Origin of the sequence: Bacillus multifaciens, from assembly GCF_030756675.1 — a bacterium.
In the GTDB taxonomy this organism is placed as follows: Bacteria; Bacillota; Bacilli; order Bacillales; family Bacillaceae_G; genus Bacillus_A; species Bacillus_A multifaciens.
The window spans coordinates 1-89932 of record NZ_JAVBXD010000015.1; the positions used below are offsets into that span (position 1 = coordinate 1).

The window sequence follows — 89932 nt, forward strand, 5'->3', positions numbered from 1 at the left end:
GCCAGGATCAAACTCTCCAATAAAGTGTTTGTCTAGCATCATAAATAAAAATTGACGTTTCACGTTGTTTGTTTCGTTTAGTTTTCAAAGTTCAATATCGCGTTTTAGCGACTTTCATAATATAACATGATATTTCGTCCTCGTCAACAACTTCTTTTGTTTTTTTATTAACTAAAATTGCTGACTCCGCTTATTATATACACTTTCTACTGTATAAGCAAGTCCTATTTTCAAAAAAAATAAGGGAGAAATCCCCCCCTTATTCTTCTTCATTCCCTTGATTTTCTTCTTCGTCTTCTTTTTGCGCTTTTGCCACTGTTGCGACTTCCTGATCGCCCTCTAAACGGATTAAACGAACACCTTGTGTATTACGTCCCATTTGAGAAATTTGATCAACTGGCATGCGGATTAACACACCTGCCGCTGTAATAAGCATAATATCTTCTTCGCCATGTACAGACTTAACAGCAATTAACTTACCATTTTTATCTGTAATATTACATGTTTTAAGTCCTTTACCACCACGACTTTGTAAACGATATTCCTCAACTGGAGTACGTTTACCATAGCCATTTCTCGTAACAATTAAAACATCCATATTTTCTTCTACAATTTCCATACCAACAACTTGATCTTCATCGCCAAGTGTAATAGCTTTAACGCCAGCTGCATTACGTCCCATTGATCGAACATCTTGTTCATGGAAACGAATTAACATCCCATTGCTTGTTCCAACAATCATGTCTTTCTCGCCTGTTGTTAAACGAACAGAAATTAGTTCATCTTCTTCACGAAGAGAAATAGCAATTAGACCATTGTTACGAATGTTAGCAAATGAGGAAAGCGGCGTTCTTTTTGCAATACCGTATTTTGTTGTAAAGAATAAAAATTGATCATCATTAAATTCTCGGATTGGGATAATCGCATTTACCCATTCATCTTTGTCCACTTCTAATAAGTTAATAATCGGTATCCCTTTTGCTGTTCGGCTATATTCAGGAATTTCATACCCTTTCGTACGGTATACTTTCCCTTTATTTGTGAAGAATAAAATGTGATCATGTGTAGATGTTGTTAATAAATGTTCTACAAAATCATCATCATTTGTTCCCATACCTTGAACTCCACGTCCACCACGATTTTGTGTTTTGTACGTGGAAGCCGGCAATCGTTTCACATACCCATTATGAGTAAGTGTAATTACAATGTTTTGCTCTGGAATTAAATCTTCATCCTCGATTGCTTCCATACCGCCAATTGTAATTTCTGATCTTCGTGTATCATTAAAGCGATCTTTAACTTCTGTTAATTCCTCACGAATAATTTCAAGAACTTTCTCTTCATCTGCGAGAATTGCTTTTAACTCCGCAATCAATGCAAGTAGTTCTTGATATTCTTGTTCGATTTTTTCACGCTCTAATCCGGTTAAACGTTGCAAACGCATATCTAAAATTGCTTGTGCTTGTTTTTCACTTAAACCAAAACGTTCCATTAATCCTTGCTTTGCAATATCTGCTGTCTTCGAATTACGAATTAGAGTAATTACTTCATCAAGATGATCTAGCGCGATGCGTAAACCTTCTAAAATATGAGCACGAGCTTCCGCTTTCTCTAATTCGTATGCAGTACGTCTACGGATAACAACCTTTTGATGCTCCAGGTAATGATATAGACATTCTTTTAAATTTAATACTTTTGGTTCTCCATTTACGAGCGATAGCATATTAATACCAAAGCTTGTCTGAAGTGCTGTATGTTTATATAAGTTATTCAATAACACATTTGCATTTACATCTCGTCGTAATTCCATGACGATACGCATACCATTTCGATCTGATTCATCACGTAAATCTGTAATACCATCAATCTTTTTGTCTCGAACAAGCTCCGCAATCTTTTCAATCAACCTTGCTTTATTCACTTGATATGGTAGTTCAGTTACAATAATAGATTGTTTCCCATTTGCCTTCTCTTCAATCTCTACTCTTGCACGAAGAATTACTGTACCACGCCCTGTTTCATACGCTCTTCGAATTCCACTCCGTCCAAGAATTTGACCAGCTGTTGGGAAATCTGGGCCAGGAATATACTCCATTAATTCTGCGATTGTAATCTCTGGATTGTGACTTAACGCTAATACCCCATCAATTACTTCACCAAGCTGATGCGGAGGAATATTCGTTGCCATCCCAACGGCAATACCGGTTGCACCATTTACTAATAAATTAGGAAAGCGCGCAGGTAATACAATTGGTTCTCTTTCTGAACCATCATAGTTATCTTGATAATCAATTGTATTTTTGGTGATATCACGCAATAGTTCCATAGAAATCTTGGACATTTTTGCCTCTGTATAACGCATCGCAGCCGCCGAATCACCATCGACAGAACCGAAGTTACCATGTCCGTTTACTAGCATATAACGTTGACTAAAGTCTTGGGCCATTCGCACCATTGTTTCATATACCGCTGAATCACCGTGTGGATGATACTTACCAATTACTTCACCAACAATACGCGCTGATTTCTTATACGCTTTATCGGCAGTAATCCCTAAATCATTCATTGCATATAAAACCCTACGATGTACAGGTTTTAGCCCATCTCGAACATCTGGTAGTGCACGAGATACGATAACGCTCATCGCATAATCTAAAAACGAGGTACGCATTTCCTGGCTAATATTAATTTCTCGAATTCGGCCTTGTTGTTGGTTGTCTGACATCAACCAGCACCTCCTCATTACATTTCCGATCGATATATCATGTTCATTTATACGTAGAAGACAGGAATACTCCGATTCCTGTCATCAGTCATTAAATATCAAGGTTTTTCACATATTTTGCATTTTCTTGGATAAAATTACGACGTGGTTCGACTTTATCACCCATTAAAATTTCAAATGTTTCATCTGCTTCAATTGCATCTTGAAGCGAAACTTGAAGAAGTGAACGTACTTCTGGATCCATTGTTGTTTCCCATAGCTGCGTTGGATTCATTTCTCCGAGACCTTTATAGCGCTGAATACCTGGTTTTGGCTGTTTCGGAAGCTCCGCTAATATCGTTTCAAGTTCTCTATCATTGTAAGCATACTCAACTCGCTTACCTTGTTGCACTTTATATAATGGCGGTTGCGCAATATATACATAACCGTGCTCAAGAATTTGACGCATATAACGATAGAAGAACGTTAATAATAGGGTGCGAATATGAGCACCGTCGACGTCAGCATCAGTCATAATAATAACTTTATGATAACGTGCCTTTTCAATATCAAAGTCTCCGCTAATACCCGTACCAAGCGCGGTAATAATTGTACGTACTTCATCGTTTGATAAAATTTTATCTAAACGGGCTTTTTCAACGTTAATAATTTTCCCTTTAAGCGGTAAAATCGCTTGGAAATGACGATCGCGCCCTTGTTTTGCTGAGCCACCCGCTGAATCACCCTCTACGATATAAATTTCACTAATAGAAGGATCTTTAGAAGAGCAATCTGCAAGTTTTCCTGGTAAGCTTGATACCTCTAGCGCACTTTTTCTACGTGTTAATTCACGAGCCTTTTTCGCTGCTACACGTGCGCGTGCTGCCATCGTTCCCTTATCTACAATTTTTCGAGCGACATTTGGATTTTCAAGTAAAAACTTTTCAAGTGCTTCAGAGAAAACTGATTCTGTAATTGTTCTCGCTTCGCTATTTCCAAGCTTTGTTTTCGTTTGCCCTTCAAACTGTGGGTTTGGGTGTTTAATGGATACAATAGCCGTTAAACCTTCACGAACATCTTCACCTGTTAAATTACTATCAGCATCTTTTAAAATATTATTTTTCCGACCATAATCATTAATCACGCGTGTTAATGCTGTTTTAAATCCTACCTCATGCGTGCCACCTTCATACGTATGGATATTATTTGTAAATGAATAAATGTTCGTTGTATATCCTTCGTTATATTGAAGAGCAACCTCAACTTGAATTCCGTCTTTTGAACCTTCTACATATACCGGTTCTTCATGTATTGGTTCTTTAGAGCGATTTAAATGCTCAACATAAGACTTAATTCCGCCTTCATAATGGAATTCTTTCTTTTGTTTATGCTCACGTTTATCTTCAATTGTTAGTTTAATATTACGATTTAAAAACGCTAGTTCTCGTAAACGAGTTGCTAACGTATCAAATTCATATTCCGTAGTTTCAGTAAAAATTTCTGTATCTGGTTTGAAACGCGTCACTGTTCCTGTGTGATCTGTATCCCCAATCACCTTTAAGTCTGCAACCGGAATACCACGTTCATACTTTTGATAATGGATTTGCCCGTCACGATGAACAAATACCTCTAACTCCGTTGATAATGCATTCACGACAGAAGCACCTACACCATGTAAACCGCCAGAAACTTTATAACCGCCGCCGCCGAATTTACCGCCTGCATGAAGAACAGTCATAATAACTTCTACAGCGGGGCGCCCCATTTTCTCATGCGTACCAACTGGAATACCACGACCATTATCTGTTACTGTAATACTATTATCTTCTTCAATAGCTAGATTAATCTCATCACAATATCCTGCTAATGCCTCGTCAATACTATTATCAACAATTTCCCATACAAGGTGATGAAGACCTTTTCCACTCGTCGAACCAATGTACATCCCTGGACGTTTTCGAACTGCTTCTAGTCCTTCCAACACCTGTATTTGACTTTCATCATATGCATTCTCTTGCATTTGCTTTTGTTCCATTGACACAAAGATCACCTACTTTTCCATTTAGACAGAAGTTATTTATCTTCTTCTCCACAATCCACTGTGCCGTTCGTTACATGAATTGTTTTTGCTTGCTTTAATGTATCATGCTCAATTCCATCAACACTTGTCGTTGTTACAAACGTTTGCACTTTTCCTTGAATCGTATTAAGCAGATGTGATTGCCTATAATCATCTAGTTCCGATAACACATCATCTAATAAAAGGATTGGATATTCGTTAACTTCTGAATAAATCAATTCGATCTCAGCTAACTTTAAGGAAAGCGCGGTCGTTCGTTGTTGTCCTTGTGAACCAAAAACTTGAACGTTTTTCCCATTAACAAAGAATTGCAAATCGTCACGATGAGGCCCAATTAAGGTTGTACCACGGAAGATTTCACGTTGTTTCACAGATTGGAAACTTTCATAGTATACTTCTTCTATTTTCGACAAATCCATGGATTCTGATACATCTATGCTTGGTTTATAAACTATTTCTAGTTCTTCAAGTCCTCTGCTAATGCCTCGATGAATCGGAGCTGCCCATTCTTGCAATAGACGCAAAAATTCAAAACGTTTTTTTAACACTTTCACACCATGTTCAACGAGTTGAAGTGTAAACACATCTAGCATAGCTTCATCACTCTTACTGCTTCCTTGCATTTTTTTAAGCAAATGATTACGCTGTGTAAGGACTTTTTGATATTGACTTAATTCATACAAATACACAGGAGCTATTTGTCCAAGCTCCATGTCTAAAAAACGTCTTCGTACTTGAGGACTTCCTTTGACAAGGTTTAAATCTTCTGGTGCAAACATAACAACATTCATCACACCAATATATTGACTTAATTTTTGTTGCTCAAGTTGATTTAACTTTGCCTTTTTTCCTTTCTTGGAAACATTTAGTTCTAAAGACAAAGAGTTATTTCTTTTTTGTAGTTTCCCTTTTATTTTACCATAATCCTCATCCCATCGGATAAGTTCACGATCATTAGAAGTTCGATGAGATTTCGCCATCGCTAATACGTAGATTGCTTCCATCAAATTGGTTTTTCCTTGCGCATTCTCACCAATAATTACGTTTACTTTATCTTCGAAGGAGAGATCTAACTTCTCGTAATTGCGATAGTTTTGTAAATGTAATTCTGTAATATACAAAGGGATCCCCCTTTATCCTTGAACTTGAAATGTTCCGATCTCCGGAATTTCAATAATGTCATTTGTATATAATTTTCGGCCTCGTCGATTTTCAAGCTCTTTATTTACATACACTTCGTACTCTTGTAAAAACCACTTTACCGCTCCGCCTGTATCAATCACGTCGGCCAGTTTTAAAAATTGTCCTAATGTAATATATTCTGTCGAAATTTGAATACGTTTCATCATAAATCGCTCACTTTCTAAAAGTGTTCATTCTTTCATTGTACTAAATAAACAAGCATTAGGAAAGTAATAGCAATAAATCAAAAGGGTTACCAGTAGATTTGCACTAGTAACCCTTATCATAATTTTAGTACGTACGTACTGGTAAAATTAATTGAATAATGGAATCATCGTTCACAGTACGGATTAAAAACGGTCTCATCGCGCCAGTAAAACTAACTTTGATTTCTGTACTATCCAACGCTTTTAATGCATCCATCATATATTTTGCACTAAACGAAATTTTCAACTCTTCCCCAGTAAATTGCTCACATTGAACTTCTTCCACCACTTTTCCGATTTCTGGAGAATTCGATGAAATTTCCAACATTTCATTTTCTAAAGTTGATAATTTCACAACATTATTACGTCCATCTCTCGCTAATAATGACGCTCGATCAATTGCTTGCAAAAATTCTTTTGTATTTACAAAAATATCTGTTTTACTATCAGGCGGAATTAATCTTGTAGTGTCAGGATAGCTACCCTCTAATAGTCTAGAGAAAAATAACAAATGTTTTGTGCGGAATAGAACTTGATACTCCGTTATAACAATATCTACCATTTCTTCTGATTCATCAAGAATTTTACTTAACTCATTTAAACTTTTTCCTGGAATTACAACATTAGCTTGGAATTCATTCGCAATAGTTTGTCCTGCAATTTTTGCTTTACGAAGTGCTAAGCGATGACTATCTGTTGCAATACAAGTCAACTCGCTGTTATATACCTTCCAGTTTACACCTGTCAAGATTGGGCGTGTTTCTGATGTAGATACGGCAAATACAGTTTGACGAATCATATGTTTTAAAAGATCTGTTGGGATTTGAAACACATGATGTTCTTCAATTTGTGGTAATAATGGATATTCAGCTGAATCCAAACCATTTAGATTAAACTCAGATTTTCCGGATTTTATTTTTGTCATAAAATGACTTTCTACAGAAATTTCAACTGTATCTTTCGGTAATTTTTTTACAATTTCACTAAAATATTTTGCTTGTAAAACAATACTTCCAAATTGTTTTATTTCTACAATTTCTTTTCCATCTTCTTCAACTGGAATAAAAGATTCAATGGATATATCTGCGTCACTACCTGTTAATGTAACACCTTCTTCATTTGCTACAATTTTAATCCCTGTAAGAATCGGAATTGTTGTACGAGAGGAAACAGCTTTCATTACATCTTGTACACTTCTGACAAGGTGGTCTTTTTGAATTGAAAAATGCATATCGAAAACCTCCGGTAAGTATAAAATTGAGTTTATTTAATAATAATAAAAAATTAGTAGTAATAGTAATAGGGCTTGTGGATATGTGGATAACTTATTAAAAAGAAGGAAAAACAGTCTATCTACATGTGGATAGACTGTGTGTAAAACAAGAATAGTTATTCACGTTGTTCACATTATTTAATTATTACTTTAAAATATCGCGAATTTCTTCAATTTGTCTTTGTAATTGAGTATCTGTTTTTAACAACTTTGAAATTTTTTCATGGGCATGAATGACTGTAGTATGATCACGTCCGCCAAATTCTTCACCGATTTTTGGTAAAGAGGAATCAGTTAATTCACGAGACAGATACATTGCAATTTGACGAGGGAAAGCGACAGATTTTGTGCGCTTTTTTGCTTTAAAGTCTTCTAACTTTACTTGGAAAACATCCCCTACAGCCTTCTGGATGTCATAAATTGAAATAATTTTTGGTTTTGAATTTGGAATAATATGTTTTAGTGCTTCTGCGGCTAAATCCGCATTCATATCCTTATTAATTAAAGAAGAGTATGCTACAACACGAATTAGGGCACCTTCTAATTCACGAATGTTAGAGTCAATTTGATTGGCAATATAAAGCATAACTTCATTCGGGATATCAAGCCCCTCAGCTTTTGCTTTCTTACGTAAAATTGCAATCCTTGTTTCTAAATCTGGAGGAGTAATATCTGTAATAAGTCCCCATTCAAAACGTGAGCGTAAGCGATCCTCTAATGTTGGAATTTCTTTTGGTGGACGATCACTTGAAATTACAATTTGTTTACTTTCTTCGTGCAATGCATTAAACGTATGGAAGAACTCTTCTTGTGTCTGTTCTTTTCCAGCAAGAAATTGAATATCATCTATAAGCAGAACATCGACGTTTCGATATTTATTGCGAAAATCAACTGCTTTATTGTCACGAATAGAATTAATAAACTCATTTGTAAACTTTTCAGATGATAGATAAACGACTTTTGCGTTTGGGTTATGCTCGATGACATAATGACCAATCGCATGCATTAAATGCGTCTTTCCGAGTCCAACTCCCCCGTAAATAAACAAGGGATTGTATGCTTTAGCGGGCGCTTCCGCCACAGCTAAAGAAGCAGCATGGGCAAAACGATTGCCAGAACCGATTACAAAAGTATCAAATATATATTTAGGATTAAGCATACTTTGTGGGAAATGATTAGGTTCATCATGCATTGTTTTATTCTTTTGAACAGGAGGATAGTCAAATTCCTCCTCTGTTTGACTTTGTGGAATGATAAAGCGAATTGTAAGTTCTGCCCCCATTAAATGAATAATTGTTTCTGAAATAAGATCAGAATAATGGGATTCCAACCAATCACGTGCAAATTCATTTGGCGCAGTAATTGTTAAAACGTCCTTTTTTAAAGAATATGCTTTTGTAGACTTAAGCCATGTTTCATAACTAGGCTTACTTACCTTTTTTTCTAATTCTTTTAAGGTACTATTCCATAAATCCGAAATATTTTCCAAAGGTGTCCCTCCTTTACAAAAGATGATGAGTAAACAGGCTGTTTAATATTTGCATAACGTAAGCGAAAAACGATGTATATTTATACGAAGTACTTTTTAAAAGGAAAAAGTGCTTGAAATACAAACTAGAGTTTTCGACAAAAAAACACATTGTGGAAAACTTTTTATACACATGTGATTATACATGTCCACAAGTTATACACAATGTGTGGATAAATAACAATTGTGGAAAACTTGTTCAAGGTGAAAACACAACTATAATATCAAAAAAAGATAGCGATAGCAATGTATTTCGGAAAGTTATCCACAAAATCAATACCTTGTGGAATAAACTTGTCCACAGTACGATATACTGTGTAAAAAAGAAAAAAGTATTTGTGGATAGAAAAAAGTGGCGAAAAAAATTATCCACAGCAAATAGAGCGTGCTGTGAACAACCTTGTGAATAGGTGAAAAATGAATATTTTATTAAAATTTTCAGAGGCATTGACATTCTCCTAACAAATTAACTATAATTTATAGGACTGTCTTTAACAGTTATTCCTCAGGGAGGTGTCATATAATGAAAAGAACTTATCAACCAAATAAACGTAAGCGCAGCAAAGTACATGGTTTCCGTAGCCGTATGAGCACAGCGAACGGACGCAAAGTTCTAGCAGCTCGTCGTCGTAAAGGTAGAAAAGTATTATCTGCGTAGGCCACTGATCGTTCAGTGGTCTTTTTTCTAGTAATTATGAATTTTCCACTGGCGAAATACAGGAGTGTTCAATTGATATGAAGAAAAAGAATCGTGTAAAGAAGAATGAGGAATTTCAAGCTGTTTTTCAAAATGGAAAATCAAATGCCAATCGTCAATTTGTTATCTACCAGTTAGAGAAGCCTGATCAACCGTATTTTCGAATTGGTCTTTCCGTTAGTAAGAAATTAGGGAATGCAGTCATGCGTAATCGTATTAAACGTATGATCCGTCAAGCTTTTACAGAATTAAAAGATGAGATAGATTCTGGGAAAGATTTTGTTATAATAGCAAGGAAGCCTTGTTCAGACATGGACTATGAACAATTAAAGAAAAGCTTAATTCATGCTCTGCAACGCTCGGGAGTGAAACGGGCAAAAAATGGCGAAAAAAGAGGAAAATGAATTACACTATATACATACCGAAATAAGGAGGAGCAGGCTGTGAAAAAAAAGATAGGCTTACTAGTCATGCTTATTGCTGTTATGGCAATTGCTGCTGGCTGTAATCAAACAAATCAGCCGATTACACCGCAAAGTACTGGAATTTGGAATGAATATTTCGTATACCCACTTTCTCAGCTAATCACGTATTTTGCAAAATTATTTGGCAATAACTATGGTTTAGCGATTGTTGTTACGACTCTTATCATTCGTTTTGCTTTATTACCATTAATGATTAAGCAAACAAAGAGTACGAAAGCAATGCAAGTATTACAACCTGAAATGGCAAAATTAAAAGAAAAATATAGCTCTAAAGACCAAGCGACTCAACAAAAATTGCAACAAGAAACGATGCAATTGTATCAAAAGCATGGTATCAATCCATTAGCAGGTTGTTTACCAATATTTATTCAAATGCCAATTTTATTTGCATTTTATCATGCAATTATTAGAACGGCAGAAATTAAACAACATAGTTTTTTATGGTTTGATTTAGGTCATCCTGATCCACTATACATTCTTCCAATTGTTGCAGCGATTACAACGTTTATTCAACAAAAGCTTGCAATGGCCGGTACTGCGGGACAAAATCCACAAATGGCAATGATGCTTTGGCTTATGCCGATTATGATTTTAGTGTTCGCAATTAACTTCCCAGCTGCATTATCTCTTTACTGGGTAGTAGGTAACATCTTCGGTATTGCTCAAACATATTTGATCAAAGGGCCGGATCTTAAGGCTAGTAAGGCAGGAGGATCAAGTAAGTGAGTATGATTACTGCTAAAGGACAAACGGTCGAACTGGCAGTGCAATTCGCATTAGAACAATTACAAGTATCAAGAGATAAAGTTGAGATACATGTCGTTGATGAAGGGAAAAAGGCTTTTCTTGGTTTTATTGGAGGGCGGCCTGCTATTGTAGAGGTCATTGTAAAAAAAGATCCTGTAGAAGAAGCAGAACTTTATTTGAAAAGTATCATAAAAGAAATGGATGTTGATGTAACTGTTGGAGCAGATGTAAAAGGGCGCGATATTCATTTTACACTTTCTGGTAGTGATGTTGGTGTATTAATTGGAAAAAGAGGTAATATATTAAATTCTTTACAATATGTAACAAAACTTGTTGCAAATCGTAGTACGAAACAATATATCGGTGTAACAATTGACGCTGAAAACTATCGTGAGAAACGAAAAAATACGTTAGAATCGCTTGCGCTTCGGTTAGCGAAGCAAGTTAGCAGTACGAAAAAAAGAGTTGTGTTAGAACCGATGCCTTCTTTTGAAAGAAAAGTTATACATCAAGCACTTTTGAATCATCCATATGTGATTACGACGTCTGAAGGTAAAGAACCACATCGACATGTTGTTGTATCTCCGAAATAAAATAAAACTTCCATCCTAAGGAATTGATTCTAGATGGCTGGCTAGTTGAACAAACCAGGCTCTATAGGTAACCTATCTGCTTTGCATTTCTTAAAAGATTGAAGTAGGAGTTTTACTGTCTTTTAGAGCGGGAAAAACCGGTAACTCGTTTGAGTGCCGGTTTTTTACTGGGTAAAATGTAAGACAGAGAATGATCTGTGGATAAATAAATCGCGCTAAACTTATGCACAGTGGATAAGTTTAGCGTGATTTAGGTGAGGACATAATAAAATAAGTTATTATTCTTTTTTACGCAGTTTTGTTATGGTATCCTAATAATTTAGTGAAAGAAAAAATCGTGTTGAAATATAGAGAAATAAGCAAGTGAGGTGAAAGAACATGGAATTTGATACAATTGCTGCGATTTCTACAGCTCTTGGGGAAGGTGCAATTGCCATTGTTCGAGTAAGTGGAGATGATGCGGTAGAGAAGGTAAACCGTATTTTTAAAGGAAAAGATTTAACGACAGTTCCATCTCATACAATTCAGTATGGGCATATTGTGGATTTAGATACAAATAAAGTGATTGAAGAAGTTATGGTTTCAATTATGCGGGCACCAAAGACATTTACGCGTGAAGATATTGTTGAGGTAAATTGTCATGGTGGCCTTGTTTCTGTAAACAAAGTATTACAGCTTATTTTATCGCAAGGTGTTCGCTTGGCAGAGCCTGGAGAATTTACAAAGCGTGCTTTTTTAAATGGGCGTATTGACTTATCGCAAGCAGAAGCGGTTATGGATTTAATTCGCGCTAAAACAGATCGTGCAATGAACGTTGCAATTAATCAAATGGAAGGTCGATTATCGAAGTTAATTGGCCGTTTACGACAAGAAATTTTAGAAACGTTAGCTCATGTAGAAGTAAACATTGATTATCCGGAATACGATGATGTAGAAGAAATGACGCATGGTGTTTTAATTGAAAAGGCAACCTATGTCAAATCAGAAATTGAAAAGTTGTTACAAACTTCAAGGCAAGGGAAAATTTTGCGTGAAGGAATTGCAACGGCTATTATCGGAAGGCCGAATGTTGGAAAGTCATCGCTATTAAATAGCCTTGTACAAGAAAAGAAGGCAATTGTAACAGATATAGCAGGAACAACTCGAGATGTTATTGAAGAATATGTGAACGTACGCGGTGTACCTCTGAAACTTATTGATACAGCTGGTATTCGTGAGACAGAGGATATTGTAGAACAAATTGGTGTCGAACGTTCAAAAGAGATGATGAATAAAGCAGATTTAGTTCTTCTTGTTGTAAATTATAGCGAAGCGTTAACAAACGAAGATGAAGAGTTATTTCGAGCGGTGCAAGGAAAAGACTTTATCGTCATTGTAAATAAAACAGATTTACCGCAGCAGATTGATATGGAGTATGTTGCAAAATTAGCTGGTTCAGCTCGTGTTATTACAACGGCTTTACTTGAAGAGAAAGGTGTAGATGAACTAGAACAGGCAATTGCTAATCTCTTCTTCGAAGGAACAATTGAAGCAGCTGATATGACATATGTATCGAATGCTCGTCACATCGGTTTATTAACACAAGCAGAAAAGACGATAGGCGATGCAATCGCGGCTATTCATAACGGTGTGCCAATTGATATGGTACAGATTGATTTAACAAGAACGTGGGAAATACTCGGTGAAATTACGGGAGACACTGTACACGAAAGTTTAATTGATCAGTTATTCTCTCAATTTTGTTTAGGAAAGTAATTGTAAGGAGGAATGGAAAAATGGGATACAACGCTGGTTCTTATGACGTTATTGTAATCGGTGCAGGCCATGCAGGATGTGAAGCCGGTTTGGCAGCAGCTCGTATGGGAGCAAAAACATTAATGTTAACGATTAACTTAGATATGGTTGCGTTTATGCCGTGTAACCCTTCAGTTGGTGGACCTGCAAAGGGAATTGTTGTTCGTGAAATTGATGCGCTTGGCGGCGAAATGGGAAGAAATATTGATAAAACGCATATTCAAATGCGTATGTTAAACACAGGGAAGGGCCCAGCGGTACGTGCACTTCGCGCCCAAGCAGATAAATTTGCGTATCAGCATGAATTGAAAAAAACAATTGAAGAAACGCCAAATTTAACATTACGTCAAGCAATGGTTGAACGCTTAGTTGTAGAAGATGGCGTATGTAAAGGTGTCGTTACACAAACTGGAGCAGAATATACAGCGAAAACAATTGTTATTACAACAGGTACGTTTTTACGCGGTGAAATTATCGTTGGGAATTTAAAGTATTCAAGCGGTCCAAACAACCAACAACCATCTGTGAAATTATCGGAGCATTTAGAAGAGCTTGGGTTTGAACTAGTTCGTTTTAAAACAGGTACGCCTCCGCGTGTAGATAGTAGTACAATTGATTATAGCAAAACAGAAATTCAACCAGGTGACGATACACCACGTGCATTCTCTTTTGAAACAACGAAGTTCATTATGGATCAAATCCCGTGCTGGTTAACATATACAAGTGAAGAAACGCATCGTTTAATCGATGGAAACTTACATCGTTCCGCTATGTATTCTGGCATGATTAAAGGAACAGGCCCACGATATTGTCCTTCCATTGAGGATAAGGTTGTTCGTTTCCATGATAAGCCTCGTCATCAAATTTTCTTGGAGCCAGAAGGGCGCAATACACAAGAAGTATATGTACAAGGTTTATCAACAAGTTTACCAGAAGATGTACAACGAGAGATGTTAAAGACTATTCCTGGCCTAGAGAACGTAGAAATGATGCGCACAGGATATGCAATTGAATATGACGCAATTGTACCAACACAGTTGTGGCCAACACTTGAAACAAAGAAAATACAAAATTTATATACAGCGGGTCAAATTAACGGAACATCTGGTTATGAAGAAGCGGCAGGGCAAGGGTTAATGGCTGGTATTAACGCTGCGTGCCGTTCATTAGGTAAAAAAGAAGTGATTTTAAATCGTTCAGATGCGTACATTGGTGTTTTAATCGATGATTTAGTTACAAAAGGTACAAATGAGCCATATCGCTTGTTAACATCCCGTGCAGAATACCGATTATTATTACGCCATGACAATGCGGACCTACGTTTAACTGAGATTGGGAATGAAATTGGGTTAATTCCAGAAGAACGTTACGAACGTTTTACAGCAAAGAAAGAGAAAATTGAAAAAGAAAAAGAACGTTTAGCAAGTATTATTATTAAACCGCGTCCTGAAGTACAAGAGCTCATTCGCGGGGCTGGTGGAAGTGAACTAAAGGATGGTATACGTGCGAGTGACTTATTACGCCGTCCAGAAATGACATATGAGCATATTCATATTCTTGCTCCAAGTGAAGTAGAAGTTAGTGATGAAGTAGCAGAGCAAGTTGAGATTCAGCTTAAATATGAAGGATATATTGAAAAATCTTTACAACAAGTAGAACGTATGAAGCGTATGGAAAATAAAAAAATTCCGGTTGATATTGATTACGATGCAATTTCTGGAATAGCTTCTGAAGCACGTCAAAAATTAAAAGATGTCCGTCCGCTATCTATGGGGCAAGCATCTCGTATTTCTGGGGTAAATCCAGCTGATATTTCCATTTTACTTGTGTATATAGAACAAGGAAAAATTGCACGAGTATCGAACCAATAAATAGTTAGGAGATATAGCGAGATGAATATAGAACAATTTCAATCTATGCTAGTAGAAAGAGGGATTACTCTTTCTACTAGGCAGTTAGAACAATTTCAAATCTATTTTGAGACATTAGTTGAATGGAATGAAAAAATGAACTTAACTGCAATTACAGAGAAAGAAGACGTATATTTAAAACACTTTTTTGATTCTATTACAGCTGCTTTTTATCATGATTTTTCAAAGCCGTTTTCTATTTGTGATGTTGGTGCAGGAGCAGGGTTCCCTAGCATTCCATTAAAAATATGTTTTCCAAATTTAAAAATTACAATTGTCGATTCCTTGCAAAAACGTATTACGTTTTTAAATCATTTAGCAACAAAATTGGAATTACAAGACGTAGCATTTTGTCATGATCGTGCTGAAACATTTGGACAAAAAGAAGGAGTACGTGAATCTTTTGATATTGTAATGGCACGCGCCGTTGCTCGCCTTTCTGTCTTAAGTGAATTGTGTTTACCGCTTGTGAAAGTAGGGGGAACATTTATTGCAATGAAAGGTGCAGCTGCGAACGAAGAAATTGAAAATGGTAAGTATGCTCTGCAAGCGCTTGGTGGTGAATTAAAAGAGATGTCTACGTTTCAATTGCCATTCGAGGAAAGCGAACGTAACATTTTATTGATTGAGAAAAAGAGAAAAACGCCAAAGAAATATCCGCGTAAACCAGGAACACCGAATAAATTACCTATTGAAAAATAAATCTTATTAGACGTAAGATTAAGTTATATATCAGTAAGCTAGTTTATTAGCACTGATGGTTAGTTGAACGAATCGAGCTTTTACAGGCAGTTATCCACCACCTATCTTTTTAGATTTCTTACAATGTTGAGGCGTGGGCTTACTGCCCGTTAGAGCGAAAGAAATAAAGTGAAACTTTGATTAGTAGGGAGGCTGTACTTCTTATTAATCGTTAGTTCAACAAATTTAGCTTTTGCGGATATTTTATCTCTACCTGCCTGCTTAAAGTATGGAAGAATGTTGAGATGGGGATATTACTGCCCGCGAATAGCGGGATAAAACGTAAATGTTTCACATGGAACATTTTTGTATAGAGTATTCAATAGGATTCAAGGTGGTGGAATATGTATGAAAAACACATTTTCTCGTTTATTTGGCTTTGGAGATAAAGAGGCTGAATTAGCACTACAAGAAGAAAGCCATGAAGAAATCAAACAAATTTCGTTAGCAAATATCGTTCCAAATCGTTATCAGCCACGGACAATTTTTGATGATGCTCGTATTGAAGAGCTTGCTCTTACAATTCATACACATGGATTAATTCAACCAATTGTTGTTAGGCGGTATGAAGAGAATAAATATGAGATTATCGCTGGTGAAAGACGTTTTCGGGCTGCTACAAAATTAGGTTGGGAAACTGTTCCGGCTATTATAAAAAATTTGAATGACACTGAGACTGCTTCTGTTGCTTTAATTGAAAACTTGCAACGAGAAGAACTTACGGCAATTGAAGAAGCTGTTGCTTATCAAAAGTTAATTGAATTACATAATTTAACACAAGAAGCATTAGCGCAGCGACTAGGTAAAGGACAATCTACAATTGCGAACAAGTTGAGACTATTAAAGTTACCCGAAGAGATTAAACAAGCACTATTAGAGAAGAGTATTACAGAACGTCATGCTCGTGCTCTTATTCCACTTAAAAATGAAGAGATTCAATTAAATGTTTTACAAGAAATCATTGAAAAGCAATTGAATGTAAAGCAAACAGAAGATAGAATTGCTAAATTGTTAGAAGAAACGAAACCGAAACGAAAAGCAAAACAAAAAGCGGTAAGCCGTGATATGCGTATTGCAATGAATACCATTCGTCAATCTTTACAAATGGTCGCAAATAGTGGCTTAAATGTGAATTCAGAAGAAGAAGAATTTGATGAATACTATCAAATTACAATTAAAATTCCCAAAAAGAAGTAAGAAAATAGAAAGACCTCAACCGTCGGTAGGGGTCTTTTTGTTTTGTTACGTATTAAAAACTATATAAGTCTAAATTAAAAAATAACAAAAACGCTCTCTTTTTAGCTGGACGAGAGCATCTGGTCGTGCATAGAAGCAAGGTGAGGGATAATTGCTGGCATGTGCCCGATTGGTTCAACTAACTATCAGCGGGGAAAAGCATCCCACTGATAGAAGTTTCACTTTATAAGTACTATATTTTCTTTTAAAATTAAGAAGGAGTTTGTAAATAAATTTTGAAGTTTAATATACAGAAGCAAATGAAGCGTGATTGTTTCATGCTAAAATGAAAATAATCATTTGTAGAATAAGATATAAAGGTTGAAAGTAGGTGACATCGTGGGGAAAATCATTGCCATTGCTAATCAAAAAGGTGGGGTTGGGAAGACAACAACATCGGTAAATTTAGGAGCTGGATTGGCGCAAGTAGGAAAAAAAGTACTTCTTGTTGATATTGATGCACAAGGGAATGCAACGACAGGAGTCGGAATTGAAAAGTCAGATTTAAATGAATGTATGTATAATGTGCTTGTAGAAGACATGGATGTTCGTGTTGTTATACAGCAGACCGCAACTGAAAATTTAGATGTACTCCCTGCTACCATTCAACTAGCAGGAGCCGAGATAGAACTTGTACCGACAATTTCCCGGGAAGTTCGCCTGCAGCGTGCGCTGCAACCAATTCGTGATGAATATGATTATATTATTATTGATTGTCCCCCATCTTTAGGTTTATTAACTATTAATGCATTAACTGCTGCAGATTCTGTTATTATTCCTGTTCAATGTGAGTATTATGCCCTAGAGGGGTTAAGTCAATTATTAAATACAGTTCGCCTTGTGCAAAAGCATTTAAATAAAAACTTAGCAATTCAAGGTGTTTTACTAACAATGCTGGACGCTCGTACAAATTTAGGATTACAAGTAATTGATGAAGTGAAGAAATACTTCCGAGATAAAGTATATAGATCCATTATTCCGCGTAATGTACGTTTAAGTGAAGCACCGAGTCATGGAAAACCAATTATGATGTATGATGCTAAGTCAAGGGGGGCAGAAGTGTATTTAGATTTAGCGAAGGAAGTGATTGCAGGTGGCTAAAGGACTAGGAAGAGGAATTAATGCGTTTTTTCCAGATTTAGATGTGAAAGAGGGAGAAACAATTCAAGAATTGCAAGTAAATCAATTACGTCCTAACCCATATCAGCCGCGTAAATATTTTCATAATGAAGCAATTCAAGAATTAGCGTTATCTATTAAAGAACACGGGATTTTACAACCTCTTATTGTTCGGAAAAGTATTAAAGGATATGAAATCGTTGCAGGAGAACGGAGATTTCGTGCTGCAAAAGAAGCAAAACTTAAAACAGTTCCTGCCGTTGTTCGAGAGTTAAATGATCAACAAATGATGGAGTTTGCGCTACTAGAGAATTTGCAACGTGAAGATTTAACACCTATTGAAGAAGCATTAGCTTATCAAATGCTCATGGAGGAGCTTAAGGTAACGCAAGAACAGTTAGCAAAACGGCTTGGAAAAAGCAGACCGCATATTGCAAATCACATTCGTTTACTTTCTCTCCCACCTTTCATACAGGATATGATTGCAAATGGAAGCATTTCTATGGGACATGGACGAACACTACTTGCATTAAAAGATAAAACAAAAATTAATAATTTATTACAACGAATTAAAGAAGAAGGATTAAATGTCCGTCAGTTGGAACAAATTATTCAACAGATGAATGAATATGTTTCACGTGAAACAAAGAAACAAACACCACAAAAAAATATCTTTTTTGAGGAACAAGAAACGGTGTTACGAGAACGATTTGGAACATCTGTGAAAATTAAAGAAACAAAACAAGAAAAAGGAAAAATTGAAATTCAATTTTTCAATAAGGATGATTTGCAACGCATTTTAGAGCTTTTAGCGGGAGAATGATAAAAAATAAACCATCTTCAGTTATAGATGGTTTATTTTTTTCATTACAGCAATTTTTTTATCAGTTTCAATGATACTTTCTGCAATACCAGAAGCCATTTTCATAACAAGATTTAATCTTGTATTTTGTAGTACAAAAAACTCCATAAATCCATTTAAATTTACAATGCCATGAATATGCATATCACCAATCGCGGGAAGATTTTTATTCATAGCTGCCCCAGGTTTACTAGGACCTTTTCCAATTGTAATTGAACCAATATTTTGTGATTTTCCTAGACAAGCATCGATTGCAATAATAAAGGGATTCATAAATGATTTGTGTATTTCTGTAATTGTTTCTTCTAAGTTTAAAGCGTGGACGGGTGATTCTAGTGTTCCATATAATTGAAAATTTCGAATGTTATAATCCTGCAGTTTTGAGCCAACAAGGGGTCCTAATGCATCACCAGTTGAGCGATCCGTTCCGATACACAGTATAATCAGTGGAGAGTTTTGTTCGATTGGGAGATGAGAAAGTAGAAAGCTACTAATTGTTTGATTGCAATTTACATCATGATACATAATTTGTTGTGAATCTTTTTCAAAAAAAGGTAAACGAAAACTTCCGATATTCACGAAGCATCCATCCTTTAATAGAATTTAGTTATAAACTTGATTTTTGCATATTGCATATTTCTCTTAAGGTAAGAACTATTTTGCTTTTAGATTAGGGGAAACTTCATTTGATGTTAGGTAATTTCGGTATTCCTGCTGCGCAGATGTCACTTTCTTATGGGATAAGAGTGTTATAAAAGATATGGTATGAGCAGAAGAGGAGGGCACTCTTGTATATAGATTTATAAAGTATAAAAAGGATGAAGCGTACCATGTAGTCTGTAGAGTACTAGTACTAGTATATAAAAAAATGTGTCATTTTATACCTCATGGAATGCGAAAATAAAAGTGTATGAAAGAACTTTTTTCGTAAAATATAGGAGAAATTCTGTTACAATGAATAATGAATATGAGATAGAAAGGTAGGTCGCGATGAAAGGACTTCACGACTTATATACAGACTTTACAAATTGGTTATTAAATGCAGGATTATGGGAGAGTATCGGTCTTGGTTTGCTGAAAATCACACTTATTTTGATTATTTCGAGTATAGTTATTCGAGTCGGCAGAGTGATTATCCGTAATGCTTTCAAAATAAAGGCTAAATCACCAATTCAAATCTCTGAAAGACGAACGATGACAGTAGCGAAATTGTTAGAAAATATTTTAACATATGTTATCTTTTTCATTGTAATAATTGCGATTTTAGGGGTATTTGGAATTGATACAAAAGGATTATTAGCTGGTGCTGGGGTTGTTGGTTTGGCGGTTGGTTTTGGTGCACAAAACTTAGTAAAAGACGTTATCACTGGATTCTTTATTTTATTAGAGGATCAATTTTCAGTAGGAGACTATGTACGTTTAGGTCAATTTGAAGGGGTTATTGAAGAAATTGGCTTACGCACAACAAAAATGAAGAAATGGACAGGAGAAATTCACATTATTCCAAATGGAAGTATTAAGGAAGTAACAAATTTCTCTGTTAGTAATAGTGTTGCCTTTGTGGATGTGGCTATTTCATATGAAAGCGATATTGAACATGCAGAACAAGTTCTTGAAAAGTTATTAGATGAATTACCAACAAGGTATGAGCAAATGGTTTCTCGCCCGCAATTATTAGGTGTACAGAGTTTGGCGGCATCAGAGGTTGTGCTGAGGGTTACGGCTGAAGTAGAACCGATGCAACATTTTGCGGTGGCGAGAGCGCTGCGTAAAGAAATTAAAAATCGTCTAGATTTACACGGCATTGAAATTCCATATCCGCGTATGGTTCTATACAACCGTGAAGAGCTGATGAATGAAAAAGTAAATTAGCAGTGAGGGGAGTTTAGAGAATGGAGCAAAAACAATATAACTTGCATGACATAGTGGAGATGAAGAAAGCTCATCCATGTGGCGAAAATCGTTGGAAGATTATCCGTATGGGAATGGACATCCGTATTAAGTGCGAGGGATGTAACCATTCGGTATTAATTCCTCGAAGAGAATTTGATCGTAAGGTGAAGAAAGTACTTGTAAAACATGAAGAATAGATAAAGTAAGAAACAGTGGCATTGTTGCTGCTGTTTTTTTATTTAGCGCTTAATGGCTATCTTCCTCGCTTTTCTATCAATCTTGAGGTGGGGGGGCCCACTGCCCACGAATAGCGGGATAAATTTGGATGAAGCTTGTCATTTTATTCTTTACTATCTATAATGATGGGAGATTGAGTCATAGGAGTGAATTATATGGGATTAACGGCTGGTATCGTTGGATTACCGAACGTAGGTAAGTCAACACTATTTAATGCAATTACACAAGCAGGAGCAGAATCTGCGAACTACCCATTCTGTACAATAGATCCAAACGTTGGGATCGTAGAAGTTCCAGATCATCGTTTAAATAAATTAACTGAGCTTGTAGAACCGAAGAAAACTGTGCCAACTGTCTTTGAATTTACAGATATCGCAGGTATTGTAAAAGGTGCGAGTAAAGGAGAAGGATTAGGAAATAAATTCTTATCTCATATTCGTCAAGTAGATGCAATTTGCCAAGTAGTTCGTTGTTTTGAAGACGAGAATATTACGCACGTGGCAGGAAAAGTAGATCCAATTGCAGATATTGAAACAATTAATTTAGAGCTTATTTTAGCGGATTTAGAATCTGTTGATAAGCGTCTTGAACGCGTTACAAAATTAGCGAAACAAAAAGATAAAGATGCTGTATTTGAGCATGAAATTTTAGTTCGCTTAAAAGAAGCATTTGAAGAAGGACAACCAGCTCGTACAGTTGAATTTACTGAAGAACAAATGAAAGTAGTAAAAGGTCTTCACTTATTAACAATAAAAGAAATGCTGTATGTAGCAAACGTTTCTGAAGACGATGTAATGGATCCATCCGGAAATGAATATGTACAAATTGTAAAAGAGTTTGCTGCAAAAGAAAATTCACAAGTCATTGTGGTTTGTGCAAAAATTGAATCAGAGATTGCAGAATTAGATGAGCAAGAGAAAAAAGTTTTCCTTGAAGAGTTAGGTATTGAAGAATCTGGTCTCGATCAATTAATTCGCGCAGCTTATGATTTATTAGGATTAGCTACTTATTTTACAGCTGGTGTACAAGAAGTTCGTGCTTGGACATTTAAAACGGGAATGAAAGCACCACAATGTGCTGGAATCATTCATACGGATTTTGAACGTGGATTTATTCGTGCAGAAACAGTATCTTATGATGACTTAGTAGAAAATGGCTCTATGACAGCTGCTAAAGAAGCTGGAAAAGTACGTTTAGAAGGAAAAGAATACATTATGAAAGACGGAGATGTCGTACACTTCCGCTTTAATGTATAATTTTTTATTTCCTAGGAAAAAAATAAAGTATTTAACTTGGCAAATTCATTGGATTTGCCAAGTTTTTTTATGCTTTCGTGAGTTGCTTACTCTAACTTACTATGATATAATCTAAACTCGTGAGTAATTACTATAAATTAATTGCTCCTTGCCCCGTGTGGGCCGTTTAGACCAAAAGGAGGTGAAAGTGTAATGAAAAAGTACGAAATCATGTACATCATTCGTCCAAACATGGAAGAAGAAGCTCAAAAAGCTTTAGTTGAACGTTTTGCAGGCGTTTTAACTGACAATGGTGCAGAAATCATTAACACAAAAGATTGGGGTAAGCGTCGTTTAGCTTACGAAATCAACGACTTACGTGACGGTTTCTACATGATCTTAAACGTAAATTCTAACCCAGAAGCGGTTAAAGAATTCGATCGTTTAGCTAAGATCAGCGAAGATATCATTCGTCACATCGTTGTTAAAGACGAAGAATAATCATTAAGATATATAGGGAGAGTGGTTCGATTGATGAATCGTGTTATACTCGTTGGTCGTTTAACTAAGGACCCTGACTTACGTTACACGCCCAATGGTGTTGCAGTAGCTACTTTCACGTTAGCTGTGAATCGCGCATTTACGAATCAGCAAGGTGAGCGTGAAGCTGACTTTATTAACTGTGTAATATGGCGTAAACAAGCAGAGAACGTAGCAAACTTTTTGAAAAAAGGTAGCTTAGCAGGCGTAGATGGACGTCTTCAAACTCGTAATTACGAGGGACAAGATGGCAAACGTGTATATGTAACAGAAGTTCTAGCGGAGAACGTACAATTTTTAGAACCGCGTAATAGCGGTGGTGAGCAACGCGGTTCATTCAATCAGCAACCATCAGGAGCAGGATTCGGAAACCAAGGCTCTCAAAATCCGTTTGGTCAATCTGGTAACAATGGCAATAATGCTGGTTTTACTAGAAATGACGATCCATTTGCAAATGTAGGTCAACCGATTGATATTTCAGACGATGACTTACCTTTCTAATGGTATAGACGGAACATTTTAACACGAAATGGAGGGAAATGAACATGGCAGGAGGACGCAAAGGTGGACGTGCGAAACGCCGTAAAGTGTGTTTCTTTACATCTAACGGTATCACTCGCATCGACTATAAAGATGTTGATTTATTAAAACGCTTTGTTTCTGAGCGTGGTAAAATTTTACCACGTCGTGTAACAGGTACTAGCGCAAAATACCAACGCAAATTAACAGTTGCAATTAAACGTGCTCGTCAAATGGCACTTTTACCATATGTTGGTGAATAATAACGTATGAAATGCACAGTAGAGTATCACTCTACTGTGCATTTTGCTATTCTCTTCTTTTTGTTAACCGTGATTTAAGTTTCACTTTATAGAAAGAGGGTGTGAAGAATGAAACCCACACGACTCATTACAGAAGGAGCGGTATTACTTGCTTTATATGCTGTCTTGCTTTTGGCTTCTCTGTATATGCCTGTTTTAGGTGCTATATGTATATTTGCACTGCCGTTGCCATTTCTTATTTTTTCAATCAGATACCAGTTAAGTAGTGCTTGTATGTTGTTAGGAGCGGCAATTCTTGTAACACTTATTGTGAGTTCGCCTCTTAGTATTGCGAATACACTTATGTTCGGAATAACAGGAATTATATTAGGACACATGTATAAAAAGAAAAAAAGTGTTATTGAAATTTTAATGGTAGGGACACTTGTATATCTTGTGAGTTTTGTATTGCTGTATATTGTTAGCGTGCAGTTTTTTAATATAGATATTGTGAAACAGATGCAAGATATGTTCAAACAATCAATGGAACAAAGTGAAAAATTCATGAAGATGGCGGGTGCATCTGTAAATGAAGGGAAACTAGCTGAATTGAAAAAAGCAGTTAATACAATTGGGGTGCTTTTACCAACTGTACTTGCTATGGCTTCGTTATTCTCTTCTTGGATTACTATTTTAATTGCTAATCGTGTTTTAAAACGATTAAAGTACACGGCGGTATCTTGGCCGAAATTTCGTGATATACAAATTCCTAAGAGTGTTGTTTGGTTGTATGTCGTGATTATTTTGCTTGGTTCTTTTACAAAGATAGAAGCAGGATCATATGTAGAAATGGTGTTCTTAAATTTATCAACAATTTTTACTTTTTTACTGTTGCTTCAAGGATTTTCGTTCCTTGCTTTTTTTACAAATGCAAAAGGATATACGAAAGCTGTTCCAATCTTAACCTTTGTTGTAGGGTTGTTTGTGCCAGTTTTGTTTCCTCTTATGACAATCTTAGGTATAATTGATTTAGGCTTTTCGTTACGATCGAAAGTACAGGTAAAATAAGTATTTGAAACAAAGTACTTTTTATGAGTCTTTTGTAACGAACCGTAGAAATCAAAGCTTTTATCCTACGCTTAATAGAACGATTAGCCTTTGTAAGCGAGGAATAAGTGTAGTTGACTCAATTAAATATCGGTAGAGGATAAGGATTTAACTAATGGATGGTTTATTTTATCCCGCTATGAATAGGCAGTAGGACTCCCGCTTCGAAAATTTGAGAAGTCAAAGAAGATCGGTCGAGGATAACTGCTAGTATGTGCCCGATTAGTTCAACTAACTATCAGTAGAGATGCAAAAAACTCTCTGATGGAAGTTTCACTTTATAGGAGTTGTATATATGCCTGAATTTTATAAGAAACAGCGGTTTCTATATCCTGTTTATGTATTGGCGTTTTTAGCATTTTTACTCATTACTATTCTCGTTTATTTTCATTGGATGACGGGGATGATTTCTTTTGTTGTTTTTTGTATTGTCTTATTTTTCGTTATTAAATTTGAACTTGCATTTCAAAGAAGCATTGAAAAGTATACGAATGATACGATTACAAGGGTAAAAAAGGTAAGTAATGAGGCTTTCAATCAAATGCCGATTGGAATTCTACTATATAATAAGGATTATGGGATCGACTGGGCAAATCCATATCTATCTTCTTGTTTAGGACAACATTCTTTAGCTGGATGGCACTTGTATGATTTATCAGAAACCCTACTTTTATTTACAAAAGGAGAAACAGCTAATGATATTGTATCTTTAAACAATCGAAAGTTTCGTGTGTTTGCGAGGAAAGAAGAGAAATTAATCTATTTCTTTGATGTGACAGAACAAACAGAAATTGAGAAAATGTATGAAGATCAAAGAACGGTACTCGCTGTTATCTATTTAGATAATTACGATGAAGTAACACAAGGATTAGATGATCAATTACGTACAAATATTACAAGCCACGTTACATCTTTACTAAATGAATGGGCTGTGAAGCATGGAGCTTATTTGAAGCGTGCTTCATCTGAACGATTTTTTGTTGTGTTAAATGAAAGTGTTTTAACGCAAATGGAGAAAGGGAAATTTGATATTTTAGATCAAGTGCGTGAAGAGACATCTAAACGAAATATTCCTCTTACTCTTAGTATTGGTGTTGGTTCTGGTGATTTATCACTAGTAGAACTTGGAGCTATGGCGCAATCTGGTCTCGATTTAGCACTTGGTCGTGGTGGAGATCAAGTGGCAATTAAACAAGCGACAGGTAAAGTAAAGTTTTATGGCGGGAAAACGAATCCTGTAGAAAAACGTACTCGTGTACGTGCGCGTGTGATTTCTCACGCTTTAAAAGATCTTGTGTTAGAAAGTAGCAATATCATCATTATGGGACACCGGGCACCGGATATGGATGCAATCGGAGCTGCAATTGGGATTTTAAAAGTGGCACAGCTGAATGAGCGCGAAGGATATATTGTATTAGATGAAAATGATTCTGATAAAGGGATTAAGCGTTTGATGGACGAAGTTAAGCAGCACGAGGAATTATGGTCGCGCTTTATTACACCGCAGCAGGCCCTTGAATTTGCGAATGATGATTCGCTTCTTGTTGTAGTAGATACGCATAAACCATCTATGGTTATGGAAAGAAAGTTACTTGATAAGATTGAAAATGTTGTTGTAATTGATCATCATCGTCGCGGTGAGGACTTCATTGAGGATCCGTTGCTTGTTTATATGGAACCATATGCATCATCTACAGCAGAACTTGTAACAGAGCTGTTGGAATATCAGCCTAAGCGTTTGAAAATGAATATGCTAGAGGCAACGGCTTTACTGGCAGGTATTATCGTGGATACGAAGAGTTTTACATTCCGTACCGGAGCACGTACGTTTGATGCGGCTTCCTATCTTCGTTCTCATGGCGCAGATACTATTTTGGTACAAAAGTTATTAAAAGAAGATATGGCCCATTATTTACAAATTGCAAAAACAATTCGAAATGCGTACATTTATAAAAATGGGATTGCAATTGCAAAGGTAGATGGTGATGGGTTTTATGATCAAGTATTAATTGCTCAATCAGCTGATACATTACTCACAATGACAGGAGTGATTGCCTCTTTCGTAATTGCACAGCGCAGTGAAAGTGTGATTGGGATTAGTGGACGTTCTTTAGGGGAAGTAAATGTACAGCTTATTATGGAAAATTTAGGCGGGGGCGGCCATTTAACAAATGCTGCAACACAAATACAAGACATATCAATTGATGAAGCAGAAGCAAACTTACAATCTGTTATAAATGAGTATTTAGAGGGAGGAACACAATCATGAAAGTAATCTTTTTAAAAGACGTAAAAGGTAAAGGGAAAAAAGGGGAAGTAAAAAACGTACCAGACGGTTATGCGAATAACTTTTTATTAAAACAAGGACTTGCGATTGAAGCGACAAATGCAAATGTGAAAACATTAGATGCGAAAAAGCGTAAAGAAGAAAAAGATGCAGAATTAGAGCTTGAAAAATGCAAGGAATTAAAAGAAACTCTAGAAAAGTTAACAGTAGAGTTAAAAGCAAAATCGGGTGAAGGTGGCCGTTTATTCGGTTCTATTACAAGTAAACAAATTGTAGATGGCTTACAAAAAGTTCATAATATTAAACTTGATAAACGTAAATTTGAAATGGATGATGCAATTCGTGCATTAGGATATACGAACGTTATTGTGAAATTACATCCACAAGTAACAGCAACAGTAAAAGTGCATGTTACTGAACAATAAACAAAAGATTGAAGAGGAGGTTTGCGCATGAGTGACGTATTTGCTGATCGTACCCCTCCGCATAATATTGAGGCTGAACAAGCCGTATTAGGAGCTATTTTTCTCGATCAAGAAGCGTTAACATCAGCTTCGGAAATGCTAATGCCAGAAGACTTCTATCGAACGGCGCATCAAAAAATTTATCAAATGATGCTTGATCTTTCCGATAAAGGGGAGCCCATTGATTTAGTTACCGCAACAGCAGCGCTTGCTGATCAAAATTTGTTAGAAGAAATTGGCGGTGTTTCTTATTTAGCTGAACTAGCGGAAGCTGTACCGACAGCTGCCAATGTAGGATATTATGCACGTATTATCGCAGAAAAATCGATTTTGCGTCGGCTTATTCGGACAGCAACACATATTGTGTCGGATGGTTATGAACGAGAAGATGATGTCGAGAGTCTATTAAATGAAGCTGAGAAAAAAATATTAGAAGTATCTCAGCGTACGAATACAAAAGGTTTTCAAAATATTAAAGATGTTCTTGTAGCGGCTTACGATAAAATTGAGTTGCTGCATAATCAAAAAGGTGAAATTACAGGGATCCCAACCGGTTTTACCGAGTTAGATCGTATGACAGCAGGTTTCCAGCGCAATGATTTAATTATTGTAGCGGCGCGTCCATCTGTAGGGAAAACAGCATTTTCTTTAAACATTGCTCAAAATGTTGCGACGAAGACGGACGAAAACGTTGCGATTTTTAGTTTAGAGATGGGGTCTGATCAGCTCGTTATGCGTATGCTTTGTGCAGAAGGGAATATTGATGCACAGCGTCTTCGTACAGGAACTTTAACTTCAGATGACTGGGCGAAACTAACGATGGCGATGGGCAGTCTCTCAAATGCAGGTATTTTTATTGATGATACGCCAGGTATTCGTGTTAGTGAAATTCGAGCAAAGTGCAGGCGTTTAAAACAAGAACATGGTCTTGGAATGATTCTAATTGATTATTTGCAGCTTATTCAAGGTAGCGGGAAATCTGGTGAAAACCGTCAGCAAGAAGTATCGGAAATTTCTCGTACACTAAAAGGGCTCGCTCGTGAACTAGAAGTTCCAGTTATTGCTTTATCTCAGCTGTCTCGTGGTGTAGAATCTCGTCAAGATAAGCGTCCGATGATGTCGGATATTCGTGAATCAGGAAGTATTGAGCAGGATGCTGATATAGTAGCATTCTTATATCGTGAGGATTACTATGACCGAGAAACAGAAAATAAAAATACAATTGAAATTATTATTGCTAAGCAGCGTAATGGTCCAGTAGGTTCAGTTGAATTGGCGTTTGTGAAGGAATTTAACAAATTCGTAAACTTAGAACGGCGCTTTGATGATGGGCATGCACCGCCAGCATAGTGACAGTATAAAAAAGAAGCACATTTCTTATAATAAAATGTGCTTCTTTTTTTGTTTGTAAAAAAACAATGCCTTACATAGGTGAGAAGGGGTTCTTACGAACGAAAAAGATAAAAAATAAAAAAATGTTCGTTTTTTAATTGACTTCTCTTTGCATTTTGGTACAATTATATTGTTTGAAAAGTTCGTTTGAAAATTTCGGAGGTGCTTGAATAATGTCTTCAGTAGTAGTTGTAGGAACACAGTGGGGCGATGAAGGAAAAGGTAAAATTACTGATTTCCTTTCTGAACATGCGGAAGTAGTTGCGCGCTATCAAGGCGGAAATAATGCAGGACATACAATTGTTTTTAACGGCGTTAAATATAAATTACATTTAATTCCATCCGGTATTTTCTATAAAGAAAAAATTTGTGTTATAGGAAACGGTATGGTAGTAGATCCGAAAGCTTTACTTGAGGAATTAAAATACTTACATGATCGTGGTGTAAACACTGATAATTTACGTATTAGTAACCGTGCACACGTTATCTTACCTTATCACTTAAAGCAAGACGAGTTAGAAGAAGAGCGTAAAGGTGATAATAAAATTGGTACAACGAAAAAAGGTATCGGTCCTGCATACATGGACAAAGCTGCTCGCACAGGTATTCGTATGGCAGATCTTTTAGATCGTGAGGCATTTAAAGAAAAGCTTGAGCGTACCCTAGCGGAAAAAAATCGTTTATTTGAAAAAATGTATGATGCAGAAGGATTCAGTGCAGAAGAAATTTTCGAAGAGTATTTCGAATACGGTCAACGAATTGCACAATACGTATGTGATACATCTGTTGTATTAAATGATGCATTAGATGAAGGACGCCGCGTATTATTTGAAGGTGCACAAGGTGTTATGCTTGATATCGATCAAGGTACGTACCCATTCGTTACATCTTCTAACCCAGTTGCTGGTGGTGTAACAATCGGTTCTGGTGTAGGACCTTCTAAAATTAAACGTGTAGTAGGTGTATGTAAAGCATATACAAGCCGTGTAGGTGACGGTCCATTCCCAACTGAGCTTCATGATGAAATCGGTAATCAAATTCGTGAAGTTGGTCGCGAATATGGTACAACAACAGGTCGTCCACGCCGTGTAGGTTGGTTTGATAGTGTTGTTGTAAGACATGCTCGTCGCGTTAGTGGTCTTACAGACTTATCTTTAAACTCTATCGACGTATTAACAGGCATTCCGACTGTGAAAATTTGTATTGCATACAAATATAACGGTGAAATTATTGATGAAGTTCCAGCAAACTTAAATATTTTAGCGAAATGTGAGCCAGTATACGAAGAGCTTCCAGGTTGGACAGAAGATATTACAGGCGTAAAAACGTTAGCTGAGCTTCCTGAAAATGCAAGACATTATGTAGAACGTGTGTCTCAATTAACAGGTATCCCATTAGCTATGTTCTCTGTTGGTCCAGACCGTAGCCAAACAAATATTGTTCGTAACGTATACGGTATCTAATCTTGTTTTTTTCTTAAGAATACGGTATATTTAAAAAGAACCCACGTTGAATGGGTTCTTTTTTCATGTTTTTATAAAAAAAATTGAAAAAAGTATTGCAAAAAGAAAACATTTCATGATATTATAAACCCTGTCGTCACGAAAACATGACATTGGTGAATAGGAGCCATTAGCTCAGTTGGTAGAGCATCTGACTTTTAATCAGAGGGTCGAAGGTTCGAGTCCTTCATGGCTCACCATTTTATTTTCGTGGCCCGTTGGTCAAGTGGTTAAGACACCGCCCTTTCACGGCGGTAACACGGGTTCGAATCCCGTACGGGTCATTTTTTATATATATTAAGTTTTGGTCCCGTGGTGTAGTGGTTAACATGCCTGCCTGTCACGCAGGAGATCGCCGGTTCGACCCCGGTCGGGACCGCCACTTTTGTTTAATACCACAATTAGTGGTTTTATATATATGTTTTGGCTCGGTAGCTCAGTCGGTAGAGCAGAGGACTGAAAATCCTCGTGTCGGCGGTTCGATTCCGTCCCGAGCCACTTCCAAGGATATTAAGTGGGCCCGCTTAATATCCTTTTTATATTGTACAATTTTACAAATGAGATTAGTTCTTTTAAAATAGAATGAAGAGAAGCCTCTAGCAGTTGAAGCTAGAGGTTTTTCTGTAAGGAAGGCATTAAACGTTCAGGAGGAAACTAAAATGATGGGAAAGAAAATTCTAGTCGTGGATGATGAAAAACCAATTGCAGATATTTTAAAGTTTAATTTAGAAAAAGAAGGTTTTGAAATTGTAATGGCTCATGATGGTGATGAGGCCATTGAAAAAGCAAATGAAGAACAACCAGATATGGTTTTATTAGATATTATGTTACCGGGAAAAGATGGTTTAGAAGTTTGTCGTGAAATACGGAAAAACCATGAAATGCCAATTATTATGCTAACAGCAAAAGACTCTGAAATTGATAAAGTTCTTGGATTAGAACTGGGGGCAGATGACTATGTAACAAAGCCGTTTAGTACACGTGAGTTATTAGCACGCGTAAAAGCGAATTTACGTCGTCATCAACAAGGAGGAACGGCTGAAAAAGAAGAAAATGCAGAGATGGTTATTGGTCCGATTGTGATTAATCCCAATGCATATAGTGTAACAAAGCGTGAAGAAAATATTGAGTTAACACATCGCGAATTTGAATTACTTCATTATTTAGCGAAGCATTTAGGACAAGTTATGACACGTGAACATTTATTACAAACCGTTTGGGGTTATGATTATTTTGGTGATGTGCGTACAGTAGATGTAACAGTTCGTCGTTTACGTGAAAAAATTGAAGATAATCCAAGTCATCCGACTTTAATTGTAACAAGACGTGGTGTGGGATATTACTTACGCGATCCAGAGCAGGAGTAATATATGAAGAAAGTTGGTCTTTTTCAGTCTATTCACTTAAAATTCGTATTAATTTACATGCTATTAATTTTAATGGCGATGCAAATTATTGGTGTCTATTTCGTTCGAGAGTTAGAGAAGAATCTTGTGAAGAGTTTTAAAGAATCATTAACACAACGAACGAACTTACTTGCTTACAACTTAAAGCAAGAATTTGCAAAAGAAAGAGATAAAAAAGATCCTACCCTTGAAGAGGCACTTAAAACGAGTATAGAAGATTTTGCTTCTGATCGAAAAGCTGATATTCAAGAGGTTCGTATCATTGATGAGAGTAGTCGTGTATTAGCAACATCACATCCATATAATCAAGGTATTGTCGGAAAAAAAACAACAGATTTATTGGTAAAACGAGCTTTGGTGCAAAAAAATCCTGTTGAAAAAATGGAAATAGACCGCAATACGGGAAATCGTGTGCAAGTTGTTGCTACTCCTATTCAAGTAATTCAACTAAATAATAAGAAACCTTGTGTAATCTATATTGTTGCTTCTATGGAAGATGTTTATAAACAAATGAAGCTTATTAATCAGATCTTTGCAACGGGAACGGTTATCGCATTATTAGTAACAGCTGTGCTAGGTATTTTATTGGCGCAAACTATTACAAGACCAATTTCAGATATGAGAAAGCAAGCCATTGAAATGGCGAAGGGAAATTACTCTCGTAAGGTAAAAGTACATGGTCATGACGAAATTGGTCAATTGGCGTTGGCATTTAATAATTTATCGAAGAAGTTGCAGCAAGCTCGTTCTTCTACGGAGAGTGAGAGAAGAAAGCTTTCGTCTGTATTATCTCATATGACAGATGGGGTAATTGCAACGGATCGAAAAGGAGATATTATCTTATTAAATGATCCGGCAGAAAAAATGCTTAACGTTTCACGTGAAACAGCATTAGATCAATCGATTTTAGAAATATTAGGCATCCAAGAAGAGTACACATTAGATAATTTATATGAAGAACCAGACTCTGTTATATTAGATTTTAGTACAAGAGATGAGCCGTATATTTTACGAGCTAGTTTTTCTATTATTCAAAAGGAGAATGGAAAGGTAAATGGTTTCATCGCTGTATTATACGATGTAACGGAACAGGAGCGAATTGAGGGGGAACGCCGTGAATTTGTGGCAAACGTTTCTCATGAACTTCGTACACCATTAACAACGATGCGAAGCTATTTGGAAGCATTGGGTGAAGGAGCGTGGCAAGATCCAAATATTGCGCCGCAGTTCTTACAAGTAACACAAGAAGAAACGGAGCGAATGATTCGGCTTGTTAATGCGCTACTACAACTTTCAAAATTAGACAGCACAGAATATCGTTTAATGAAAGAATGGGTAGACTTTACACAATTCTTTAGTAATATCATTGATCGTTTTGAAATGTCAAAAGAGCAGAATGTATCTTTTAAACGTTCATTTTCTAAGAGAACACGTTTTATTGAGATCGATGAAGATAAAATTACACAAGTTCTTTATAACATTATTTCAAATGCATTAAAGTATTCTCCAGAAGGTGGAACAATAACATATCGTTTGCGAGAAAGAGAAGATATGTTAGAAATAAGTATTAGCGACCAAGGAATGGGAATTCCGAAAGAGAACGTTGATAAGATTTTTGAACGTTTCTATCGCGTTGATAAAGCACGTTCACGTAAATTGGGCGGAACAGGATTAGGTCTAGCAATTGCCAAGGAAATGATTCAAGCTCATGGCGGTTCGATTTGGGCAAAAAGCGAAGAAGGAAAAGGGACAACCATTTATTTCACGCTTCCAATGGAAAAGGAAGAAGAGGATGACTGGGAATGAATATTGAGAACTTAAAATCAGTCTTGCTAATTAACTTGGTTGTTATTAGTGTATTTCTTACTTTTAATTTATGGACCTATGTACCTGATTCTAGTAAATTGCAAAACGCAAAATATTTACAAGACAATACAGAGGGAGAACAGAAGAGCCTTGCAAATGTAATTTTGCCTTCTCAAGTTCTTTTTCATAAAGAGAATACGCATCTCGGAAGTGAAAATATAGATAGTATTGACCCATTATATAAATTACTGGAAAGAGGAGAATTGTCTGATTTTAAAGATATATCAAATGATATCCCAAAACAGCAATTCTTCTCCTTTGTTCGTGGTAAAAACAAGATTGAAATGATTTTTCCTACACATATGCCATTGGATTCTATGAGAGGCGTTTTTACAATTAAAGAAAAAATCTCAGAGTCATATAGCTTTAATCGCATAATGATTGATTTACAAAAAAGTCGCGATGGTAATATTCCTGTATATTTTATTTCGTATGAAAATCGTAAGGTATATTATATGGTATTAAAAGGAATTCCACTTCGAGATCTTGAAACGGCACGTGATCAATTTGCAGCTAGCGCGAGGGACTACTCTCAATACACATTAAGTGATACGAGAGAGATATTTTTACCAGATACGAAAACGGATATGCAAAGTATGGGGTATATAGTAAATAACATATCCGAGGATATATTCATAAATGCATTATTTACAGATCCTCGTTATGTAAAAAAAGTATCTGATGATCGTGAAAACACATATACAGATGGAATTCGCCTCATGCAAGTATTAAAGAAAAAGCAAATGCTGGAGTACACAAATTCAGCTGTATCAGATCAAAAGCATGCATTATCTAGAAATACACTTGCTCAACGCAGTTTCGATTTTATTAATAGTCATAGTGGCTTAACGGATTCTTATCGTTTTGATTACATGGACACTAAAAAGGGACAAACAATATATCGTTTATATGTTGATAGCTTACCTGTGTTTAATGAAAGTGGTATGGCAATGTTAGAAGAAGTATGGGGAGCGGAAGAATTAATTTCCTATAAACGTCCATTATTTAAGTTGTCATTAAAGTATGGTGATGACCAAAAAATCTCTCTTGCGGATGGTAAGACAGTTATACAATCTTTAGAGAAAAATGTGGATATAAAATTAATTCAGGATATTCGGTTAGGATATAAGCTTACACCGGAGTCAGGGACAGATGGGAAAAATATTGCTGCAGTAAATTTGAAACCTATTTGGTATGTTGTGTACGGTGAAGACAATAAAGTTCTAGAGTGGAGCGAAGAGAAAGGGGGAGAGCTCATTGGATTGGAATAGGATTAAAACAATTTTTATTGTTACCTTTTTCATTTTAGATCTCTTCCTTGTCTTTCAGTTCGTGCAAAAACAAGATAGTAATCAACTTGAATATACGACAGAAACAAATATTGAAGAACAAATGAAAGCAGACAAAATTACATCTGATAATTTCCCGAAAGAACCGACGAAAGATACGTATATTATGGCGAAAAATAAAGTTTTTTCCGATGAAGATATACATTCTTTAAAAAATCAAACGGTGTCTTTACAAGAATCAAATACAATTGTGAGTAAACTTAAAGAGCCATTTTGGAATGCAAAAGCAACAACAAGTGATAACTATAGTGAATTTTTACGTTCTTATGTAATTGATGGACAAAAATACAGTGCTGCAGGAAAAGTGGAAGGATCGAAAGTGTATTTTTTTCAAAAATATAAAGATAAACCACTTTTCTATAATCAACATGGGATGATTGTTGCTGAGTTAAATGAAAAAAAGGAAATTATATCGTATACACAAACAATGCTGTATGAATTTAAAGAGATGGGAGAACGGAATAAAGAGTTGGATATTATTTCTGCCCGAAATGCACTAGAAACGCTGTATACGAAAAATGAATTAAAGCAAGGAAGTTATATAAAAGGGGCAAAATTAGGATATGCAACGGTGGTAGCTCCTTCTTCTTCAAATGTGCAAGTTCTTGTTCCAACATGGAATTTGTATACAGATAAAATAGATTACTTTGTAAATGCGGTAGAAGGACAAATTATTCAATTAGGTAAGGACAACAAGGAAACTGAGCAATGGAGTGAGGCTAAATGAGTTTGCATTTTAGTGTACTTGCAAGCGGCAGTACGGGAAATGCACTGTATGTAGGAACAGGGCGTGAAAAGTTATTAGTAGACGCCGGCTTGAGTGGAAAAGCAATGGAAGCTTTGTTTCAACAAGCTGAACTAGATATAAATAGTATATCTGGTATTCTTGTCACACATGAACATAGTGATCATATTAAAGGGCTAGGAGTGTTAGCTCGTAAATATCATTTACCCGTTTATGCAAATGAGAAAACATGGAATGCAATGGAACATTTAATTGGTAATATTCCAACGGACCAAAAATTTGTTTTCTCAATTGGAGAAGTGAAAACATTTGGAGATATTGAAGTGGAGTCATTTGGCGTTTCACATGATGCTGCGGAGCCGATGTTTTATGCGTTTCATCATAATGGAAGAAAGTTAGCGCTTATTACAGACACGGGGTATGTTAGTGACCGGATGAAAGGCGTTATTAAGGGAGCCAATGCTTTTGTGTTTGAAAGTAATCACGACGTTGAAATGCTCCGAATGGGACGTTATCCATGGAGTGTTAAACGAAGAATTTTAAGTGATGTAGGGCATGTTTGTAATGAAGATGCAGCTTTGGCAATGACTGATGTAATTACAGATGAAACAAAGCATATATATTTGGCTCATCTTAGTTTAGATAACAATATGAAAGAACTTGCTCGTATGTCTGTTGCGCAAGTTCTTGAAGAAAAAGGACTTGCTGTAGGAGAAGCGTTCCAACTGCACGATACTGACCCGAAAACGCCAACTAAAATTCAATACGTATAATTCTTCATTTTGGTAAACAATAAAGGAGAATATAAATGCTTTCGGAAGGTTAGGTGAGCATAAATGTCCTTTATTGATGAAGAAGATGTACAGATGAAACGAAAAAGAAAACAAAAGCATAAGCATATTCTTATTTCTGTTGTAGCGGGAACTTTCATTGGTGCTACATTATTTGCCTTTGCTATTCCTACGTTTTCAAAATTAGGTTGGACCACAATAAGAGAAACAGAAGCAAGTGAAGAGAAACAGTATATAGCACAGTCTACTCCTCAAGTTGTCAATACAGGGGATGGCTTTGTTAAGGCTGTTGACCGCGCTTCAGAAGCAGTGGTTGGTATTATTAACATTCAGCGTGATAATTTTTCGGAAGCAGATTCAGAAGCAGGAACAGGATCTGGTGTAATTTACAAGAAGGAAAAAGGAAACGCATATATTGTAACAAATAATCATGTTGTAGCAGGAGCAAATCGCATTGAAGTAAGTTTGAGTGATGGAAAAAAAGTTCCTGGAAAAATTTTAGGAACAGATGTTGTAACAGATTTAGCTGTCGTGCAAATTGAAGAAAAATATGCGAAAAAGGTCATTGACCTTGGTGATTCTACGAAAGTAAAACGTGGTGAAGCTGCACTTGCAATCGGAAATCCACTTGGTTTACAATTTTCAGGTACTGTAACGCAAGGGATTATCTCAGCAAATGAACGCATTGTACCGGTTGATTTAGATCAAGATGGACATTATGATTGGCAAGTAGAAGTATTGCAGACAGATGCTGCTATTAATCCTGGTAATAGTGGAGGGGCTCTTGTAAACGAAGCAGGACAACTTATTGGCATCAACTCCATGAAAATTGCCGCAAAAGAGGTAGAGGGAATTGGACTTGCAATTCCGGTTGCAAGAGCTGTCCCTGTAATGAATGAGCTCGAAAAGTATGGGAAAGTAAGACGACCTTACGTTGGGATTGAACTTAGATCTTTAAATGAAATTCCTACTTATTATTGGGATAAAACATTGCATCTACCAGCTAATGTAACGGAAGGTGTATGTATTTTAGACGTGAAAAGTCCATCACCTGGCGTAGATGCAGGTTTACATGAATATGATGTCATTGTAGCGGTTGATGGAAAAACAGTTCAGGATATTATTGCATTCCGAAAAGTCCTATATAATAAGAAAATTGACGATAAAATGACGATTACATATTATCGTGGAACAAAACGAGTAACAACAACTGTAAAATTAGGCAGTCAGCAGTATTAAAACAGGAGGCGGCCCCTCCTGTTTTCTATTGTGGATAAGTGAGGTGAAATTATGAAGTTACCTTGTTGTTTAGAACATGTAGAGTTAGCGTTAGATATCATTGTGGATGAATGTGAAGTAGCTCCAGTTATCAACAATGTGGATAACAAAGAAGATGAGAAAAAAACATGTGAATTTTGTCAAAATAAGGCGATATATGTTGTGTCGAACACAGATTCCCACACAATATGTGGATGATACATGTGGATATGTGGATAACTTCTGTGGATAATGTGTTTGTAAGGTGGGGAGTACATGTGAATATCTTAATTATCTCAATAGGAAAGTTAAAAGAAAAATATTTAAAACAGGGTATTGAAGAATACTTAAAACGATTATCTTCTTACGCGAAAGTGGAAGTTGTTGAATTACCAGATGAAAAAGCACCAGAAAATTTAAGTGAAGCAGAAATGCAAATGGTAAAAGAAAAAGAAGGAATTCGTATTTTAGATAGAATTTCTGATGATATGCATGTCATTGCATTAGCAATTGAAGGAAAACAAAAATCATCAGAAGAATTCGCTGCAAACTTAGACCGTCTTGCTATATATGGAAAGAGCAAAGTGGCATTTGTTATTGGTGGATCGCTTGGATTAAGTAAAGAAGTGATGAAACGTTCCAATGAGTCATTGTCGTTCTCAAAAATGACGTTGCCTCATCAGTTGATGCGTTTGGTACTGTTAGAACAAGTATATAGAGCATTTCGAATTAATCGAAATGAACCGTATCATAAATAAATGAGGTTTTTATCCCGTTATTCATGGGCAGTAAGATCTCATTGGTTCAACTAACCATCGGTGATGAAGAAAAACCCCACTGACGGAAATTTTACTTTATTGTTTGAGAGAGAATTTTAAGCAATAGCTAGTAATAATTTTAATTGAAAGGTCAATGGGGTTTATTACATTTTATAACTAGATATGTTAAAATAATTGGGGCATTACTGAAGCTAGAAATTTTTAAAATATATGAAATAGAGTTTTTTGAAAATTAAGGAGTGGAAAAATGGCACGCAATGTACCTTTATTGACGATTGTTGTTCCTTGCTACAATGAAGAAGCTACATTAGAAGAAACAACAAAAGAACTGACAAGGGTTATGGACGATTTAGTTGCAAATAATAAAATAAGTGATGAAAGTATCATTTTTTATGTAGATGATGGAAGTGCGGATAATACTTGGAGCATAATTGAAGAGAAAACAGCAACAAACCCTTATGTTCAAGGATTAAAATTAAGTAGAAATTTTGGCCATCAAGGAGCATTAATTGCTGGTCTGGAATCGGCACGAGAGTTTTCAGATTGTGTAGTTTCAATAGATGCTGATCTTCAAGATGATGTCAATGTTATCTATCAATTTATTGATAAATATCAAGAAGGTTATGAGATTGTATACGGAGTTCGAGATAAGAGAGATACTGACACTAAATTTAAAAGAAACACTGCTTTATGGTTCTACAGTTTAATGGGAAAAATGGGTGTTAAGTTAGTACCCAACCATGCAGATTATCGTTTAATGAGCAAAAGGGCATTAGATGAATTTATAAAATACCAAGAAGAAAACTTATTTATTCGTGGTATTGTTCCCCTATTAGGCTTTAAATCTACTAATGTTTATTATGACCGCAAAGAAAGATTTGCTGGCGAATCAAAGTACCCATTAAAGAAAATGATTGCTTTTGCTTTTGATGGACTTACTTCATTTAGCGTTGCACCAATAAGATTTGTTTCATATTTAGGATTTTTGATGGTGCTTATCGGGATCGGAATAGCACTTTATGCATTATTTGCAAAAGTTTTTTCATATACAACTAGTGGCTGGACTTCATTGATGCTATCCATTTGGATTGTTGGAGGAGTACAGTTGCTGGCAATTGGAATTATTGGTGAATATATAGGGAAAATCTTTAAAGAAACAAAAGGGCGCCCGAGATATACAATTGAAAAGAATAGTGTTCTAGAAAAACAAAAAGAATACGTATCAGAATTGATTAAAAAGTAAATAGAAAATAAGAAAATTCATCTTTACAAAAGTATTGTGAAGTGGGTATTTGTAAAAAAATTATTAGTTTAGTAATGTTCTTCGGTGGCTGTATATCTAAGGAGAATGCCGTAGCAAGGTATTTTTGCATAAGCAGTTGCAGGATATTTACTAAGAATTATTTTAGGCTGTGTCTAATCAAAATTATCCCCATCTTACTGCTGGGTTATTGCCCGGCATGTGTCTGAAGATGGGGATGAATTTTTAGGATAGGTATTTACATTGGCGTGGCATTTAAAGTTAGCTATCCAATGTTTCTGGCCTTAATTAAATGAATGAGAGGAAGACTTAAAAGAAATGAAAAAGTCAGTTAGGTTTAATGATCTCAGGATAAATACATTATCATTTGAAAAACTAAATATCTTTTTATTTTTTTATTCCTTTTTTATTATGTTGTTTTTTACACAGACATCTCCATTCTTTACGTTAAGTGAGTGGGTAGATTCTAATGCCTTTTTTACAGTTGGAAAAGGTATGGCTAATGGAGTAGTCCCTTATCAAGATATTTTTGAACAAAAGGGTCCTTTGTTATATGGTTTGCATGCATTAGCTTATTCGTTTTCTCATACTACTTTCGTTGGAGTATACATACTGGAAAGTCTTGCGATGTTCGCTAACGTTGTTTTAGCATTCAAGATTTCCCGCCTTTATTTGAATTGGATGCCTTCTGCACTTATATCTATTTTTTTCCCAGTATTAGTATTAAATCAAAATGCATTTCGTTTTGGGGATAGTGCTGAAGAGTTTTCAATTCCTTTCATAATGACACTTCTTTATATGATATTTAAATATTATAAGTACGGCTCTGACTCTCTATTTAAACGAGGAATTTTTCTTCTAAATGGGATTATGATCGCCTGCGTATTTTGGATTAAATTTACCCTTGTCGGGGCTTGGATTGGATTCTACCTTGCAATTTTATTTATTTGTATAGGTGAAAAAAGATGGAAGGACTTAATGAACGCAATTGTTTTCACGTTTGCTGGACTAGTTCTTGCAAGTATTCCATGGTTTATCTATTTTGGTATGAATCATGCAATTCAAGATTTGATAGATGTGTATTTAAAATTTAATCTTGGTACTTATTCATCACAAGTTGGTACAGTTGAAAAACTAGCTAATTTTGCGTTTACTTTTGGAGATGCATTTAATGGTAATTTCGAAAGTAAAGTGTTAATTCTTGTTGGTTTAATTGATTTTATGTTTACATGGAAGTATTTTAAAGATAGAAGTCAAAAATGGATGCTTTTAAGTACTGTCATTTTCTTAATAGTAGGAGTATATATTGGAGGAAGAGGCTATCCATACTACTTCCTTATTATAACTCCTTTGGGGCTATTTGGATTGATAGCAATCGCTCATTTTATTCAAAATGCTAACATGAAGTCGCAGATTACTCTTGGTAAGAGTAAATGGTTTGCTCTATCAATGATGGCAATGGCAACAATTTTCTTTTGCTTCGGTTATAATTCCAACATGAAGGCTTCAAAGTTCTATCAGAAGGGGCCTCTTGCACAAGAAACATTTGCAGAAATCATGCATCAAGAACCGAATCCAACATTATTAAATTATGGTTCTTTAGACGGTGGGTTTTATTTAGCTGCAGATATTGTACCGAATATCCGCTATTTTGAAAGACAAAACATTGGTTATGATGAATATCCTGAAAATATGGATGAACAACATCGTTATATAAAAGAGAAAAAAGTTAAGTTTGTTGTATTAAGAGTTGATCCAAAAACGAGCCCAAGTGAGGTTGACGTTCCTTACCTTCGCAAAAATTATCGTTTAGTTGCTGAGCAAAAGCAATTTGTAGAAGGAGCAGAAACGAAATTCTTGCTCTATAAAGATAAAAGCTTGTAAAACTTGTTGTTTGTTGTGTTAATAGAACAACGGGAAATTTTATTCTACTCTTTAGTAAAGAAATGAAAGTAAAACAGAAGCAAATAGAGTGTATGACTAAAAACCTCATCTATTGTTAAAGTGGATGAGGTTTTTTTCTATCCATTTAAATTTTTCTATAAGTCACTGTAGAATGTGCTGGTTTTCTGAAATCTTGTACATAACTGTTTATATATCAGTCCACTTTGCTTTTTTAACATCTAAGTTTCGGCCACGCAGAACAAAATATGACCACTACTATGCATGGCCAGATGTCTTGTCCTCACTAAAAAGAAAGAGGCTTTATATCAGTTTTTAACGTCTTATAATAAAACTTTTTATTTAGTTTGTAATAATACGTTCTGAAAGTATCATTTATATTGTAAAATGAAATTAAGATAAAAATGAATGGACAGGAGAGATCACGCTTCGATTATGCAAATGAAAAACCTGTTTCAAAGTAAAGGATTTCAGAGGTTAGTTGTATTAGGGTTACTTGTGCTCATCTTATATGGATTGAAAAGTATGTTTAATTTAATTTTGATTACATTTATTCTTACGTATTTGATGGATAGATTTCAAAAATTTATTTCTCGCAAGTTGGAACATTTTTTACCAATTAATAGGAAGATGATTATTGCATTTTTATATGTAGCATTAATTAGTGGAATCGTTACTACATTATACAAATATGTACCAGTTTTACTGGTACAAATTACGCAACTTGTGTATCAGTTCAATATATTTGTACGAAATCCACCTGATAATGAAGTAATTAGATATCTAGTTTCTGCAATTGACCACGTGGAATTATCGAAGTATGTGAATCAAGGCGTTGATATTATTTATAATTCCCTAGCAAATGTTTGGAAAGTAAGTTTGCAAATTTTACTTTCCCTTATTTTAAGCTTATTTTTCTTACTAGAAAAGTCTAGAATTGTTATGTTTACAGCGAAGTTCAAAGAAAGTAAACTAGCCGTTTTCTATAATGAAATAGAGTATTTTGGAAGAAAATTTGCTCGCTCATTTGGAAAAGTGATTGAGGCGCAATTTCTTATCGCGATTGTAAATTGTGTGTTATCGACCATTGCACTTTGGATTTTAGGTTTTCCGCAGCTGCTTGGACTAGCTTTAATGATCTTCTTGCTTGGTCTTATTCCAGTCGCAGGTGTAATTATTTCGCTGTTTCCGCTTTGTATAATTGCTTATAATACCGGTGGTATGGTGTATATTTTATACGTTTTAATTATTGTGGCAGTCATTCATGCGATTGAAAGTTACTTCTTAAATCCAAAGTTTATGTCAGAAAAAACAAATTTACCTATATTTTATACATTTATGATTTTAATTTTCTCTGAACACTTTTTAGGTGTATGGGGATTGATTATAGGGATTCCAATTTTTATGTTTTTACTTGATGTGTTAGAAGTAATAAGTGACGAAAAAGAAGAAACAGTGAATAAGGAATAAAAAAGCATCTATTTAGATGCTTTTTTATTTATAACTTATATTTTCGTATGCCATACTGTAAGAAAAGATAATGGGGTGAAGAAGTGGTTGTAAACGAAAAATATGAATTTGCAACATTTGCTGGAGGATGTTTTTGGTGCATGGTGTCACCATTTGAGGAAATGGATGGCATTATAAAGATTGTATCTGGATATACAGGTGGGCATAAGGAAAATCCAACATACAAAGAAGTTTGCTCAGAGACAACTGGGCATTATGAGGCGGTACAAATTACTTTTGATCCAGGGTGTATGCCCTATGAACAATTACTTCACTTATATTGGCAACAAATTGATCCAACTGATGCTGGAGGTCAATTTCATGATCGCGGACAATCATATGAAACAGCCATTTTGTATCATAGTGAAGAGCAACGTAAAGCCGCAGAAGTGTCTAAACGTGAGTTAGAAGAAAGTGGACGTTTTTCGAAACCGATTGTCACGAAGATTTTACCAGCTGCAACATTTTATCCTGCGGAAGAGTATCATCAAGGTTATCATGAGAAAAATCAGTTTCGATACGCGTTATATCGCCAAGGCTCAGGGCGTGATGCGTTTATCAAGAAATATTGGCCAAAGGATAATACTCATTTAAAGGAAAAGCTTACTGACATGCAATTTTATGTTACACAAGAAAATGGAACAGAACCACCTTTTCAAAATGAATATTGGGACTATAAAGAAGAAGGTATTTACGTTGATATCGTATCAGGAGAGCCTTTATTTAGTTCGTTAGATAAATTTGATAGCGGCTGTGGGTGGCCTAGTTTTACAAAACCGATGCTATCAGCAAGTATAAAAGAAAAAATGGATGTTAGTCATAATATGACGAGAACGGAAGTACGCAGTAAAGAAGCAGATTCTCATTTGGGACACGTATTTCCAGATGGACCAGGACCGAATGGTTTACGTTATTGTATTAACTCTGCAGCATTGCGCTTTATTCCTAGAGAGGATTTAGAGAAAGAAGGATATGGGGATTTTCTCATCTTGTTTAGACGCTAAAAAAGATAACAGCCTGTTCCACTTATTTCATTTTTGGAACAGGCTGTTATTATATTGGAACACATCCGGTACGATCAATGATTCGGAAATCCCCAGTATCTTTTCGAATGTGAACATTTTATATGTCATTTTTTTAACTTGTATTTATATAGAAATGGTAATCATATAGTTTTTTTTTTCATATATTGATGAATTACATAGATTCCATAGCTTTGAATAATGAAGAAGCTAGGAATGATAAAATATCGATACCTTGTCTGTATCTCTATTAAAAAATGAACAGCTATATATCCGATAATAAGTAAGAGAAATAATGTATAATGAAAGTTTTTCTGTTTTGTGAAAAGAAGGGGTAATAATCCAATTACACCAAATAACATAGTTGCCATATACACATATTTTTCATATTTCATGGATGTATCAATTAATTCTTTTTTGTTTAAGTGATTTAAGCTCCAGTAACCAGCGGAGTCAATATCACCCCACATAGAGGAAAATTTATCTCCAAAGAGCGTGAATAGCTTTTCTTTATCTGCAATTCGTTCTTTAATGAGTTTCATTTCTACTGCTTTTCGTTCTTCACCTATTTCTAGGCCTAAGATTTGTTCAGCATCTGATTCTGAATATGAGCCTGCTGTTTCATGGTTAAGCCCTATGGAAAATTTCCAAAGAGGGTCACGATTAGATAAAGGATATTTTGTAACTCCTGTAGTAATGAACAGAGAGCTTACAATATAATGGACAGCGTAAAAAACAACAAGAATACCAATGAGTTTCTTTGTAGTAGTAAACATTGTTTGTTTATCTTTTCCAAGAAATCCATGAAGGAATAGGTAAATGATAACTGCTAATAAAATGAGACTACCTAGAGGGCGTATTATATCACCAAGCGCTAGTGTAATTCCGACAAAAATCCAAGTATATTTACTGTGGAGCCCTTTTGTTACTAGTAAATAGAATCCTAAATAAAATAAAAAGGTTGCAAGGTGTTCATTAGTTAAGACAGAACTCATCATAATGCTTGAAATATAAAAGGCATATAATAGTCCAGCTATGCGTCCAGTCCATTCATTGAAAACTTTGCTTGTAATGCCATATATACATAGTGTCGTTCCTGTACAATAAAGGACATTTAACAACTTTAAAATGAATATATGGTTACCAAATAATTTGATGACAAAAGCCTGATACATCATAAATCCTAGTTGATACACCCATGTTGTGTAGTAGGGAGAACTTGAGAAACTATAATCGCCGTGAGCAGCTTGTACAGCACTCTCATACATTAATGCAAAGTCAGATTCAACTGGTGTTGGGATTTTTAGAATCCAAATAAATCGAGTGATAAACGCACAAAGTGTTAATAAAATAATAAATGTAGTTTTTGAAAAGTATGTATTACAAAGATAAGTTAGTAGTATAAGCAAAATCATGGTGATAATTATAATGGGAGCACTAATAAGTGTTCGAACGAATAGAGTTTCTTTAACAGTTAAATAAGAATTCCAAATAGAAAAAGCAAAGATAAGTAAGCACAAAATTGTGAGGCACTTTGCTAACAATGAACTGAAACGACTCCATTGTATGGTTAACATGATTGAATACACCCCTTGTTGCATATAATGATTTATACAGGAATAAGGCACGCTACTTATTGCACTTAAGAACTCGAAGTTTTACTTTATAAGAATACAATTTTTTTCAACAAGGTAAAATGTTTTTCAGAAAGAAAAAATAATAAAATATGCCCCTTGTTTAGACAAGAGGCATATTTTTATCCCGCTATTCGTGGGCGTCCTGCGATTCTGAGCGAGCCGCTTCCGCTTTTTTAAAGAAGTTAGGTGGGAGATAAACTGTCCGTAAAAGCCCGATTGGTGAGGGCTGATAATCAGTGGGGATAACGCCCCCCACTGATTAAAGTTTCACTTTATTGATGAGCTGCTTTCTCTGCCCATTCTTCTACGTTCCAAACTTTTGTAATCCAACCTTCATAAAAGTCCGGCTCGTGACAAACAAGAACGATTGTACCTTTATATGCTTTCATAGCACGCTGTAATTCTTCTTTTGCTGTTACGTCGAGATGGTTTGTTGGCTCATCAAATAATAGCCAGTTACTTTCCGTTGCCATTAATTTGCATAAACGAACTTTTGCTTGTTCACCACCACTTAATTGGCTCAGTGGACGAGAAATATGTTCATTTTTTAAGCCACATTTCGCAAGCATTGCACGTACTTGATGCTGATCTAAGTGCGGGAACGCATTCCATACATCATCAATTGGCGTAATATTTTCAGCCTTAACTTCTTGTTCAAAATAAGCGGGCTCTAAGAAATCACCAAGACTAATTTTTCCGTTTAGCGGTTTAATTTTTCCAAGAATCGTTTTGAGTAATGTTGATTTTCCGACCCCGTTACATCCAACAATGGCAATTTTTTCACCGCGTTCAATTGTCATTGTTAACTTCGGTAAGAGAGGATGTGTGTAGCCGATTTCTACACCTTCTCCTTCAAAGACAAAACGACTGCTCGCGCGGCATTCTTTAAAAGAAAACTCCGGTTTCATAGCAGTTTCTGGACGATCAATACGTTCCATACGATTGAGTTGTTTTTGACGGCTTTTTGCACGTCCAGTTGTTGAGTAACGCGCTTTATTTCGCGCAATAAAATCTTCTTGCTGTTTAATGAATTCTTGTTGTTTTTGATATGCTTGTAAATGTTGATTTTTGTTAATTTCTGCTAGTTCTAAGAACTTTTCATATGTTGCTGTATAACGTGACATTTTTGAAAACTCAAGATGGAAAATAACATTAACACATTTGTTCATAAACTCTGTATCATGGGAAATTAAAAGGAACGCATGAGGATATTCCTTTAAATAGTTTGTTAACCATTGAATATGTTCAACGTCTAAATAGTTCGTTGGCTCATCGAGTAATAGTACCTCAGGCTGCTCAAGTAATAGCTTCGCAAGTAATACTTTCGTACGTTGTCCACCACTTAACGCTGAAACATCACGATCTAGGCCAATTGCATCAATTCCAAGACCGCGTGCTGCTTCTTCAATTTTAATATCTAATAAATAGAAGCCGCCTGCTTCAAGTGCATCTTGCACTCCTGCCATTTTTTCAAGTAGTTCTTCTAATTCTTCTGGCGATGCTGTTGCCATGTTCTCAGCAATTGTATTTAACTCTTTTTCTTTTTCAAATAAAGGTAAGAATGCATCCGTTAATACATCACGAATCGTTCGTCCAGGTGTTAAAATTGTGTGTTGATCTAAATATCCATAGTGTGTGCCTGGTGTCCATTCTACACGACCTTGATCATGAATCAGTTGCCCTGTAATAATATTCATAAATGTTGATTTACCAACACCATTTGCACCGACTAATCCGACATGTTCTCCTGCTAATAAACGCATTGATACATCTTTAAATAGTGTACGGTCACCAAAAGTATGACCTAGATTTTCAACTGTTAATAAGCTCATAGTGTCCTCCGCCCTGTTTGAAATATATAAATTTATTTTAATTTTTCAATATAAAAGTCGCTGCTATGCAGCATAAAAAATGCCCTGCACTCGCTTTCTCTTTTTGCAGCTGCTCTTGACTATCTAAAAAGAAAGAGATTTTAGGTCAGTGTTTCAATTTATAATAGTATCTTGAATCATGATACTAAATTCTTAAATATAATGCTATCTTTTATCTTTGAATGAACACGTATTCTTTATGGAAATTAACTGTAACTTTATGGGGTTTTCATTACAACAATGTAATGTTCCTGTAAGCTAAATCGATAGTGAGGTTCTTATATATATTATAAAATTTAGTCAGTAAGGTGGTACAAACACTGTAAAGATGAATAAACATAATGATAAAAAATACGAGAATGTGTGCTGTATACCAATATGATAAATAGTCATTCGTGTATTCATCTTATATTTGTTTAGAGATTACAAAAACCCCCCCTTGTTTTTACGAAAAGACCCCTTGTATAAAGAGCAACTGTTCCTGTCCGGGACAGTTGCTCTTTTTTTTCTGCTTATTCGAGAACAGTTAATACAAGTTGCAATTAACTGTTCTATTTGCCAACAGTAAGCCCCCTACCTCAATATTGTGGGTGGGGGGCTTACTGCTGGCATGAATTTATTTAAAGTATCCTCTAACAATCCCTTTTAAGCGATTTGTATGGAATTTTCGTTTATCATTAGAGATGTTTTGCATTGCACGGAATAAAGCGGCGGCAATGGCGCGTAAAAAGTAAGGGAATCCATAATGTAAGCGAATGACTCTTCCGAAACCGCCGGCATAGGAAATAGCTCTTTTTAGTGATTGCTCATTAATAATCTCTTCTTTTACTGGATGATATACGAAAAGATCTTTCTTAAATAAACCTGTATAGCCATTCTTCATACCGCGAAGTACAAAGTCGGTTTCTTCACCGGCTCCGTAAATTGTCCCTGCTCCAACTCCTAAGTTTTCATCAAATGTGCCTACATCTTGTACGAACTGCTTCGTAAAGAAAAGGGCAAAGGAAGGGCCCATGAATCCGTATTTGTTATTTAAAATAATATCTGTTTTAGGAGCATGTATTAAAGAGCCTGTCCCTTCTACATTTGTTGTATTGGTGGAAATAAAATGAATATTGTTATTTCGTTTAAACGTCTCCTGAATGTTTTCTAACACATTCGTTTCGTAAATACAGTCGTCATCTGGAAAAGCGATAACATCACCATCAGCTACTTTTAAACCTGTGTTTCGTGCACGGGAGAGTCCTTTGATTGGCGTGTATATATAATTGATTGGGAATTTTTCTTTATAGTCATTAAATAAATCTGCGATTGGTGTATCGTTTTGGTCGACTACAATGAGTTCAAAGCCTTTATATGTTTGCTTTTCTAACGATTTTAGTAAATCTATAATATCATCACGTCTGCCGCAAGTCGCCATGATTAAAGAGAATTTCAATCGGAACAGCTCCTTTAAAGAAGTTTCATTCGCTTAAACATGCAAGATGGTGTTTTGTTACTTACATTATTTTTTCTTCAGCTTTTCTTTCATTTTATCTAAAAACATAAACAATATCTCATCTTTTGTTATCAATAAAATTAATGCATATACACATCCGCATATGATGACTGTAACAAGAACAGAAAGGGTTTTTCCTGCAATTGTTATATGGATAAGATAGGATAATGGTACAAATGTAAGTGAATAGAAGAGATATTTTAGTTTCGACATATCGAATAATGTGTAATTTACTTTTAGTTTCTTTTTTACATATATATATTCCAGTGTAATTAACAAGCAGTATGCAATTGTAGTTGTGACAATTGCTGTTGTCGGTGTGAATACGTGAAAGACGATCAGCAAGATATTTAAAATAAGGTTTAGAAAACCACCAATGAATAAAAAACGTACTAAAATGTTTTCTTTCTTTTTTACGTAAATAATTTGATTCGATAAAATGGATTCGATACCTATTGCAATCATGTATAATGCAAAAGCAACTAATGTGCCACCAGCGTTAGCAAATTTATTTCCCCCGTAAATAATAACAGCCCCATGAGCGATAAGCATTAAGCCAATAGCTGCTGGAAATAATGTAATAAAGTACACTTTTGAGATTTTATTTAATAATGCTTCATACTCTTTTTCATCTGCATTTCCTGATAAATAAGAGAGCCGCGGAATGGTAACTTGAATTACACTTAACATAAGTGTATTAATAATTGTCATAATTTGAAAAGCCATGACATAGTAAGAAAGTTCGGATTTACCAGCATACTCCCCTAATAATAGTCGGTCTAATTGTGTATATAGAATAGTTGCATTTGAAAAGATAACAACTAAAAATAATGGTTTTAAATGCCGAACAATGGTTATGTTGGAAAAATCGAACTTAACTTGACGTTTTACATATACAAAACTGATAAAATGGTTTAAAAATGTTGATAAAACTAATAAACTTGCAAATTGTTTGTAATCATTTGCACCATGAATAAAAATAAATAGAAGGACAACATAAATGAGACGAACAACAATTGTTTTTTTCGCAATGAAATCATAATTTTCATGTGCTTCATTGTACCATTCTACATAAAATAAACTTGAAATAAAGTTGAACCCGAAAATAAGAAGAACAGGAAATTCCTCTTTATTTTCATATCCAATGTAACTAAAAAGTAAAAAGGCAATTAAAGCAAGGATACTAGTTGTAAAATTAATAAGATATAAATTTGTAAACAATTGGGAAGTTTTTTTTCTATCCTTTTTAACTAAGCTAATTTCGCGTAAACCATATTGATACACACCAAATGTAGCAAACACAAAGAAAAAATTAAAAATTGTTTCGCTATTGTTAACTGTTCCCATTGAATGAGGCCCGAGCATTCGATATGCATAGGGGCCTACTAGAAGCGGAAGGATAATATTAAAGGTGTTGAGCAATAATTTATAAAAAATATTTGATCCAATTGATTTTTGCATAATTTCACCTTTCACTGATAGTTCTTGAAATAAAATGCTTTTGTTGTAAGCCTTGCATGTTAACCACATCCAGATACTCTCGCCCTCTCTAAAAAGAGGTTTTTTAACTTTTTATATATTGAGTGATATTCACGGAATGTTCCTTTGGCTAATCAGTTATGTAAGGGATTTAATTATAAGTAATTACGGATATAAGTTTACCGCAGATAAACTTTGTAAAGCAACAGTAGATTCTTTTCTTAATTGTATTAAAAATAGCATACGATGTATGAAAATAGCCTTAGTATTTCTTCATACATTAAAAAAACTTGGCGAATACATTCGCCAAGTAGAGGGTGTAGAATTATACATTCCACGGTTTTTGAATTGTTAGTACTTCTGCCATTTCCTTACTTTTTAATCGGTTCATTTTTCGTTTTTCTGCACGTTCCCCGCCTGTGTTGTATAACCAGAGCTCTTCCTCTGTTTCAGCGATTACACCTGGTACAGAGGCTGGTTTTCCATCTTTTAATGCGACGAAAGTGATAAAGCAAGTAGCGGCAATGCGGCGTTGCCCGCCTAATAAATCCTCTGCAACGATTTTTACGAATACTTCCATAGAAGATCTTCCTGTATAACAAACGAATGCTTCATAGCAAACAGAATCGGTTTGATGAATTGGTGTTAAGAAATCAACAGAATCGATAGAAGCAGTTACACAATGCTCACGGCTATGGCGTGCAGCGGCGATAGATGCGATGCTATCAATTTCTGCTAATAATTTTCCGCCAAATAATGTTTGATGGTTGTTTAAGTCATTTGGAAAAACACGTGTTGTTTTTATCGCTCTTGACTCTCTCATAAATTTCTTTTCCATATTATCTACTCCTGTTTTGTTTGTTCTAATGATATTCATCAGAACTTAATTTATTTCGTCCATCATTCATTATAAATAGTGAACGACAGTTTCTCTGTATATAGATTGTAGTGTAAAAGAGATTTCGCTTACATTGCAAGGGGAATATATGATGTTACTAACTTTGTCATAGAAATAGAGTACCGGTATTCTATTTATTCGTGATAAAATCGTTTTGTTACAAATATGAAGTTAAGGGTATAGATACCTATTAACAAGAGAAAAAAGAGGTGCGATAGAATAAAGTTATGGGCAAGGTACAGATAGGTTTTTCAGCTTTTTTTAACAAGGTAGTAGTTGGACTCATGTTCCTCTTTTTTGCATATTCCTTTTGGTATTCTTTTGGCGAGGTAAAAACTGTTTTTGGCGTAAACTCCTCTAGTTTAGCGATTGTATTAGGTGTTTGTATCATTTTACTTTTACTGACTACCTCTATTTTACAATATCGATTTACGAATAAACAATTTATTATTTTTCTCATTTCAGGTACTGTATTACTCCGGTTTCTATCCATTGTGTTAATAAAAGTTCCAATCGAAAGTGACATGAATGTGATGTATGAAGCTGCTAAGCAAGTTGCACAAGGAAATACTATTTTTAGCAGTCTAGAAGCTGTAGTTCAATCTCCTTTTATTATGTATGAGTCTTTTTTTATTCGTTTTTTTGGAGATGCAACGTTTGTCTTAAAGGTATGTAATGCTTTATATTGCGGAGCTACCGCTTATTTTATTTATCAGCTTGCTTCAAAGCTATTTCATGAAGAATGTGGCCGAATTGCAGCGATATTATACGCTTTGTATATTCCTAATATCATGCTTTGTTCTATGTTAACGAATGAACATTTGGCAACATGTTTATTTTATCTTGCTTGTTACTTACTTATACATAAAGGCTTAAGTCATTCGTATATGTGGGGAATCGCTGCTGCTTTATTTGCTTTCAGTAATATGATTCGTCCATTAGGTTTATTTTTGATTACCGTTCTTGTTCTGTATCTTGTATTGGTAGAAGTTTTACAAAGTCCAGATAGAAAAAGAGTGTTGATTAGACTAGTAGGTGTATGTGTTATATTTTATGGTGTTCATTATGCAGTAAGTTATGCATTGGGAACAGCAGGTAACTCACGATACATCTTTACAAATGATCGATATATTCAAGCTGTCTTAGTAGGAAAAAATGAAAAAACAACAAAACAAGAGAAAAAAGAATATAATATGGATTTTATAAACAAAAAGTTAAATGAAATAGAAAAGGATCGTTTTTCTTCTATTCAAACGAGTTTAGGAAAGCTAGAAAAACAAGAAATGAAAAACACCTTTATAAAAGGTGGATATTTTATATACATGATAATTACGATATTTGCAGCGATTTCTATGTTACATCTTCTAGTACAAAAACAGGAAAATAGAAATTATATGCTGTTTTTACTCATTATTGCGGGTTATTTATGTACAAGGTTTATGAATATGCATATTGTATATGAGGGTGTATTAGTTCCGAGCCTATTGATATTACAAAGCTATGGGATATATGTGATAAATCAGTATTGTCAAAAACTATTTTTTAAAAAGTAAAACTCCTATGAGTGTGGATGTGTTTCTTCCTCGCTCTTAGGAGTTTTGTTTTATCGATTTAACTCCGACATTAAACTATCAGCTGTTCGAGACATGTTTGTAGAAGCCTCTTCGATTGATTTTATAACATGTGTAATGAGTTCAAGTTCACTTTCAATTTTTTGAGTTTGTTCTTTTGAATTAGACATATCTTTTACAATTTCTTCAAAGTAACTATCAGTTTCATTCATGCTATTTGTTCCGTCTGAGACAAGATTATTAATTTGTTCAACAGAAGATGAAACATGCGTAATTTGTTCATTTGTTTTTTCAACAAGCTTCGTTACGTTTGAAATAGATTCTTTTGTTTGCTCTGATAACTTACGAATTTCTCCCGCTACAACTGCAAATCCTTTTCCGAATTCACCGGCACGTGCAGATTCAATCGCTGCATTTAAGGCAAGTAAGTTCGTTTGATCAGCAATCGATTTGACAATATCAATAATTTCATTAATTTTTTTGGAAATGACAAGTAGCTCTTGTGTATCTTGAATAATAGTTTGCATGCTGCCCTTTATACTTTCCATGCGCTGATTTTGAATATGAAGCTGCTGTTTTCCTTGATTTGCTTTTTGCTCTGATTGTATCGCTAGTGATGTACCTGTTTTGGCAATGTCGATCATGTTTTCTGATTGCTCCGTTAATTGGTGAATGGAGGCATTTGTTTTCTCTGATACAACAGCAAGCTCTTGAGCAATATGGCTGATTGTCATTTGAGCAATTTCTTTTTCTTGCTCATGTTCTTTTCGAATCGCTTCATATTCTTGTTCGTATGCTGTTAAAACAAGCTCCTGCTCAAGCGTAAAGAGCTTGTTTAGTACATGTACAGCACAAGCAAAATCTTCAATTTTTGTGAAGTGTTCTTTGAAAACTTTAATGATAGAACGGAATAATTCTTGATATGCAGATGTATACCATTTTCTATGTAAACCAATTTTCACGTGTCTTCGTGCAATTTGCACGCGACGTTGAATAAAATCTTCATCAATATCACCACTGAATAGCTGTTCAATATGTTTTTTTAATGTTGTTTGTAGTTTTTGAACGGAACTATATTTTTCAATGATATGTATAAGGTGTGGTTGCTTTGTAATATTTTCATAGAATTTCTTTGTAATCCAATCCAATTGTTCATAAATAAAAGGTTGTAGCACTTTTACAACCTGTAAATCTTCTTTTGTTACGTGTAACATGTCCATTTGTACGGCTAAGTCAGAATCTTTAGGTACAAGAAATGTTACGATCTTATCTTTACTTTGTTCTTTTATACTTCTTTCATTTGTTTGATTACTTTCCCTTTTAAATAGACTCAGCATAATCGTTTCCCCCGTATATATGTCTTTCTCTCCTTGTAAAAAACCCCTCGTTAAAACGTTTCCAATATTGCTACCTTGTTTATTATATCTATTTTTTTACATTTTCTCTATATTGTTATATAAAATTAAGAGAATTTATGTGCTATAAAAAAAGAGAATCCATGAAAGAATTCTCTTTTTATAAAATAGATCAATGACCTTTATGAACTTTTGCATGTGTTTTAAAAAAGACTGGGAAATGTACATTATAGATAAAAGTTACGACACGTATAACAAATGTTACGAGTAAACAAATGTAGAAAGCCAATACGTGTGACCCCATCTCATAAGTAATAAGGAAGCTAATTGCGCCTAGGATGGAGGCAATTGCATAAATTTCTTTACGAAAGACATATGGGATATCTTGCGCGCACATATCACGTAAAATTCCACCGCCAATACCTGTAATGACTCCCATAGAAACAACTAAGAAAGAACCATCCATATGATGAGTAATGGCCGCATTTGCACCGATGGCAGTAAATACGCCTAAACCGACAGCGTCTGAGAGCATAATAACAACTTGTAATTTATGAATTCGTTCAAAAAACATACAAGTAAATAATGCTGCTAAAATACTAATGAAAAAGTAAATTGGTTGTACAAATGCAACTGGAGGCAAGTTTCCAATCATAACATCTCGAATTATTCCGCCGCCAAGTGCTGTTGCTACAGACAAACAAAGGACACCAAATAAATCGAGTTCTTTTTTTAAACCTACTAATGTACCAGAAATGGCAGCTGCGATAATGCCGAGAAACGTAAATACATCAATTAAAAACATCGCTCCGATCCCCTTCCTTCTAAAGATGTTCCAAGGAAAGAATATACACTAAAGTTATCAAAATAACAATTACTGTTTCGCTACATGTAAAAAAAGTGAAAGAATAAGGAAAGAAAGCGTTTGAAAATGCTTGAATGAGTAAGAGTAAGCACAGGGAAGGCTTTGTTTTTTAGAGCGGTAATTTCTATATTTACAAGTAGGTAAGGAAGAAGGAAAAATGCTATTTCCTAAGATTTTGGGATTCAATGAAAATACCATCTAGTCAATTGAAAACTTATGATATAATAAGTATTTGGAACGACGCAACAATATTTATAGGGGGTAAAGATGCTAAATCACAATAGTTTAAGTTATAAATTTGAACAATTTCTATTGATTTTTATTATATTACAACCAATTATAGATTTACTTACATCGTTTTGTATTTTAGAGCTTAAAATCGATGCAACGGTTGGAGTGATAACACGTTTATTTGTTATGGCTCTTGGTGGCATTTATATTCTTACGCAAGTTCGTGTGAAAGAAAATCGAAAATACATTATATATTTACTTGGATTAGGAATTGTCCTTGGATTAGGATTTTTAAATAATAAAATGATTAAACATCCGATGCTACAAATGGAAGATCTTAAGTTTATAGCAAAGGCACTATATCCATTTGTCATGATAAGTTGCTATATTCTTGTATTCAAGTCATTAAAGATGAAAGAAACAATGCATACAAAGATGAGAAATTATATAGCATATGCAGCTTTAATTATAAATGTAACGATGGTTGCCGCTATTGCAACTGGAACAGATTATAATAGTTATGACTATTTTAAAGAAGGTTCTCGCGGCTGGTTTTTTGCAGGAAATGAACTGGGATCCCTTTTAGCGATCATATGTCCAGTTGTTGTTTTATATTCTATTGAGAAAACAACAAGCTTAGCAAAAAGTTATTTTTGGATTCCATCTCTTTTAATCATATTTTCATTATTTGCGATTGGAACGAAAGTAGGAGCCGGAGCTATTGTTTGTACATTTGCTATTGCTATTTTTATGTGCTTTATACAAGCATTTTTACAACAGAAAGAACGTAATAAAAAGCCATATTTGTTAAATGGTTTAATTGCAACAGTTATATTTGCAGGAGTAGCAGGATATTTTCCGTTCTCGCCAATATATAAAAATACAGGGATTAGTCATAAAGTATTTAAATTGCAAGAGGAAGAAAGGCAACAAAAGAACCATGTTAAACAAGAGGAAACGGTAAAAGGGACAGAAAAAACGAAAGAAGAAGAGAAAAAGGCTGAGACACAAGCTATTATTTTTAGCGGACGTGAATTATTTATGCAAACGTATAAAGATTTTTATAAACAAGCACCTATGTCTCAGAAATTACTTGGTATGGGGTATGGTGGTAACCTTAAAGATGCCTCAGAACTAAAAATAATTGAGAGAGATTTCCATGATTGGTTTTATACTTTTGGGATTATCGGTTTCATTTTTCTTATGATTCCGTTTGTGTATTATGGTTTGAGAATTCTAATAGTGTTAATAACAAGGTTCCGTGAAGTATTTACGGTCAAGTACGCATTGTTAGCTACTGGTCTTGGGCTAGCATTAGGAATTGCTTTTACAGCAGGTCATGTGTTAACGGCACCAGGAGTAAGTATTTACTTTGTCGTATTATTAGCATATTTAATCGTTGATTTAGAAATAGAATAATGGAAAAATAAAAGCTAGCATGATGTTAGCTTTTATTTTTTGTTATAGTAAAAAATGAGAAAATATATTTAATGGAGGAAAAAAGATGAAAGTGCTACATATGAATGCTGGAGCAGAAACAGGCGGCGGAAAAACGCATATTATTTCACTTTTGTCGCAATTCCCAAAAGGTGTAGTAGAATTAGCAGTATTTGAAGAAGGTGCAATAGCAAGCGAGGCGAGAGCATTAGGGATAAAAGTGCATGTTTTTTCACAATCATCTCGTTATGATATATCTATTCTTTCAAAAATACGTTCTTTTATTAATAAAGAAGGTTTTGATATTGTTCATACACACGGAGCAAGAGCCAACTTTTATCTTTCTTTATTAAGAAGAAAAATAAATGCCAAATGGGTTACAACCATTCACAGTGATCCGACACTAGATTTCATGAAGCGTGGTTTAAAAGGTTGGATTTTTACAAAGTTAAATTTACGTTCGTTTCAGAAAGTTGATTTATTTTTTGCTATTACAGAACGTTTTAAGATGAATACGGTAACACTAGGTGTACCAGAAGAGAAAATTTGTACAGTCTATAACGGAATTGAATATGATTGTACGCCAGCAAAGCCTTATGATTTAAAAGAGAATTTTGATATACAAGAGGATGTATTTACAGCGATTCAAGTAGCCCGTTTACATCCTGTTAAAGGGCATGAAATATTATTTGAAGCGTTGCAAAACACAACAATCCCCAAAATTAAAGTGCTGTTACTTGGTGATGGGCCGATTGAGAATGAGTTAAAAGAAACAGTGAAGCAAAAAGGATTAGAAGAGAAAGTTCTATTTTTAGGACATCGTGAAGATGCAAAGAATTTATATGCCGCAGCGGATATAAATTTATTAACATCGTATAGTGAAAGTTTCCCCCTTGTTTTATTAGAAGGGGCGAATCAACATTTAACCTCTATTGCTACAGATGTCGGTGATATGTCACAACTTATTGTTGATGGCACATATGGCTGGATCATTCCAATCGGTGATGCTGCGGCGCTTACTCGTGCGTTAGAAGAGGCATATGAAAAGTGGGAAAATGGTGAATTAGTAGAGATGGGTGAGCGTTTGTATACCCATGCGTCTTCTCATTTTTCATTACAGAATTTATATAAAAATACGTATGAAGCGTATGAGAAGGTTTTGTCTGGCAGTTATGAGTATGTATAAGTAAGAAGTTAGAATAATTAGTAGTGGAAAAAGATATTTGAAATAGAGAGGATTGTAACTATGGCAGTGCAAACAGTTAATATTTTAGGCGTGCCCTTCTCAATGATGACAATGGAAGAAACAGTTCGTTATGTAATGCAGCAGCTGGAAAAGAAACAAGAGAATACGTTTCAAGTTGTAACAGCCAATCCTGAAATTGTGATGTGTGCCAAAAAGGATGCTGCGTTTCAGCAAACGCTTCTTCAGGTAGATCTTATTACACCAGACGGGATTGGTGTTGTAAAGGCAAGCGGTATGCTAGGAACACCGTTAAAAGAACGTGTGGCAGGTTTTGATTTAATGTGTAATTTGTTTGAAAGATTATCACAAGAAAAGAAAGCTGTATCTGTCTTTTTACTTGGAGCAAAGCCGCATGTTATCGAAAGAGCTGCTCAAACTTTAACAGAAAGATATTCAGCTGTATCTATTGTTGGAACACAAGATGGATATTTTAAACAAGAGAAAGAAGAAGAAATTATCGCACGTATTCAAGAAGTGAAGCCAGACATCTTACTGGTTGCACTTGGATTTCCGAGACAGGAAAACTTTATTCAAAATAATAAACATTGTTTACATACAAAAGTAGCTGTTGGCGTTGGTGGTAGCTTTGATGTTTGGGCTGGAGAAGTAAAGCGTGCTCCAAAATGGATTCAGGCTATTCATTTAGAATGGTTTTACCGTTTGTGCAGTAATCCAACGCGTTGGCGTCGTCAACTTGTATTAGTTGAATTTTTAAAAGAGGTTGTTCGGTCGAAAAAGTAGCGAAATATCGCTGCTTTTTCCTTTTTCAGCAGCTATTTGTAGGAGTCGCCTTTTTACAGGGAGAATTCGTCTATTTATCATATCAGCGAGAAGACCGCCACCTCAAGCGAAACGGTAGGTGGGGGTAGTTCAATGAAAAACGTCTATGTATGAGGCGTTTTTTTGTGGAAATGATAAGAATCATATGGGCAATGAATATACTCACATATAAATTGTTTTACTTATATGATATACATATGTAAAATATGATGTAAAGACACCTGTATTGAGGAGGGCCTGTAGTGGGAAAAATTAAAGAAATCTCAAATCGAAAGCTTCTCGGAATTGCTGGGCTTGGTTGGCTATTTGATGCAATGGATGTTGGGATTCTTTCATTTATTATTGCTGCTTTGCAAAAAGAATGGCAGCTTAGTGCACAGCAGATGGGATGGATCGGTAGTATTAACTCCATCGGAATGGCAGTCGGAGCGCTCGTATTTGGGATATTAGCAGATAAAATTGGTCGAAAGTCTGTTTTTATTATTACATTATTATTATTTTCTGTTGGAAGTGGATTAAGTGCTTTATCAACAACATTAACCGTATTTCTTCTCCTTCGTTTTTGTATTGGGATGGGTCTTGGAGGAGAGTTGCCTGTTGCATCAACACTTGTATCTGAAAGTGTTGCGGCGCATGAACGTGGTAAAATCGTCGTTTTATTAGAAAGCTTTTGGGCTGGTGGTTGGTTAATTGCTGCTCTCATCTCATATTTTATTATTCCAACATACGGTTGGCAAACAGCGATGGTGTTAAGTGCAATTCCAGCTTTTTATGCATTATATTTACGATGGAGTTTACCTGATTCACCGCAATTTCAAAAAGTAGAACAAAAGCAATCCGTATTTGCAAACATAAAGGCTGTTTGGTCAGGAGAGTATAGACGAGCGACGATTATGCTTTGGATTCTATGGTTTTGTATTGTGTTTTCATATTATGGAATGTTTCTTTGGCTTCCAAGTGTACTCGTGCTAAAAGGATTTAGTTTAATTAAAAGTTTTCAATATGTGTTGATTATGACATTTGCACAGCTTCCCGGTTATTTTACAGCTGCTTGGTTTATTGAACGTTTTGGCCGGAAGTTTGTGTTAATCACATACTTATTTGGAACAGCATGTAGTGCATATTTCTTTGGAGCGGCAGATTCAGTAATCACGCTAATGATTGCAGGTATGTTGCTTTCATTCTTTAATTTAGGAGCTTGGGGAGCATTATATGCGTATACACCGGAGCAGTATCCAACCGTTATTCGTGGTACAGGAGCTGGGATGGCAGCAGCATTTGGACGCATCGGGGGTATTTTAGGACCGTTATTAGTTGGTTATCTCGTAGCCACACATGCTTCGCTCTCTTATATTTTTACAATCTTTTGTACGGCCATTATAATTGGTGTTCTTGCTGTCCTTGTGCTTGGTCAGGAAACAAAACAACGAGAATTAGTATAATGAAAAAGGAAGCTATGTATAGCTTCCTTTTTCATTGTTTTCTGACAAAAGTATGATATATTTGATAGAAAAATGGCTTGTAAAAAGGGATTATTTCTAAAAAGGCGAATGTATACAACAAGGCGTATGGACAAAAGGATTAGGTGGTTGGGCAGACATGAAAATTTTAATTGTAAATGAAAGAGAAGAAAACAGGGGTCAATTAATAGATTTTTTCACAGAACATGTAAATAATTTGGAATGCTTTGAAGCAAAAACGGGAATGGAATCACTGCAACTAGCGAAAAAGCATACGCCAGATTTTATTTTTCTAGATACACATTTACCAGACGGAACAGGATTTGAAGTTGCAGGATTGCTGCGCCAATTAGCATTAAGCACAAAATTTATATTTACAGGGAATGATATAAAGGATGCGATTATATCGTTTCGTTTTAATGCTTTCTATTATTTGTTGCAACCATTTGAGCAGGAAGATTTGCAATTTTTACTGCATAGTATTGAGCAAGAAAAAATTGAACAAAGAAAGAATCGATTACAAAAGCTTCCAATCGAGAGTCATGAAGGAATTACATATATTCTTCCCGATGATATTGTATACATAAGCAAGAATAAAGAAAATAAAACCGTTTCTATTTATACAAATGATAATCAATATATTTCCACATATACATTACAAGAATTAGAAGGTAAACTAGCGGCATATAATTTTTTGCGTGTGCATAAAAGTTATCTTATTAATGTTATGTATGTGAGAGAATTAAAGCCTTATTATAATGGGACGTATAATTTATATTTAGAAAAGTATGATAATCAGTCAATTCCTGTTAGCCGAAATTATGTAAAACGGCTCCGAAATAAAATTGAGTTGTAGTAGTTTGTGGCAGAATTTGGACATGTTAAATTAGGAAACACTCATCATAAGGAATGTTGTTTCTAACTATTCTGAAAATTTAGTACAATTCCCTCTAAGACATAACATAGGGGGGATTATGTTTGAAAGTATGGAAATCTATTTTACTTTGGGGTGTGATTGTGGCTTTAGGGGCAGCGGGATTTGCTGTGTTAGCACTATCTCGAGGTGAAACAATTAATGCGGTCTGGTTACTTGTTGCTGCTGTTTCTGTCTATGCTGTTGCGTATCGGTTTTATAGTAAATTTATTGCTAGAAAAGTTTTTGAATTGGATGAAAACCGAAAAACACCAGCAGAGCTTCTAAATGATGGAAAAGATTACGTTCCGACCAATAAATGGGTTTTATTCGGACACCATTTTGCTGCGATTGCTGGAGCGGGTCCGTTAGTTGGTCCTATTTTAGCTGCACAGATGGGATATTTACCAGGAACACTTTGGATTATTGTTGGAGTTGTGTTAGCCGGAGCTGTTCAAGATTTCGTAATTTTGTTCGCATCTATGCGCCGCAACGGAAAATCACTTGGTGAAATGATTAAAGCAGAGATTGGTCCTATAACAGGTTTTATTGCAATGATTGGTATTTTGGGCATTATGATTATTTTATTAGCGGTATTAGCTCTTGTTGTGGTAAAAGCACTTGTAGGAAGCCCGTGGGGAATGTTTACAATTGCAGCGACCATTCCAATTGCTATTTTAATGGGTGTATATATGCGTTATATTCGTCCAGGGCGTGTTGGAGAAGGTTCCGTTATCGGTATTATTTTACTTCTTTTATCGATTGTAGCAGGTCAATATGTAGCGGAGAATCCAGCACTTGCGACTATGTTTACATTTAAAGGTGAAACAATTGCCATTATGTTAATTATTTATGGATTTATTGCTTCTGCGTTACCTGTTTGGTTATTACTTGCACCGCGTGATTATTTAAGTACGTTTTTAAAGATTGGAACAATTGCTGGTTTAGCGCTCGGCATCATCATTGTTGCACCAGATTTACAAATGCCAGCAGTTTCAAAATTTATTGATGGAACGGGTCCGGTATTCGCGGGGAATTTATTCCCATTTTTGTTTATTACAATTGCTTGCGGAGCTGTATCTGGTTTCCATGCACTTGTTTCTTCTGGTACAACTCCAAAAATGATAGAGCGAGAAGGACATGCACAGCCGATTGGTTACGGTGCTATGCTGATGGAATCATTCGTTGCAGCAATGGCAATGATTGCAGCTTGTGTACTAACGCCAGGTATATACTTTGCAATAAATAGTCCGCCAGCAGTTATTGGAACGGATGTAACACAGGCAGCACAAGTAATTAGTTCTTGGGGATTTACTATAACGCCAAATGAATTGAAAGAGTTAGCTGCGAACGTTGGAGAACAAACGATATTATCTCGTACAGGCGGAGCACCGTCGTTCGCGATTGGGATGGCTCATATTTTTTCTCAAGTCATTGGTGGAAAAGCATTAATGGCATTTTGGTATCACTTTGCAATTTTATTTGAAGCTCTCTTTATCTTAACGACGATTGATGCAGGAACGCGTGTTGGTCGGTTTATGATTCAAGATATTTTAGGGCACGTCTATAAACCATTTGCAAAAACAGATTCAATGCTTTCCAATATTGTTGCAACAACACTTTGTGTACTAGGATGGGGATATTTCTTATACCAAGGGGTAATTGATCCGCTTGGCGGTATTAATACATTATGGCCGCTCTTTGGAATTGCAAATCAAATGTTAGCTGGAATTGCATTATTACTTGGAACGACTGTTTTGTTTAAAATGGGAAAAAAGGCATACGTCTGGGTTACGCTCATTCCAACAACATGGTTACTGATTGTTACAATGACAGCTGGCTATCAAAAGTTATTTCATGAAAATCCAAAGATCGGATTCCTTTCTCATGCAAAAGTGTTCCAAAGTGCGCTAGATAAAGGGAAACTATTAGCACCAGCGAAAAATGTAGCACAGATGAAACAAATTATTCTTAATGATTATATTGATGCGGCGCTTTGTGGAATTTTTATGATTGTTGTAATTGCGGTACTGATATCATCTATTAGAATATGGATACAAGTATTAAATAATAAAGCAACGCCTTTAAAAGAAGCAGCGTATGTTCCGCGTGATGAAAGCGAGGCACAACATTATGCTTAAAACAGTAATTAGCATGTGGGGATATCGAAAACAATTTATTAGTTTGCTTGTTGGTGTACCAAGTTATGAAAAGTATGTTGCGCATATGAAACAACACCATCCAAATGAGCAAGTATTATCTCGAAAACAATTTTTTGCTGAAGCGCAAGAAGCAAGATTTAATGCAAAAGGTGGTAAAGTTTCGAGATGTTGTTAGCGAGGTTATAGTGAAAAAAGGGCGGGGTTTCGCTCTTTTTTTGTTTGAAAGTTTCACGTGAAACATCTAGAAAAAATGTTTGGGAGTTATAGGGATATAATATACAATAATAAGTAAGAAAGGGATGAGTTTTTTTGTAAAGGTTAGGTTGTAGAAAGGCCAGGTATATGTTTATGCTAGACGATCTATTTATTAATACAACTATTATTCTTTCCTTTATTTTTGTTGGAGGTCAACTTTTAAAAAATATTTCATTAAAAGAGCCATTATCCTTTGAAGTGAAATGTTTTGTTGGTATTATAACGGGTGCTTTAGGTGCTCTGCTTATAAAGTTTGGTGTTCGAATTGAGGATGTAATGTTAGATTTACGATATCTTGCGGTTATATTAGCGGCTATTATTGGTGGGCCTATTGCAAGTTTACTATCCGCTAGCATTCTCTTAATTGCACGTTTGTTGTTTACAGATTATTCAATGGTTCCATCTGTATATGTTCTTGTACTAACAGGTATAGGATGTGCTCTTATTTCAACATTTCGCATTCCAATGTTAAAAAAATGGGTATGGTTGCATGTTTATTGCTTAACAATTTCATCGATTGTGATTTATTTTGTTTTTCAAGATGTTTTTGTATTAAACCTATACTTACTTATTAGCATCATGATAGGATATATTACTTTCTTAAGCGCACATTATGTTTTGCAATCAAACGAGTTGTTTCATGTAATGAAACAGCAAGCAACGATAGATGCATTAACAGGGCTTGGGAATGTACGTAAGTTTGATACAGAATTGAATAGACATATTGAAGATAAGAAAAGCGATGAAAGGTCGCTCTGTTTATTGTTAGTAGATATTGATCATTTCAAGCATGTGAATGATAAGCATGGGCATCCTGCAGGTGATGAAGTTTTACAGCAAATAGGAGCAATTTTGAAGAATAGTTCTCCATTTCCGCATTTAGTGTTCCGGAAAGGTGGGGAAGAATTTGCTTTATTGTTACCAAATTCAACATTACAGTTCGCTATAGATATAGGGGAAAAAATTCGGACAGATGTAGAGAAACATGTGTTTCGATTGCAAAATAATAGTTGTATACATATCACGATTTCAGTAGGTACTTCCATTTATAAAGATTCACCACAAGAGTTTATTCAACTTGCAGATGATGCATTGTATTCTTCTAAACGAAATGGTAGAAATCGTGTCTCATAAAAAATAAAGTCGTCACTAATGACGACTTTATTTTTTATCCCGCATTAACGAGCAGTAATACTCCCACCTCAAAATTCGGCGAAAGTAATGTCCAGCTCCAGTGGCTAGAATGTTCGGTGGCTTCGCTTCTTCCTACGAGGTAAAAAGCACCTCTACGTCAGAAGCTCCATCCCCCTCATATTCTGAACGAGCCACTTCCGCTTTTCTTAAGAAGTTAGGTGGGAGATAAACTGCCCGTAAAAGCCCGATTGGTTCAACTAATAATCAGTGGGGGATGAAGAAAACCCCCACTGATTAAAGTTTCACTTTATAAAAGTTCTTTTCCAGCACAAAACTTACGGTATGCACCGTGATGTGTTGGTCCTACATATTCATTTAATTTGAAAGAATGAAGAATCGCAGCTGTAATAAATTCTTTTGCTACTTGAACAGCTTCTTTTACAGATTTTCCTTTTGCTAGTTCTGCTGTAATTGCAGCAGCGTATGTACAACCTGCGCCGTGTGTATATGTTGTTTCAATCTTTTCAGATTCTAAAATATCAAATGTTTCTCCATCGTATAATAAATCAATTGCTTTTTCTGTTCCTAGTTTGCTGCCGCCTTTAATCAGTACATATTTTGCCCCTAAAGCATGGATTTTTTCAGCGGCCTGCTTCATATCTTCAAGTGAGTTAATTTTAACACCGCTTAGCTGATACGCTTCAAATAAGTTTGGTGTTACAATTAAAGCTTTTGGAACGAGTTTGTCACGCAAGCAGTCATTCGTTTCTGGATGAAGTGCTTCATCTGCGCCCTTACATACCATAACTGGGTCTATTACTACGTTTTGTAGATTATGCTTCTCAATTGTTTCAGCAACAAGTTCAATAATTTCAACAGAGCCAAGCATACCTGTTTTTAATGCATCAACGCCAACGCCTTCAATTGTTGTTTCTAATTGTGGTTTTAATGTAGACGCTGGAATTGGGAACACGTTATGTGCCCAGCCGTTATGCGGATCCATCGTTACGATTGTCGTAAGAGCTGTCATACCGTATACACCAAGCTCTTGGAATGTTTTTAAGTCTGCTTGCATACCAGCGCCGCCGCTTGTATCCGATCCAGCAATTGTAAGTGCTTTATTTAATGACATTGTGAAAGCCCCCTTGGGTGATAGAATGAAAGTTACATTTTTAATTATTATATCAATGATATGAGGAAGTACAAAGCGAAAAAAGAAAGTAGTTCAAGTATGTTCTATTTAACAAAACAAGCAGTACCAACGCTTTATAGCAGGAGTACTACTTGTTTATCTTTATACCATTTTCGCTTGTTCCTGCCCACTATGATTAGGAAGTGGAAATAGATTACCAATCATCGCAGCTCCAATCATTGGTATCAATAAATTAATTGGGAAGAACATAAGTAATAATAATGTAATCGCGAGCGGTTTTCGTACTGCATAGCTTGAAATGGCTGTAGTGACAACGGCTACACAAGCAACTGGGTCTAACGGTATGACAGTAGCCACAGCATATCCAATACTTGCACCAGCAAATACAATTGGGAAAATATGTCCGCCACGCCAACCTGTACTTAAACAAACTGCCGTTACACATAATTTTAAAACTCCTGAAAGAAGCAGCATCCAAAATGATAATTCTGTCCACTCATGGACTAAGTCTTTTAATTGATGTTCCCCTGAAAACATTGTATAAGGCAGTAAAGTTCCTGCAATCCCTAAAAGAATGCCACCTATAACTCCTAACGTTACTTTATATTCTTGAAAAGGATGAACGATTTTCTCCAGTATATGTTCTACCTTGAAATAAAAGTAGCCTACACCAGCTCCTATACAAATTAGAGGTAAAAAGGCAAGCCATTCATGGAGTGAGAAAGACCCTTTCCCAAAATCAACAATAAAAGATCCTCGATTATCAAACTTACTAAGCAATAAATAAACAGAAAAACCAGCAAAAGTAGTAGCGAGATATACAATGGTTTTTGTTGCTCTGGAGATTTCGTCAATTGGTTTATTCTCATTTTCACTAGGGGCTAAATAACCGAATAATGGTGCATTAAAAATAACACTTAAAGTAGCACCAATTCCAATTTCAGTTAATCCCTTCATTCCTTTTAAAGCAAAGTGAAAACGATCTCCAACCCACGTACAAAGTCCACCGATAATTCCAACAAGTGCTGCTTCCGGTCCTAAACTTGCACCAAATATTAAAACAATAATAGCCGTTAACGTAGATTTATGTACAAAACTATACTCAATTCTACCTGTTTTCTTATATTCACCCATTACCTCTGGCATTAAACGTGGGTATGTACCAAAGCACTTTTGCGATAGTCCGACAAGAATACCACCAATTGTTGTTACAAAAATTGTGTAATACGGTGGTAATGAAAATTCTTTCGGTAAATATCCCCAAATAAACTGAATTCCAGCATTTGTAGTAACTAAAAATAACCAGACTGTAGCACCAACTATAGCACCTAGAAACATACCGTACATGATAAGTAAAGAATGCATGCCTCTTCTAATCGTCATTTTTTATGCCTCCTTTATGTTATATGGTATCATGACAAATTTAGAGATTCTGATACGAGAATAATTATGCTTATATATGTTATGACTGCTCTTTTTACCATTTTTCACAAAAATTACTGAAGAGTAATTTATATAAAAGATAGAGAATTACCTATAGTGTTTAATATTAAATGGTTTATATGAATTTTATTTGAAAATAAAATGAAAAATGTGTAGTAGCGCAGCAATATAGCTATTAAGTTAAGTTTTTAATCCCCATAAAGAAAAAATATCACTTTATAATAAGTGATGTGGAAACATTTGTATAAGTAGTGTTGTGCAAAATATCATTTTCATGGTTACCATAATGAATTAAATATAACTCTTTTATTTTACATAGTAAGTAAGTTTTTTTAAATGTATTTTTTGTCTTTAAATAGAACATTTCCTGTATTTTTTCAAATTTATGGCCCTGTTTCATTTTTTTCATATAATAAATTCGTGTATATATGCTATTTGTGTATCTGGAAAGTGGTAGGTGGTAAAACCACGTTTTACGGTTTAGAGAAAAGTACAGAAGATAGGCGGGGCAGGTTTTCTGTCAGTGGGGGATGAAGAATCCCCCACTGATGGAGGTTTCATTTAATATTGACGAATAATCCCTTTAAAAGATCCTTCTAACACTTTTTTACCATTTTGATTAAAGCATTCTGCCTTTGAAACAGCAACAATTCGATCATCTTGTTTTTCATGATGAATCAGTGTGACTTCACATCGAACAGTATCTCCGGTGAAGACTGGGCGTAAGAAGGTAAGTTCTACATCTCTTGCAATAAAATTTAAATCGCCGCCAATTTTCGTAGGTAATGTTGCAACTAGTAATCCTTGTACCATTACGCGTCCATGTTCATCTGGAACAACATGATGCTCACCAGCATCACCAGAAATTTTGCTAAATAGTTCTACATCTTCTCTTGTAAATGATTTTTCAAAAGTTAAAACTTCCCCGACTTTCATGTATTCATCGCCTCCTATTGGTTTATGAATGAGTTATCATTCATACTTTAAATTTTACAGAATATTCTTTATTCGGTAAAGTTTAAAGCGTGAAATAGTGAAGGGGTCAATAAAATATTTCATGAACATTCAGAAAAATATTGACAATAGGAAATAGTTTCTATAAAATCATCGGTAATTGCATAAGTCTTATCAAGAATAGGTGGAGGGAACGGGCCCTATGAAACCTTGGCAACAGCCGTAAATCGGAATTGTGCCAAATCCTGCAGGTATTTCCTGAAAGATAAGAAAGGCTACATGGCGGGCGTTTATCTAAACTGCTTCTTTCTTATTTAGGAAAGAAGCAGTTTTTTTATTTTCTATAAAGGGAAGGAGATTGAGAAATGGGAGAATCATGGGGAAAAGGAACGATTTGTGTGCAAGGTGGCTATTCGCCGAAAAATGGTGAGCCGCGTGTTTTGCCGCTTTATCAAAGCACGACGTATAAATACGATACTTCCGATGATTTAGCAGCTCTCTTTAATCTGGAGGCAGAAGGATATATTTATACACGTATTGGGAACCCGACGCTTGCGGCCTTTGAGCAAAAGTTGACAGAGTTAGAAGGCGGCGTTGGTGCAGTTGCAACGGCATCAGGGCAGGCTGCGATTATGCTAGCGGTATTAAATATTTGTGGCAGCGGCGATCACTTGCTCTGCTCATCGACAGTATATGGAGGTACATTTAATTTATTTGCTGTTAGCCTTAAGAAGCTTGGGATTGAGGTCACGTTCTTTAATCCAAACTTATCTTCTGATGAAATCGTTGCTCTCGCAAATGAGAAAACAAAACTTGTGTATGCGGAGTCGCTTGGGAATCCAGCGATGAATGTACTGAATTTTAAAGAGTTTTCTGAGGTAGCAAAAGAGCTTGGAGTGCCGTTTATTGTGGATAATACATTAGCGACGCCATATTTATGCCATGCATTTGAACATGGTGCAAACATTGTTGTTCATTCTACAACGAAATATATCGATGGTCATGCAAGTTCATTAGGTGGCATTGTAATTGATGGAGGGAATTTCGATTGGAGTAAATTTCCTGAATTTGTTGAACCAGATCCAAGCTATCATGGTGTAAGTTATGTGGAAAAGTTCGGGCCAGCGGCATACATTGCGAAGGCACGTGTACAGTTATTAAGGGACTATGGAAACTGTATGAGTCCATTCAATGCGTACGTAAGCAATATTGGCTTAGAAACATTGCATCTTCGCATGGAGCGTCATAGTCAAAATGCACTAGCTGTTGCGCAGTGGTTATCACAGCATGAACGCATTGAGTGGGTCAATTATCCTGGACTTCAAAATAATGAAAGTTATGCATTGGCACAAAAATATTTACCGAAAGGTGCGAGCGGTGTTCTAACGTTTGGAGTAAAAGGAGGCATTGAATCTGCTAAACAGTTTATTGGTGATGTGAAGCTTGCCGCGTTGGTAACACATGTTGCAGATGCAAGAACTTGTGTTATTCATCCTGCAAGCACAACGCATCGTCAGCTTACAGAAGAGCAGCAGCATTTGGCGGGTGTAACACCTGATTTAATTCGACTATCGGTTGGTATTGAAGATGCGGCGGATATTATTGCTGATTTAGGGGCAGCACTTTCTGGAGGAAAACGGTATGCCGATCATCATTGCTAAAGACTTACCAGCTCGTAAAGTATTGCAAAATGAAAATATTTTTGTGATGACGAAAGAACGAGCAGAAACGCAAGATATTCGTGCTTTGAAAATTGCTATTTTAAATTTAATGCCAACAAAACAAGAAACAGAAATGCAGCTGCTTCGTTTAATTGGAAATACGCCGCTTCAACTCGATGTCCATTTACTTCATATGGAGTCTCATACAGCAAGAAATGTAACGCAGAAGCATTTAACAAGCTTTTATAAGACATTTCGTGACATTGAAGGAGAAAAATTTGACGGACTCATCATTACCGGTGCTCCGGTTGAAACACTTCCTTTCGAAGAAGTGGATTATTGGGAAGAACTGAAGAAAATTATGGATTATTCGAAGACACATGTTACATCAACGCTTCATATTTGCTGGGGGGCGCAAGCAGGATTGTATTATCACTACGGCGTTCCAAAATATCCGCTAGAGCAAAAGATGTTTGGTGTGTTTGAGCATGAAGTGCAGCAGGAGCATGTGAAATTATTGCGCGGTTTTGATGAAAGCTTTTTTGCACCGCATTCTCGTCATACAGAAGTACGGGCATCGGATATTCAAAGTATGCAGGATCTCGATGTGTTAGCGACATCTGAAGAAGCCGGTGTTCACCTCGTTATGAGTAAAGACGAAAAGCATATTTTTGTTCTTGGTCATAGTGAATATAGCTGTGAGACGTTAAAGCAAGAATATGAGCGCGATCAGCAAAGAGGATTGGATATTGCTATTCCGAAAAACTATTTTAAACATGACAATCCTTTGAAAAAACCAGTAGTAAAGTGGCGTAGTCATGGGAATTTACTATTCTCAAATTGGTTGAATTACTATGTGTATCAGGAAACCCCTTATATGTTGTAAAGAAAGTTGTGCATAACACTTGGTAGCGTTTTTTTTGTAAAGAACGGCCTATATTATTCGGAATGTTCTAAATATATTGTTTTTTATAGTGGTACCATTATATAATGGCACCTAAATACAATTTTTAGAGGGGTGGACAGTACTATGAACGAAATTCAAGTTGGCCTATTAGGTCTCGGAACTGTAGGAAGCGGTGTAGTGCGCATTATTGAAGATCATCAAGATCGTTTAGCACACCAAATCGGTTGTCCTGTCAAAGTAGCAAAAGTATTAGTACAAAACTTAGAAAAAGAACGTGAGGTCCAAGTAACCCCTACATTATTAACGAAAAATCCAGATGAAATTATAGATAATCCAGATGTTGATGTTGTAATTGAAGTGATGGGCGGTATAGAAGATGCAAAAGCATATATTTTACAATCGCTTCAAAACGGTAAGCACGTAGTTACAGCGAATAAAGATTTAATGGCACTTCACGGTGCAGAACTTCTTACTGTAGCAAAAGAAAATCAAGCGGATTTGTTTTATGAAGCGAGTGTAGCAGGTGGTATTCCGATTATACGAAGCATTGTAGAAGGTCTTTCTTCTGATCGGATTACGAAAATGATGGGTATTGTGAACGGAACAACGAATTTTATTTTGACAAAAATGTCTGACGAAGGGAGAGCATATGACGACGTGTTAAATGAAGCGCAGCAGCTTGGATTTGCAGAAGCGGATCCAACATCAGATGTTGAAGGTTTAGATGCGGCACGAAAGATGACAATCTTAGCAACACTTGGGTTTTCTACAAATGTAGAACTTCATGATGTGAATGTAAAAGGAATTACATCTATTACGGAGGAGGACATTGCATATAGTAAGAGTCTAGGCTATACAATTAAGTTAATTGGTGTAGCCAAGCGTGATGGTGAAAAATTAGAGGTAACAGTAGAACCAACATTGCTATCAAATACACACCCGCTTGCAGCTGTTCAAAACGAATATAATGCAGTATATGTATATGGCGAAGCGGTAGGAGAAACAATGTTTTACGGACCAGGTGCGGGAAGTTTGCCAACAGCAACAGCTGTTGTATCTGATTTAGTGGCGGTTATGAAAAATGTTCGCCTTGGTGTAACAGGAAATAGCGCAGTAACGCCGCAATATGAGAAAGTATTAAAAGCAGAAGATGAAATTTATGTGAAGAAGTTTCTACGCCTTCACGTGAAGGATGAAGTAGGTGTGTTTGCGAAAATTACATCGCTATTCTCTGAACGCGGCGTAAGCTTTGAAAAGATTATTCAAATGCCATTACAAAAGAAAGGAGCAGCAGAAATTGTTATTGTTACACACCGTGCATCTCTTGCAGACTATGCATACATTCTTGAAACACTAGAGACGTATGAAGAAGTAGATTGTGTGAAAGCAAACTACCGTATTGAAGGAGATGCTCGCTAATGTGGAACGGATTACTTGCTGCTTATAAAGAATATTTACCGATTACTGAGCAAACACCGTCGCTTTCACTATCAGAAGGAAATACACCGCTTATTTTATTAGAAAATCTTTCAGAAAAATGGGGTGTTTCTGTTTATGCGAAGGTAGAAGGTGCAAATCCGACGGGTTCTTTTAAAGATCGTGGGATGGTTATGGCTGTAGCAAAGGCGAAGGAAGCTGGCAGCAAAACGGTTATTTGCGCTTCAACAGGAAATACATCTGCATCGGCAGCTGCTTATGCAGCGCGCGCAGGTTTATCTTGTATTGTTATGATTCCAAATGGAAAAATCGCATATGGCAAGTTAGCGCAGGCAGTCATGTACGGAGCCGAAATCATTAGTATTGATGGAAACTTTGACCATGCCTTGCAAATGGTACGAAAGCTTAGCGATTCATCACCGATTACACTTGTGAATTCAGTGAATCCATATCGCATTGAAGGGCAAAAAACGGCCGCATTTGAAGTTTGTGATGCACTTGGAAAAGCGCCTGATATTTTAGCCATTCCAGTTGGAAATGCGGGGAATATTACAGCGTATTGGAAAGGCTTTAAGGAGTATAACGAAAAGCGCGGCACAGGTTTACCGGAGATGCGCGGCTTTGAAGCAGAAGGATCGGCGGCGATTGTACGTGGATATGAAATTGAGGAACCGGAGACAGTTGCGACTGCGATACGTATCGGGAACCCCGCAAGCTGGGATAAAGCTGTCGCGGCTGCTCATGATTCAAATGGGAAGATCGATGAGGTAACGGATGCAGAAATTCTTAAGGCGTATGAATGGCTTGCTAAGTATGAAGGGATTTTTGCGGAGCCTGCTTCTTGTGCATCGCTTGCCGGGATTTACAAGCAAGTACAAACAGGAGAAATCGCAAAAGGAAGCAGTATCGTCGCTGTTTTAACAGGAAATGGTTTAAAGGACCCAAATATTGCAATTGATACGAAAAAAGTTCAACCGCTTGTGCTGCCAAACGATGAAAAGGTTGTGTTCGAACATATTCAAGGAGCTGTCCTTCGATGAAGGCGGCTCCTATGTTTACAATTCGTGTGCCGGCTAGTACGGCGAATCTTGGGCCAGGCTTTGATTCAATTGGTCTTGCAGTAAGTAGATATTTAACGGTAGATGTATTTTCACATTCTAGCTGGGAGTGCACAGCGAAAACAACAATTCTTCAAGGGATTCCAAAAGGGGAGAATAATTTACTCATTCAGACGGCGCGCATGGCAGCTGCCCGGTATAATAAGGAGCTTCCCTATTGTCATCTTCATCTAGACAGTGATATTCCATTAGCGCGCGGACTTGGGAGCAGCGCTTCGGCAATTATTGCGGGAATTGAACTTGCTAATCAGCTTTGCGAACTACATCTATCTAGAAGAGAGAAGCTGTTGATCGCAACGGAAAGGGAAGGTCATATTGATAACGTTGGAGCAGCTTTATATGGCGGACTTATGATAGGAACATATGATGGAAAAGATATTTCCTTTTTGTCTCAACCTATTCATGATATAGAACTTGTCGCGGTTATTCCTTCATATGAACTAAAAACAGTTCATTCAAGAGATGTGCTTCCGAGTACGTTACAGTATATGGATGGCATTCGTGGCAGCGGCGTTGCCAATGTACTTGCCGCGGCCCTATGTAAGGAGGACTGGGTGCTTGCTGGAGAAATGATGAAACAGGATATATTTCATGAACCATACAGGAAAGAGCTCGTACCTGAATTACAAAAGCTTCAAGAATTAGAACATGAAAATGTATATGGTGTTTCTTTAAGCGGCGCTGGACCAACCGTGCTTTGCTATGTGAAAAAAGGAAGTGCTGAAGAAGTAAAGATATGGCTGCAATCGCTTTTCGGCCATTGCGTGGTAGAAACGCTTCAAGTTGTAAACGAAGGGGTTCATATTATATCTGAACAACAAAAGCCCATTGAAAGTATATAGCTTTCAATGGGCTTCTTGCGTACGACAACTTTGTAATACTTTTGTACCGACTTGAATAAATGTTTGAATAAGCCAGCCTGTCGTAAAAGATAGAATAATGGTGCCGAAATAAATAGGACCATTTAGTATGAAACTAGCAGTTAGAAATAGACAAGCTAGAGAAATTTCTGTTCTTTGAAAGGACCACTTTGTTTTTTCTGAGATTGTTAACACAAATGCTTCTTGCGGTGCAGTCCCAAGCTGTGATGAAACATAGATACCGATACCTGCGCCGACAGATACATTTCCGAATATGAGTGTTATATACTTTGGAAGAGAGCGAATGCCATCCATTATAATTGTAACTGAGCCAATCAGATCAACAAAAACAGAGATTAGCACCATCGTCACGATTGTCCCAATTGTAATACGCTTTCGATTCATACACAGTACGATAAGAGTAAAAATCAAATTAATAATAAACATCCAAGAGCCGATGCTTAAACCAAAGTTTTGATATAAAGCAATGAAAAGGGAATCATATGGGCTAAGGCCAAATGAAGTAATGGTTGTCATCATATTAATACCAAGAGAAAGTAAGAGTAATCCACCTATGAAAAAGATATGTTCTAATTTTAAGGTCATAATAAAATATCAATCCTTTCTTATTTACATCTACAAGTTAAAAAGCGAAATAAAAACCCTTTCTTTTTAGGTGGAAGAGAGTATCTGGCCGCGCATAGAAACAGTCAGGGCCTTTTCCTACCACATGCAAGGTTTAAAACAAAAGGAGAAAGCAAGTAGCGGTCATGTTGTATTTGGCAGAGCTAGACAAAGATGTCGAAAAATTAAAATGGATATATAGTACTGCTAGCACAGGATATAATGTGGAAAGCTTACCAGGTCAAGGGGCATTTCTAAATTTTTTTGTATGCGGTAATATGGGAGAAGGAGGTGTTATGATGCCAAATATAAAAAAAATCGCAGAAATGGCAGGAGTCTCGATTTCTACTGTTTCTCGCGTTCTAAATAATCATCCGTATGTAAATGAACAGAAACGAAAAGAGATATTGGCTATTATTGAAAAGTTAAATTACACGCAAAATTCAAATGCGATTCATTTAGTACGTGGAAGAACCAATGCGATTGGTGTGCTTCTCCCGTTCGTCAATAATCAGTATTACAGCGCCATTATAGAAGGTATTTCAAGAGAGGCTGCAAAACATAATTATAATATGATGCTCTGTCAAACGGGTTATAACGCTGATAAAGAGATAGAAGTTTTGAATATGTTAAAGATGAAAAAATTGGACGGGGTTATTATATGTTCGAAAATAAATGCTTGTGAGGAGATTGAAAAGTACGCAGCATTTGGCCCGGTTGTGACGTGCGAAGATACGATATCTAATACAATTTCTAGTATTCATATTGATCACTATAAAACGTTTGCGTTAGGAATGGAGTATTTAATAGAAAAGGGACATACACGAATCGGTTACTGCATTGGACGGAGTGCTAGTTTTAATAGCCAAAATCGAAAAAGAGCTTACGCAGATGCTTTATCATCTATTCACGTTACGCTGCGAGAAGAGTGGCAATTTGTAGACTGTTTCACAGTAGAAGATGGAGCTCGTATTGTTCAATCGCTACTTCATATGAAAGAACATCCAACAGCTCTCCTTGTGTCTTGTAATCATATTGCGGCTGGGATTGTAACAGCTGCTCAAAAAAGTGGTCTTTCCATTCCAGAGGATCTCACAATTATTGGGTGCGATGATCAGCAGGTTGCAGAAATATTAGATATTACAACCATTGCTCATTCGAGCGTGGAAGTTGGTGCAGGTGCATTTACAATTTTGCATGACCAAATTATGAATAGAGAAGCAGAAGTAAAACGAATTGAGTTATTTGCGAAGTTAACGGAAAGACTGACAACATAAACGAAAAGCACAATCTTAATTAGAAGGATTGTGCTTTTTTATAAGAGGAGGAAAATCGCTTTTCAAATTTTCGTTTGGTATAATATGGTCAATCTATAAGGGGGGATAGCGTGAGACCAAAATTTGTAAAAGTTATTTTATTCGTTGCACTAGCGTCTTTTTGTTTATTGGCATACGGATTTATTACTAGTGTGAGCGATGTTCTAAATCCGAAAACTTCTAAGCTAACTCCTACCGTGCAAAAAGAAGCAAAAGGGAAACAACAAAAGGAAACATTGCAAGTTGTGAGTTTAGGTGATTCGTTAACACGCGGTGTTGGAGATAAAGAAGGTATTGGATATATCGGACGGATGAAGAATGAATTGCAAACAAAATACAAACAAAAGGTAGCACTCACAAACTTGGCGGTGAGCGGTGCGAAAATGCCAGATTTATTAAAACAGATGGAAAGCAGCGGTGCTGGGTATGCAATTAAACAAGCTGATGTACTTGTTTTGACAATTGGTGGAAATGATTTGTTTCCAGGATGGGAATCGCTTGGAAACTTTGATTTAACGACATATCGTCCGGATACCGCAACATTTCAAGCTAATGCAAAGAAAATTTTGGAACAATTGAGAAGTTTAAATCCAAACAGTCCGATTTTTTGGATTGGCTTGTACAATCCATTTGAAGATGTAGAAGAGTTAAAAGGCTCGTCTCCGATTGTTGTCGATTGGAATGGATCATTAGAAAAGCTTGCGCTTAGTTATTCAAACGTATACGTTGTCCCAACATTTGATATGTTCCAAAACCGTGGTAAGGATTTATTATATTCTGATCACTTCCACCCGAATGAAACCGGTTATACATTGATAGCAGATCGTTTATTACAAAACGTTGTTAGTCAGTTAGAACTAGCTGGAGGTGAGAAAAAATGACGACAGTTCTATCTGTCCGGAATTTAAAGAAGGTTATTAAGAAAAAAACGCTCGTTGAAGATGTATCATTTGATATACAGCAAGGCGAAGTATTTGGATTTTTAGGCCCAAATGGAGCGGGGAAGACAACGACGATTCGGATGCTTGTTGGTCTCATTGCAGCAACAGAGGGAACCATTTGGATTGGTGGGTATGACATAAAAGAAAATTTTCGCAGTGCGATGCGGCAAATTGGCAGCATTGTTGAAAACCCTGAATTGTATACATATTTAACGGGATTTGAAAATTTAAAGCAATTTGCTCGTATGCTAGGCGGGATTTCCGATGAGCGAATTATGGAAATTGCCAAAATGGTACATCTTGATGAACGCATTCACGATAAAGTGAAAACGTACTCACTTGGGATGAAGCAACGTCTTGGGATTGCACAAGCTCTTCTTGGGAGTCCCAAACTTCTTATATTAGATGAACCGACAAATGGCCTCGACCCGGCTGGTATTCGAGAACTTCGTGAATTTGTACATACACTTGTGAAAGAAGAAAACATGAGTGTATTCATTTCTAGTCATTTATTAAGTGAAGTACAAATGATTTGTGACCGTGTTGCGATTATTAATAAAGGAAAAGTAATTACGGTCGCAAGAGTTGAAGAGTTAGTGAAACAAGCAAGTGACCGAGTGGAGTGGGTTGTGACGCCGCTAGATAAAGCAAAAGCGTTGCTTGAAGAGTCGGGTGAAGTGACAGAACTCGTCGTAGAAGAAGGACGACTATTATGCCGCATGAGTCAAGAGCGTGTAAGTTTTTATAATAAGCAGTTAGTTGAGTACGCTGTAGATGTTCATAGTGTAAAACAAGTTGTATTTACATTGGAAGATCTATTTATGGAACTGACAAAGGGGGAGCAACATGCGTGAATTTGCGAACCTCGTCTATAATGAGGCGGAGAAAATATATCGAAAGAAACGTATTGTAGTAGTCATGCTCATTTTGGCGATTTTAATTCCGATTTTTGTTTATGCACAGTACCGAGAAGTGCAGACGACCATAAAACGTCTTGGTACGAACGATTGGAAGGTATCACTGCAGCAGCAAATCGTTGATTCACAAAACCGTTTAAATAATTCGCGCCTTCCCGAAGAATGGAAATCGTGGTTAAAGGTAAGAGTGCAGCAGCAACAATATTATTTAGAACATAATATTAACCCAAGTGCGCCGGGCGCACCGACATTTGTACGTATGTTTATTGAGCAAGGAATTACGCTATTTATCCCACTCCTTGTCATGATTGTAGCAATTGATATCGTCTCGGGAGAACGGAGCGATGGAACGATGAAAATGCTCCTTACTCGGCCGATAAGGCGTTGGAAAATTCTTTTAAGTAAATATGTAACGATGGTATTGTTTATTTCACTTATTTTGTTGCTTGTGGGAGTCCTTTCTTATGCGTTTTCAGGCATTGTATTTGGCTATGCTGGATGGGATTTGCCGGTGCTGACAGGTTTTGTAACCGAGAAGGATACGTTAAATACAAGTTTTGTTCATCTTATTCCGCAGTGGCAATACATTGTTATGGCTTACGGACTTGCTTGGTTTGTAGCAATTGTTGTTGGTACCATCTCATTTATGGTTTCCGTATTGATTCGCAATACACCAGCTGGTATGGGAGTTATGCTGGCAGCGTTAATTGCTGGAGGTATCTTAAATAATTTTGCCACGTCCTGGGAAGGTGCAAAATATATTTTTAGTGTTAATTTATCGTTAACGGATTATTTATCAGGACAGTTACCAGCGTTGCAAGGATTATCAATGAGTTTTTCATTACTCAATCTCACAATATGGGCAGTTGTATCGCTCATGATTGCTTTTGCAGTATTTACAAAACAAGACATGGTGAATTAATACGATAGGAAGTGAAGGAATGGAACACATATTAAAGAATGATTGGGCGCCGCTATTAGCACCTGAATTCGAAAAACCATACTACCAACAATTACAATCATTTTTAACAGAGGAGTATCGTACACATGTTGTGTATCCAAAGCAGGAGGATGTTTTTAATGCTTTGCGTTATACAAGCTATCAAGATACGAAGGTCCTTGTTTTAGGACAAGATCCATATCACGGGCCAAATCAAGCGCATGGGTTAAGCTTTTCGGTGCAACCGGGCGTACGTACGCCGCCGTCACTACAAAATATGTACAAAGAGCTGCAGGATGATCTTGGCTATGAAGTCCCGAATAACGGTTATTTAGTAAAATGGGCAGAGCAAGGTGTGCTTTTACTAAACACTGTATTAACGGTGCGGCAAGGAGAGGCTAATTCTCACAAAGGAAAAGGTTGGGAAGTTTTCACGGATCGTATTATTGAGTTGTTAAATGAGCGGGAAAAACCAGTTATCTTTGTATTATGGGGACGCCCTGCACAGGCGAAAAAAAAACTTATTACAAATCCTAATCATCATATTATTGAATCTGTTCATCCAAGTCCATTATCGGCACGCCGAGGATTCTTTGGCAGCAAACCATTTTCAAAGATAAATCATTTCTTGGCAAGTAACGGAGAACGGGAGATTGATTGGCAAATTCCGAATCTATGAGTGAGGATTCTTTCGTTTAGAGATTTATACGTGAAAAAACAGACCACTACGGATGCAGCAGTCTGTTTTTTATTTATTCTCTTCTTGTTTTAACTTTGCATCTAGTACGAACGTACCAAATGGAATAACAGATGCAACAAGTGCACCAAACGCCCATGATTTTGACTTATTATGAATCGTCGTTACTTGAATAACGGCGAAGATGAATAGTATAAACAGGACACCGTGTGCCATGCCTACTACAGTAACGGCTTTCGCAAAATCTGCAAAATATTTCAGCGGCATTGCGATGAATAGAAGGATTAGAAAAGAAATCCCTTCTAGTAATCCAATGACTCTTAAGCGTCCAATCGGTGTTGATAACATAAAATGGCCTCCTTCATTATGTAAGCTTGTATATGGTAAATTTGTATTCTTTTTGTAAATAAAATAGCCTATATAAATACAAATTAAACAATCGACATAAAAACCCTCTTTTTTAGGCGATCGAGAGCATCAGGCCATGCATAGAAGCGGTCAGGGCCTTTTTCTGGCACATGCCAGATTAAAACAAAAGGAGAAAGCAAGTAGCGGCCATGTTGTACTTTGCATAGCAGAAACTCATATGTCGGAAAATTAAAATGGATATATAGTTAATTCCATTATAATCAAAAATAAGCTTTACACTATGATAATAGTATAAAGTTCGAAATATCTTCACAAGCTCATACATATAAAAAATAAATCGCGCCTAAGTATTTGACTCTGGCGCGATTTTATGAATGATTGATTCTCTTCAATTTGAAAACTGTTCTACACTAGCACTTCGCTGTTCAAAACAAATTGTTCTATGACTTTTGCAACGCCATCATTCATGTTTGTGTCTGTTACATGATTTGCAATGGCTTTAATGTCGTCTGGTGCATTGCCCATTGCAACGCCAAGGCCAGCAAATTCGATCATAGCCTGGTCATTATAGCTATCGCCCATCGCAATCACTTCTTCACGTGTAATACCAAGTTTTTGGATGAGTTGGTGTAAGCTCGTTCCTTTTGTTACACCATATTCTGTAAATTCTAAGAAGAATGGCTTAGAACGCATAACACTTAATTGTCCTTCAAATTCTTGTTGTAATTTCTTTTCAACTTCTGCAAGACGTTCAGGTGCTTTCATCATTAATACTTTCACAACAGGTTCTTTCACTGCACTTACAAAATTATTAACCTCTATAACTGGCATACCTGTAATATAAGCTTCAACTTCTGTATATTCATTATTTTCCTCTGTCACAATCTCATCGCCAATGTATGTATGAATCCAAACACCTTCGTTTTGGCTCGTTTTATATAAATTATGAACAATTTCAGGTGATAATGTGCTGCTAAATAACTCTTCTTTTGTTTTGCAGTTAATAATTTTTGCGCCGTTAAACGATAAAATAAAGCTTCCATATTCTTCTAATTTTAGTTCTTTTGCAATTGGCCACATCGCAAATGTTGGACGACCGGAGGCTAGTACAACTTTTACACCGCGCTCTTGGGCGTTCATTAGGGCTTCTTTCGTACGCGGTGAAATCGTATGGTCATCGCGCAGTAATGTATCATCTAAATCTAGTACAATCATTTTATAAGACATTTGAATAATCCTTCCTATTATGAAATAAATCGTAAGACATCGAACCTCTTTGAGGGTGGAATCGATTCTACATGAATGTATATATGAGCAAACCTGTTTTGTTTGCTCATATATGTTTCTATTATCGTAACAATTCTTAAAATAGACTGCAATGCTTGAAGTTTGCCAAATTTGTTTACGTTTTGTGTCGATTGGTTTAACTAACTTCTTGTTTGTCCGTTGAACGAGAGAATAATATTTCTAGTATAATTGCCATTACAGAGCCGAGTACAAGGCCGTTGCTTAAGAATGATGCCAGGAATGGCGGCAGTGAAGAAAAGGCCTCTGATGGAATAAACATAACGCCAATTCCGGTAAAGAGAGCGAGACCTGCGACTTTAAATAAGCGTTCTTTATCTTTCACAGTTTCATATTCTCGAAAAGCCAGCCCAATCATACTGGCGAATACCGGATAAATTGCTGCATAGCCGACAGCTACTGGAATTGCTGCGATGAATGAAGTGACCTTTGGAAATAAGCTGATAAGAATAATAAAGGATGAACCAAGAATAAACGGTAATCGTTTGTAAATATTCGTTGTCGTTATGAAACCGGCCGATCCGGAAATAGCGACAGGTCCAATTGCTGAAAACAGACCGCCAAGAAGCTGATTAATACCGGTTATAATTCCTGCTTGCTTAAATCGATTTTGCACGGCAGTTGCTTCGTATTTCGAAACTACTTGTTGAACAACGCGAATACTTGCTAACATGTTAGTTAGTAGTAATAACGTAACAAAGAGAACGGTAATCACCATATTCCATTCTAAGCGAGGTGTACCAAATACGAAGATAGATGGCATTCGGATAATGTCTGATACAGGTGTGATTGGATTTGATAGACCGAAACATGCAAATAAAATCCACCCAATTACAATACTACACAGTACAGAATATTGACCGATCACAGGTAGTTTCGTAACAAAGAAAGATAGAAAAATGATGATAAGAGAAAGAATAAGAACTTTCCCTTGAACAGCCGTATGCTGCCCATTAAGCCCGAACATGCCTTTTAAAAATGATCCGCTTAGCTGTGCAACGAGTAAAAATAGATAGGTGCCAATAACAGTTGGTGTAAAATAGCGAACAAGTTTATCAATAAGTCCAAATATACTAAGAAGAATGCAGATGAGACCACTTAATAAGAAGGAATATTGGAGTACACGAAGCGTTTCGCTGCTTGAACCAAATAATACAACACCAAGGCTTGCATACAAGGAAAAGATACCCCACCAAAGTCCAGCAGGTCCTTCTTGAATTGGTAAGCGATGGCCAAAGGAAGCTTGTAAAATACCTGCAAATCCAAGAACAAATAATGTTCGTTGGACGAATGCGATTGCTTCTGAACCTTCTAATCCATAGTTAGCAGCGACACTAATTGGAACGATTAGGCTACCGGCCAAAATAAATAATGCCCATTGCAGGGCAGAAAGAAATGTTTTCATTATATATCAACCTCTTTCTTGTATTCCATTCCTAGTATATATGTATTTGATTTGTTGTGGCAAAGATTGAATAAAGAGAAAAGAGTTGAAATAATGTTATGAGTGCGCGTAAACAATTGATTATTGCAATTATATGTATGTGTTTTATAGTAATGATCGGAACAATTGGGTTTATGATGATAGAAGAGATTAGTCTGTTTCAAGCATTTTGGATGACAATGATTACTGTATTAACAGTTGGATATGGAGATGCAGTTCCGTTAACGAAGGCAGGAAAGATTTTTGCGCTTTTAATCATTCCAATCGGCATTGGTATTGTGACGTACGCGATTGGGGTGGTAGCGGCTATGATTATTGAAGGGAATTTATTTCAGGCAATGCGGAGGAAGAAGATGGAGAAACAAATTGCAGAAATGAAAGATCATATTATCGTGTGTGGATGCGGCAGGGTTGGTTTGCAAGTTGTGCAGGAATTACGGGAAAAAAACATGCCTTTTATTGTGATTGATAGAGAAGAGTCTGTATTAGCGGAGCAAAAGCTCTTATATGTACATGGAGATGCGACAGACGATGAAGTGTTACATAAGGCTGGTATTACGAGGGCGGCTGGTTTAGTGGCGATTGTTGCGAGTGATGCGGAAAATGTGTTTATTACATTAACTGCAAGAGGGCTAAACCCAAATATTAGAATTATAGCTCGGGCAGAAAAACAAGAGTCAGAAGAGAAATTACGCCGTGCTGGTGCAAATAAAGTTATTAACCCATCTAGTATGGCGGGAATTCATATTGCAAAAGGAATTGCGAATCCTTTCACTGTTCATTATATTGATACAGTGTTATATGGAACAGAACAGAATTTTGCTATTGAAGAGATTGAAATGGCTGCAGGATCATCGTTAATTGGAAAAACGTTAATGGAAGAAGATATAAGAAATCGTTTTGATGTTACGATTTTAGCGATTTTACGAGATGGGTATATTATTCATAATCCAACTGGAGCGGAAAAATTTGCAGAACGTGATATGATAATAGTATTTGGTCCAGTAGAGAATTTAGAGCAATTTGAGAAAGAATTACAATAGATGAGGTGAGAAAGCATGCAAATATCTAGCGATAAGATTTTAAATAAAATGGCAAGTGAAATTGCAAAAGCGAAAGGGAGTGAGTCACATAAAGCAAAAGGGCATCTTTTAGTTGTTCGTGCGTTATGTGATCTATTACTTGAAGAACAGCCAGAAGCTTCTGTATATGTTGAATCAACATTACAAACAAACGTTACAATGCCGCAAATGCCTGTTCAACCAATTGCTTCATTTTCAGGAGAGCCTGTATATGTGAAAGAAGATGATGCAAACGGAAGCTCTCTTTTGGATTTTTAGACGCTAAATAGTTGGATTGTGCGCGGAAATTTTTTATTATAAAAATAAAAAGGGGAATTCCAATGAAAATTTTCTTCTTATTAGGTTGTATTGCAGCAGCATTATCTGTTGCACTTGGTGCATTTGGAGCACATGGACTTGAAGGGAAAATCCCAGCAAAAATGTTAGAGGTTTGGAAGACAGGTGTTACATATCAAATGTTTCATGCAGGTGGATTATTTGTTGTTGCTTTATTAATGGATAAGATTCAATCTTCTCTTGTAAGCGCAGCAGGTTGGTGTATGGTAGCAGGTATTGTGATGTTCTCTGGAAGTCTATACGCATTAAGTACAACGGGTATAAAATTTTTTGGTCCAATCACTCCGCTTGGCGGCGTAGCATTTATTGTAGGTTGGATTTTACTGGGGACTGCGGTTGTAAAAGGGCTATAAAGTGAAACTTTTCGGCCCCTTACAGATGGTTTGTACTTTACTTCCTTGTCCTAACTGGGTGGGATAGAAATAAAACAAAAGCTGGCATATGCCAGCTTTTTTTTATCATCTTGGAGGGTAAGTTGCTGGTTGTTGTGTTGGGAAGTAGATGATTTCTCCTGGGAACTCCACATAATCAAGATAAATCATAAGCAGTAAATAACGTTTTCCGGACTTAGGTTCACTTACAATGATATGATCGCGTCCTGCAGCCTCAATGATACCTGTATAGGATTGTGTACCAAGCGTGCTGCCACGCTCATATGTCATGAAAAAAGTCGCTGCTTTTCCTTTGTTTAAACGAAGGATATTTTCAATATATGATTGCTCAAGTGGAAGCATCCCTTGAGAAACGGCAAGTTGTGCTTGTGTAGCTTGCGGCGGCGCCGGCATTTGTTGTCCTTGTTGTCCTGGCTGCGGTTGCATATATCCGCCAGATGGTTGATAAAATCCTCCCCCATAGTATGGGTTTTGTTGCTGTGCCATACGAAATCCCTCCTCTTTTCAGTTCACTAATACACACTTGGACAGTCTCCAGCACTTGGTTGGAAAAAGCAATGGTTTTTAAAACGACCAGAGTTTTCTTGATTAAACCAAGTTGGCGGACATTCACCTCCTGGCCTAAAAAACCATAACGAAAAATTAGCGGGCCAGAATCGCTCTCCTTGAATCGTACGTCTTGCCAGAGCGATATCACTTTCACGGGCACGCTGATAGAAGTAACCTTTTTGTGTAGCCTCAAATCCACCAGGACTTTGAAATACCATTTGACGAAGGTTTCGAATCTTTTTAAAGTCTAAGCAATTCCCTTTTACGCGATTGACGCCGACATTTCCAACCATCAGCATTCCTTTAGGTCCTTCTCCTTCTGCTTCTGCCCGCATTAACCTGGCAAGTAGTTTTACATGTTCTTCTGTATAGGAAATAACAGCCATCTGTTTCACCTCTTTTATTACTCTGCTAGAGAAAAGGAAGTGTAGAACAATTACTAATTCATAAGTATGAAAAAAGGGGGGCAGATATGACAACCAAACCATGTTTTAATATTTACCTCTATAAATATAAGTTGAAAAACTGAAATGACCCCCCGGGGGGGCGAGAGCATCTGGCCGTGCATAGAGGCGGTCAGGTCCTTTTCCTGACACATGCAACGTTTAAAAAAAGGAGAGAAAGCAACTTATATGTTGAAAAATTAAAATGGATTTATTACTACTCATAAGAAGCAGGGGTTACGCTGAGGAAGATTTGGATAATAAAAAGCTAGCAAGTCTGCTAGCTTTTTATTATCCGAATAATTTTGCCCACATATTAGAGAAGAAGTCTCCAATGGATCGCATTGTCAATACGAACCAATTTTCTTTTTCTACTTCCTCTGTTGTTTTCACATCGAATTTCATTTGTTTACTTCCATCAAGGAAACCATATTGATCAGTAGATTCTAAAACCATTGAGCCTACTTTGGCATCCTTTTTCACAGGTGCAACTAAGCTTCCATCTTCGGACATTGATTTGTTCGCTTCATAGGAAATTTTGTAAGGAGGTTTACTTCCTTTTTTTGTAACGGCCGATATCTCTTTTTCAGGCGTTACAGTTACTGTATCTTCTTTACCCTTTACGACAGGAATCATATTATTTTTATCTATTTTCAACTTCTGTTTTTCAAAGTTCTTAAAACCATACTCCATTAATGCACGGGATTCTATAAAACGCTCATCCATTGATTTTGTTTTAATAATAACGGAGATTAGGCGTAAATCACCGCGTTTGGCTGTAATAGTAAAGCAATATCCAGCTGAATCAGAACTTCCTGTTTTTAATCCGTCTGTTCCTTCATATGCAAATGCAGCACCTGGTAACATCCAGTTCCAGTTTTCCATACGAATTGGGCGCGGATGATTATCTGGGAAGTTTCTGAACCTCTGTTTTGTATCTTCCAATATTTCTGGATATTTTGTCATAATTGTTCTAGATAAGATCGCCATGTCTCTAGCTGATAAAGAGTTTTCACCGTTTGGATCTGTTCCTTCCGGATGCTTTCCTTTTAAATCAGCATTATTTAACCCTGTAGCATTTACGAATTTATATTTTTTTAACCCTAGTTTTTTTGCATGTTCATTTGCAAGATTTATGAAATTCTTTTCACTTCCTGCAAGAAGTTCTGCAAGTGCAACACTTGATCCGTTTGCTGAGAAGACAATAATAGAATGATATAATTCTTTAACTGTATATTGTCGTCCTTTTTCAAATGGAACGTTGGAAAATTCGTTGTTACGGGAAATCTCGTAAGCATAATCAGAGATATTCACTTTTGTATCCCAGGTAATTTTCCCTTCTTTAATGGCTTCTAAAACGGAGTATATAACTATGAGTTTTGACATACTAGCAATTGCAAGTAATTCGTCGGGGTTTTGCTCGTGTAGTATTTTTCCTGTATCTGCATCAAACAGAATGGCAGCAGCAGCTTCAATATGTATGTCTTCTTTCGCATAAGAGGGAGTTGCTCCTATGAAAGAAAACATGAGTGTAAGCCCTAATAAAATAGATAACATTTTCCTCATAATAAATTATCACCTTCGCATCGTTATTAGCATGTAGCTTGTACTATTCTAACATGAGTTTGAATATGGAAAGATTACAATTTTGTAAGTATTTTGGGGAAAACTTCTATTTTTCAGGTTCTTACTTATATAAAAGAAAAAAGGGCAATTTTTGCCCTTTTTCTTTTATACGTATAAAAATTTTGCGACTTTTTCGCTTGGTAAAATGTTTCCGACAAAGAATGTTCCAAACTCACCGTAGCGTGCGCTTACTTCATCAAAGCGCATTTCGTATATAAGTTTCTTAAATTGAAGAACATCATCGGCAAATAATGTTACGCCCCATTCATAATCGTCAAAGCCAACAGAACCGGTGATGATTTGACGTACTTTTCCTGCATATTGACGACCGATTTTTCCATGGCTATACATTAATTTTTTGCGCTCTTCCATCGGTAACATGTACCAGTTGTCTGCGCCTTGACGACGTTTGTCCATTGGATAGAAACAAACGTGGTTTGCTTTTGGCAATGTTGGGTATAAACGCGCAAGAATTTGTGGATTTTGATATGGATCTTCTTCAGCAGGAAGATAGTTACTTAGCTCCACAACAGACACGTAAGAGTATGTAGGAAGCATATACTCTGCTAATGTTGTTTTATTGAATTCTGCTTCAATTTCATTTAATTCTTCCATTGTTGGACGTAAAATCATGAACATGATATCAGCTTTTTGTCCAACAATTGTATATAGGGCGTGGCTGCCTTGTTTTGCAGCTTCTGTTTTATTCCATTTTTCAACGATGTTTAAAAATTCGAACATTGCTTGCTGACGTTCATCACTAGACAATGTTTTCCATGCTGCCCAGTCCATGGAACGAAAATCATGTAAACAATACCAACCATCTAACGTTTTTGCTGCTTCACTCATTAGATTCACCTCGAATAGTCAAGTTTTACACGTTAACTATATCATATATAAATGAAAAAGCATGTACCGGAGTCTTAGGCGCATAAAATTGTCACATTTCAAGGCTGAATTTTGGGAAAATATAATCATTTTCATTTTATCAATTTTTTAGAAGCAATACGTTTAAAATAGAGGTATTCTTAAATATGGATTTCAATTCGTAGGAGGGTTATTAGTGAGCGATTTATTTACAACAGTAAAAGAAAAAGTTCAAGGTAAAGGTATTTCTATCGTACTTCCTGAAGGTACTGATGAAAGAATTTTAGGCGCTGCAGAGCGTTTAGCAAAAGAAGAATTAGTAAAACCAATCTTAGTTGGTAATAAGGAAGAAATTAGCGCGAAAGCTGCTAGCATGAACTTAACATTAGCAGGTGTTGATATTTATGACCCAGCTACATACGAAGAAATGGATGCAATGGTAGCATCTTTCGTTGAACGCCGTAAAGGTAAAGCGACAGAAGAAGCTGCTCGTGAAATCTTAAAAGACGAAAACTATTTCGGTACTATGCTTGTACACATGGGCAAAGCACACGGTTTAGTAAGCGGTGCAGCTCATTCTACAGCTGATACAGTTCGTCCAGCACTTCAAATCATTAAAACAAAACCAGGCGTTACAAAAACTTCTGGCGTGTTTATCATGGTACGTGGCGATGAGAAGTATGTATTTGCTGACTGCGCAATCAACATTGCACCAAACAGCCAAGATTTAGCTGAGATTGGTATTGAAAGTGCAAAAACTGCTGAATTATTTGGTATTGACCCACGCGTTGCAATGTTAAGCTTCTCTACAAAAGGTTCTGCGAAATCTCCAGAAACAGAGAAAGTTGTAGAAGCAACTCGCATCGCGAAAGAAATGGCTCCTGAATTAACATTAGACGGTGAATTCCAATTTGACGCTGCATTCGTACCATCTGTAGCAGAAAAGAAAGCACCAGGTTCTGTTATTAAAGGTGACGCTAACGTATTCGTATTCCCAAGCTTAGAAGCTGGTAATATTGGCTACAAAATTGCACAACGCTTAGGTAACTTCGAAGCAGTGGGACCAATCTTACAAGGCTTAAACATGCCAGTAAATGATTTATCTCGCGGTTGTAATGAAGAAGAAGTGTACAAGCTTGCTTTAATTACAGCAGCACAAGCACTATAATGATGAAAAAAAGCCCTGCAAATGCAGGGCTTTTTTCATACTGTTGAAAAACAATCTAGTCAATAGACAAAAACTAAAAATTTAGATAAAATCTCCTCGTGAATGAAATGAAGCGAGGAGATTTTTTAT

81 protein-coding genes, 4 tRNA genes, 1 pseudogene and 1 riboswitch are annotated in these 89932 nt (G+C 36.1%); of the genes and pseudogenes, 60 read left to right on the forward strand and 26 right to left on the reverse strand.

The genetic code is table 11. The features are described 5' to 3' along the window. Nucleotides 1-259: 259 nt before the first annotated feature. From gyrA to dnaA, 6 genes are all read right to left on the reverse strand, one after another. Nucleotides 260-2725 (reverse strand): DNA gyrase subunit A, encoded by a 2466-nt coding sequence (gene gyrA, locus Q9306_RS11515; protein ID WP_306198468.1) that lies wholly within the window; start codon nt 2723-2725, stop codon nt 260-262. Nucleotides 2726-2816: 91 nt separating this feature from the next. After that, nucleotides 2817-4739, reverse strand: coding sequence for a DNA topoisomerase (ATP-hydrolyzing) subunit B (gene gyrB / locus Q9306_RS11520; RefSeq protein ID WP_306198470.1), 1923 nt, complete (start codon nt 4737-4739; stop codon nt 2817-2819). Nucleotides 4740-4777: 38 nt separating this feature from the next. Beyond that, on the reverse strand, nt 4778-5905 hold the full coding sequence (gene recF, locus Q9306_RS11525) for a DNA replication/repair protein RecF (protein WP_306198472.1): 1128 nt from the start codon (nt 5903-5905) through the stop codon (nt 4778-4780). Nucleotides 5906-5917: 12 nt separating this feature from the next. Then, complete coding sequence (yaaA, locus tag Q9306_RS11530) at nt 5918-6130, reverse strand: S4 domain-containing protein YaaA (RefSeq protein WP_028411084.1); 213 nt, start codon at nt 6128-6130, stop codon at nt 5918-5920. Nucleotides 6131-6257: 127 nt separating this feature from the next. Continuing rightward, a complete protein-coding gene (dnaN, locus tag Q9306_RS11535; RefSeq protein ID WP_306198474.1) occupies nt 6258-7403 on the reverse strand; it encodes a DNA polymerase III subunit beta in 1146 nt (381 codons plus the stop codon). A 187-nt stretch (nt 7404-7590) separates the two neighbouring features. Then, complete coding sequence (gene dnaA / locus Q9306_RS11540) at nt 7591-8934, reverse strand: chromosomal replication initiator protein DnaA (protein WP_306198476.1); 1344 nt, start codon at nt 8932-8934, stop codon at nt 7591-7593. A 562-nt stretch (nt 8935-9496) separates the two neighbouring features. Here dnaA and rpmH point away from each other — a divergent pair. From rpmH to Q9306_RS11590, 10 genes are all read left to right on the forward strand, one after another. Then, complete coding sequence (gene rpmH / locus Q9306_RS11545; RefSeq protein WP_000831901.1) at nt 9497-9631, forward strand: 50S ribosomal protein L34; 135 nt, start codon at nt 9497-9499, stop codon at nt 9629-9631. A 77-nt stretch (nt 9632-9708) separates the two neighbouring features. Further along, nucleotides 9709-10074, forward strand: coding sequence for a ribonuclease P protein component (rnpA, locus tag Q9306_RS11550; RefSeq protein WP_098914385.1), 366 nt, complete (start codon nt 9709-9711; stop codon nt 10072-10074). Nucleotides 10075-10113: 39 nt separating this feature from the next. Continuing rightward, nucleotides 10114-10881, forward strand: a complete 768-nt coding sequence (gene spoIIIJ / locus Q9306_RS11555; protein ID WP_306198478.1) for a YidC family membrane integrase SpoIIIJ — start codon at nt 10114-10116, stop codon at nt 10879-10881. After that, the gene (jag, locus tag Q9306_RS11560; protein WP_306198479.1) at nt 10878-11495 is read left to right on the forward strand and encodes an RNA-binding cell elongation regulator Jag/EloR; all 618 of its coding nucleotides are present in this window, start codon (nt 10878-10880) and stop codon (nt 11493-11495) included. The genes spoIIIJ and jag overlap by 4 nt, the downstream gene beginning before the upstream one ends. Before the next feature lie 378 nt (nt 11496-11873). Continuing rightward, entirely contained in the window at nt 11874-13250 is a 1377-nt protein-coding gene (gene mnmE, locus Q9306_RS11565) for a tRNA uridine-5-carboxymethylaminomethyl(34) synthesis GTPase MnmE (protein WP_306198480.1), read from the forward strand. Between the two features lie 20 nt (nt 13251-13270). Continuing rightward, nucleotides 13271-15160 carry a tRNA uridine-5-carboxymethylaminomethyl(34) synthesis enzyme MnmG gene (mnmG, locus tag Q9306_RS11570; protein WP_306198481.1) on the forward strand — a complete coding sequence of 630 codons (1890 nt, stop codon included), beginning with the start codon at nt 13271-13273 and terminating at the stop codon, nt 15158-15160. Between the two features lie 21 nt (nt 15161-15181). Further along, nucleotides 15182-15901, forward strand: coding sequence for a 16S rRNA (guanine(527)-N(7))-methyltransferase RsmG (rsmG, locus tag Q9306_RS11575; protein WP_306198482.1), 720 nt, complete (start codon nt 15182-15184; stop codon nt 15899-15901). 387 nt (nt 15902-16288) lie between these two features. After that, on the forward strand, nt 16289-17137 hold the full coding sequence (gene noc, locus Q9306_RS11580) for a nucleoid occlusion protein (RefSeq protein ID WP_306198483.1): 849 nt from the start codon (nt 16289-16291) through the stop codon (nt 17135-17137). Between the two features lie 378 nt (nt 17138-17515). Beyond that, the gene (gene soj, locus Q9306_RS11585) at nt 17516-18277 is read left to right on the forward strand and encodes a sporulation initiation inhibitor protein Soj (RefSeq protein WP_306198484.1); all 762 of its coding nucleotides are present in this window, start codon (nt 17516-17518) and stop codon (nt 18275-18277) included. Continuing rightward, a complete protein-coding gene (locus Q9306_RS11590; protein WP_306198485.1) occupies nt 18270-19118 on the forward strand; it encodes a ParB/RepB/Spo0J family partition protein in 849 nt (282 codons plus the stop codon). The genes soj and Q9306_RS11590 overlap by 8 nt, the downstream gene beginning before the upstream one ends. Before the next feature lie 21 nt (nt 19119-19139). Here the strand turns inward: Q9306_RS11590 and yyaC are convergent, their stop codons facing one another. Further along, nucleotides 19140-19736, reverse strand: a complete 597-nt coding sequence (gene yyaC / locus Q9306_RS11595; RefSeq protein WP_306198486.1) for a spore protease YyaC — start codon at nt 19734-19736, stop codon at nt 19140-19142. 411 nt (nt 19737-20147) lie between these two features. Here yyaC and Q9306_RS11600 point away from each other — a divergent pair, with 411 nt between their 5' ends. The 27 genes from Q9306_RS11600 (at nt 20148) to msrB (ending at nt 44444) form a co-directional block, all read left to right on the forward strand. Next, entirely contained in the window at nt 20148-21029 is an 882-nt protein-coding gene (locus tag Q9306_RS11600) for a mechanosensitive ion channel family protein (protein WP_306198487.1), read from the forward strand. 20 nt (nt 21030-21049) lie between these two features. Further along, on the forward strand, nt 21050-21247 hold the full coding sequence (locus Q9306_RS11605) for a DUF951 domain-containing protein (RefSeq protein ID WP_272190473.1): 198 nt from the start codon (nt 21050-21052) through the stop codon (nt 21245-21247). Nucleotides 21248-21442: 195 nt separating this feature from the next. Beyond that, nucleotides 21443-22543: a redox-regulated ATPase YchF gene (gene ychF, locus Q9306_RS11610; protein WP_306198489.1), complete on the forward strand. Its 1101-nt coding sequence runs from the start codon at nt 21443-21445 to the stop codon at nt 22541-22543. A gap of 192 nt (nt 22544-22735) precedes the next feature. Further along, on the forward strand, nt 22736-23023 hold the full coding sequence (gene rpsF, locus Q9306_RS11615) for a 30S ribosomal protein S6 (RefSeq protein ID WP_020059675.1): 288 nt from the start codon (nt 22736-22738) through the stop codon (nt 23021-23023). Nucleotides 23024-23053: 30 nt separating this feature from the next. Beyond that, nucleotides 23054-23563, forward strand: coding sequence for a single-stranded DNA-binding protein (gene ssb, locus Q9306_RS11620; protein ID WP_306198493.1), 510 nt, complete (start codon nt 23054-23056; stop codon nt 23561-23563). A 44-nt stretch (nt 23564-23607) separates the two neighbouring features. After that, entirely contained in the window at nt 23608-23844 is a 237-nt protein-coding gene (gene rpsR, locus Q9306_RS11625) for a 30S ribosomal protein S18 (protein ID WP_020059677.1), read from the forward strand. Nucleotides 23845-23952: 108 nt separating this feature from the next. Further along, a complete protein-coding gene (locus Q9306_RS11630) occupies nt 23953-24891 on the forward strand; it encodes a YybS family protein (protein WP_306198494.1) in 939 nt (312 codons plus the stop codon). Between the two features lie 334 nt (nt 24892-25225). Further along, on the forward strand, nt 25226-27199 hold the full coding sequence (locus Q9306_RS11635; RefSeq protein ID WP_306198495.1) for a DHH family phosphoesterase: 1974 nt from the start codon (nt 25226-25228) through the stop codon (nt 27197-27199). Continuing rightward, nucleotides 27196-27642, forward strand: coding sequence for a 50S ribosomal protein L9 (gene rplI, locus Q9306_RS11640; protein WP_306198496.1), 447 nt, complete (start codon nt 27196-27198; stop codon nt 27640-27642). Before Q9306_RS11635 ends, rplI begins: the two co-directional genes overlap by 4 nt. Nucleotides 27643-27669: 27 nt before the next feature. Continuing rightward, a complete protein-coding gene (gene dnaB / locus Q9306_RS11645; protein ID WP_098914412.1) occupies nt 27670-29031 on the forward strand; it encodes a replicative DNA helicase in 1362 nt (453 codons plus the stop codon). Nucleotides 29032-29246: 215 nt separating this feature from the next. Next, nucleotides 29247-30536 (forward strand): adenylosuccinate synthase, encoded by a 1290-nt coding sequence (locus Q9306_RS11650; RefSeq protein WP_306198497.1) that lies wholly within the window; start codon nt 29247-29249, stop codon nt 30534-30536. A 163-nt stretch (nt 30537-30699) separates the two neighbouring features. Further along, nucleotides 30700-30775: transfer RNA gene (locus Q9306_RS11655), tRNA-Lys, on the forward strand. 12 nt (nt 30776-30787) lie between these two features. Continuing rightward, a tRNA-Glu gene (locus Q9306_RS11660) sits at nt 30788-30859 on the forward strand. Nucleotides 30860-30881: 22 nt separating this feature from the next. Then, nucleotides 30882-30957: transfer RNA gene (locus tag Q9306_RS11665), tRNA-Asp, on the forward strand. A gap of 43 nt (nt 30958-31000) precedes the next feature. Further along, a tRNA-Phe gene (locus Q9306_RS11670) sits at nt 31001-31073 on the forward strand. A gap of 161 nt (nt 31074-31234) precedes the next feature. Then, entirely contained in the window at nt 31235-31942 is a 708-nt protein-coding gene (gene walR / locus Q9306_RS11675; protein ID WP_306198498.1) for a cell wall metabolism DNA-binding response regulator WalR, read from the forward strand. Between the two features lie 3 nt (nt 31943-31945). After that, nucleotides 31946-33787: a cell wall metabolism sensor histidine kinase WalK gene (gene walK / locus Q9306_RS11680; RefSeq protein WP_306198499.1), complete on the forward strand. Its 1842-nt coding sequence runs from the start codon at nt 31946-31948 to the stop codon at nt 33785-33787. Further along, nucleotides 33784-35118, forward strand: coding sequence for a YycH family regulatory protein (locus Q9306_RS11685; RefSeq protein ID WP_306198501.1), 1335 nt, complete (start codon nt 33784-33786; stop codon nt 35116-35118). Before walK ends, Q9306_RS11685 begins: the two co-directional genes overlap by 4 nt. Then, entirely contained in the window at nt 35105-35923 is an 819-nt protein-coding gene (locus tag Q9306_RS11690; protein ID WP_371932377.1) for a two-component system regulatory protein YycI, read from the forward strand. The genes Q9306_RS11685 and Q9306_RS11690 overlap by 14 nt, the downstream gene beginning before the upstream one ends. After that, entirely contained in the window at nt 35920-36714 is a 795-nt protein-coding gene (locus tag Q9306_RS11695) for an MBL fold metallo-hydrolase (RefSeq protein ID WP_306198502.1), read from the forward strand. The genes Q9306_RS11690 and Q9306_RS11695 overlap by 4 nt, the downstream gene beginning before the upstream one ends. 63 nt (nt 36715-36777) lie before the next feature. Further along, nucleotides 36778-37971: a S1C family serine protease gene (locus Q9306_RS11700; protein WP_306198503.1), complete on the forward strand. Its 1194-nt coding sequence runs from the start codon at nt 36778-36780 to the stop codon at nt 37969-37971. A gap of 51 nt (nt 37972-38022) precedes the next feature. Next, complete coding sequence (locus Q9306_RS11705; protein ID WP_306198504.1) at nt 38023-38208, forward strand: CxxH/CxxC protein; 186 nt, start codon at nt 38023-38025, stop codon at nt 38206-38208. 59 nt (nt 38209-38267) lie between these two features. Continuing rightward, the gene (rlmH, locus tag Q9306_RS11710; RefSeq protein WP_306198505.1) at nt 38268-38747 is read left to right on the forward strand and encodes a 23S rRNA (pseudouridine(1915)-N(3))-methyltransferase RlmH; all 480 of its coding nucleotides are present in this window, start codon (nt 38268-38270) and stop codon (nt 38745-38747) included. Nucleotides 38748-39015: 268 nt separating this feature from the next. Continuing rightward, nucleotides 39016-40011: a glycosyltransferase family 2 protein gene (locus Q9306_RS11715; RefSeq protein ID WP_306198506.1), complete on the forward strand. Its 996-nt coding sequence runs from the start codon at nt 39016-39018 to the stop codon at nt 40009-40011. A gap of 336 nt (nt 40012-40347) precedes the next feature. Then, nucleotides 40348-41913 carry a hypothetical protein gene (locus tag Q9306_RS11720; RefSeq protein WP_489670930.1) on the forward strand — a complete coding sequence of 522 codons (1566 nt, stop codon included), beginning with the start codon at nt 40348-40350 and terminating at the stop codon, nt 41911-41913. A 453-nt stretch (nt 41914-42366) separates the two neighbouring features. Continuing rightward, on the forward strand, nt 42367-43401 hold the full coding sequence (locus Q9306_RS11725; protein WP_306198609.1) for an AI-2E family transporter: 1035 nt from the start codon (nt 42367-42369) through the stop codon (nt 43399-43401). Nucleotides 43402-43484: 83 nt separating this feature from the next. Further along, nucleotides 43485-44444, forward strand: coding sequence for a peptide-methionine (R)-S-oxide reductase MsrB (gene msrB, locus Q9306_RS11730; protein ID WP_306198508.1), 960 nt, complete (start codon nt 43485-43487; stop codon nt 44442-44444). Nucleotides 44445-44605: 161 nt separating this feature from the next. On the opposite strand, the gene Q9306_RS11735 is transcribed toward msrB, so the two are convergent. The 5 genes from Q9306_RS11735 to Q9306_RS11755 form a co-directional block, all read right to left on the reverse strand. Continuing rightward, nucleotides 44606-46039, reverse strand: a complete 1434-nt coding sequence (locus Q9306_RS11735) for a glycosyltransferase family 39 protein (RefSeq protein WP_306198509.1) — start codon at nt 46037-46039, stop codon at nt 44606-44608. A 332-nt stretch (nt 46040-46371) separates the two neighbouring features. Next, entirely contained in the window at nt 46372-47931 is a 1560-nt protein-coding gene (locus Q9306_RS11740) for an ABC-F family ATP-binding cassette domain-containing protein (RefSeq protein ID WP_306198511.1), read from the reverse strand. 655 nt (nt 47932-48586) lie between these two features. Further along, nucleotides 48587-49408 carry a glycosyltransferase family 2 protein gene (locus Q9306_RS11745; RefSeq protein WP_306198512.1) on the reverse strand — a complete coding sequence of 274 codons (822 nt, stop codon included), beginning with the start codon at nt 49406-49408 and terminating at the stop codon, nt 48587-48589. Between the two features lie 66 nt (nt 49409-49474). Continuing rightward, on the reverse strand, nt 49475-50929 hold the full coding sequence (locus tag Q9306_RS11750; protein WP_306198612.1) for an oligosaccharide flippase family protein: 1455 nt from the start codon (nt 50927-50929) through the stop codon (nt 49475-49477). A 343-nt stretch (nt 50930-51272) separates the two neighbouring features. Next, nucleotides 51273-51785 (reverse strand): acyl-CoA thioesterase, encoded by a 513-nt coding sequence (locus Q9306_RS11755; protein WP_020059704.1) that lies wholly within the window; start codon nt 51783-51785, stop codon nt 51273-51275. Between the two features lie 344 nt (nt 51786-52129). Here Q9306_RS11755 and Q9306_RS11760 point away from each other — a divergent pair, with 344 nt between their 5' ends. Then, nucleotides 52130-53398 carry an ArnT family glycosyltransferase gene (locus Q9306_RS11760; RefSeq protein WP_306198517.1) on the forward strand — a complete coding sequence of 423 codons (1269 nt, stop codon included), beginning with the start codon at nt 52130-52132 and terminating at the stop codon, nt 53396-53398. 50 nt (nt 53399-53448) lie between these two features. Here Q9306_RS11760 and Q9306_RS24620 read toward each other — a convergent pair whose 3' ends face one another. From Q9306_RS24620 to Q9306_RS11770, 3 genes and pseudogenes are all read right to left on the reverse strand, one after another. Then, nucleotides 53449-54150 carry a methyl-accepting chemotaxis protein gene (locus Q9306_RS24620; protein WP_371932378.1) on the reverse strand — a complete coding sequence of 234 codons (702 nt, stop codon included), beginning with the start codon at nt 54148-54150 and terminating at the stop codon, nt 53449-53451. Nucleotides 54151-54204: 54 nt separating this feature from the next. Next, nucleotides 54205-54753 (reverse strand): annotated as a pseudogene (locus Q9306_RS24625) (protoglobin domain-containing protein); the annotation flags it as partial. Between the two features lie 190 nt (nt 54754-54943). Continuing rightward, a complete protein-coding gene (locus Q9306_RS11770) occupies nt 54944-55576 on the reverse strand; it encodes a trimeric intracellular cation channel family protein (protein WP_306198524.1) in 633 nt (210 codons plus the stop codon). A 327-nt stretch (nt 55577-55903) separates the two neighbouring features. Between Q9306_RS11770 and Q9306_RS11775 the strand changes: the two genes are divergently transcribed. From Q9306_RS11775 to Q9306_RS11810, 8 genes are all read left to right on the forward strand, one after another. Beyond that, nucleotides 55904-57286 carry an O-antigen ligase family protein gene (locus tag Q9306_RS11775; protein WP_306198526.1) on the forward strand — a complete coding sequence of 461 codons (1383 nt, stop codon included), beginning with the start codon at nt 55904-55906 and terminating at the stop codon, nt 57284-57286. A gap of 85 nt (nt 57287-57371) precedes the next feature. Continuing rightward, a complete protein-coding gene (locus tag Q9306_RS11780) occupies nt 57372-58490 on the forward strand; it encodes a glycosyltransferase family 4 protein (RefSeq protein ID WP_306198528.1) in 1119 nt (372 codons plus the stop codon). A 60-nt stretch (nt 58491-58550) separates the two neighbouring features. Continuing rightward, on the forward strand, nt 58551-59291 hold the full coding sequence (locus Q9306_RS11785) for a WecB/TagA/CpsF family glycosyltransferase (RefSeq protein ID WP_306198531.1): 741 nt from the start codon (nt 58551-58553) through the stop codon (nt 59289-59291). A 281-nt stretch (nt 59292-59572) separates the two neighbouring features. Then, nucleotides 59573-60772 (forward strand): MFS transporter, encoded by a 1200-nt coding sequence (locus Q9306_RS11790; RefSeq protein ID WP_306198534.1) that lies wholly within the window; start codon nt 59573-59575, stop codon nt 60770-60772. A 157-nt stretch (nt 60773-60929) separates the two neighbouring features. Next, a complete protein-coding gene (locus Q9306_RS11795) occupies nt 60930-61646 on the forward strand; it encodes a LytR/AlgR family response regulator transcription factor (RefSeq protein WP_306198537.1) in 717 nt (238 codons plus the stop codon). A 122-nt stretch (nt 61647-61768) separates the two neighbouring features. Then, entirely contained in the window at nt 61769-63844 is a 2076-nt protein-coding gene (locus tag Q9306_RS11800; protein ID WP_306198539.1) for a carbon starvation CstA family protein, read from the forward strand. Further along, nucleotides 63837-64040, forward strand: coding sequence for a YbdD/YjiX family protein (locus Q9306_RS11805; RefSeq protein WP_306198542.1), 204 nt, complete (start codon nt 63837-63839; stop codon nt 64038-64040). The genes Q9306_RS11800 and Q9306_RS11805 overlap by 8 nt, the downstream gene beginning before the upstream one ends. Nucleotides 64041-64213: 173 nt before the next feature. Beyond that, nucleotides 64214-65254 carry a GGDEF domain-containing protein gene (locus Q9306_RS11810; RefSeq protein WP_306198615.1) on the forward strand — a complete coding sequence of 347 codons (1041 nt, stop codon included), beginning with the start codon at nt 64214-64216 and terminating at the stop codon, nt 65252-65254. A 307-nt stretch (nt 65255-65561) separates the two neighbouring features. On the opposite strand, the gene pdxK is transcribed toward Q9306_RS11810, so the two are convergent. From pdxK to Q9306_RS11825, 3 genes are all read right to left on the reverse strand, one after another. Further along, complete coding sequence (pdxK, locus tag Q9306_RS11815) at nt 65562-66386, reverse strand: pyridoxine/pyridoxal/pyridoxamine kinase (RefSeq protein ID WP_306198544.1); 825 nt, start codon at nt 66384-66386, stop codon at nt 65562-65564. Nucleotides 66387-66548: 162 nt separating this feature from the next. Then, on the reverse strand, nt 66549-67790 hold the full coding sequence (locus tag Q9306_RS11820; RefSeq protein WP_306198546.1) for a chloride channel protein: 1242 nt from the start codon (nt 67788-67790) through the stop codon (nt 66549-66551). 621 nt (nt 67791-68411) lie between these two features. Next, a complete protein-coding gene (locus tag Q9306_RS11825) occupies nt 68412-68786 on the reverse strand; it encodes a hotdog family protein (RefSeq protein WP_306198549.1) in 375 nt (124 codons plus the stop codon). A 186-nt stretch (nt 68787-68972) separates the two neighbouring features. After that, nucleotides 68973-69076, forward strand: a riboswitch (SAM riboswitch). Between the two features lie 93 nt (nt 69077-69169). Between Q9306_RS11825 and Q9306_RS11830 the strand changes: the two genes are divergently transcribed. The 5 genes from Q9306_RS11830 to thrB all read left to right on the forward strand — a co-directional run bounded on the left by Q9306_RS11830 (nt 69170) and on the right by thrB (nt 74769). Next, nucleotides 69170-70465, forward strand: a complete 1296-nt coding sequence (locus Q9306_RS11830) for a bifunctional O-acetylhomoserine aminocarboxypropyltransferase/cysteine synthase (protein WP_306198551.1) — start codon at nt 69170-69172, stop codon at nt 70463-70465. Further along, nucleotides 70446-71351: a homoserine O-acetyltransferase MetA gene (metA, locus tag Q9306_RS11835; RefSeq protein WP_306198554.1), complete on the forward strand. Its 906-nt coding sequence runs from the start codon at nt 70446-70448 to the stop codon at nt 71349-71351. The genes Q9306_RS11830 and metA overlap by 20 nt, the downstream gene beginning before the upstream one ends. 144 nt (nt 71352-71495) lie before the next feature. Further along, a complete protein-coding gene (locus Q9306_RS11840; protein WP_306198557.1) occupies nt 71496-72791 on the forward strand; it encodes a homoserine dehydrogenase in 1296 nt (431 codons plus the stop codon). Beyond that, nucleotides 72791-73849, forward strand: a complete 1059-nt coding sequence (thrC, locus tag Q9306_RS11845; RefSeq protein ID WP_306198560.1) for a threonine synthase — start codon at nt 72791-72793, stop codon at nt 73847-73849. The genes Q9306_RS11840 and thrC overlap by 1 nt, the downstream gene beginning before the upstream one ends. After that, nucleotides 73846-74769, forward strand: coding sequence for a homoserine kinase (gene thrB / locus Q9306_RS11850; protein ID WP_306198563.1), 924 nt, complete (start codon nt 73846-73848; stop codon nt 74767-74769). The genes thrC and thrB overlap by 4 nt, the downstream gene beginning before the upstream one ends. Before the next feature lie 3 nt (nt 74770-74772). Here the strand turns inward: thrB and Q9306_RS11855 are convergent, their stop codons facing one another. Beyond that, nucleotides 74773-75393 (reverse strand): YczE/YyaS/YitT family protein, encoded by a 621-nt coding sequence (locus Q9306_RS11855; RefSeq protein ID WP_306198565.1) that lies wholly within the window; start codon nt 75391-75393, stop codon nt 74773-74775. A 317-nt stretch (nt 75394-75710) separates the two neighbouring features. On the opposite strand from Q9306_RS11855, the gene Q9306_RS11860 reads away from it, so the two are divergent. The 5 genes from Q9306_RS11860 to Q9306_RS11880 all read left to right on the forward strand — a co-directional run bounded on the left by Q9306_RS11860 (nt 75711) and on the right by Q9306_RS11880 (nt 80204). Further along, nucleotides 75711-76688, forward strand: coding sequence for a LacI family DNA-binding transcriptional regulator (locus Q9306_RS11860; RefSeq protein WP_306198567.1), 978 nt, complete (start codon nt 75711-75713; stop codon nt 76686-76688). Between the two features lie 110 nt (nt 76689-76798). Beyond that, nucleotides 76799-77608: an SGNH/GDSL hydrolase family protein gene (locus tag Q9306_RS11865; protein ID WP_306198569.1), complete on the forward strand. Its 810-nt coding sequence runs from the start codon at nt 76799-76801 to the stop codon at nt 77606-77608. After that, nucleotides 77605-78522, forward strand: a complete 918-nt coding sequence (locus Q9306_RS11870) for an ABC transporter ATP-binding protein (protein ID WP_306198571.1) — start codon at nt 77605-77607, stop codon at nt 78520-78522. Before Q9306_RS11865 ends, Q9306_RS11870 begins: the two co-directional genes overlap by 4 nt. After that, nucleotides 78515-79507 carry an ABC transporter permease gene (locus Q9306_RS11875; protein WP_306198573.1) on the forward strand — a complete coding sequence of 331 codons (993 nt, stop codon included), beginning with the start codon at nt 78515-78517 and terminating at the stop codon, nt 79505-79507. Before Q9306_RS11870 ends, Q9306_RS11875 begins: the two co-directional genes overlap by 8 nt. Nucleotides 79508-79526: 19 nt before the next feature. Further along, complete coding sequence (locus Q9306_RS11880; RefSeq protein ID WP_306198580.1) at nt 79527-80204, forward strand: uracil-DNA glycosylase; 678 nt, start codon at nt 79527-79529, stop codon at nt 80202-80204. 69 nt (nt 80205-80273) lie between these two features. Here the strand turns inward: Q9306_RS11880 and Q9306_RS11885 are convergent, their stop codons facing one another. From Q9306_RS11885 to Q9306_RS11895, 3 genes are all read right to left on the reverse strand, one after another. Beyond that, complete coding sequence (locus Q9306_RS11885; protein ID WP_306198583.1) at nt 80274-80570, reverse strand: DUF3817 domain-containing protein; 297 nt, start codon at nt 80568-80570, stop codon at nt 80274-80276. A 426-nt stretch (nt 80571-80996) separates the two neighbouring features. Then, nucleotides 80997-81818 (reverse strand): Cof-type HAD-IIB family hydrolase, encoded by an 822-nt coding sequence (locus tag Q9306_RS11890; protein ID WP_306198586.1) that lies wholly within the window; start codon nt 81816-81818, stop codon nt 80997-80999. 196 nt (nt 81819-82014) lie between these two features. After that, the gene (locus Q9306_RS11895; protein WP_306198588.1) at nt 82015-83301 is read right to left on the reverse strand and encodes a purine/pyrimidine permease; all 1287 of its coding nucleotides are present in this window, start codon (nt 83299-83301) and stop codon (nt 82015-82017) included. A gap of 98 nt (nt 83302-83399) precedes the next feature. Between Q9306_RS11895 and Q9306_RS11900 the strand changes: the two genes are divergently transcribed. The 3 genes from Q9306_RS11900 to Q9306_RS11910 all read left to right on the forward strand — a co-directional run bounded on the left by Q9306_RS11900 (nt 83400) and on the right by Q9306_RS11910 (nt 85111). Continuing rightward, the gene (locus tag Q9306_RS11900) at nt 83400-84383 is read left to right on the forward strand and encodes a potassium channel family protein (RefSeq protein ID WP_306198590.1); all 984 of its coding nucleotides are present in this window, start codon (nt 83400-83402) and stop codon (nt 84381-84383) included. A 15-nt stretch (nt 84384-84398) separates the two neighbouring features. After that, the gene (locus Q9306_RS11905) at nt 84399-84680 is read left to right on the forward strand and encodes a YwdI family protein (protein WP_306198593.1); all 282 of its coding nucleotides are present in this window, start codon (nt 84399-84401) and stop codon (nt 84678-84680) included. Between the two features lie 62 nt (nt 84681-84742). Beyond that, nucleotides 84743-85111 carry a DUF423 domain-containing protein gene (locus tag Q9306_RS11910; RefSeq protein ID WP_306198595.1) on the forward strand — a complete coding sequence of 123 codons (369 nt, stop codon included), beginning with the start codon at nt 84743-84745 and terminating at the stop codon, nt 85109-85111. A 105-nt stretch (nt 85112-85216) separates the two neighbouring features. Here Q9306_RS11910 and gerQ read toward each other — a convergent pair whose 3' ends face one another. The 4 genes from gerQ to hemQ all read right to left on the reverse strand — a co-directional run bounded on the left by gerQ (nt 85217) and on the right by hemQ (nt 88617). Further along, a complete protein-coding gene (gene gerQ, locus Q9306_RS11915) occupies nt 85217-85636 on the reverse strand; it encodes a spore coat protein GerQ (RefSeq protein WP_306198597.1) in 420 nt (139 codons plus the stop codon). Between the two features lie 26 nt (nt 85637-85662). After that, nucleotides 85663-86085: a cell wall hydrolase gene (locus tag Q9306_RS11920; protein WP_306198599.1), complete on the reverse strand. Its 423-nt coding sequence runs from the start codon at nt 86083-86085 to the stop codon at nt 85663-85665. 348 nt (nt 86086-86433) lie between these two features. Beyond that, nucleotides 86434-87708 carry a serine hydrolase gene (locus Q9306_RS11925; RefSeq protein WP_306198602.1) on the reverse strand — a complete coding sequence of 425 codons (1275 nt, stop codon included), beginning with the start codon at nt 87706-87708 and terminating at the stop codon, nt 86434-86436. A 165-nt stretch (nt 87709-87873) separates the two neighbouring features. Beyond that, nucleotides 87874-88617 (reverse strand): hydrogen peroxide-dependent heme synthase, encoded by a 744-nt coding sequence (gene hemQ / locus Q9306_RS11930; protein ID WP_306198604.1) that lies wholly within the window; start codon nt 88615-88617, stop codon nt 87874-87876. A gap of 214 nt (nt 88618-88831) precedes the next feature. Between hemQ and pta the strand changes: the two genes are divergently transcribed. Continuing rightward, nucleotides 88832-89803 carry a phosphate acetyltransferase gene (pta, locus tag Q9306_RS11935; protein WP_306198606.1) on the forward strand — a complete coding sequence of 324 codons (972 nt, stop codon included), beginning with the start codon at nt 88832-88834 and terminating at the stop codon, nt 89801-89803. Nucleotides 89804-89932 lie beyond the last annotated feature (129 nt).

Excerpts from the sequence above, each read along its gene's own strand:
- Q9306_RS11695 (WP_306198502.1), top strand. The coding sequence starts at position 35,920 with ATGAGTTTGCATTTTAGTGTACTTGCAAGCGGCAGTACGGGAAATGCA.
- Q9306_RS11685 (WP_306198501.1), top strand. The coding sequence starts at position 33,784 with ATGAATATTGAGAACTTAAAATCAGTCTTGCTAATTAACTTGGTTGTT.
- Q9306_RS11805 (WP_306198542.1), top strand. The coding sequence starts at position 63,837 with ATGCTTAAAACAGTAATTAGCATGTGGGGATATCGAAAACAATTTATT.
- rpmH (WP_000831901.1), top strand. The coding sequence starts at position 9,497 with ATGAAAAGAACTTATCAACCAAATAAACGTAAGCGCAGCAAAGTACAT.
- gyrB (WP_306198470.1), bottom strand. The coding sequence starts at position 4,739 with ATGGAACAAAAGCAAATGCAAGAGAATGCATATGATGAAAGTCAAATA.
- Q9306_RS11910 (WP_306198595.1), top strand. The coding sequence starts at position 84,743 with ATGAAAATTTTCTTCTTATTAGGTTGTATTGCAGCAGCATTATCTGTT.
- metA (WP_306198554.1), top strand. The coding sequence starts at position 70,446 with ATGCCGATCATCATTGCTAAAGACTTACCAGCTCGTAAAGTATTGCAA.
- Q9306_RS11755 (WP_020059704.1), bottom strand. The coding sequence starts at position 51,785 with ATGGAAAAGAAATTTATGAGAGAGTCAAGAGCGATAAAAACAACACGT.
- gerQ (WP_306198597.1), bottom strand. The coding sequence starts at position 85,636 with ATGGCACAGCAACAAAACCCATACTATGGGGGAGGATTTTATCAACCA.
- thrB (WP_306198563.1), top strand. The coding sequence starts at position 73,846 with ATGAAGGCGGCTCCTATGTTTACAATTCGTGTGCCGGCTAGTACGGCG.
- Q9306_RS11830 (WP_306198551.1), top strand. The coding sequence starts at position 69,170 with ATGGGAGAATCATGGGGAAAAGGAACGATTTGTGTGCAAGGTGGCTAT.
- Q9306_RS11900 (WP_306198590.1), top strand. The coding sequence starts at position 83,400 with ATGAGTGCGCGTAAACAATTGATTATTGCAATTATATGTATGTGTTTT.
- ychF (WP_306198489.1), top strand. The coding sequence starts at position 21,443 with ATGGGATTAACGGCTGGTATCGTTGGATTACCGAACGTAGGTAAGTCA.
- Q9306_RS11705 (WP_306198504.1), top strand. The coding sequence starts at position 38,023 with ATGAAGTTACCTTGTTGTTTAGAACATGTAGAGTTAGCGTTAGATATC.
- dnaN (WP_306198474.1), bottom strand. The coding sequence starts at position 7,403 with ATGCATTTTTCAATTCAAAAAGACCACCTTGTCAGAAGTGTACAAGAT.
- rplI (WP_306198496.1), top strand. The coding sequence starts at position 27,196 with ATGAAAGTAATCTTTTTAAAAGACGTAAAAGGTAAAGGGAAAAAAGGG.
- rpsF (WP_020059675.1), top strand. The coding sequence starts at position 22,736 with ATGAAAAAGTACGAAATCATGTACATCATTCGTCCAAACATGGAAGAA.
- Q9306_RS11860 (WP_306198567.1), top strand. The coding sequence starts at position 75,711 with ATGCCAAATATAAAAAAAATCGCAGAAATGGCAGGAGTCTCGATTTCT.
- Q9306_RS11715 (WP_306198506.1), top strand. The coding sequence starts at position 39,016 with ATGGCACGCAATGTACCTTTATTGACGATTGTTGTTCCTTGCTACAAT.
- Q9306_RS11820 (WP_306198546.1), bottom strand. The coding sequence starts at position 67,790 with ATGACGATTAGAAGAGGCATGCATTCTTTACTTATCATGTACGGTATG.
- dnaB (WP_098914412.1), top strand. The coding sequence starts at position 27,670 with ATGAGTGACGTATTTGCTGATCGTACCCCTCCGCATAATATTGAGGCT.
- Q9306_RS11735 (WP_306198509.1), bottom strand. The coding sequence starts at position 46,039 with ATGTTAACCATACAATGGAGTCGTTTCAGTTCATTGTTAGCAAAGTGC.
- Q9306_RS11810 (WP_306198615.1), top strand. The coding sequence starts at position 64,214 with ATGCTAGACGATCTATTTATTAATACAACTATTATTCTTTCCTTTATT.
- Q9306_RS24620 (WP_371932378.1), bottom strand. The coding sequence starts at position 54,150 with ATGACAATCAGCCATATTGCTCAAGAGCTTGCTGTTGTATCAGAGAAA.
- yaaA (WP_028411084.1), bottom strand. The coding sequence starts at position 6,130 with ATGAAACGTATTCAAATTTCGACAGAATATATTACATTAGGACAATTT.
- Q9306_RS11905 (WP_306198593.1), top strand. The coding sequence starts at position 84,399 with ATGCAAATATCTAGCGATAAGATTTTAAATAAAATGGCAAGTGAAATT.
- Q9306_RS11895 (WP_306198588.1), bottom strand. The coding sequence starts at position 83,301 with ATGAAAACATTTCTTTCTGCCCTGCAATGGGCATTATTTATTTTGGCC.
- Q9306_RS11740 (WP_306198511.1), bottom strand. The coding sequence starts at position 47,931 with ATGAGCTTATTAACAGTTGAAAATCTAGGTCATACTTTTGGTGACCGT.
- walK (WP_306198499.1), top strand. The coding sequence starts at position 31,946 with ATGAAGAAAGTTGGTCTTTTTCAGTCTATTCACTTAAAATTCGTATTA.
- Q9306_RS11780 (WP_306198528.1), top strand. The coding sequence starts at position 57,372 with ATGAAAGTGCTACATATGAATGCTGGAGCAGAAACAGGCGGCGGAAAA.
- Q9306_RS11750 (WP_306198612.1), bottom strand. The coding sequence starts at position 50,929 with ATGCAAAAATCAATTGGATCAAATATTTTTTATAAATTATTGCTCAAC.
- rsmG (WP_306198482.1), top strand. The coding sequence starts at position 15,182 with ATGAATATAGAACAATTTCAATCTATGCTAGTAGAAAGAGGGATTACT.
- Q9306_RS11785 (WP_306198531.1), top strand. The coding sequence starts at position 58,551 with ATGGCAGTGCAAACAGTTAATATTTTAGGCGTGCCCTTCTCAATGATG.
- walR (WP_306198498.1), top strand. The coding sequence starts at position 31,235 with ATGATGGGAAAGAAAATTCTAGTCGTGGATGATGAAAAACCAATTGCA.
- rnpA (WP_098914385.1), top strand. The coding sequence starts at position 9,709 with ATGAAGAAAAAGAATCGTGTAAAGAAGAATGAGGAATTTCAAGCTGTT.
- Q9306_RS11885 (WP_306198583.1), bottom strand. The coding sequence starts at position 80,570 with ATGTTATCAACACCGATTGGACGCTTAAGAGTCATTGGATTACTAGAA.
- Q9306_RS11795 (WP_306198537.1), top strand. The coding sequence starts at position 60,930 with ATGAAAATTTTAATTGTAAATGAAAGAGAAGAAAACAGGGGTCAATTA.
- Q9306_RS11770 (WP_306198524.1), bottom strand. The coding sequence starts at position 55,576 with ATGTTTTTAATTGATGTATTTACGTTTCTCGGCATTATCGCAGCTGCC.
- Q9306_RS11760 (WP_306198517.1), top strand. The coding sequence starts at position 52,130 with ATGTTCCTCTTTTTTGCATATTCCTTTTGGTATTCTTTTGGCGAGGTA.
- Q9306_RS11650 (WP_306198497.1), top strand. The coding sequence starts at position 29,247 with ATGTCTTCAGTAGTAGTTGTAGGAACACAGTGGGGCGATGAAGGAAAA.
- Q9306_RS11600 (WP_306198487.1), top strand. The coding sequence starts at position 20,148 with ATGAAAGGACTTCACGACTTATATACAGACTTTACAAATTGGTTATTA.
- Q9306_RS11875 (WP_306198573.1), top strand. The coding sequence starts at position 78,515 with ATGCGTGAATTTGCGAACCTCGTCTATAATGAGGCGGAGAAAATATAT.
- Q9306_RS11880 (WP_306198580.1), top strand. The coding sequence starts at position 79,527 with ATGGAACACATATTAAAGAATGATTGGGCGCCGCTATTAGCACCTGAA.
- Q9306_RS11890 (WP_306198586.1), bottom strand. The coding sequence starts at position 81,818 with ATGTCTTATAAAATGATTGTACTAGATTTAGATGATACATTACTGCGC.
- Q9306_RS11725 (WP_306198609.1), top strand. The coding sequence starts at position 42,367 with ATGCAAATGAAAAACCTGTTTCAAAGTAAAGGATTTCAGAGGTTAGTT.
- Q9306_RS11720 (WP_489670930.1), top strand. The coding sequence starts at position 40,348 with ATGAAAAAGTCAGTTAGGTTTAATGATCTCAGGATAAATACATTATCA.
- Q9306_RS11700 (WP_306198503.1), top strand. The coding sequence starts at position 36,778 with ATGTCCTTTATTGATGAAGAAGATGTACAGATGAAACGAAAAAGAAAA.
- gyrA (WP_306198468.1), bottom strand. The coding sequence starts at position 2,725 with ATGTCAGACAACCAACAACAAGGCCGAATTCGAGAAATTAATATTAGC.
- Q9306_RS11870 (WP_306198571.1), top strand. The coding sequence starts at position 77,605 with ATGACGACAGTTCTATCTGTCCGGAATTTAAAGAAGGTTATTAAGAAA.
- hemQ (WP_306198604.1), bottom strand. The coding sequence starts at position 88,617 with ATGAGTGAAGCAGCAAAAACGTTAGATGGTTGGTATTGTTTACATGAT.
- Q9306_RS11925 (WP_306198602.1), bottom strand. The coding sequence starts at position 87,708 with ATGAGGAAAATGTTATCTATTTTATTAGGGCTTACACTCATGTTTTCT.
- pdxK (WP_306198544.1), bottom strand. The coding sequence starts at position 66,386 with ATGTCATTAAATAAAGCACTTACAATTGCTGGATCGGATACAAGCGGC.
- mnmE (WP_306198480.1), top strand. The coding sequence starts at position 11,874 with ATGGAATTTGATACAATTGCTGCGATTTCTACAGCTCTTGGGGAAGGT.
- Q9306_RS11630 (WP_306198494.1), top strand. The coding sequence starts at position 23,953 with ATGAAACCCACACGACTCATTACAGAAGGAGCGGTATTACTTGCTTTA.
- Q9306_RS11840 (WP_306198557.1), top strand. The coding sequence starts at position 71,496 with ATGAACGAAATTCAAGTTGGCCTATTAGGTCTCGGAACTGTAGGAAGC.
- rpsR (WP_020059677.1), top strand. The coding sequence starts at position 23,608 with ATGGCAGGAGGACGCAAAGGTGGACGTGCGAAACGCCGTAAAGTGTGT.
- Q9306_RS11920 (WP_306198599.1), bottom strand. The coding sequence starts at position 86,085 with ATGGCTGTTATTTCCTATACAGAAGAACATGTAAAACTACTTGCCAGG.
- Q9306_RS11855 (WP_306198565.1), bottom strand. The coding sequence starts at position 75,393 with ATGACCTTAAAATTAGAACATATCTTTTTCATAGGTGGATTACTCTTA.
- Q9306_RS11775 (WP_306198526.1), top strand. The coding sequence starts at position 55,904 with ATGCTAAATCACAATAGTTTAAGTTATAAATTTGAACAATTTCTATTG.
- thrC (WP_306198560.1), top strand. The coding sequence starts at position 72,791 with ATGTGGAACGGATTACTTGCTGCTTATAAAGAATATTTACCGATTACT.
- Q9306_RS11825 (WP_306198549.1), bottom strand. The coding sequence starts at position 68,786 with ATGAAAGTCGGGGAAGTTTTAACTTTTGAAAAATCATTTACAAGAGAA.
- mnmG (WP_306198481.1), top strand. The coding sequence starts at position 13,271 with ATGGGATACAACGCTGGTTCTTATGACGTTATTGTAATCGGTGCAGGC.
- Q9306_RS11605 (WP_272190473.1), top strand. The coding sequence starts at position 21,050 with ATGGAGCAAAAACAATATAACTTGCATGACATAGTGGAGATGAAGAAA.
- noc (WP_306198483.1), top strand. The coding sequence starts at position 16,289 with ATGAAAAACACATTTTCTCGTTTATTTGGCTTTGGAGATAAAGAGGCT.
- Q9306_RS11635 (WP_306198495.1), top strand. The coding sequence starts at position 25,226 with ATGCCTGAATTTTATAAGAAACAGCGGTTTCTATATCCTGTTTATGTA.